This is a genomic window from Streptomyces sp. NPDC017202 (genome assembly GCF_044331705.1).
GTDB lineage: Bacteria > Actinomycetota > Actinomycetes > Streptomycetales > Streptomycetaceae > Streptomyces.
Window position 1 is genome coordinate 169,516 of record NZ_JBIRNP010000010.1, and the last position, 113,754, is coordinate 283,269.

At 72.6% G+C, this 113,754-nt stretch carries 101 protein-coding genes and 2 tRNA genes (2 of these 103 cut by a window edge); 65 read left to right on the forward strand and 38 right to left on the reverse strand.

All coding sequences use genetic code 11. The features are described from left to right. The 3 genes in view from ACH4N1_RS21015 to ACH4N1_RS21025 are tightly spaced (at most 13 nt apart) and all read left to right on the forward strand, a layout consistent with a single transcriptional unit that may run on beyond the window. Positions 1-348, forward strand: partial view of an ABC transporter permease gene (locus tag ACH4N1_RS21015; RefSeq protein WP_398099012.1) — the 3' end only. It extends 630 nt beyond the left edge of the window; 348 of the gene's 978 nt are visible here — the last part of the coding sequence; the start codon falls outside the window, past its left edge; its stop codon occupies positions 346-348. A 10-nt stretch (positions 349-358) separates the two neighbouring features. Continuing rightward, positions 359-1,420 (forward strand): ABC transporter ATP-binding protein, encoded by a 1,062-nt coding sequence (locus ACH4N1_RS21020; protein WP_398099013.1) that lies wholly within the window; start codon positions 359-361, stop codon positions 1,418-1,420. Positions 1,421-1,433: 13 nt separating this feature from the next. Continuing rightward, complete coding sequence (locus ACH4N1_RS21025; RefSeq protein ID WP_398099015.1) at positions 1,434-2,570, forward strand: ABC transporter ATP-binding protein; 1,137 nt, start codon at positions 1,434-1,436, stop codon at positions 2,568-2,570. A gap of 233 nt (positions 2,571-2,803) precedes the next feature. Here ACH4N1_RS21025 and ACH4N1_RS21030 read toward each other — a convergent pair whose 3' ends face one another. After that, the gene (locus ACH4N1_RS21030; protein WP_398099017.1) at positions 2,804-3,547 is read right to left on the reverse strand and encodes a class I SAM-dependent methyltransferase; all 744 of its coding nucleotides are present in this window, start codon (positions 3,545-3,547) and stop codon (positions 2,804-2,806) included. A gap of 258 nt (positions 3,548-3,805) precedes the next feature. Here ACH4N1_RS21030 and ACH4N1_RS21035 point away from each other — a divergent pair, with 258 nt between their 5' ends. Genes ACH4N1_RS21035 through ACH4N1_RS21055 form a run of 5 tightly spaced genes read left to right on the forward strand, consistent with a single transcriptional unit; the run spans position 3,806 to position 9,451 of the window. Then, complete coding sequence (locus ACH4N1_RS21035) at positions 3,806-5,434, forward strand: ABC transporter substrate-binding protein (RefSeq protein WP_398099018.1); 1,629 nt, start codon at positions 3,806-3,808, stop codon at positions 5,432-5,434. Positions 5,435-5,440: 6 nt separating this feature from the next. Beyond that, complete coding sequence (locus ACH4N1_RS21040; RefSeq protein ID WP_398099020.1) at positions 5,441-6,364, forward strand: ABC transporter permease; 924 nt, start codon at positions 5,441-5,443, stop codon at positions 6,362-6,364. Next, entirely contained in the window at positions 6,357-7,373 is a 1,017-nt protein-coding gene (locus ACH4N1_RS21045; protein ID WP_398099022.1) for an ABC transporter permease, read from the forward strand. Before ACH4N1_RS21040 ends, ACH4N1_RS21045 begins: the two co-directional genes overlap by 8 nt. Positions 7,374-7,380: 7 nt before the next feature. Further along, positions 7,381-8,367: an ABC transporter ATP-binding protein gene (locus ACH4N1_RS21050; RefSeq protein ID WP_398099024.1), complete on the forward strand. Its 987-nt coding sequence runs from the start codon at positions 7,381-7,383 to the stop codon at positions 8,365-8,367. Beyond that, positions 8,348-9,451: an ABC transporter ATP-binding protein gene (locus ACH4N1_RS21055; RefSeq protein WP_398099026.1), complete on the forward strand. Its 1,104-nt coding sequence runs from the start codon at positions 8,348-8,350 to the stop codon at positions 9,449-9,451. Before ACH4N1_RS21050 ends, ACH4N1_RS21055 begins: the two co-directional genes overlap by 20 nt. A 244-nt stretch (positions 9,452-9,695) precedes the next feature. On the opposite strand, the gene ACH4N1_RS21060 is transcribed toward ACH4N1_RS21055, so the two are convergent. Further along, positions 9,696-11,855 carry a prolyl oligopeptidase family serine peptidase gene (locus tag ACH4N1_RS21060; protein ID WP_398099028.1) on the reverse strand — a complete coding sequence of 720 codons (2,160 nt, stop codon included), beginning with the start codon at positions 11,853-11,855 and terminating at the stop codon, positions 9,696-9,698. Between the two features lie 178 nt (positions 11,856-12,033). Between ACH4N1_RS21060 and ACH4N1_RS21065 the strand changes: the two genes are divergently transcribed. From ACH4N1_RS21065 to ACH4N1_RS21100, 8 genes are all read left to right on the forward strand, one after another. Beyond that, a complete protein-coding gene (locus ACH4N1_RS21065) occupies positions 12,034-12,228 on the forward strand; it encodes a hypothetical protein (RefSeq protein WP_055635483.1) in 195 nt (64 codons plus the stop codon). A gap of 74 nt (positions 12,229-12,302) precedes the next feature. Continuing rightward, positions 12,303-13,181: an N-acetyl-1-D-myo-inositol-2-amino-2-deoxy-alpha-D-glucopyranoside deacetylase gene (gene mshB, locus ACH4N1_RS21070; RefSeq protein ID WP_398099030.1), complete on the forward strand. Its 879-nt coding sequence runs from the start codon at positions 12,303-12,305 to the stop codon at positions 13,179-13,181. Continuing rightward, entirely contained in the window at positions 13,181-13,591 is a 411-nt protein-coding gene (locus ACH4N1_RS21075) for a DUF6113 family protein (protein WP_398099031.1), read from the forward strand. Before mshB ends, ACH4N1_RS21075 begins: the two co-directional genes overlap by 1 nt. 154 nt (positions 13,592-13,745) lie before the next feature. Continuing rightward, a complete protein-coding gene (locus ACH4N1_RS21080; protein WP_398099033.1) occupies positions 13,746-16,139 on the forward strand; it encodes a peptidoglycan binding domain-containing protein in 2,394 nt (797 codons plus the stop codon). Positions 16,140-16,450: 311 nt separating this feature from the next. Then, complete coding sequence (locus tag ACH4N1_RS21085; protein ID WP_398099035.1) at positions 16,451-17,389, forward strand: ABC transporter ATP-binding protein; 939 nt, start codon at positions 16,451-16,453, stop codon at positions 17,387-17,389. Then, positions 17,386-18,126: an ABC transporter permease gene (locus ACH4N1_RS21090; RefSeq protein ID WP_398099036.1), complete on the forward strand. Its 741-nt coding sequence runs from the start codon at positions 17,386-17,388 to the stop codon at positions 18,124-18,126. The genes ACH4N1_RS21085 and ACH4N1_RS21090 overlap by 4 nt, the downstream gene beginning before the upstream one ends. Further along, positions 18,123-19,286 carry a sensor histidine kinase gene (locus tag ACH4N1_RS21095; RefSeq protein WP_398099037.1) on the forward strand — a complete coding sequence of 388 codons (1,164 nt, stop codon included), beginning with the start codon at positions 18,123-18,125 and terminating at the stop codon, positions 19,284-19,286. The genes ACH4N1_RS21090 and ACH4N1_RS21095 overlap by 4 nt, the downstream gene beginning before the upstream one ends. Continuing rightward, positions 19,283-19,897, forward strand: coding sequence for a response regulator transcription factor (locus tag ACH4N1_RS21100; protein ID WP_366060648.1), 615 nt, complete (start codon positions 19,283-19,285; stop codon positions 19,895-19,897). The genes ACH4N1_RS21095 and ACH4N1_RS21100 overlap by 4 nt, the downstream gene beginning before the upstream one ends. Positions 19,898-20,099: 202 nt before the next feature. Here the strand turns inward: ACH4N1_RS21100 and ACH4N1_RS21105 are convergent, their stop codons facing one another. After that, complete coding sequence (locus ACH4N1_RS21105; RefSeq protein ID WP_398099039.1) at positions 20,100-20,933, reverse strand: tetratricopeptide repeat protein; 834 nt, start codon at positions 20,931-20,933, stop codon at positions 20,100-20,102. Further along, a complete protein-coding gene (locus ACH4N1_RS21110) occupies positions 20,930-21,940 on the reverse strand; it encodes a GNAT family N-acetyltransferase (RefSeq protein ID WP_398099041.1) in 1,011 nt (336 codons plus the stop codon). The genes ACH4N1_RS21105 and ACH4N1_RS21110 overlap by 4 nt, the downstream gene beginning before the upstream one ends. A 140-nt stretch (positions 21,941-22,080) precedes the next feature. On the opposite strand from ACH4N1_RS21110, the gene fdxA reads away from it, so the two are divergent. Next, positions 22,081-22,401, forward strand: coding sequence for a ferredoxin (gene fdxA / locus ACH4N1_RS21115; RefSeq protein WP_130443832.1), 321 nt, complete (start codon positions 22,081-22,083; stop codon positions 22,399-22,401). A gap of 158 nt (positions 22,402-22,559) precedes the next feature. Continuing rightward, positions 22,560-23,654, forward strand: a complete 1,095-nt coding sequence (locus ACH4N1_RS21120; RefSeq protein WP_398099043.1) for a bifunctional succinyldiaminopimelate transaminase/glutamate-prephenate aminotransferase — start codon at positions 22,560-22,562, stop codon at positions 23,652-23,654. Positions 23,655-23,786: 132 nt separating this feature from the next. On the opposite strand, the gene ACH4N1_RS21125 is transcribed toward ACH4N1_RS21120, so the two are convergent. Both ACH4N1_RS21125 and ACH4N1_RS21130 read right to left on the reverse strand, forming a co-directional pair. Next, positions 23,787-24,248, reverse strand: a complete 462-nt coding sequence (locus ACH4N1_RS21125; protein ID WP_398099044.1) for an ATP-binding protein — start codon at positions 24,246-24,248, stop codon at positions 23,787-23,789. A gap of 297 nt (positions 24,249-24,545) precedes the next feature. Then, a complete protein-coding gene (locus tag ACH4N1_RS21130) occupies positions 24,546-25,541 on the reverse strand; it encodes a heavy metal transporter (protein WP_398099045.1) in 996 nt (331 codons plus the stop codon). 94 nt (positions 25,542-25,635) lie between these two features. Between ACH4N1_RS21130 and dapE the strand changes: the two genes are divergently transcribed. Beyond that, entirely contained in the window at positions 25,636-26,715 is a 1,080-nt protein-coding gene (dapE, locus tag ACH4N1_RS21135) for a succinyl-diaminopimelate desuccinylase (protein ID WP_398099047.1), read from the forward strand. 113 nt (positions 26,716-26,828) lie between these two features. Further along, the gene (locus ACH4N1_RS21140) at positions 26,829-27,587 is read left to right on the forward strand and encodes a TIGR00730 family Rossman fold protein (RefSeq protein ID WP_398099049.1); all 759 of its coding nucleotides are present in this window, start codon (positions 26,829-26,831) and stop codon (positions 27,585-27,587) included. 224 nt (positions 27,588-27,811) lie between these two features. Here the strand turns inward: ACH4N1_RS21140 and folP are convergent, their stop codons facing one another. Further along, positions 27,812-28,672, reverse strand: coding sequence for a dihydropteroate synthase (gene folP, locus ACH4N1_RS21145; RefSeq protein WP_398099051.1), 861 nt, complete (start codon positions 28,670-28,672; stop codon positions 27,812-27,814). A gap of 125 nt (positions 28,673-28,797) precedes the next feature. Between folP and ACH4N1_RS21150 the strand changes: the two genes are divergently transcribed. Both ACH4N1_RS21150 and ACH4N1_RS21155 read left to right on the forward strand, forming a co-directional pair. Beyond that, positions 28,798-29,154, forward strand: a complete 357-nt coding sequence (locus ACH4N1_RS21150; RefSeq protein ID WP_366062375.1) for a DivIVA domain-containing protein — start codon at positions 28,798-28,800, stop codon at positions 29,152-29,154. Next, entirely contained in the window at positions 29,151-29,738 is a 588-nt protein-coding gene (locus ACH4N1_RS21155; protein WP_398099053.1) for a DNA-3-methyladenine glycosylase I, read from the forward strand. The genes ACH4N1_RS21150 and ACH4N1_RS21155 overlap by 4 nt, the downstream gene beginning before the upstream one ends. A gap of 58 nt (positions 29,739-29,796) precedes the next feature. Here the strand turns inward: ACH4N1_RS21155 and ACH4N1_RS21160 are convergent, their stop codons facing one another. Then, positions 29,797-30,588 carry an enoyl-CoA hydratase/isomerase family protein gene (locus ACH4N1_RS21160; protein WP_398099055.1) on the reverse strand — a complete coding sequence of 264 codons (792 nt, stop codon included), beginning with the start codon at positions 30,586-30,588 and terminating at the stop codon, positions 29,797-29,799. Between the two features lie 364 nt (positions 30,589-30,952). Between ACH4N1_RS21160 and ACH4N1_RS21165 the strand changes: the two genes are divergently transcribed. Beyond that, complete coding sequence (locus ACH4N1_RS21165; protein WP_003966491.1) at positions 30,953-31,120, forward strand: DUF3117 domain-containing protein; 168 nt, start codon at positions 30,953-30,955, stop codon at positions 31,118-31,120. A gap of 242 nt (positions 31,121-31,362) precedes the next feature. Here the strand turns inward: ACH4N1_RS21165 and ACH4N1_RS21170 are convergent, their stop codons facing one another. Then, positions 31,363-32,061, reverse strand: coding sequence for an O-methyltransferase (locus ACH4N1_RS21170; protein ID WP_382794185.1), 699 nt, complete (start codon positions 32,059-32,061; stop codon positions 31,363-31,365). A 162-nt stretch (positions 32,062-32,223) separates the two neighbouring features. Between ACH4N1_RS21170 and sigE the strand changes: the two genes are divergently transcribed. The 5 genes from sigE to ACH4N1_RS21195 all read left to right on the forward strand — a co-directional run bounded on the left by sigE (position 32,224) and on the right by ACH4N1_RS21195 (position 37,728). Continuing rightward, entirely contained in the window at positions 32,224-33,006 is a 783-nt protein-coding gene (sigE, locus tag ACH4N1_RS21175; protein WP_363092478.1) for an RNA polymerase sigma factor SigE, read from the forward strand. Further along, a complete protein-coding gene (locus tag ACH4N1_RS21180; RefSeq protein ID WP_398099057.1) occupies positions 33,003-33,962 on the forward strand; it encodes a zf-HC2 domain-containing protein in 960 nt (319 codons plus the stop codon). Before sigE ends, ACH4N1_RS21180 begins: the two co-directional genes overlap by 4 nt. Positions 33,963-34,041: 79 nt before the next feature. Continuing rightward, on the forward strand, positions 34,042-36,207 hold the full coding sequence (locus tag ACH4N1_RS21185) for a trypsin-like peptidase domain-containing protein (protein WP_398099058.1): 2,166 nt from the start codon (positions 34,042-34,044) through the stop codon (positions 36,205-36,207). Between the two features lie 244 nt (positions 36,208-36,451). Continuing rightward, the gene (locus ACH4N1_RS21190; protein WP_398099059.1) at positions 36,452-36,889 is read left to right on the forward strand and encodes a sec-independent translocase; all 438 of its coding nucleotides are present in this window, start codon (positions 36,452-36,454) and stop codon (positions 36,887-36,889) included. A gap of 179 nt (positions 36,890-37,068) precedes the next feature. After that, positions 37,069-37,728, forward strand: a complete 660-nt coding sequence (locus ACH4N1_RS21195) for a hypothetical protein (protein WP_398099061.1) — start codon at positions 37,069-37,071, stop codon at positions 37,726-37,728. Positions 37,729-37,826: 98 nt separating this feature from the next. Here ACH4N1_RS21195 and ACH4N1_RS21200 read toward each other — a convergent pair whose 3' ends face one another. From ACH4N1_RS21200 to ACH4N1_RS21210, 3 genes are read right to left on the reverse strand one after another with little or no spacing between them, the layout of a single operon-like run. Then, positions 37,827-38,960, reverse strand: coding sequence for an Mrp/NBP35 family ATP-binding protein (locus tag ACH4N1_RS21200; RefSeq protein ID WP_398099062.1), 1,134 nt, complete (start codon positions 38,958-38,960; stop codon positions 37,827-37,829). Between the two features lie 43 nt (positions 38,961-39,003). After that, complete coding sequence (locus ACH4N1_RS21205; RefSeq protein ID WP_363092484.1) at positions 39,004-39,591, reverse strand: DUF1003 domain-containing protein; 588 nt, start codon at positions 39,589-39,591, stop codon at positions 39,004-39,006. Continuing rightward, entirely contained in the window at positions 39,575-40,864 is a 1,290-nt protein-coding gene (locus tag ACH4N1_RS21210) for a magnesium transporter MgtE N-terminal domain-containing protein (protein ID WP_398099064.1), read from the reverse strand. The genes ACH4N1_RS21205 and ACH4N1_RS21210 overlap by 17 nt, the downstream gene beginning before the upstream one ends. A gap of 235 nt (positions 40,865-41,099) precedes the next feature. On the opposite strand from ACH4N1_RS21210, the gene ACH4N1_RS21215 reads away from it, so the two are divergent. Continuing rightward, positions 41,100-41,858 (forward strand): hypothetical protein, encoded by a 759-nt coding sequence (locus ACH4N1_RS21215; RefSeq protein WP_398099066.1) that lies wholly within the window; start codon positions 41,100-41,102, stop codon positions 41,856-41,858. Between the two features lie 4 nt (positions 41,859-41,862). Here ACH4N1_RS21215 and ACH4N1_RS21220 read toward each other — a convergent pair whose 3' ends face one another. Both ACH4N1_RS21220 and ACH4N1_RS21225 read right to left on the reverse strand, forming a co-directional pair. Beyond that, a complete protein-coding gene (locus ACH4N1_RS21220; protein WP_398099067.1) occupies positions 41,863-42,387 on the reverse strand; it encodes a hypothetical protein in 525 nt (174 codons plus the stop codon). Between the two features lie 25 nt (positions 42,388-42,412). Next, entirely contained in the window at positions 42,413-43,528 is a 1,116-nt protein-coding gene (locus ACH4N1_RS21225; protein WP_363092488.1) for a magnesium and cobalt transport protein CorA, read from the reverse strand. Positions 43,529-44,058: 530 nt separating this feature from the next. On the opposite strand from ACH4N1_RS21225, the gene ACH4N1_RS21230 reads away from it, so the two are divergent. Next, positions 44,059-44,643: a suppressor of fused domain protein gene (locus ACH4N1_RS21230; protein ID WP_398099069.1), complete on the forward strand. Its 585-nt coding sequence runs from the start codon at positions 44,059-44,061 to the stop codon at positions 44,641-44,643. 6 nt (positions 44,644-44,649) lie between these two features. Here ACH4N1_RS21230 and ACH4N1_RS21235 read toward each other — a convergent pair whose 3' ends face one another. Continuing rightward, complete coding sequence (locus ACH4N1_RS21235) at positions 44,650-45,897, reverse strand: MFS transporter (RefSeq protein ID WP_398099071.1); 1,248 nt, start codon at positions 45,895-45,897, stop codon at positions 44,650-44,652. Between the two features lie 158 nt (positions 45,898-46,055). On the opposite strand from ACH4N1_RS21235, the gene ACH4N1_RS21240 reads away from it, so the two are divergent. The 3 genes from ACH4N1_RS21240 to ACH4N1_RS21250 all read left to right on the forward strand — a co-directional run bounded on the left by ACH4N1_RS21240 (position 46,056) and on the right by ACH4N1_RS21250 (position 48,401). Continuing rightward, positions 46,056-46,697 carry a DUF6758 family protein gene (locus ACH4N1_RS21240; RefSeq protein WP_398099072.1) on the forward strand — a complete coding sequence of 214 codons (642 nt, stop codon included), beginning with the start codon at positions 46,056-46,058 and terminating at the stop codon, positions 46,695-46,697. Positions 46,698-46,885: 188 nt separating this feature from the next. Continuing rightward, positions 46,886-47,743: a PHP domain-containing protein gene (locus ACH4N1_RS21245; protein WP_398099073.1), complete on the forward strand. Its 858-nt coding sequence runs from the start codon at positions 46,886-46,888 to the stop codon at positions 47,741-47,743. Positions 47,744-47,795: 52 nt separating this feature from the next. After that, a complete protein-coding gene (locus ACH4N1_RS21250; RefSeq protein WP_366062392.1) occupies positions 47,796-48,401 on the forward strand; it encodes a MarC family protein in 606 nt (201 codons plus the stop codon). Positions 48,402-48,500: 99 nt separating this feature from the next. Here ACH4N1_RS21250 and ACH4N1_RS21255 read toward each other — a convergent pair whose 3' ends face one another. After that, positions 48,501-48,677: a hypothetical protein gene (locus ACH4N1_RS21255; protein WP_363092505.1), complete on the reverse strand. Its 177-nt coding sequence runs from the start codon at positions 48,675-48,677 to the stop codon at positions 48,501-48,503. A 209-nt stretch (positions 48,678-48,886) separates the two neighbouring features. On the opposite strand from ACH4N1_RS21255, the gene ACH4N1_RS21260 reads away from it, so the two are divergent. Continuing rightward, positions 48,887-49,792: an NYN domain-containing protein gene (locus tag ACH4N1_RS21260; RefSeq protein ID WP_382783362.1), complete on the forward strand. Its 906-nt coding sequence runs from the start codon at positions 48,887-48,889 to the stop codon at positions 49,790-49,792. Here the strand turns inward: ACH4N1_RS21260 and ACH4N1_RS21265 are convergent. Next, positions 49,789-50,700, reverse strand: coding sequence for an alpha/beta fold hydrolase (locus ACH4N1_RS21265; protein ID WP_398099074.1), 912 nt, complete (start codon positions 50,698-50,700; stop codon positions 49,789-49,791). The two genes, ACH4N1_RS21260 and ACH4N1_RS21265, sit on opposite strands and share 4 nt — an antisense overlap. A gap of 141 nt (positions 50,701-50,841) precedes the next feature. Then, positions 50,842-53,292, reverse strand: a complete 2,451-nt coding sequence (locus ACH4N1_RS21270) for a DEAD/DEAH box helicase (RefSeq protein ID WP_398099076.1) — start codon at positions 53,290-53,292, stop codon at positions 50,842-50,844. Positions 53,293-53,798: 506 nt separating this feature from the next. Here ACH4N1_RS21270 and ACH4N1_RS21275 point away from each other — a divergent pair. Beyond that, positions 53,799-54,527, forward strand: a complete 729-nt coding sequence (locus tag ACH4N1_RS21275; RefSeq protein ID WP_363092496.1) for a ferritin-like fold-containing protein — start codon at positions 53,799-53,801, stop codon at positions 54,525-54,527. 128 nt (positions 54,528-54,655) lie between these two features. Here the strand turns inward: ACH4N1_RS21275 and ACH4N1_RS21280 are convergent, their stop codons facing one another. The 4 genes from ACH4N1_RS21280 to ACH4N1_RS21295 all read right to left on the reverse strand — a co-directional run bounded on the left by ACH4N1_RS21280 (position 54,656) and on the right by ACH4N1_RS21295 (position 56,662). Beyond that, complete coding sequence (locus tag ACH4N1_RS21280) at positions 54,656-54,925, reverse strand: hypothetical protein (RefSeq protein WP_398099078.1); 270 nt, start codon at positions 54,923-54,925, stop codon at positions 54,656-54,658. Positions 54,926-55,206: 281 nt separating this feature from the next. Continuing rightward, a complete protein-coding gene (locus ACH4N1_RS21285; protein ID WP_073493074.1) occupies positions 55,207-55,434 on the reverse strand; it encodes a DUF3107 domain-containing protein in 228 nt (75 codons plus the stop codon). 145 nt (positions 55,435-55,579) lie between these two features. Next, positions 55,580-56,221 (reverse strand): TetR/AcrR family transcriptional regulator, encoded by a 642-nt coding sequence (locus tag ACH4N1_RS21290; RefSeq protein WP_366062522.1) that lies wholly within the window; start codon positions 56,219-56,221, stop codon positions 55,580-55,582. A 219-nt stretch (positions 56,222-56,440) separates the two neighbouring features. Continuing rightward, positions 56,441-56,662, reverse strand: a complete 222-nt coding sequence (locus ACH4N1_RS21295) for a hypothetical protein (protein ID WP_366062523.1) — start codon at positions 56,660-56,662, stop codon at positions 56,441-56,443. Between the two features lie 198 nt (positions 56,663-56,860). On the opposite strand from ACH4N1_RS21295, the gene ACH4N1_RS21300 reads away from it, so the two are divergent. From ACH4N1_RS21300 to moeZ, 7 genes are all read left to right on the forward strand, one after another. Continuing rightward, entirely contained in the window at positions 56,861-57,997 is a 1,137-nt protein-coding gene (locus tag ACH4N1_RS21300) for an alpha/beta fold hydrolase (RefSeq protein ID WP_398099079.1), read from the forward strand. 7 nt (positions 57,998-58,004) lie between these two features. After that, entirely contained in the window at positions 58,005-59,501 is a 1,497-nt protein-coding gene (locus ACH4N1_RS21305; RefSeq protein ID WP_398099081.1) for a DUF3152 domain-containing protein, read from the forward strand. 258 nt (positions 59,502-59,759) lie between these two features. Continuing rightward, positions 59,760-61,595 carry a DUF3492 domain-containing protein gene (locus ACH4N1_RS21310; RefSeq protein WP_398099186.1) on the forward strand — a complete coding sequence of 612 codons (1,836 nt, stop codon included), beginning with the start codon at positions 59,760-59,762 and terminating at the stop codon, positions 61,593-61,595. Further along, complete coding sequence (locus ACH4N1_RS21315) at positions 61,592-62,935, forward strand: hypothetical protein (RefSeq protein WP_398099082.1); 1,344 nt, start codon at positions 61,592-61,594, stop codon at positions 62,933-62,935. Before ACH4N1_RS21310 ends, ACH4N1_RS21315 begins: the two co-directional genes overlap by 4 nt. Before the next feature lie 220 nt (positions 62,936-63,155). After that, entirely contained in the window at positions 63,156-64,118 is a 963-nt protein-coding gene (locus ACH4N1_RS21320) for an NAD-dependent epimerase/dehydratase family protein (RefSeq protein WP_398099084.1), read from the forward strand. Then, on the forward strand, positions 64,106-64,855 hold the full coding sequence (locus tag ACH4N1_RS21325; RefSeq protein ID WP_398099086.1) for a spherulation-specific family 4 protein: 750 nt from the start codon (positions 64,106-64,108) through the stop codon (positions 64,853-64,855). The genes ACH4N1_RS21320 and ACH4N1_RS21325 overlap by 13 nt, the downstream gene beginning before the upstream one ends. A 63-nt stretch (positions 64,856-64,918) precedes the next feature. Further along, complete coding sequence (moeZ, locus tag ACH4N1_RS21330; RefSeq protein WP_398099088.1) at positions 64,919-66,097, forward strand: adenylyltransferase/sulfurtransferase MoeZ; 1,179 nt, start codon at positions 64,919-64,921, stop codon at positions 66,095-66,097. Positions 66,098-66,162: 65 nt separating this feature from the next. Here the strand turns inward: moeZ and ACH4N1_RS21335 are convergent, their stop codons facing one another. From ACH4N1_RS21335 to ACH4N1_RS21345, 3 genes are all read right to left on the reverse strand, one after another. Further along, positions 66,163-67,728, reverse strand: a complete 1,566-nt coding sequence (locus ACH4N1_RS21335; protein WP_398099089.1) for an alpha/beta hydrolase — start codon at positions 67,726-67,728, stop codon at positions 66,163-66,165. A 131-nt stretch (positions 67,729-67,859) separates the two neighbouring features. Further along, positions 67,860-69,404, reverse strand: coding sequence for an alpha/beta hydrolase (locus tag ACH4N1_RS21340; RefSeq protein ID WP_398099090.1), 1,545 nt, complete (start codon positions 69,402-69,404; stop codon positions 67,860-67,862). Between the two features lie 215 nt (positions 69,405-69,619). After that, the gene (locus ACH4N1_RS21345) at positions 69,620-72,325 is read right to left on the reverse strand and encodes a lysylphosphatidylglycerol synthase domain-containing protein (protein ID WP_398099092.1); all 2,706 of its coding nucleotides are present in this window, start codon (positions 72,323-72,325) and stop codon (positions 69,620-69,622) included. Between the two features lie 185 nt (positions 72,326-72,510). Here ACH4N1_RS21345 and ACH4N1_RS21350 point away from each other — a divergent pair, with 185 nt between their 5' ends. The 5 genes from ACH4N1_RS21350 (at position 72,511) to nudC (ending at position 83,058) form a co-directional block, all read left to right on the forward strand. Continuing rightward, positions 72,511-72,924 (forward strand): MGMT family protein, encoded by a 414-nt coding sequence (locus ACH4N1_RS21350; RefSeq protein ID WP_398099093.1) that lies wholly within the window; start codon positions 72,511-72,513, stop codon positions 72,922-72,924. A 308-nt stretch (positions 72,925-73,232) separates the two neighbouring features. Beyond that, positions 73,233-76,778, forward strand: a complete 3,546-nt coding sequence (locus ACH4N1_RS21355) for an ATP-dependent helicase (RefSeq protein WP_398099095.1) — start codon at positions 73,233-73,235, stop codon at positions 76,776-76,778. A gap of 165 nt (positions 76,779-76,943) precedes the next feature. After that, positions 76,944-80,507, forward strand: a complete 3,564-nt coding sequence (locus ACH4N1_RS21360; RefSeq protein ID WP_398099097.1) for a UvrD-helicase domain-containing protein — start codon at positions 76,944-76,946, stop codon at positions 80,505-80,507. A 43-nt stretch (positions 80,508-80,550) separates the two neighbouring features. Beyond that, positions 80,551-81,954, forward strand: coding sequence for a dipeptidase (locus tag ACH4N1_RS21365; protein WP_398099099.1), 1,404 nt, complete (start codon positions 80,551-80,553; stop codon positions 81,952-81,954). 156 nt (positions 81,955-82,110) lie between these two features. Then, on the forward strand, positions 82,111-83,058 hold the full coding sequence (gene nudC, locus ACH4N1_RS21370) for an NAD(+) diphosphatase (RefSeq protein WP_398099101.1): 948 nt from the start codon (positions 82,111-82,113) through the stop codon (positions 83,056-83,058). Positions 83,059-83,139: 81 nt separating this feature from the next. Here nudC and ACH4N1_RS21375 read toward each other — a convergent pair whose 3' ends face one another. Continuing rightward, positions 83,140-83,382, reverse strand: a complete 243-nt coding sequence (locus ACH4N1_RS21375; protein WP_382784432.1) for a mycoredoxin — start codon at positions 83,380-83,382, stop codon at positions 83,140-83,142. A 187-nt stretch (positions 83,383-83,569) separates the two neighbouring features. Here ACH4N1_RS21375 and ACH4N1_RS21380 point away from each other — a divergent pair, with 187 nt between their 5' ends. The 4 genes from ACH4N1_RS21380 (at position 83,570) to ACH4N1_RS21395 (ending at position 87,137) form a co-directional block, all read left to right on the forward strand. Further along, the gene (locus ACH4N1_RS21380) at positions 83,570-85,774 is read left to right on the forward strand and encodes an ATP-dependent DNA helicase UvrD2 (protein ID WP_398099103.1); all 2,205 of its coding nucleotides are present in this window, start codon (positions 83,570-83,572) and stop codon (positions 85,772-85,774) included. Between the two features lie 165 nt (positions 85,775-85,939). Further along, positions 85,940-86,266 carry a hypothetical protein gene (locus ACH4N1_RS21385; RefSeq protein WP_398099105.1) on the forward strand — a complete coding sequence of 109 codons (327 nt, stop codon included), beginning with the start codon at positions 85,940-85,942 and terminating at the stop codon, positions 86,264-86,266. Positions 86,267-86,445: 179 nt separating this feature from the next. Next, positions 86,446-86,814: a WhiB family transcriptional regulator gene (locus ACH4N1_RS21390; protein ID WP_030038270.1), complete on the forward strand. Its 369-nt coding sequence runs from the start codon at positions 86,446-86,448 to the stop codon at positions 86,812-86,814. Next, positions 86,811-87,137: a hypothetical protein gene (locus ACH4N1_RS21395; protein WP_398099106.1), complete on the forward strand. Its 327-nt coding sequence runs from the start codon at positions 86,811-86,813 to the stop codon at positions 87,135-87,137. The genes ACH4N1_RS21390 and ACH4N1_RS21395 overlap by 4 nt, the downstream gene beginning before the upstream one ends. 168 nt (positions 87,138-87,305) lie before the next feature. Here the strand turns inward: ACH4N1_RS21395 and ACH4N1_RS21400 are convergent, their stop codons facing one another. Both ACH4N1_RS21400 and ACH4N1_RS21405 read right to left on the reverse strand, forming a co-directional pair. Continuing rightward, positions 87,306-88,676, reverse strand: a complete 1,371-nt coding sequence (locus ACH4N1_RS21400; RefSeq protein ID WP_398099108.1) for an ABC1 kinase family protein — start codon at positions 88,674-88,676, stop codon at positions 87,306-87,308. Beyond that, positions 88,669-89,886, reverse strand: coding sequence for a TOMM precursor leader peptide-binding protein (locus tag ACH4N1_RS21405; RefSeq protein WP_398099110.1), 1,218 nt, complete (start codon positions 89,884-89,886; stop codon positions 88,669-88,671). Before ACH4N1_RS21405 ends, ACH4N1_RS21400 begins: the two co-directional genes overlap by 8 nt. A gap of 238 nt (positions 89,887-90,124) precedes the next feature. Between ACH4N1_RS21405 and ACH4N1_RS21410 the strand changes: the two genes are divergently transcribed. From ACH4N1_RS21410 to ACH4N1_RS21425, 4 genes are all read left to right on the forward strand, one after another. Next, positions 90,125-90,724: a M48 family metallopeptidase gene (locus ACH4N1_RS21410; protein WP_398099112.1), complete on the forward strand. Its 600-nt coding sequence runs from the start codon at positions 90,125-90,127 to the stop codon at positions 90,722-90,724. A 198-nt stretch (positions 90,725-90,922) separates the two neighbouring features. Continuing rightward, the gene (locus ACH4N1_RS21415) at positions 90,923-92,632 is read left to right on the forward strand and encodes a TerD family protein (protein ID WP_398099114.1); all 1,710 of its coding nucleotides are present in this window, start codon (positions 90,923-90,925) and stop codon (positions 92,630-92,632) included. An 11-nt stretch (positions 92,633-92,643) separates the two neighbouring features. Next, the gene (locus tag ACH4N1_RS21420) at positions 92,644-93,324 is read left to right on the forward strand and encodes an AIM24 family protein (RefSeq protein ID WP_363092857.1); all 681 of its coding nucleotides are present in this window, start codon (positions 92,644-92,646) and stop codon (positions 93,322-93,324) included. 18 nt (positions 93,325-93,342) lie between these two features. Next, positions 93,343-94,098: an AIM24 family protein gene (locus tag ACH4N1_RS21425; RefSeq protein WP_398099116.1), complete on the forward strand. Its 756-nt coding sequence runs from the start codon at positions 93,343-93,345 to the stop codon at positions 94,096-94,098. A 61-nt stretch (positions 94,099-94,159) separates the two neighbouring features. On the opposite strand, the gene ACH4N1_RS21430 is transcribed toward ACH4N1_RS21425, so the two are convergent. Together ACH4N1_RS21430 and ACH4N1_RS21435 are read right to left on the reverse strand one after the other, a co-directional pair. Then, positions 94,160-94,681 (reverse strand): NUDIX hydrolase, encoded by a 522-nt coding sequence (locus ACH4N1_RS21430; RefSeq protein WP_398099118.1) that lies wholly within the window; start codon positions 94,679-94,681, stop codon positions 94,160-94,162. Further along, positions 94,678-96,165 carry a zinc-dependent metalloprotease gene (locus ACH4N1_RS21435; RefSeq protein WP_398099119.1) on the reverse strand — a complete coding sequence of 496 codons (1,488 nt, stop codon included), beginning with the start codon at positions 96,163-96,165 and terminating at the stop codon, positions 94,678-94,680. The genes ACH4N1_RS21430 and ACH4N1_RS21435 overlap by 4 nt, the downstream gene beginning before the upstream one ends. 193 nt (positions 96,166-96,358) lie before the next feature. Here ACH4N1_RS21435 and ACH4N1_RS21440 point away from each other — a divergent pair, with 193 nt between their 5' ends. From ACH4N1_RS21440 to ACH4N1_RS21455, 4 genes are all read left to right on the forward strand, one after another. Beyond that, positions 96,359-97,468 (forward strand): SDR family oxidoreductase, encoded by a 1,110-nt coding sequence (locus ACH4N1_RS21440; RefSeq protein ID WP_398099121.1) that lies wholly within the window; start codon positions 96,359-96,361, stop codon positions 97,466-97,468. Positions 97,469-97,595: 127 nt separating this feature from the next. Then, positions 97,596-98,054 (forward strand): molybdenum cofactor biosynthesis protein MoaE, encoded by a 459-nt coding sequence (locus ACH4N1_RS21445; protein ID WP_398099122.1) that lies wholly within the window; start codon positions 97,596-97,598, stop codon positions 98,052-98,054. Positions 98,055-98,222: 168 nt separating this feature from the next. Next, positions 98,223-98,387, forward strand: coding sequence for a hypothetical protein (locus tag ACH4N1_RS21450; protein WP_366057202.1), 165 nt, complete (start codon positions 98,223-98,225; stop codon positions 98,385-98,387). A 63-nt stretch (positions 98,388-98,450) separates the two neighbouring features. Beyond that, positions 98,451-99,551, forward strand: coding sequence for a PDZ domain-containing protein (locus tag ACH4N1_RS21455; protein WP_398099124.1), 1,101 nt, complete (start codon positions 98,451-98,453; stop codon positions 99,549-99,551). Positions 99,552-99,596: 45 nt separating this feature from the next. Here ACH4N1_RS21455 and ACH4N1_RS21460 read toward each other — a convergent pair whose 3' ends face one another. Then, a complete protein-coding gene (locus ACH4N1_RS21460) occupies positions 99,597-100,139 on the reverse strand; it encodes a PPA1309 family protein (protein WP_398099126.1) in 543 nt (180 codons plus the stop codon). A 164-nt stretch (positions 100,140-100,303) separates the two neighbouring features. Here ACH4N1_RS21460 and ACH4N1_RS21465 point away from each other — a divergent pair, with 164 nt between their 5' ends. The 4 genes from ACH4N1_RS21465 to ACH4N1_RS21480 all read left to right on the forward strand — a co-directional run bounded on the left by ACH4N1_RS21465 (position 100,304) and on the right by ACH4N1_RS21480 (position 105,652). After that, positions 100,304-103,264: a UPF0182 family protein gene (locus ACH4N1_RS21465; RefSeq protein WP_398099188.1), complete on the forward strand. Its 2,961-nt coding sequence runs from the start codon at positions 100,304-100,306 to the stop codon at positions 103,262-103,264. A 41-nt stretch (positions 103,265-103,305) separates the two neighbouring features. Next, positions 103,306-103,379 (forward strand) — tRNA-Met (locus ACH4N1_RS21470). A gap of 206 nt (positions 103,380-103,585) precedes the next feature. Further along, a complete protein-coding gene (locus tag ACH4N1_RS21475; protein ID WP_398099128.1) occupies positions 103,586-105,445 on the forward strand; it encodes a tetratricopeptide repeat protein in 1,860 nt (619 codons plus the stop codon). A 133-nt stretch (positions 105,446-105,578) separates the two neighbouring features. Further along, a tRNA-Met gene (locus ACH4N1_RS21480) sits at positions 105,579-105,652 on the forward strand. A gap of 136 nt (positions 105,653-105,788) precedes the next feature. On the opposite strand, the gene ACH4N1_RS21485 is transcribed toward ACH4N1_RS21480, so the two are convergent. Continuing rightward, positions 105,789-106,217: a Fur family transcriptional regulator gene (locus ACH4N1_RS21485; protein ID WP_398099130.1), complete on the reverse strand. Its 429-nt coding sequence runs from the start codon at positions 106,215-106,217 to the stop codon at positions 105,789-105,791. 162 nt (positions 106,218-106,379) lie between these two features. Here ACH4N1_RS21485 and ACH4N1_RS21490 point away from each other — a divergent pair, with 162 nt between their 5' ends. After that, a complete protein-coding gene (locus ACH4N1_RS21490) occupies positions 106,380-107,831 on the forward strand; it encodes a catalase (protein WP_398099190.1) in 1,452 nt (483 codons plus the stop codon). Positions 107,832-107,903: 72 nt separating this feature from the next. On the opposite strand, the gene ACH4N1_RS21495 is transcribed toward ACH4N1_RS21490, so the two are convergent. Together ACH4N1_RS21495 and hisN are read right to left on the reverse strand one after the other, a co-directional pair. Further along, positions 107,904-108,299 carry a CBS domain-containing protein gene (locus ACH4N1_RS21495; protein WP_363092869.1) on the reverse strand — a complete coding sequence of 132 codons (396 nt, stop codon included), beginning with the start codon at positions 108,297-108,299 and terminating at the stop codon, positions 107,904-107,906. A gap of 142 nt (positions 108,300-108,441) precedes the next feature. After that, entirely contained in the window at positions 108,442-109,242 is an 801-nt protein-coding gene (gene hisN / locus ACH4N1_RS21500) for a histidinol-phosphatase (protein WP_398099133.1), read from the reverse strand. A gap of 259 nt (positions 109,243-109,501) precedes the next feature. Here hisN and ACH4N1_RS21505 point away from each other — a divergent pair, with 259 nt between their 5' ends. Continuing rightward, on the forward strand, positions 109,502-110,140 hold the full coding sequence (locus ACH4N1_RS21505) for a TetR/AcrR family transcriptional regulator (RefSeq protein ID WP_398099135.1): 639 nt from the start codon (positions 109,502-109,504) through the stop codon (positions 110,138-110,140). Between the two features lie 60 nt (positions 110,141-110,200). On the opposite strand, the gene ACH4N1_RS21510 is transcribed toward ACH4N1_RS21505, so the two are convergent. The 4 genes from ACH4N1_RS21510 to ACH4N1_RS21525 form a co-directional block, all read right to left on the reverse strand. Continuing rightward, positions 110,201-110,524, reverse strand: a complete 324-nt coding sequence (locus tag ACH4N1_RS21510; RefSeq protein WP_398099137.1) for a DMT family transporter — start codon at positions 110,522-110,524, stop codon at positions 110,201-110,203. 75 nt (positions 110,525-110,599) lie between these two features. After that, entirely contained in the window at positions 110,600-111,610 is a 1,011-nt protein-coding gene (gene rsgA, locus ACH4N1_RS21515) for a ribosome small subunit-dependent GTPase A (protein WP_382784853.1), read from the reverse strand. Between the two features lie 11 nt (positions 111,611-111,621). After that, complete coding sequence (gene aroA, locus ACH4N1_RS21520; protein ID WP_398099139.1) at positions 111,622-112,947, reverse strand: 3-phosphoshikimate 1-carboxyvinyltransferase; 1,326 nt, start codon at positions 112,945-112,947, stop codon at positions 111,622-111,624. Positions 112,948-113,064: 117 nt separating this feature from the next. Further along, positions 113,065-113,754: the 3' portion of a M50 family metallopeptidase gene (locus ACH4N1_RS21525; protein WP_398099141.1), read on the reverse strand. Its footprint extends 33 nt past the window's final position; the window shows 690 of its 723 coding nt (coding positions 34-723); its start codon lies beyond the right edge, outside the window; it ends in the stop codon at positions 113,065-113,067.

Sequence of the window (113,754 nt, forward strand, 5' to 3'; positions counted from 1 at the left end):
GCGCGCTCGACGATGATCGAGCAGCTGCAGGAGGAGCACGTCCGCACCGCACGGGCGAAGGGCATGAAGCGCGGATACGTCTTCTTCCGCTACGCCTGGCGCGGGTCGCTGATCCCGATCGTCACCATCATCGGCATGGACCTCAGCGGGCTCCTCGCGGGCGCCGTGGTCACCGAGTTCACCTTCGACCTGGCCGGCATCGGCCGTCTCGCGGTCGAGTCCTCGCTGACCAAGGACCTGCCCCTCACGATGGGCGTCATGCTGTTCGGGGCGTTCTTCATCCTCGTCCTGAACATCATCGTGGACCTCGCCTACGCCTACATCGACCCGCGCGTGCGCCTCGCCTAGGAGAAATACCGTGACCACACTGACCAAGTCCGAAGGCGCCCAGGCTCCGACCGGGTCCGAGGCCTTCCTGTCGGTCCGTGATCTGCGGGTGCGGTTCTCCACCGAGGACGGCATCGTCAAGGCGGTCGACGGGCTCTCCTTCGACGTCGAGCGGGGGAAGACCCTCGGCATCGTGGGCGAGTCCGGCTCGGGCAAGTCCGTGACCAACCTGACCGTCCTCGGTCTGCACAACCCCATGAGCTCCACCGTCGAGGGCGAGATCATCCTCGACGGCAAGGAGCTGGTGACGGCGACCGAGCGGGAGATGGAGAAGCTGCGCGGCAACAAGGTCGCGATGATCTTCCAGGACCCGCTCACCGCGCTCTCGCCGTACTACACGGTGGGCCGGCAGATCGCCGAGCCGTTCATGAAGCACACCGGGGCCTCCAAGAAGGAGGCGAAGGACCGGGCCGTGGAGATGCTGACCAAGGTCGGCATCCCGCAGCCCAAGACGCGCGTCGACGACTACCCGCACCAGTTCTCCGGCGGTATGCGCCAGCGCGCGATGATCGCCATGGCGCTGGTCTGCAACCCCGACCTGCTGATCGCCGACGAGCCGACCACCGCGCTGGACGTCACCGTGCAGGCCCAGATCCTGGACCTGCTCAAGGACCTCCAGCAGGAGTTCGGCTCCGCGATCATCTTCATCACCCACGACCTCGGCGTCATCTCTCACATGGCCGACGACCTGCTGGTGATGTACTCGGGCCGCGCGGTGGAGCGCGGCAGCGTCCGCGAGGTGCTGCGCAACCCGCAGCACCCCTACACCTGGGGGCTGCTCAGCTCGATGCCGCGTCTGGGCGGCAACACGTCCGAGGCGCTCACGCCGATCCCGGGCAACCCGCCCAGCCTGCTCAACCCGCCCTCGGGCTGCCCCTTCCACCCGCGCTGCGCCTTCCGGTCCGAGGTGCCCGGCACCGCGTGCTCGGACGAGCGCCCGCTGCTGGGCGAAGGACGCGCGGCCGCCTGCCACCTGACGGCCGAGCAGAAGCAGTCCATCTTCATCGACAAGATCCAGCCCCGGCTGCGCTAGGGAGCACCGAGACATGAGCGACAACCTCACCCTCCCCACACAGCAGGGACCGACCGACACGCCGTCCGCCGAGACGCTGCTGCAGGTCGAGGGTCTGACCAAGCACTTCCCGATCTACGGCGGCTTCCCGATCAAGCGGAAGGTCGGCGCGGTCCAGGCCGTCGACGGGGTCGACCTGACCGTCGGCGTCGGCGAGAGCGTCGGCCTGGTCGGCGAGTCGGGCTGTGGCAAGTCGACCACGGGCCGGCTCATCACCCGGCTGCTGGAACCGACCGGCGGGAAGATCACGTACGCCGGGCAGGACATCACGCACGCCTCCCGGCGGCAGATCGCGCCCGTGCGGTCCGAGATCCAGATGATCTTCCAGGACCCGTACTCCTCGCTGAACCCGCGCCAGACCGTCGGCACGATCATCAAGTCGCCGATGGAGGTCAACGGGATCAACCCGCCGGGAGGCCGCGAGAAGAAGGTCCGGGAGCTGCTGGAGCTGGTCGGCCTCAACCCCGAGCACTACAACCGCTTCCCGCACGAGTTCTCCGGCGGTCAGCGCCAGCGCATCGGCGTGGCCCGCGCGCTCTCCCTGAACCCGAAGCTGATCGTCGCCGACGAGCCGGTCTCGGCGCTGGACGTGTCGATCCAGGCGCAGGTGGTCAACCTGCTGCAGAAGGTCCAGGAAGAGATGGGCATCGCCTTCCTCTTCATCGCCCACGACCTGGCGGTCGTGCGGCACTTCTCGCAGCGCCTCGCGGTGATGTACCTCGGCAAGATCGTCGAGGTCGGCGACCGCGACTCCCTCTACAACCGGCCGCGGCACCCGTACACCCACGCCCTCCTCTCGGCGGTCCCCGAGGTCGAGATCGAGGACGAGGGTCCCGCCCGCGAGCGGATCCGGCTCTCCGGTGACGTGCCCTCGCCGATCCACCCGCCGTCCGGCTGCCGCTTCCGCACCCGCTGCTGGAAGGCGCAGGACAAGTGCGCGACGGAGGAGCCGCCGCTGGTCCAGCTCTCCGGCAACCGGGCCGGCCACCTGACGGCCTGCCACTTCCCGGAGGACCCGACCACCGAGGCCCGCGACGAGGACGTCGTCCTCGACCCGGCGCTCAAGGCGCTGGAGAACGGCGCCGAGGGCGGTCCCGTCGACAAGAAGTGACCTCTTCTCCCGCTCGGCCGGCCGTGCGGCGGTGACAGTCCGCCGCCGGCCGGCCGTTCGGCTGTCACGGCCCGTTCCCGGCCGGCCGTCCGGCGCGGACGCCGACGGTCGGCCGGATCGCCGGGGCGGTACCGGTGACGACCGGTCGGACCGCCGGGGCCGCGCCGGTGCCGGTCGGCCGGATCGCCGGGGAGGTGCCGGGCCGCCCCGGCCGGTCGCCGCTCACCCGCCCCTCACTCCCCGCTGCGCTCCGCGACGGTGATGATCTCGGGGGCGGCCGGGGTCAGCGGCCCCCGCCGCCAGTCGCCGTAGCGCCGTCGTACGGTGAGGCCGGCCTCCGTGAGGAACCGGTCGAGCCCGTCCGCGCCGAGGAACCTGAGGGTCTTGCGGGTCACCCTGGGCCGCGGCAGGAGCGGGCTCTCGAAGGTCCCGGTGAAGGTCACCCGGTCCCCGACGACCGGGTGGAGCACCTCGTGCCACAGCCGGACCGGGGTGCCGTCCCCGGCGGTCGTCCGGTGGATCCGGTCCGGTGTCCACCGTTCCCAGGCCCGCGCCGCCGGATTGCGGGTCTCGAACACGAACCGCCCGCCGGGGACGAGAGCCGCCCGTACGGCGGCGAGGGCGCGGCGCAGCGTTTCGTCGGCCACCAGCTCCTGGAACGCGTGCCCCGTCATCACGACGAGGTCGAACTCCTCCCGCCGGCGCGTGGAGTCGAGGTCCCCGAGCACCCACTCCACGTCCACGGCCCGCCGCCGGGCCTGCACGAGCATCGCGGCCGCCGGGTCGAGCCCGGTGAGCCGCCCCCGGTGTCCGGTCTCCCGCGCCCGGGCGAGCAACCGCCCCGTGCCGCAGCCCACGTCGAGGACGGCCCCGGCCCCTCGTACCCGTTCCAGGTAGAAGTCGTCGTCCGGCCCCCAGGGGTTGAGGCCGTCGTACAGCGCGGCGAGTTCGAGATCGCCGAAAGAGGGATCGACCATGCGGAGAGTCTGCCCGCTGGAGGGGGCGGGGCACGGAACCGCGAACCGTGGCAGGCCGGTGCGGCTCCGAGGCGGCCGCCCGCCGCCCGCGGTTCCCGGGGGTCCGGCACCCGGGGGTCCGGCACCCGGACGGGTGGCACCCGTGTGCGTCATGCGCCGTTTGCGTTGATATTTACTGATAAGGAATCAGTACGTCGACACGGACGTCGACACCGACGGCACAGCGCTCAGGTGAGGCGCGGTCAAGAGGAGGCATCCATGCGTGGAGCCACGCACGCCAAGTGGGCCGCATGCGCGGCGGCCGCGGCCCTCACGGCGACGGCCTGCGGGGGCGGGGGCGACAGCGGGGGCGACACCGGCGCGGTGCTCAGTTCCTCGTGGGGCGACCCGCAGAACCCGCTGGAGCCGGCCAACACCAACGAGGTGCAGGGCGGCAAGGTCCTCGACATGATCTTCCGGAGCCTGAAGAAGTACAACCCGGAGACCGGCAAGGCCGAGGACATGCTCGCCGAGAAGATCGAGACCTCGGACTCGCAGAACTTCACCGTCACGATCAAGGACGGCTGGACCTTCAGCAACGGCGAGAAGGTCACCGCCAAGTCCTTCGTGGACGCCTGGAACTACGGCGCCAGCCTGAAGAACAACCAGAAGAACGCCTACTTCTTCGGCTACATCGAGGGCTACGACAAGACACACCCCGAGGACGGGAGCAAGCAGACCGCCGAGACCCTCTCGGGGCTGAAGGTCGTCGACGACAAGACCTTCACCGTCAAGCTCAACCAGAAGTTCTCGACCTTCCCCGACGTCCTCGGCTACCCCGCCTACGCACCCCTGCCCCAGGCCTTCTTCACCGACCACGCCGGCTGGCTGGCCAAGCCGGTCGGCAACGGGCCCTACGCCGTCGACTCCTACACCAAGGGCTCCCAGATGAGCCTGCGCAAGTGGGCGGACTACCCCGGCGACGACGCGGCGGAGAACGGCGGCGTGGACCTGAAGGTCTACACCGACAACAACACCGCCTACACCGACCTGCTGGCCGGCAACCTCGACCTGGTCGACGACGTGCCGGCGGCCCAGCTCAAGAACGTCAAGAACGACCTCGGCGACCGCTACCTCAACACCCCCGCCGGCATCCTCCAGACCCTCGCCTTCCCGTTCTACGACCCGCAGTGGAACAGGAGCGGCTCGGACAAGGTCCGCACCGGCCTGTCCCGGGCCATCGACCGCGAGCAGATCACCGAGACGATCTTCCAGAAGACCCGCACCCCCGCCACCGACTGGACCTCCCCGGTGCTCGGCGAGGACGGCGGCTTCAAGGAAGGCCTGTGCGGGGACGCCTGCGACTACGACCCGGCCGAGGCCAAGAAGCTCATCCAGGAGGGCGGCGGCCTCCCCGGCGGCCAGGTCAAGATCACGTACAACGCGGACACCGGCTCCCACAAGCAGTGGGTCGACGCCGTCTGCAACTCCATCAACAACGCCCTCGGCAACGACAAGGCCTGCGTCGGCAACCCCGTCGGCACCTTCGCCGACTTCCGCAGCCAGATCGGCGACCGGAAGATGACCGGCCCCTTCCGGGCGGGCTGGCAGATGGACTACCCGCTCATCCAGAACTTCCTCCAGCCGCTGTACTACACCAACGCCTCCTCCAACGACGGCAAGTGGTCGAACAAGGAGTTCGACGACCTCGTGAACAAGGCCAACGCCGAGACCGACACCGCCAAGGCCGTCGAGACGTTCCAGCAGGCCGAGGAGGTCGTCCGGGACAACATGGCCGCCATCCCGCTCTGGTACCAGAACGGCAGCGCCGGCTACTCGGAGCGCCTCTCGGGCGTCAAGCTCAATCCGTTCTCCGTCCCGGTCTACAACGAGATCAAGGTCAGCTGACCCGCCATGGGGCGGTACGTGATCCGGCGCCTCCTCCAGATGATCCCGGTGTTCATCGGGGCCACGCTGCTGATCTTCCTGATGGTCAACGTGATGGGCGACCCCATCGCGGGCCTCTGCGGCGACCGGCAGTGCGACCCCGCCACCGCCGCCCAGCTGAAGAAGGAGTTCGGCCTCGACAAGCCGGTCTGGCAGCAGTACCTGACCTACATGGGGAACGTCTTCACCGGCGACTTCGGGACGGCGTTCAACGGCCAGCCGGTCACCGAGCTGATGGCCTCGGCGTTCCCCGTCACCATCCGGCTGACGATCGTCGCGATCCTCTTCGAGATCGTCATCGGCATCACCCTCGGAGTCGTCACCGGCCTGCGCCGCGGCCGCCCCGTCGACACCGGCGTCCTGCTCGTCACCCTCGTCGTGATCTCCGTCCCCACCTTCGTCACCGGCCTGCTGCTCCAGCTGCTGCTCGGCGTCGAGTGGGGCTGGATCAAACCGTCGGTGTCGCCGGACGCCACGTTCGACGAGCTGATCGTGCCGGGCCTGGTGCTGGCGAGCGTCTCCCTGGCCTACGTCACCCGCCTGACCCGCACCTCCATCGCGGAGAACAAGCGGTCCGACTACGTCCGTACGGCCGTCGCCAAGGGCCTGCCCAGGCGCCGCGTCGTCACCCGCCACCTGCTGCGCAACTCGCTCATCCCGGTCGTCACCTTCATCGGCACCGACATCGGCGCCCTGATGGGCGGCGCGATCGTCACCGAGCGCATCTTCAACATCCACGGCGTCGGCTTCCAGCTCTACCAGGGCATCCTCCGCCAGAACACCCAGACCGTCGTCGGCTTCGTGACCGTCCTCGTCCTGGTCTTCCTGGTGGCCAACCTGCTCGTCGACCTCCTGTACGCCGTACTCGACCCGAGGATCCGCTATGCCTGAACCGATGCCGCCGGAGCCCCGCCCTCCCTCCGGCGGGGGCCGCGTCCCGGAGGAGGACGGCGCCGTCGCCGCGACGGGCATGGGCGGCGCGATGGACCTCGCCACCTCCGAGGGCGAGACCCTGGAGAAGGCGCCCGGCCCGGACGGCACCGGCCCCGCCGAGAAGGCGCGTTCCCTGTGGTCCGACGCCTGGCGCGACCTGCGCCGCAACCCGGTCTTCATCATCTCCGCCCTGGTCATCCTCTTCCTGGTCTTCATCTCCCTGTGGCCCTCGGCGATCGCCTCCGGCTCCCCCCTCACGTGCGACCTCGCCAAGGCCCAGGAGGGCTCCCAGCAGGGCGCCCCGTTCGGCTACGACGGCCAGGGCTGCAACGTGTACACCCGCACCGTCTACGGCGCCCGTACGTCCGTCACGGTCGGCGTCCTGGCCACGCTCGGCGTCGCCCTGTTCGGCAGCGTCCTGGGCGGGCTCGCCGGCTTCTTCGGCGGGACGTGGGACTCCGTCCTGTCCCGGACCACCGACATCTTCTTCGCGATCCCGGTCGTCCTCGGCGGCCTGGTGCTGCTCTCCGTGGTGACCAGCAACACCGTCTGGCCCGTCATCGGGTTCATGGTGCTGCTCGGCTGGCCGCAGATCTCCCGCATCGCCCGCGGCTCGGTCATCACCGCCAAGCAGAACGACTACGTCCAGGCCGCTCGGGCGCTCGGCGCCTCCAACTCCCGCATGCTGCTGCGGCACATCACGCCCAACGCCGTCGCCCCCGTGATCGTCGTCGCCACCATCGCGCTCGGCACGTACATCGCCCTGGAGGCCACCCTGTCCTACCTCGGCGTCGGCCTGAAGCCGCCGACCGTCTCCTGGGGCATCGACATCTCCGCCGCCTCGCCGTACATCCGCAACGCGCCGCACGCCCTGCTGTGGCCCTCCGGTGCCCTGGCGCTCACCGTGCTGGCGTTCATCATGCTCGGCGACGCGGTGCGCGACGCCCTCGACCCGAAGCTGAGGTGACGTCCCGATGCTGCTCGAAGTGCGCGACCTGCACGTGGAGTTCCGCACCCGCGACGGGATCGCCAAGGCCGTCAACGGCGTCACCTACGGCGTCGACGCGGGCGAGACCCTCGCCGTGCTGGGGGAGTCCGGCTCCGGCAAGTCCGTCACCGCCCAGGCCGTCATGGGCATCCTGGACGTCCCGCCCGGCCGGATCACCGGCGGGGAGATCCTCTTCCAGGACCGGGACCTGCTGACCCTCAAGGAGGAGGAGCGCCGCAAGGTCCGGGGCGCCGGGATGGCGATGATCTTCCAGGACGCGCTGTCCTCGCTCAACCCCGTGCTCTCCGTGGGCGACCAGCTCGGCGAGATGTTCGTCGTGCACCGCGGCATGTCGAAGAAGGACGCCCGCGCCAAGGCTGTCGAGCTGATGGACCGGGTCCGCATCCCGGCGGCGAAGGAACGGGTCCGGCAGTACCCGCACCAGTTCTCCGGCGGCATGCGCCAGCGCATCATGATCGCGATGGCGATGGCCCTGGAACCCGCGCTGATCATCGCGGACGAGCCGACCACCGCCCTCGACGTCACCGTCCAGGCCCAGGTCATGGACCTGCTCGCGGAACTGCAGCGCGAACTGCACATGGGGCTCATCCTGATCACCCACGACCTCGGCGTGGTCGCCGACGTCGCCGACCGCATCGCCGTGATGTACGCGGGCCGGATCGTGGAGTCGGCGCCCGTCCACGACATCTACAAGGCGCCCGCCCACCCCTACACCCGCGGCCTGCTCGACTCCATCCCGCGCCTGGACCAGAAGGGCCAGGAGCTGTACGCCATCAAGGGCCTGCCGCCCAACCTCATGCACATCCCGCCGGGCTGCGCCTTCCACCCGCGCTGCCCGATGGCCCAGGACGTGTGCCGCACCGACGAGCCGCCGCTGTACGAGGTGGCCGAGGAGCGCGGCAGCGCCTGCCACTTCTGGAGGGAGTGCCTGCATGGCCAGTACCCCGGCTGACCCGGCCGCCCCGGTCCCCGCGCCGGCCGAGCCGATCCTCGAGGTGACCGGGCTCGTCAAGCACTACCCGCTCACCCGGGGCATCCTCTTCAAGAAGCAGGTCGGCGCCGTCAAGGCCGTCGACGGCGTCGACTTCACCCTCGGCCGCGGCGAGACCCTCGGCATCGTGGGGGAGTCCGGCTGCGGCAAGTCCACGGTCGCCAAGATGCTGGTCAACCTGGAGAGGCCGACGGACGGGACGATCCGCTACAAGGGCGACGACATCACCCAGCTGTCGGGGAAGGCCCTCAGGGCGGTCCGCCGCAACATCCAGATGGTCTTCCAGGACCCCTACACCTCCCTCAACCCCCGCATGACGGTGGGCGACATCATCGGGGAGCCGTACGAGATCCATCCCGAGGTGGCGCCCAAGGGCGACCGGCGCAGGAAGGTCCAGGACCTGCTGGACGTGGTCGGCCTCAACCCCGAGTACATCAACCGCTACCCGCACCAGTTCTCCGGCGGCCAGCGCCAGCGCATCGGCATCGCGCGGGGGCTCGCCCTGCGCCCCGAGGTGATCGTCGCCGACGAGCCGGTGTCCGCGCTCGACGTGTCCGTGCAGGCGCAGGTCATCAACCTGCTGGCTGGCCTCCAGAGCGAGTTCGACCTCTCGTACGTCTTCATCGCGCACGACCTGTCGATCGTCCGGCACATCTCCGACCGGGTCGGGGTGATGTACCTCGGACGGATCGTGGAGACCGGCCGGGACGCCGAGATCTACGACCACCCCACCCACCCGTACACCCAGGCGCTGCTCTCCGCGGTGCCCGTCCCGGACCCGGAGGCGCGCGAGCACCGGGAGCGGATCATCCTCTCCGGGGACGTGCCCTCGCCGACGAACATCCCCTCCGGCTGCCGCTTCCGCACCCGCTGCTGGAAGGCGCAGGAGCGGTGCGCCCGGGAGGTGCCGGCCCTGGCCGTCCCCGCGGAGTTCCGCCGCACGGGCGGCCCCGCGGCCCACGACTCCGCCTGCCACTTCGCGGAGGAGAAGCAGGTGGTGCCGCCCGAGGAGCCCCGCGAAGATCATGGAAACGAGGGGGCATAGCCGCACATTCGCGTCGCAATCGCGTTAACACGCAGGCAACTTGACCGACGCGTTTCCGATATACGGACGCGTCAGGCTGAACAGCGTACGGCCGTGCGGGTGCCGTAAGCGGGCCGGGAGCGCCATGTCTCCCGGCCCGCTGCCCCTTTTTTGCGCCTAAACCGGCGCCGCTCTCGCGGACCTGGCTGGTGCCTCGTCGTGGTTCCTCAATTGTCGGTCGCGGTGCTCTCCGGAGGGCTGCCGCTCACGTGAGTTCGAGGGAGCGGCGCAGGAAGTCCAGTTGGAGGCGGAGCAGGTTCTCGGCGACCGTCTCCTGGGGGGTCATGTGCGTCACGCCGGCCAGCGGCAGGACCTCGTGCGGGCGGCCGGCGGCGAGCAGGGCCGAGGAGAGCCGCAGGGAGTGGGCGACCACCACGTTGTCGTCGGCGAGGCCGTGGATGATCATCATCGGGCGGGCCGGTTCGGCGGGGTCGACCAGTCCCGCGTCGTCCACCAGTGAGTTCCGCCGGTAGACCTCCGGCTGCTGCCCGGGATGTCCGAGGTAGCGCTCCTGGTAGTGCGTGTCGTACAGGCGCAGGTCGGTGACCGGGGCGCCGACCACCGCCGCGTGGAACACGTCCGGGCGGCGCAGCACCGCGAGGGCCGCCAGGTAACCGCCGAAGGACCAGCCGCGGATGGCGACCCGGCTCAGGTCGAGCGGGAAGTCGGCGGCGAGCGCCTGGAGGGCGTCGACCTGGTCCTGGAGCACGACGGCCGCCAGATCGTCCCTGATCGCCTTCTCCCAGGCGGGTGAGCGCCCCGGAGTGCCCCGGCCGTCGGCGACGACCACCGCGAACCCCTGGTCGGCGAACCACTGCGAGGTGAGATGGGCGTTGTGCGCGGCGAGCACGCGGGGCCCGTGCGGGCCGCCGTAGGGGTCCAGCAGGACCGGGAGCGAGGTGTCACCGGGGTAGTCCGTAGGCATAAGCACGGCGCACGGGATGCGCCGTGCGCCCCCCTGGGTGAGCGTCACGCGGGGCGAGAGGCCGGGATCCTCCGCATACGACCGGACCGTGACCGCCGGCGCCCGCCCTCCCGCCGGCGAGACCTTCGGTTCCCTCCGGTCGCCGCTGCGCAGCACCCGCACCCGGCTCCCGGGCCGGTCCAGGGTCGCCGAGACCAGGACGGTCACGCCCCCGGCCCGCACCGCCGAGTGCACGCCGGGCTCGTCGGACACGCGCTCCACGCCGAGTTCGTTGACCCGGTAGACGTGCACCTCGCCGATCTCGGGGCTCTCCGCCGACTCGCCGGCCGAGGCCGAGACCAGCACGTCGTCGGCCGTCACGTCCAGCACCGCGCGGACCTGCAACTGCGCTCCGGTCAGCGGACGTTCGCCGACCGCGAGGACCCGCGCACCGCCCTCGTCGGCGATCCGCACCAGCTGCCCGGAGGGGCTCCAGCAGGGCACCCCGGGGAAAAGATCAAGCCAAATCGGGTCTTCGTCGGCGTGCACCATCCGGGTCGCCCCGGAGGCGGTGTCGACCGCCAGGTACAACTGACTGCGCTGGTCGCGCGCCTGTACGAGCAGCAGCGGGGCACCCGCCGCTGACCAGTGCACTCGCGCCAGATAGGGGTAGCGCGCCCGGTCCCAGACGACCTCCGTGCGCACCCCGTCGAGACCGAACACGAACAGCCGCACGTCCGCGTTGGCCGTCCCGGCAGCCGGATACGGGACGTGTTGTGGGTCACGTTTCGGCTGGGCCGGATCGGAGATCCACCACCGCTCCACCGGCGTGTCGTCCACCCTCGCCACCAGTAGCCGGTCGGACTCCGGGGCCCACCAGAACCCCCGCGAACGGCCCATTTCCTCCGCCGCGATGAACTCGGCCAATCCGTACGAAACCCCCTCCGACTCCGGCTCGGCGAGCGCCACGTCGCCCTCGCCCTCGGCGCCCACGACCCGCAGGGCGCCCCGTGCGACGTACGCGACGAGCCGTCCGTCGGGGGAGGGGCGAGGGTCGATCACCGGCCCGGGAACGCGGATCCCGCGCGCCGTACCGGCCCGCAGCTCCGCCGTGAAAAGCCGCCCTGACAAGGTGAAAGACGCCAGCTCGACGGCCGCGTCGGTGGCGTACCCGACGATCCCGGCGCCCCCTTCGCGGCTGCGCTCGCGGCGCGCCCGCTCCTCGGGCGAGAGGGCCTCCGGGGTGCCGCCGAGGAGGGCGCGCGGGTCCGCGACCACGCGCTCTTGGCCGTCCGCCGGGTCGAGGACCCACAGCGCGTTGCTGCGGTCGTCACCGGCCAAGGAGCGCAGGAACGCGACACGGGAGCCGTCGGGCGCCACCGTGAACGAACGCGGCGCGCCGAGCGTGAACCGCTGGGTCCGGGCGTGCCGGCGGGGGAAGGAGTCGGACTCGGTCGTCATGCCCCGACCATATTGGCCATGCGCCCCCTTGTGCGGCTGTGCGCCGAGAGATGCGCACGCACCCACAGTTATGATCACTAGCGCTGTGTGGGTATGAACCTGCTGGCTGTTGTACGGATTTACGGGTTCCCTAGCTCTGTCGTCCCCCACGTAACCAGGTTCTTGGAGGTGAGCCGCCGTGGCACTCTCGATTTCGGCGGTGGTGCTGCTGGCGATCATCGTCTTCTTGTTGATCAAGAAGTCAGGACTGAAGGGCGGTCACGCGGTTGTCTGCATGCTGCTCGGCTTCTACCTCGCCTCCTCCACGATGGCGGGGACGATCAACGACCTGACGACGAGCGTCGCGAGCATGATCGGCAGCATCAAGTTCTGACCGGCGCGACCCCGCGTCCGTGTATCCGTCTGCCCCTGCGGCACGGATGCATGCCCGCCTCGTAGGGTTGCCCCATGACGGAACTGCCAGCCCGGCGTCTGCTGCTGGTGCACGCGCACCCGGACGACGAGTCGATCAACAACGGCGCGACCATGGCCAGGTACGCGGCCGAGGGTGCCCAGGTGGCTCTCGTCACCTGCACCCTCGGTGAGCGTGGCGAGGTCATCCCGCCGCAGCTGCGGCACCTCACCGGTGCCGCCCTCGGCGAGTGGCGCCTGCGCGAACTCACCGCCGCCATGGGCGAACTGGGTGTCGGCGACTTCCGGCTGCTCGGCGGCACCGGGCGGTACGCCGACTCCGGGATGATGGGCCTGCCCGACAACGACGACCCCGCCGCCTTCTGGCAGGCCGACGTCGACGCCGCCGCCGGATCGCTGGTCGAGGTGATCCTAGCCCTGCGCCCCCAGGTCCTCGTCACCTACGACGAGCACGGCGGCTACGGCCACCCCGACCACGTCCAGGCCCACCGCGTCGCCATGCGGGCCGTCGAGCTGGCCGACCGGGCCGGCTGGAGCGTGCCCAAGGTGTACTGGAACCGCGTCCCGCGGTCCGTCGCCGAGGCCGCCTTCGCCCGGCTCGGACAGGAGCTGCCCGGCCTGCCCTTCGACAGGAGCGCCGCCGTGGCGGACGTACCCGGTGTCGTGGACGACGAGCGGATCACCACCGAGATCGACGGCGGCGCGTACGCCACCGCCAAGGCCGCCGCGATGCGCGCGCACGCCACCCAGATCGAGGTCGCCCCCGACGGCGGGTACTTCGCGCTCTCCAACGAACTGGCCCAGCCCCTGTTCACCACCGAGTACTACGAACTCGTCCGCGGACAGCGGCCCCGGGAGCGGGAGACCGACCTGTTCGCCGGTGTCGACGGCGCCGGCGCCGAGGAGGCCCTCTGATGCCCGACCACGGTTCCCTGCTCGCCCAGCCCCTCCAACGGCCCCCCGCCGCACGGATCGCCGCCTACCTCGGGCTCCTGCTGCTCGGCGCGCTCACCGCGCTGGCCGGGGCGCTCGTCCAGGCCGGCTGGTTCCCCGGCGGGCTGCTGCTCGCGCTCGCGGGCGCCGCCGGGCTGTTCCTCGGCGGCGCACGGGCCGTCGGCAGCCGGGCCGGGGCCGTCGCGCCCGCCGCCGGCTGGATGATCGCCGTCGTCCTGCTCACCGCCGGCCGCCCCGAGGGCGACTTCCTGTTCGGCGCGGGAGGAGGCTCCTACCTCTTCCTGCTCGGCGGCATGGCACTCGCTGTGATCTGCGCCACCATCGGCTGGGGACGGCAACCTGTCGGCGACGGCGTCCGACTTGGCAAGTGACGTACCACTTCGCCGCGGCAAGGGCGTGCGAGTCCCGTGACGTTTTCGACGGCGGTCATGGGATACCGGCCAGAAGTGGCCAGTATGGTGGTGCGCGCCGCCGAGCTGCCCGTGAGGTCGTGGCGGGCGGCGGAGCCAACCTGGAGAACCTGCCTTGAGTCGTGAAACTGACAGTCCGTCCTCCGGGCCCAACGGGTCCAACGGGCGCGGCGGAGCCGCATACCCCTCGGGCACGCCGCCCTACGGCACCCCGATGGTGTCCGACGGCGGCCCGGACGCGGGCCGTTCCGCCGCACGGCCGGAGGAACGCAAGACCGAGACCACGCTGACGACCCGGATCCGGATCAACATCCCCGGATCGCGGCCCATCCCGCCGGTCGTCGTGCGCAAACCCGTCAACGACGCGGACGACGACGGCGGTGCCGACGCGCACGGCGGCGCCGACGCGCAGGGCGCGGGCCCCTCCGGCGCCGTCGGCGGCGCCTCCACGACGGGAGCCGCCGGACGCCCGGGAGCCGGCGGTACCGCCGAGGCACCCGGCGACCACGCGCCGACGGCCGAGGAGAAGACGCCCAGCGACTGGTTCGCCCCCCGCAAGTCCGGCCCCGCCAGAGCCGGTCAGGCCGGCGGCCCCGCCAACGGCGGCGACCCGGCGCCCGCTTCGGGCCCCGGCGCGCCCTCCGGCACCCCCTCCGCCCCGCCCGCACCCGGCGCGGGCGCCGGTGCGCCCGGCGGCGTGCGTCCGGCGGCCGGGCGGCCCGGCGGTGCGCCCGGCTCCCCGAGCGCACCGGGTGCCGCCCGCCCCGGCGGCACCAACGGCGCCGGCATGTCCGGCGCCACCGGCGGTCCGGTGGCCCCCGGCCACGGCGGCGGCACCGGCTCCTTCGACGTGACCGAGGCGCTCGCCGCGGGTCCCCTCGGCAACGGCGCCCGTCCGACGCAGGGCGGCGGTCCCGCCCAGGGCGGTGCGATACAGGGCGGCCCGGCGCAGGGCGGCGGTCCCGCGCAGGGCGGCGGCCCCGAGCCGCGCCGCGACGACCTGCCGTACTTCGCCGGAAACGGGAACGGCAACGGCAACGGCAACGGGAACGGGAACGGCCAGGTCGGCCGTCCCGGACCGGGCGGCCCGGCCGGCGGCCCCGGCGGCCCCGGTGCCGCCTACGACTTCAACGGACCCGAAGGCCCCGCCGGCCGAGGCGGCCGGGGCGGCCCGCAGGGGCCCGCCGGGCCCACCGGCGGCCCGGTGACCGGAGACGGCCCGATGGTGCCGCCGATGAACGGCGGAGCCGCCGGCGCGGCTCCGGGCACCGCCGCGGGCGCCGTCCGCCACCCCGGCGGCGGCCTCAGCGACGACACCGCGATCCTCACCCCGCAGCAGCCGGCCTCCGAGCCCGGCCCCGGCGGCTACGGCCGGCACGACAACGTCTCCGGACAGACCGTCACCAGCGGCATCCCGGTCGTCCCCGCGGCCGGTCAGGGCCCCGGCCCGGGCGGACCGTTCGCACCCGGCGGCCACCCCGACGGGCCGCTGCCGCACACCCCGCCGCAGGCGCCCGAGCCCGCCGCGCGGAACGCGCCCGCGGCCGGCTCGAAGCAGAAAAAGAAGAAGGGCCGCAGCAAGCTGGTCCTGCTCGGCGGCCTGGTGGTGGTCGCCGCGGCCGGCGCCTACGGAGCCGGACTGCTGATGAACCACTCCGACGTGCCCAAGGGCACCACCGTGCTCGGCGTGGACATCGGCGGCGGCACCCGCGACGACGCCGTCAAGAAGCTCGACGACGCCTTCGAGGGCCGGGTGAACCAGGCGCTGAAGCTGTCCGTGGACGGCGGCACCGTCACCCTCAAGCCGGAGCAGGCGGGCCTGCAGTTCGACATGCAGTCCACCGTCGACGCGGCCGCCAAGAGCGACTACAACCCCGTCTCGGTGATCGGCTCGCTGTTCGGCGAGCACCGCGAGATCGAGCCCGTCATGCCGGTCGACGAGGAGAAACTCCAGGCGGCCCTGAAGAACGCCGCGAGCGGCTCCGGCTCGGCCACCGACGGCACGATCAAGTTCGAGTCCGGCAAGGCCGTCGCCGTCTACGGCAAGGCGGGCAAGGGCATCGACGCGGCCAAGGCCCAGACGGCCGTCGTGGAGGCCTACCGCGGCCAGGTCGAGACCGGCACGCCCACCGCGGTGAAGGTCCCGACGACGACCAAGCAGCCGACGGTGCCCGACGCCGAGGTCGACCGGATGATGAAGGAGTTCGCCGAACCGGCGATGTCCGGCAACGTCACCGTCCAGACCGACGCCGCGCACTCCGTGCCGATGAGCCCGAAGAACTCCCTGTGGAAGTTCCTCGGCGTCAAGGCCATCGACGGCAAACTCGTCGAGAGCTACGACGAGGCCGCGCTGGAGGAGCTGTACGGCGGCGCCTTCGACGGTGTCCTCATCACCCGCGGCACCGGCCAGAAGACGCCCGTCACGGTCCAGGACGTGATCAGCGCCCTGCGCCCGGCCCTGACGAGCACGACGGACCGGCTCGCGGTCATCGACACCGACCCGAGCTGACGCACGGCGGGCACTTCCGCCCGAGGGCACCCGGCAGCATCCGCGCCGGGTGCCCTCGGCGTTCACCGGCCGGGCCGCCCGCCGTCTGCGGCCCGGCGTCCGGGGCGTGGTGTCGGCCGCCCGCCGTCTGCGGCCCGCAGTTCGGCGCGTGGTGCCCGGCGTCCGGGGCGTGGTGCCGGCCGCCTGCCGTCCGCCGCCCGCCGCCCGTCGCGTGGTGCTGGCCGCCCGCCGCCTGCCGCATGACATCTGTCATACGGCACACCGGACGGCCGACACTGCCGCCCGCGCCCCCCGACGGCGAAGATCGACGCATGACGACGACAACACCGGTGGTCACCTTCGACCAGGTGACCAAGGGCTACGGGGACGTACGGGCGGTGGACGGGCTCGGCCTCGCCCTGCACGCGGGGGAGACCGTGGCGCTGCTGGGGCCCAACGGAGCCGGCAAGTCCACCACCCTGGACCTCCTCCTCGGCCTCAGGCAGGCCGACAGCGGCACGGTCCGCGTGTTCGGCACCAGCCCCCGCGAGGCGATCGTCGCCGGCCGGGTGGGAGCCATGCTCCAGAGCGGCGGACTGATGGACGAGGTGACCGTCGCCGAACTGGTCGCGCTCGCCTGCGCCCTGCATCCGCGGCCGTACCGGCCCGCGGACGTCCTGGCCCGTGCCGGCCTCACCAGGATCGCCGACCGCAAGGTGGACAAGCTCTCCGGCGGCCAGGCCCAGCGCGTCCGGTTCGCCCTCGCCACCGCCGGCGACAGTGACCTGATCGTCCTGGACGAGCCCACCACCGGAATGGACGTCACCACCCGCCGCGCCTTCTGGGACACCATGCGCGAACAGGCGGACCAGGGCCGCACGGTGCTGTTCGCCACGCACTACCTGGAGGAGGCCGACGCGATCGCCGACCGTGTCGTCGTGCTGCACCGCGGCCGTCTGCTGGCCGACGGCACGGCCGCCGAGATCAAGGCGAAGGCCGGCGCCCGCCGTGTCTCCTTCGACCTGGACGGCGAGACCCCGGCGACCTCGGCGACCGGCGGGATCGACGAGGGCGCCCTGCGGAAGCTGCCGTTCCTCACCGCCCTCACGGTCACCGGCCGCACGGTCCGCATCCAGTCCACCGACGCCGACGCCACCGTCCACGCGCTGTACGGACTCGGCCTGTACCCCCGCAACCTGGAGGTCGCCGGCCTCGGCCTGGAGCAGGCCTTCGTCGCCCTCACCGCCGCCGAGGAGGCACGCACCGCATGAACGCCCTGATCCGGCTCGAACTCGTCCGCGCCCTGCGCAACCGCAAGTTCCTGTTCTTCTCCGTGGTCTACCCCTCGGTGCTCTTCCTGCTGATCGCGGGCAGCGCCGACGCCACCACGGAGATCGACGGCACCGGCCTGACCCTGCCGGCCTACATGATGGTCTCCATGGCCTCCTTCGGCGCCCTGACGGCCGTCCTCATGGGCAACAGCGAACGCATAGCCAAGGAGCGCCAGAGCGGCTGGGTACGGCAGCTGAGGCTGACCCCGCTGCCGGGCCGCGGGTACGTCCTCGCCAAGACCGCGAGCGCCGCCGTCGTCAGTCTGCCGTCCGTCGTCGTGGTCTTCGTCGTCGCCGCGGCGGTGAAGGACGTACGCCTGGACGCCTGGCAGTGGCTCGCCCTCACCGGCGCGATATGGGCGGGCAGCCTCGTCTTCGCCGCCCTCGGCGTCGCGCTCGGGTACCTCGCGAGCGGGGACGCGGTCCGCCCGATCACGATGATCACCTACTTCGGGCTGTCGATCCTCGGCGGCCTGTGGATGCCGACGACCACCTTCCCCGACTGGCTCCAGGACGTCGCCCGCTGGGTCCCCACCCACTCCTACGCCGCCCTGGGACAGGCGATCGAGCAGAACCGGGCACCGCACGTCCAGGACGTCGCCGTCCTCGCCGCCTTCTTCGTCCTCTTCACGGGCGGCGCGGCGTGGCTGTACCGGAAGGACACCACGAAGGCGTGAGCGGCGTCGGCATCGGGCAGCGCCCGGAGAACCGCAGACAACGGGTCGTCAAGTCCCTGTGGACCGGCATCTGGCTGGTGTACCTGAGCGCTCCCGTCGCCGACCTGCTGCACGGCGGGCACGGCACGGGCGCGCGGGTCCTCGGCTGGACCGGCCTCGTCGCCTTCGTCGTCTGGTACATGGTGCTGGTCTTCCGCACCGGCCGCGGCGAACACAACCGCCTGGTGCTCGGCTCGCTGGGCGTCCTCGCCGCCCAGTCCACGCTCCTCGCCCTCACCCTGGGCCGCGAGTGGCTGGTCCTCTTCGTCTACGTGTCGATCGCGTCCGGTGCCGCCCTGCCGCCGCGGCTCGCCCGCTGGACCGTCCCGGCCGCGTCCGCGCTGATGGCCGCGATCGCCTTCGCGGTGCCGGACGGCCGGGCCTACCTGGCCGGACTGCTCATCCCGGCCCTCCTGGGAGGCTTCGCCATGACCGGTGTCCGCGAACTCGTCCGCACCACGATCGCGCTGCGCGAGGCCCGCGCCACCGTCGCCCAACTCGCCGCCAACGAGGAGCGGCTGCGCCTCGCCCGCGACCTGCACGACCTGCTCGGCCACTCCCTCTCCCTGATCACCCTCAAGAGCGAACTCGCCGGCCGGATGCTCCCCGACCACCCCGACAAGGCGGCCCAGCAGGTCGCCGACATCGAGCAGGTCAGCCGCCAGGCCCTGGTCGACGTCCGGGAGGCCGTCACCGGCTACCGCCGCCCGCGCCTCGCCGCCGAACTGGCGGGAGCGCGGGCCGCGTTGACGGCGGCCGGCATCGTCGCCGAGATCCCCTCCCCGCCCGGTCTCGACGGCGTCCCCGAGGACAGCGAGTCGGCCCTGGCCTGGTCCCTGCGCGAGGCCGTCACCAACGTCGTACGGCACAGCGGCGCCCGGCGCTGCACGGTCGAGGTGCTGCGCCGCCGGACCCTCGACGGGCCCGTCCTGGAGCTGTCCGTGGAGGACGACGGCCGCGGCGGCCCCGGCACGGTCCCCGCGGCGCCCCCCGGCAACGGCCTCACCGGCCTGGCCGAACGCCTGGAGAAGACGGGCGGCACGCTGGAGGCGGACGGCTCCAGGAGCGGCTTCCGGCTCACCGCGCGCGTCCCGGTGACCGACGTAGGATCCGGCTCATGACCCGCACGATCAAGGTCCTCCTCGCCGAGGACCAGTCGATGGTCCGCGAGGCGCTCGCCGCCCTGCTGGGCCTGGAGGACGACATCGAGGTGGTCGTCCAGGTGGCCCGCGGCGACGAGGTGCTCACGGCGGCGCGGGCCCACGACGTCGACGTGGCCCTCCTCGACATCGAGATGCCGGGCGCGACGGGCATCGAGGCGGCGGCCCTGCTGCACCGCGAACTCCCCGCGGTCAAACTGGTCGTCCTCACCACCTTCGGCCGCCCCGGCTACCTCCGCAGCGCCATGGAGGCGGGCGCCGACGCCTTCCTCGTCAAGGACGCCCCCGCGGCCCAACTGGCGCAGGCGGTCCGCAAGGTCCTGGCAGGCGAACGCGTCATCGACCCCACCCTCGCGGCGGCGGCCCTCGCGGAGGGTGCCAACCCCCTGACGGACCGCGAGCGCGAGGTGCTCCGGGCAGCGGCGGACGGCTCCACCAACGCCGAGCTGGCGGCGGCCCTGCACCTGTCCCAGGGCACGGTCCGCAACTACCTGTCGACGGCGATCCAGAAGCTGGCGGTGCGCAACAGGGCGGAGGCGGTGCGCACGGCGAGGGAGAAGGGCTGGCTCTGAACGGGGCCGGCCGGGGCCTCGGTTCAGCAGGGCCCGCGCTAGGGCGTGTCTGACAATTCGCGTCGGATCAGTGCGCGGCGTCTGGTGCGGTGCATCGCAAGGCGGAGGATCGCCCGTGTACTGGATGTACTCGGGTGATCCGACAACGCGGCGAGGTGCCGTGCCAGGCGTCGCGCGCCCGACGGGAATTGTCAGACACGCCCTAGTTCAGCAGGGCCCGCGCTCCCCGGGCCTCCTGCCTGACCCGCTCCGCCAGCGCCTCGTCCACCACCTCCACCAGCGCCGCGTACTCCTCCATCTCCTCCGCCCCCCGTACGAACTCCCCGCGCCGCACCAGCAGTTGCCCCCGCTCGTACCGCAGTCGGGCCGGATGGGACGGCAGCAGCAGCGCCAGCTCCACCGCCCACAGCGCCACGTCCGACCGCTCCGGCCGGAGCGCGGCCCACGCCCGGATGTTGTCGAGGATCCGCCGTACGACGTCCAGCGTCTCGGCCGGTTCCAGCATCGAGGGCTCCAGCGGTGCCCCCGTCGCCCCCGTCACCAGCAGCTCGGCGTCGCGCCCCGTCAGCACCCGGCCCCCGTCGAACGGATCGACGAGCACCTGTTCCCGCGGAGGACCGAAGCCGACCACGAAATGCCCCGGCAGGGCGACGCCGTACACCGGCGCCCCGGCCCGCCGCGCCACCTCGATCCACACCACGGACAGCAGGATGGGCAGCCCTCGGCGCCGCTCCAGCACCCGGTGCAGCAGGGACGACTCCAGCCGCTCGTAGTCCGCCGCGGAGCCGCCGAAACCGAGCCGTTCACCGAGCAGTTCGCGCAGCGCGACCGCCCACGCGAGCGGCCCGCCCGGCCGGAACGGCACCTGGCCCGCCAGCGAGTCCAGGTCGACCTGCGCGCCGTCCAGCCCGGCCTCGTCCAGCGTCGGGTCCGCCGCCGCCCCCACCAGCAGGCACAGCAGCGACAGATCGGGCCGCCCGGACCGCGCCTCCTCGGCGAACCGGCGCCGCAGCTCCGCGCGCTCGAGTCCCGTCACGGCGTACCCGCCTCCGGTTCCCGGTAGTGGTGGTAGGTGTGATGCGCCGCGAAGCCCATTCCGGCGTACAGCGCCCGCGCTCCCGCGTTGTCCTCCTCGACCTGGAGCCAGGCCGCCGACGCGCCCTCCTCCAGCGCCCGGCGCGCCAGCGCGGCCATCACGACCGTCGCCAGCCCCCGCCGCCGCCGCGCCGGATCGACCTCGACCGCCGCGAACCCGGCCCACCGCCCGTCCACGACGCACCGACCGACGGCCGCGGGAGCAGCCCCCTCGCCCGGCACGGACGCGAACCACACCGACGGCCCCGACCCCAGCACCTTCAGCGCCACCTCGCCGACCCCCTTGCGCCGGTACCGGGCCAGCCAGGCCTCGTCGGCCTCCCGCGCCAGCACCACCCGGCCGGCCTCCGCCTCCGCCCGGTCGGCGACCGGCGCCAGTGCCCCGGTCCACAGCTCGGCGGTCACCTCACGCACCCACCCGCGCCGCTCCAGCTCGGCGCACAGCAGCTCCTGGGTGCCCTCGGCCCCGGTCGCGGTCTGCAGGTAGGCGGGCAGACCCCGGTCGCCGTACCAGCGCCGTACGGCGTCCAGCGCCCCGTCGAGGGGCAGGCCCGGATCGCCCAGCGGCAGCACGGAGTTGGCGCGGCGGGTGAAGCCGGAGGCGGCGCGCAGCTCCCACTCGCCGAGCCGCTCGCTCTCCACGGGCCGCCAGGCGCGCGCGGAGACCCGGGCGAGTTCCCCGTAGGAGGCGGCCGGTCCCCGGCGGCGGGCCGGAGCGGCCGGGACGACCTTCCCGGCGACCAGGGAGGACTCCGCGATGCGGACGCTCTCGCCACCCTTTCGTGTGATCAGCAGCACACCGCTGTCCCATGATGTGAGAACACCCACCGTGTCGGTGAATTTCCCCTCGGTGGCCCCAGCCTCGCTCAAGCGCCGCACGGAGACACGTTTGCCCACGTCAGCGGCGGTGATGCGAACCTCGAGACGTCCGGCGGCCGAGATTTCCACAGGTCGGTCCACCCCTCCTGTTCGGATCAGTGCCAAGAACGGAGATACTAGGGGCGGGCATCGACGACGCCGCGCTCCCGCGCGCCAGGCGGCGGAGCCTGGGGAGGCCCGCCAGCGCCCTATCGAGGAGGAACGACAGCGTGACCTACGTCATCGCGCAGCCTTGTGTCGACGTGAAGGACAAGGCGTGCATCGAGGAGTGCCCGGTCGACTGCATCTACGAGGGCCAGCGGTCCTTGTACATCCACCCGGACGAATGCGTCGACTGTGGTGCCTGTGAGCCGGTCTGCCCGGTCGAGGCGATCTTCTACGAGGACGACACTCCGGAGGAGTGGAAGGACTACTACAAGGCGAACGTCGAGTTCTTCGACGAGCTGGGCTCGCCCGGCGGCGCCAGCAAGCTGGGTCTGATCGAGCGCGACCACCCCTTCATCGCCGCGCTGCCGCCGCAGGCCGGGTAACCGGCGAGCGGCCCGCTTCATCGCGCCGCCTCGGTCCCGTACGGCCTGATCGCCCGGATCGCCGTACGGGACCGAGGCGTTTGCCGTGTCCGCCACAGGCCGCTGCCGCAGGCCGCAACCGTCATGGGCCGTATCCGTCAGAGAGCGAGCTGAGAACCGTGTCCGCAGTTTCCGACCGTCTTCCCACCTTTCCCTGGGACAAGCTGGAGCCGTACAAGAAGACGGCCGCGGCGCACCCCGGCGGGATCGTCGACCTCTCCGTCGGCACCCCGGTCGACCCGGTCCCCGAGCTGATCCAGAAGGCGCTGATCGACGCGGCGGACTCCCCGGGCTACCCGACGGTCTGGGGCACCCCGGCGCTGCGGGACGCGATCACCGGCTGGCTGGAGCGGCGCCTGGGCGCCCGCGGGGTCACCCACCGGCACGTCCTGCCGATCGTCGGCTCCAAGGAACTGGTCGCCTGGCTGCCCACCCAGCTGGGCCTCGGCCCCGGCGACCGGGTCGCCTTCCCGCGCCTGGCCTACCCGACGTACGAGGTCGGCGCCCGGCTGGCCCGCGCCGCGTACGAGGCCTACGACGACCCGACCGCGCTGGACCCCGCCGGTCTCAGGCTCCTCTGGCTGAACTCCCCGTCCAACCCGACCGGCAGGGTCCTGTCCCGGGCCGAGCTGACCCGGACCGTGGCCTGGGCCCGCGAGCACGGCATCCTGCTCTTCTCCGACGAGTGCTACCTCGAACTGGGCTGGGAGGCCGACCCCGTCTCCGTCCTCGACCCGGACGTCAACGGCGGCTCCTACGACGGGATCGTCTCCGTCCACTCCCTGTCGAAGCGCTCCAACCTGGCCGGCTACCGCGCCGCCTTCCTGGCCGGTGACCCGGCGGTGCTCGCCCCGCTCCTGGAGATCCGCAAGCACGGCGGCATGATGACGTCGGCGCCCACCCAGGCGGCGGTCGTGGCGGCCCTCTCCGACGACGCCCACGTCCGCGAGCAGCGCGAACGCTACGCCGCCCGCCGCACCCTCCTGCGCGAGGCGCTCCTGGCCCACGGCTTCCGCATCGACCACAGCGAGGCCAGCCTCTACCTCTGGGCCACGAGGGACGAGTCCTGCTGGGACACGGTGTCCCGGCTGGCGGAGCGGGGCGTCCTGGTGGCCCCCGGGGACTTCTACGGCCCGGCGGGCGACCGGCACGTACGCGTGGCCCTGACGGCGACGGACGAGCGGGTGCGGGCGGCGGTGGAACGGCTGGCCTGACGCGGTCCCCGCCGCGGGCGGTCGTCCCGCCCGGGGCGACGGGCCCCGCGGACCGCTGCCGGGCGGTACCCGCACACACGGGCGGCGGGGCCCGGGGAGACCCCCGGGCCCCGCCGTCGCGGAAGCCGGTGCTCAGCCGAGCGGCAGGCCCTTGGCCGGCAGCGTCCCCGCCCCCGGCAGCCCGCCGTGCGTCAGCGAGTCCGTCGGCAGCCCACCCTTGGTGGCCGTGGACGCGGTGTCCCCGAGGAGGTCCCCGGCGGAGCCCGCCGCGGAGCCGGCGGCCTGACCGGCGGCCTTCCGCGCCGCCGGAGTCACCTTCTTCACGGCCTTGCCGCCGGCCTTGCCCGCGACCGGCACCGCCTGCTCGACCGCCTTGCCGCCGGCCGCGCCCGCGGTCCCGGTGACGTTCTGGGCCGCGCTGTCGACCGTGTTGCCGACGCTCGCCCCGTCCAGGGCGGTCAGGCCGCCGAGGTTCGGGGTGGCGGGCAGGTCGGGGGCAGCGCTGGCGGAGCCGGCCGCACCGACACCGGCAGCGGCTCCCGCGGCGACGAGCAGTGCGGCACGGGCGATCCTGCGGGTCAGGGGGAGGGACATGATGCTCCTTCGACGGGAGAGAACAAGAACGGTCTGTGACATCTGTCCGGGCCCGGACGCAGTGACTACCGCTCGAACCCCGCGAAGGTTGCGGACGCCCGACGTAAAGAGTTGGCAATGCGTCGCATAATCAGATCTGGATAAAAGCGGGCGAAAACCGCCCGGTGTAAAAGTCCGCACAACCCGTCGAGCCCAGTGCTGCCAAGGCACCGGGCGACCTCGACGGTGACGGCGCGAGAACCTGAGCGCCCCGCCCTCCGGCGCCCCGCGTGTCACCCGCCGGAAGGAAGGCCCGCACTACTGCGCGGTGACGATCCGTACGCTCCCGGTGCCGCCGCCCGTGCCCGTGGCGCCGGCGGCCTCGGTCGAGGCGGTGGCCCGCCAGGTGCTGCCGGTGTGCCCGGCGACCCATTCCCGGCCGGCGTAGGTGACGCGCTCGATGCGCAGCGCGGAGGCGTTGGCGACCGCCCAGTGCGCGAGCTGCCAGCCGCGCTCGACGGCCTCGCGCCCGTCCGCCGCGGCCCGCCCGGCCACGGGCAGCGTCACGGTCCGCCCACTGGTCTCGGCGACCGGCGGGGCCCCGTCCGCGGCGGAGGTCCGCGCGCCGCCCACCTCGGCGCCCGCCTGCTGGAGCGCGTCGCGCCCGAAGTCCCGCACGAGGGCGGCGCGGACCGCGTCCGGACCGGTGGCCGTCGCTGCCGCCGCCGCGGCGGCCGGGCGGCCGTCGCAGGTCAGCGAGGCCGCGGAGGTCCCGGTGAGCGCGGCGGCCAGCAGGGCCGCGTCCGGCTCGTGCTTGGCGTACGCCTCGGGGTAGCCGCTGCGCTGCACGCGCTGCGCGGCGACGGTGAGCGGCAGTTCGGTGTAGTCGGGGACCTTGGCGAGGTGCTCGTAGAAGATGTTCGCCGCGTAGGCCGGGTCCGTCACCTCCTGGGCACTGCCCCAGCCCTGCGAGGGCCGCTGCTGGAAGAGGCCGAGCGAATCCCGGTCGCCGTGGTCGAGGTTGCGCAGCGCCGACTCCTGGAGCGCGGTCGCCAGCGCGATGGTCACGGCCCGCCCGGGCATGTTCCGGTTGGTGCCGACGGCGGCGATGGTGGCCGCGTTCACCGCCTGCTCCGGCGTGAACTCGTACGCGGCCGCGGTGTCCGCGGAGACGACTCTGCACCCGGGGTCCCCGGCGCCACCGGTGACGTACTGGACCACGACGTAACCCGCGACGGCGGACAGGACCACGCAGGCCGCCCCGCATCGCAGGAGGCGGCCGCGGCGTTTGGGGGAGGCTGACGGCTCTGGCACGCGTACAAGGTACTGGAGAGTACGGAAACGGGGGAGGCCACCGGGAAAGGTGGGTCCGGGCGGGCGGAGCGGTCGGCGCGTTAGGGTCGACGGCATGGCCGAGACCCCGCTTGACCTCACGCTGGACGCCGCCCTGCTCACCGCGCAGCTCGTCGACCTCCCCTCCGAGAGCGGCACGGAGAAGCCGCTCGCGGACGCCGTCGAGGCGGCCCTGCGCGCGCTGCCGCACCTCACCGTCGACCGGTACGGCAACAACGTGATCGCCCGAACCCGCCTCGGCCGTCCGGAGCGGGTGATCCTCGCCGGCCACCTCGACACCGTCCCGATCGCCGGCAACGTGCCGTCCCGGCTGGACGCGGACGGCGTCCTGTGGGGCTGCGGCACCTGCGACATGAAGGCAGGCGTCGCCGTCCAGCTCCGCATCGCCGCGACGGTCCCCGCGCCCAACCGCGACCTGACCTTCGTCTTCTACGACAACGAGGAGGTCGCCGCCGACCTCAACGGGCTGGGGCACGTCGCCGAGGCGCACCCGGAGTGGCTGGAGGGCGACTTCGCCGTGCTCCTGGAGCCGTCCGACGGCCAGGTCGAGGGCGGCTGCCAGGGCACCCTGCGGGTCCTGCTGAAGACCGCCGGCGAGCGGGCGCACTCCGCGCGCGGCTGGATGGGCTCCAACGCGATCCACGCCGCCGCCCCGATCCTGGCCCGCCTCGCCTCGTACGAGCCGCGCCACCCGGTGATCGACGGCCTGGAGTACCGCGAGGGCCTCAACGCGGTCGGTATCACCGGCGGAGTGGCCGGCAACGTCATCCCCGACGAGTGCGTCGTGACCGTCAACTTCCGCTACGCGCCCGACCGTACGCCCGAGGAGGCCCTCGCCCACGTCCGCGAGGTGTTCGCCGGCTGCGGGGTGGCGGAGTTCGTCGTCGACGACCACAGCGGGGCCGCCCTGCCCGGCCTCTCGCACCCCGCCGCGGCGGCCTTCGTCGAGGCGGTGGGCGGCACCCCGCAGCCCAAGTACGGCTGGACGGACGTCTCCCGCTTCTCGGCGCTCGGCGTCCCCGCCGTCAACTACGGCCCGGGCAACCCGCACTTGGCGCACCGGCGGGACGAGCGCGTGGAGACCGCGAAGATCCTGGCGGGGGAGCAGCGGCTGCGGGCCTGGCTGACCGCGTGATCACGGGGCATCCGTGCCCGGGGACGCTTCGCGGCGGACACGCCGGCGTCCCGCGCCCGTAACCCGCGTAGATCTACGCTGAGGTGGAACGACTGCAAGCGGAGGGAGTTCACATGGCTACAGGCAACCCGGAGGGCAGGCGGCGGCCACCGGAGGAACAGCGCCTGGGACCGGTCCTCCGGCGACGGGACCAGGTGCAGACGAGCACCACCGACCAGCGGCTGCTGGACGAGCGCGCCCCCTCCGACTGGGTCCACACCGACCCCTGGCGGGTCCTGCGCATCCAGTCCGAGTTCATCGAGGGCTTCGGCACCCTCGCCGAACTCCCTCCCGCCATCAGCGTGTTCGGCTCCGCCCGGACGGCGGTGGACTCCCCCGAGTACGAGGCGGGCGTGCGGCTCGGACGCGCGCTGGTCGAGGCCGGCTGGGCGGTCATCACCGGTGGCGGCCCCGGCGCCATGGAGGCGGCCAACAGGGGTGCCAGCGAGGCGGGCGGAGTCTCGGTGGGCCTCGGCATCGAACTGCCCTTCGAGCAGGGTCTGAACGCCTACGTCGACATCGGCCTGAACTTCCGGTACTTCTTCGTCCGCAAGATGATGTTCGTGAAGTACGCGCAGGGCTTCGTCGTCCTGCCCGGCGGCCTCGGCACCCTGGACGAACTCTTCGAGGCCCTCACCCTCGTCCAGACCCAGAAGGTCACGCGCTTCCCGATCGTCCTCTTCGGCACGGAGTACTGGGGCGGCCTGGTCGACTGGCTGGAGAACACCCTGATCGCCCAGGGCAAGGCCTCGGAGAAGGACCTCCTCCTCTTCCACGTCACGGACGACGTGGCGGAAGCGGTGGCCCTGGTCTCGAAGGAGACGAGCCGCTAGGCCCTGTCGTCAAATTCCCGCCTGCCCCGCGGCGCCATGCACGCACTCTCGCCGCACCGGGCCCTGACCCGAGTACGTCCAGTACGAGGATCAGGGCCCGGCACGCCGAGAGCACGCACCTGACGCCGCAGAGCCCGCCCTCCAGGCGGACGGCAGGAATTTGACGACAGGACCTAGGCGTACCGACCACGGGCGTCGCTGACGCCGGCGGGGGCGCGGGAGGACTACGCCAGCCCCCGCCGGGCCACCGCCGGCTCCCGGTGCCCCGCGATGGACGCCACCATGTCCAGCACCTGCCGCGTCTCGGCGACCTCGTGCACCCGGTACACCTGCGCCCCCAGCCAGGCGGACACCGCGGTGGTGGCCAGCGTCCCCACCAGCCGCTCCTTGACGGGCCGGTCCAGCGTCTCCCCGACGAAGTCCTTGTTGGACAGCGACACCAGCACCGGCCACCCCGTCTCCACCATCTCCCCGAGCCGCCGCGTCGCCTCCAGACTGTGCCGCGTGTTCTTGCCGAAGTCGTGCCCCGGATCGATCAGGATCGACTCCCGCGGCACCCCCAGCCCGGCCGCCCGCTCCGCCAGCCCCACGGTCACCTCCAGGATGTCGGCCACGACGTCGTCGTACGCCACCCGGTGCGGCCGCGTCCGGGGCTCCGTGCCGCCCGCGTGCGTGCAGACCAGCCCGGCCCCGTACCGCGCCGCGACCTCGGCCAGCCGCGGATCGACCCCGCCCCAGGCGTCGTTGAGCAGATCCGCGCCCGCCTCGCAGACCGCCTCGCCGACCTCGGCCCGCCAGGTGTCCACGCTGATCACGACCTCCGGGAAACGCCGCCGCACCTCGGCCACGAAACCGACCGTGCGACGCGCCTCCTCCCCGGCCGTGACCTCCTCGCCGGGTCCGGCCTTGACCCCGCCGATGTCGATGATCGCGGCGCCCTCGGCCACCGCCCGCTCCACGCGCGCGAGGGCCGGCTCGTCGTGGAAGGTCGCGCCCCGGTCGTAGAAGGAGTCGGGAGTCCGGTTCACGATCGCCATGATCACCGGCTCGTGGGTGCCGAATTCCCGCCCGCCCAGCCTGAGCATCCCCTGTGACCTCTCCTCGTACGTCCCTGACATCCGCCGCCTGCGACCCTAACGGTCACCCCCTCATGGCACGATCGGAGCCTGACACATCCGACAACGAGCACAGCGAGCGTGGGGACCCACCGATGGTTATGTTCTTCTTCCTGGTCATCGCCCTCGCCGTCGTGGTGGCCGCGGTGACACTCGCCGTGGTGGGCGGCGGCGAGGGCACGGGTCCGCTGCCGGAGGTCGCGCCCGAGCGGCTGCACGACCCGCTGCCCCCCGACCGTCCCGTCGACCGGTCCGACGTCGACCGGCTCCGCTTCCCGCTCGCCGCCCGCGGCTACCGCATGGCCGACGTCGACGACGCCCTCAACCGCCTCGGCGCCGAACTCGCCGAGCGCGACGCCCGCATCGGCGAACTGGAGTCCGCGCTCTCCGCCGCCCGGACGCCCGAGCCGCACGTCTCCATGGACAAGCCCGCGCGGGAGGAGCAGCAGTGAGCGACGGCGCCGCCCTCGCCGGCCCCGACGGAGCGCCGCGCTGCCCCTGGGCCCTGTCCACGGCGGACTACGTGACCTACCACGACGAGGAGTGGGGCCGCCCGGTCCACGGCGACCAGGCCCTCTTCGAACGCCTCAGCCTGGAGGCCTTCCAGTCCGGCCTGTCCTGGATCACGATCCTGCGCCGCCGCTCCGGCTTCCGCACCGCCTTCGCCGACTTCCGGATCGACGCGGTCGCCGCCTTCACCGACGAGGACCGCACCCGCCTGCTCGCCGACACCGGCATCATCCGCAACCGCGCCAAGATCGACGCCACGCTCGCCAACGCGCGCGTGCTGGCCGGCTGGTCCCCGGGCGACCTCGACGAACTGATCTGGTCCCACGCCCCGGACGCGGCGACCCGCACGGTTCCCGAGACCCTCGCGGACGTCCCGGCGCTCACCCCGGAGTCGACCGCCCTGTCGAAGGCGCTCAAGAAGCGGGGCCTGCGCTTCGTGGGCCCGACGACGGCGTACGCGCTGATGCAGGCCTGCGGGCTGGTGGACGACCACCTGGCGGCCTGCGTGTCGAGAAGCGCCCCGTGAGGGGCGCGGAGGACCGCGTGGCGAACCCGCGGCCCCCGCGGCGCCCGGCCGCCGAACCTCAGCGGCCCAGGTACTTCGGCTTCTCCTTGTTCACGAACGCCCGCACGGCGATCGTGTGGTCCTCCGAGGCCCCCGCCCGAGTCTGCAGCTCGTCCTCCTTCGCCAGCGTCTCCGCCAGCGAGTGGGAGAGCCCGTACGCCACGGCCTCCTTCAGCGCCGAGTAGGCGACCGTCGGCCCCTCGGCCAGCGCCCGCGCGACCTTCTCGGCCTCGGCGCGCAGCGCGTCCGCCGGGACGACCCGGTTGGCGATGCCCAGCTCGTACGCCTCCTGCGCCTTGACGCTGCGGGGGAACAGCAGCAGGTCGGTGGCCCGGCCGGGGCCCACCACGCGCGGCAGGGTCCAGGAGACGCCCGAGTCGGCGGTCAGCGCGACCCCCGCGAACGAGGTGTTGAAGGACGCGGTGTCCGCCACGATCCGGTAGTCGGCGGCCAGGGCGAAACCGAAACCGGCCCCGGCGGCGACCCCGTTCACGGCGGCGACCACCGGCTTGGGCGCCTCGGTCAGCGCCCGCACGACCGGGTTGTAGTGCTCCTTGACCGTGCTCATGATTTCACCCGAGCCCTCGATCAGCAGCCCGATGTGCTCCTTGAGGTCCTGGCCCACGCAGAAGGCCCGCTCACCCGCGGCGGTCAGCAGCACGGCCCGTACGGCGTCGTCGGCCGCCGCGGACTCCACCGCCTCCCGCAGGGCGACCTTGGTCGCGATGTTCAGCGCGTTCATCGCCTCCGGGCGGTTCAGGGTGATCGTCGCGAGCCCGTCGCTCACCTCGTAGAGCACGGTGTCGGCCATGGAATGTCCCCTCCGGTGTCGCGGCTGACGTACTGACCAGTACGCAGTCTCCGAAGGACAGCATGAAGGACGCCGGGCGCGCGGGACGTGTGACCTGCGTCAAAGAAATCCGGACGGTTTCCGGTGGGTGGAAGTCCATGCGGGCGCGCAGTATCGCAGTCACATCGCCGAATTGGGTGGTTTTGCTCGCGCGCGTTGCCCAAGCGATGCCTACCGATGTTGGTCATCGGGTCCTGCGATGCGGGATAATGGCTGGGAAGCAATGTGTTCGATGCCGGTGTCGTGGATCCCATGCTGGGCCGCGCCTTGCCCTTCAGGGGCCGTCGGCTTTGACGATGAGCTGGTTTCAGGAAGGGGAACGAGCATGGCGGCCATGAAGCCGCGGACGGGCGATGGCCCGCTCGAGGTGACCAAGGAGGGGCGGGGCATCGTCATGCGCGTTCCGCTCGAAGGCGGCGGTCGGCTCGTCGTCGAGCTGACCCCTGACGAGGCCGACGCGCTCGGCGACGCCCTCAAGAAGGTCGTCGGCTGACGCGCAAGCGACCACACCCCTTGCGGAAACAGGTCTCCCCGGCATCCTCAAGGGTGCCGGGGAGACCTGTTTCCGCAAGGGCGTCCGGGGTCCGTGACCCGAAAGGCGTACCGGGCGGGCAGGCATACGGGCGGGGACGGGCGGTCACGCGGGAGGCTCGCCGCACAGGCGGTGGTGCGGGCGGGCGCGCGGGGCCCCGTACGGGTGGGCGGCCGTGACGCGCGGGGCTCCGGCCGGTGCGGCTATCGCTTGACCGCGCAGAGCAGGCCGTCGCCCACCGGCAGCAGCGACGGCACCAGCTCCTGGCTCTCGTGCACCGTGCGCAGCAGCTCGCGCACCCTGATGACCTCGGTGGGCTGCGGGCCCGAGTCGATCGTCCGGCCGTTCGCGAACACGCCCTCGAACACCACCAGCCCCCCCTGCCGCAGCAGACGCAACGATTCGGCGAGGTAGTCCATGACCTCGAGCCGGTCGCCGTCGCAGAAGACGAGGTCGTAGCCGGCGTCCGCGAGCCGCGGCAGGACGTCCAGCGCGCTGCCGGGGATGAAGCGCGCCCGGTTGCTGGCGAACCCGCAGGCCCGGAAGGCCTGCCGGGCGAACTGCTGGTGCTCCGGTTCGAGGTCGACGGTCGTCAGGACGCCGTCCGGACGCATGCCGTGCAGCAGGTGGATCCCCGAGACGCCGGTACCGGTACCGATCTCCGCGACCGCCTTGGCGTCCACGGTGGCGGCGAGCAACCGCAGCGCGGCGCCCGTGCTGGGCGACACCGAGCGCAGCCCCGCTTCGCGGGCCCGGTCACGGGCCCACAGCAGTGCGTCGTCCTCGGCGACATAGGCGTCGGCGAACGCCCAGCTCGTCTGCCGGTTGCCGGTAATGACCCTCTCCTGTCCCCGTGGTTGCCTGGGCGTGACTGTATCCGTTGGCGCCGGGAACCCGCAGATGGGACCGCGCGTTTGAAGAGGTGGGACGGACTGAGGGGGACACGGTTGGATCACGACGACCGACGGGATGCCGAGCAAGTGCTGACGCAGTCGTATGAGCCGTATCAGCCCAGATCAAATTCTCGTAAAACCGCTTATCCGGAGCTAACGGGCGAGGTGGCTATGGTAGGGGCTCCGCTGGACACCACCAGAGCCGACAGGGGAGGTGCGGCTGCACCTGTGGATCGGGGAGGAGCGCTGCGGCGCTTTCTCGGTTCGGCAGGCAGGCCGAAATCCGTGAACGACACCGCTGACCACAGTCACGCCGCCGGCCCTGGTGCCGGCCCCGCCCAGACCGCGACCTTCTCCACCGACGCGGACGGGCAGGCGTGGACTCCGCCCACGTGGGAGGAGATCGTCAGCATGCACAGCGGCCGCGTCTACCGGCTCGCCTACCGCCTCACCGGCAACCAGCACGACGCCGAGGACCTCACCCAGGAGGTCTTCGTCCGCGTCTTCCGCTCGCTGTCGACGTACACGCCGGGCACCTTCGAGGGCTGGCTGCACCGCATCACCACCAACCTCTTCCTCGACATGGTCCGCCGCAAGCAGCGCATCCGCTTCGACTCGCTCGGCGACGACGCGGCCGAGCGGCTGGCCAGCAAGGAACCCACGCCGCAGCAGATCTTCAACGACGCCCACTTCGACGCGGACGTCCAGCAGGCCCTCGACACCCTCGCGCCCGAGTTCCGCGCCGCGGTCGTCCTGTGCGACATCGAGGGACTGTCCTACGAGGAGATCGCCGCGACCCTCGGCGTCAAGCTCGGCACGGTCCGCTCGCGGATCCACCGCGGCCGCTCGCAGCTGCGCAAGGCACTGGCGCACCGCTCGCCCGAGGCGCGCTCCGAGCGTCGCTCGTTCGTGGCCCGGGTCCCCGTTCTGGGAGGAGGGGGCGCGACCGCGTGAGTGGAACCCGTCCTACCCCGGCCGAGCAGCACCTCGGTGACCGGCTCTCCGCCCTCGTGGACGGCGAGCTGGGCCATGACACCCGCGAGCGTGTGCTGGCGCACGTGGCGACCTGCTCCAAATGCAAGGCGGAGGTCGACGCCCAGCGCCGGCTGAAGAACGTCTTCGCGGAAGTGGCCCCGCCCGCCCCCTCGGAGAGCTTCCTGGCACGCCTCCAGGGGCTGCCCGCAGGAGGCGACCCGGGTCATGACGGCCTGCCGCCGCTCGGAGGAGGCTTCGGCGACAGATTCGGGGCCCGCCCCGGAGCGCCCGGAGTCTTCGGAGCGAGACGGGACGAGCCCTTCGAGTTCGGCTACGTCCCGGCACGCGACCACGGCTCCGTGCTCACCCCCACCACCGGGCGCGGTTTCGGTGTCCACATGGTCGGCCGGGCCGACGCCGAGCGTTCGCGGGGGCTGCGGTTCGCCTTCGTCGCCGCCGGCGCGGTGTCGCTGGCCGCGATCGCCCTCGGCGGCATGAACACCGGCGTCCCGACCGACACGGACGCCCGTGGCGGCGCGGGCGCCGGCAGCAACGTGACGCCGGCCCGCACGCCGGGCGGCGGCTCCGCGACGACCCCCGAGAGCCAGCGCCGCCGTGGCGTCGGCCCCCTGCTCGCGCAGGGCGGGCAGATGTTCGCCGAGACCCCGGTCGCCCCGACCCAGGTCTCCGCCCCGCTGCTGCCCGCAGTGCCGTCCCCGCCGGTCCACCCCGAGCAGTCGCTGCACCGGCTGACCACACCCGTGATGGCCGGCGCCGCCGCCATGTCCCCTCTGATACGCCCGCTCGGCACCACCCCGCCGGTCTCACTGACCTCCTGGACCACCACCCCGGAGATCGCCTCCCCCGGCCTGCTCGCCGCCCCCGTCCCCGACGCCACCTCCGCCCCCGCCCCGTCGCCGCACCAGGCCCACTGATCCGCGGACCTGGTTGAATCCAGGGTGAACCGCGCCCACGCGGCGCGGGGCGGAGCGCGAGCCTGACCGCGGGGAGAGCATGAACGAGGGCAAGCCCACAGAAAGCCCTGCAGGGCGGACGAACGGCAACGACCCGGGCACGACGGCGGGGCGCCCGCCCGAGGACGAACCGGCCGAGGACAACCCGGTCGGAGGGAGCCCTGCCGGGCGGACCGCCGGCGAGCCGTCGAGCGGGCCTGCGCGGGGCGTGACCCCCGCCCCCGAGGACGACTACCGGCTGGCCCGTCCCACGGGGGACGCCGAGAAGGCCGTGGCGGATCGGCACCGCCCGTCCCCCGGCGGCGACCCCACGCCCGGCCACCTCCCTCCGGCACCCCCCGTCGCCGCCGAGGAGCCGGAGCCCGTCACCTCCGGTGCGGACACGGCTCCGACCTCGGCGGCTGCCGAGGCGCCCCACCATCCCGCGGGGGATCCCGCAGGGTCGCCGTCGCCGTCACCCATGGGGTCGGCAGAGCCGACGTCCCGGCCCCCGGCCGCCACCGACCGTCCCAAGCCCCTGCACGATCCCGACCCCTACGGCACCCCGCCGTACGGTGAACCCGGCCCCTGGGCGCCCGCACCGCCCGTCCAGCACCCCGCGGCGGCATCGACCCCCGCCACGGCCGCCGCGGACACGGCCGTGCCGTCCCCGGCCGCGCCCGGCGGGCCCGCGCCCGCCTCGGCACCGTCCGCCCCCGGAATGCCCGCCCCCGGCATCCCCGGCACGGGCGCCTTCCCGGCACCACCGGCCGTGCCCGGCGTCCCCGGCACGGCCGTCTCCGGGGCGACGGCGCCCGACGGCTCCGCCGTGGGCGTCCCCCACGCCCCTTCGCCCCCTGCCGTCCCCGGTGTGCCGGGCGCACCGGTCTCGGACACGGCGCCGCCCGCCCCGGCGTCCGCCCCCGACGCACCTCAGCCCGTGCCGGGCGCCCCCGGCGCCCCCGTCACGGTCCCCGAGGCGCACCCCAGGCCCGCCCCGCCCGCCACGGCCCCCGTCGACCCGTGGCGCCGCTACGACCCCTGGGCCGGTGGTCCCGTGGCCGCCGGGCCACTCCAGCAGACCGGGGCCGCGGTCGCCGGCGTGGAGCAACTGCGCCGGCGCCGGCGGCGGACCCTGGTCGGCGGGGCACTGCTGCTGGCTCTGGTCTCCGGGGTGGCCGGCGGGGGCGTCGGGGTGTACCTGGAGCGCAACGGCGGCACGGTGGCGGTGGAGCTGCCCCAGGCCCCCGTCGAAGCGGGCGACCGGGACGCGGACGGTGTCGCCGGGATCGCCGCCCGTGCCCTGCCCAGCGTCGTCACCCTGCACGTGAGCGGCAGCGAGGCGGGCGGCACCGGCACCGGCTTCGTGCTCGACACGCGGGGCCACATCCTCACCAACAGCCATGTCGTCGAGCCCGCCGGGTCCGGCGGCGGGATATCCGTCGTCTTCGACGGCGGCCAGACCGCCGAGGCCGAGGTCGTCGGCAGGGACAGCGGGTACGACCTGGCCGTGGTGAAGGTGACCGGCGTGCGGGGTCTGAAGCCCCTGCCCCTCGGCAACTCCGACAACGTCCGGGTCGGTGACCCGGTCGTCGCCATCGGCGCCCCCTTCGACCTGGAGGGCACCGTCACCTCGGGCATCATCAGCGCCAAGGAACGGCCCATCACCGCCGGCGGCGAGAGCGGCGACGCGAGCGACGTGTCCTACGTGGACGCCCTGCAGACCGACGCGCCCATCAACCCGGGCAACTCCGGCGGCCCCCTCCTCGACGCCCGGGGCCAGGTCGTCGGCATCAACTCGGCCATCCGCTCCGCCGCCGACGGCACCGGTCCCGACGGCGGCCGGGCCGGTTCGATCGGCCTGGGTTTCGCCATTCCGGTCAATCAGGGCAAGCGCGTCGCCGAGGAACTGATCAACACGGGCAGGGCGACCCATCCGGTCATCGGTGTGACCCTCGACATGGACTACGCGGGCGACGGCGCCCGCGTCGGCACCGAGGACGGTGGCGGGAGCGATCCGGTGACCGCCGGCGGCCCCGGCGACCGGGCCGGCATCCGGCCCGGGGACGTCATCACCGCGGTCGACGGCCGGCGCGTCCACTCCGGCGAGGAACTGATCGTGAAGACCCGTGCGCACCGCCCCGGCGACCGCCTGGAGCTGACCGTCGAACGCGACGGAGAGGAACGGACCCTCTCCCTCGTGCTCGGCTCCTCCGACAGCGGCTGAGCCGGCCGGCACCCCGCCCGATGCACAGAAACCTCACAGTCCGGCCGCCCGTCCGCCGCCCCACCGGGCGGAGCACGCGGAAACAGGCCGCCCGCAACCAGCCGGACACCTCGGGACGGTACCGGTCGGACAGGTGCGACAGGTACCGTGGACCCGGCCCGGACCACGGAAGACCCGCACCCACCACCGAGGGCCGCCGAGGCCACCGAGGACCGAGGACCGCGGACATCGCAAGGAGCTTCAGGTGTTCAATGACATAGGTGCGCTCGAGCTGGTGACGATCATCGTCCTGGCCGTGCTCGTCTTCGGTCCGGACAAGCTCCCGAAGGTCATCCAGGACGTGATGCGCACGATCCGGAAGATCCGTGAGTTCTCCGAGAGCGCCAAGCAGGACATCCGGCAGGAACTCGGCCCGGAGTTCAAGGACTTCGAGTTCGAGGACCTCAACCCCAAGACCTTCATCCGCAAGCAGCTGGACAACGAGGACCTGGGGCTGAAGGAGATCCGCAACGGCTTCGACCTGAAGAAGGAGATGGCCGAGGTCACGGACGCCGTCCACAGCCGCGACCAGGAGTCCTCCTCGTCCTCGTCCGGCTCGTCCGGCGGCCGGATCGACATGACGAAGAAGCCGGAGAAGCCGGGCAAGGACGACCGCCCGCCCTTCGACGCGGACGCCACCTGAGCCTCCAGCGCCCCCGGATGTGAGGGGGCGCACGCCCCACGTGCCGGGCGGCTTCCCCGCAGCCGAGGGCGGGGTGGCTATGCTGCCTGGTTGTTGTGCGGGCCGTACCCAAAAAGGCAACGCCGCCCGAAGGGGGGCGGGCCGTACGGTCCGGCGAGAGCGAGGAGGCGTCCGGGCACATGGAGACGACGAGTCGGGCAGTCGTGCAGGCGCCGGCCGCGGAGGGCGGACAACAGGTCCCCTCCGCCCGGCGCACGGTCGACGGGTACCTGGAGGCGCCGTTCCCCTGGTACGGCCTCGACGAGGCCTTCACAGGACCGCGCTGGCTGATGCAGGTCGGCACGGCGGCCGACGGTGCCGTCGAGCACGGTTCGATCGGGCACGGTGACGAGCCCTCCGTGCGGCACGAGACGGCGGGGGAGGACCGCGGGAAGTTCGCGGTCGTCGTGACCGTCGCCGCGCACCCGGACCGGCGCAGCGCGGACGGCACGGGGCTGCTGGAGGCCACCTCGGTGTCCTCGGCGGCCTGGCTGGCGGGAGTGGGGCTGCTGTCCTTCACCTGGCCGGGCCAGATGGACCACAGCCTGCGCGACGACTGGCTGGAGCAGCAGACCGAGACGGCGTGGGTGCTCGCCGACGACCTGTCCGGTCCGGACTGGTCCACGCTGTCCCTGCCGGTCGACGGCGTGCCGACCCCCTTCCACTACCGCGAGTCCGAGTTCGGCTGGGTGCTGGCCGGCTCGACCCGGGAAGGAGCGCACGTGGGGGCGTACGGGAGAGGCATGAGCGCGTACGGGCTCGGCTTCGCCGTGATCAAGGACATCGCGCAGTACGCGTAGCCGCGGTGACGACGACGGGGGCGCGGTCCTGACGGACGGCGCCCCCGGCGTCGTACGAAAGTCGTACGAAGGTTCGGAGATCGTGTGCGGACGAGGGGTCAGAACTTGTTCTTCGGGGTGATGCCGAGGGACAGGCCCGACAGGCCGCGCTGACGGCCGCCCAGCTTGCCCGCGATGGCCCGCAGGGCGGAGCCCGCCGGGGAGTCCGGGTCGGTGAGGACGACCGGCCTGCCCTCGTCGCCGCCCTCGCGCAGGCGGACGTCGATGGGGATGGAGCCGAGGACCGGCACCGAGGCGCCCGTCGTGCGGGTCAGACCGTCCGCGACGCTCTGGCCGCCGCCGGTGCCGAAGACGTCGACCATCTCGTCGCAGTGCGGGCAGGGCAGCCCGGACATGTTCTCGACGACGCCGACGATCTTCTGGTGGGTCTGGACGGCGATGGAGCCCGCGCGCTCGGCCACCTCGGCGGCGGCCTGCTGGGGCGTGGTGACGACCAGGATCTCCGCGTTCGGGACCAGCTGGGCCACCGAGATCGCGATGTCGCCGGTGCCCGGCGGGAGGTCCAGCAGCAGGACGTCCAGGTCGCCCCAGTACACGTCGGCCAGGAACTGCTGGAGCGCGCGGTGCAGCATCGGGCCGCGCCAGACGACCGGGGCGTTGCCGGGGGTGAACATGCCGATCGAGATGACCTTCACGCCGTTCGCCGACGGCGGCATGATCATGTTCTCGACCTGGGTGGGGCGGCCCTCCGCGCCCAGCATGCGCGGCACGCTGTGGCCGTAGATGTCGGCGTCGACGACGCCCACCTTCAGGCCGTCGGCCGCCATCGCCGCCGCCAGGTTCACCGTCACCGAGGACTTGCCGACGCCGCCCTTGCCGGACGCGACCGCGTACACGCGCGTGAGCGAGCCCGGCTTGGCGAAGGGCACCTCGCGCTCGGTCTGGCCGCCGCGCAGCGCGGCGGCCAGCTCCTTGCGCTGCTCGTCGCTCATCACGTCCAGCGTCACGTCGACCCGCGTGACGCCGTCCACGCCGGAGACCGCCTCGGTGACGCGTTGCGTGATCGTCTCGCGCATCGGGCAGCCGGAGACAGTCAGGTACACGGTGACCGCGACCGCCCCGTCCGCCCCGACGTCCACCGACTTGACCATCCCGAGTTCGGTGATGGGGCGGTTGATCTCGGGGTCGTTCACCGTCGCCAGTGCTTCACGCACCGCGTCTTCCGTAGCCATAAGGACGATGGTACGGCGCCCCACCGGAGCCTTGGCATGGCCGTCAGCGGTCGTCTACGTCACGTCCGCGCGACCGTTCCGCCGGGAATACGACGTGGCCGTCCCGCAGCCCCTCGAGTTCCTTCACCATGTCCTGGAGTTCGGAGCGGATCCAGTCGCGGGTGGCGACCTCACCGAGCCCGATCCGCAGGGCGGCGATCTCCCGGGTGAGGTACTCGGTGTCCGCGATGGACCGCTCGTTCTGCTTGCGGTCCTGCTCCAGGTTGACCCGGTCGCGGTCGTCCTGGCGGTTCTGCGCGAGCAGGATCAGCGGGGCCGCGTAGGAGGCCTGGAGCGACAGCATCAGCGTCAGGAAGATGAAGGGGTAGTTGTCGAAGCGCAGGTCACGTGGGGCGAAGATGTTCCACAGCACCCACACGATGATGACGATCGTCATCCAGACGATGAACCGTCCGGTGCCCAGGAACCGCGCGATGCGCTCCGAGAGCCGTCCGAAGGCCTCGGGGTCCCACTCGGGCAGGATCCGGCGCCTGGGCGGGCGCGGCTGGTCCAGCCGGACCCGGGGGCGGGTCGTCGCCGTGGCGCCGGCCGGGCCGCGCTCGACGCGGGCGGGGTCACGCTCGGGAGCCATCGGCCACCTCCCCCTCGGCCAGGTGGAACTCGGTCTCCCGCCAGTCCTCGGGCAGCATGTGGTCCAGCACGTCGTCCACCGTCACCGCGCCGAGCAGCGAGCCCGCCTCGTCGACGACGGGCGCCGCGACCATGTCGTACGTCGCGAAGAACCCGGCGATCACGGGCAGCGTCGCGCCCGGGGCGAGGGTCTGCAGGTCGTCGTCGAGGAGCGCGCTGACCAGCGTGTACGGGGGATCGCGCAGCAGCCGCTGGAAGTGGACCGTCCCCAGGTACTTGCCGGTCGGCGTCTCGTCGGGCGGGCGGCACACGTAGACCTGGGCGGCGAGGGCGGGGGAGAGGTCGCGGTTGCGGACCCGGGCGAGGGCGTCGGCGACGGTCGCGTCGGGCCGCAGCACGATCGGCTCGGTCGTCATCAGCCCGCCCGCCGTGTGCTCCTCGTACGCCATCAGCCGGCGCATGTCGGCGGCGTCGTCGGGTTCCATCAGGCTCAGCAGCCGCTCCTTGTCCTCCTCCGGCAGTTCGGAGAGCAGGTCGGCGGCGTCGTCGGGGTCCATGGCCTCCAGGACGTCCGCGGCGCGCTCCTCCTTCAGCTTGCCGAGGATCTCGATCTGGTCGTCCTCCGGCAGCTCCTCCAGGACGTCGGCGAGCCGGTCGTCGTCGAGGGCGGCGGCGACCTCCGCGCGGCGCTTCGCGGACAGGTGGTGCAGGACGTTCGCCAGGTCGGCCGGGCGCAGCTGCTCGAAGGTGGCGAGGAGGCTCTCGGCGCCCTGCCCGTGCTCCTCCAGGGAGAAGCCGGTGACCGCCGACCACTCCACGGTCAGCTTCTCGCCCTTGCCGCGCCGGAAGGCGCCCGACTTCCGGCCCTTCTGCACGAAGATCCGGTCGATCTCCCAGTCCCGGCGGGCCGGCAGCTGCCGCACCGACAGGTCGAGGACGGTGACCTCCTCGCCGGTCTCGGTGAGCGTGACGCGCCGGTCGAGCAGTTCGCCGAAGACGAGCCGTTCGGTGGGCCGTTGTTCGAAGCGGCGGACGTTCAGCACGCCGGTGCTGAGGACCTCGCCGGACTCGATGCTGGTCACCCGGGTCATGGGCAGGAAGATCCGGCGCCGGGTGGTGAGTTCGACGACCAGCCCGAGCAGCCGGGGCGGCCTGCGGCCGACCCGCAGCATGACGACCATGTCGCGCACCCGGCCCACGGTGTCGCCGTTGGGGTCGAAGACGGCGACTCCGGCGAGGTGGGAGACGAAGATCCGGGGGGCGCCCGCTGCCATGTCCGGACCTCCTTCTCGTACGCGCCGGTACGGGGTGTTCGCTGTCGTGCTCCCCGCGCTGTCGCGGGTGAGGTTCTTTTCCCAATTGCCCGCTCGTGCGGGCTTCAGGCTAGCCCGTCCCGATCGGGTACGCCCTGGTGGGCGGTCCGGACGGACTGGCTCCGTCGCCCCGCCGGGACCCCGGTACGCTGCGGTACGCCGCTCAGGAGTCCCCCGCAGAAAGGCAGCTCCCTCTGTGACTGCGATCGCCCAGGGCCGTACCCGTCGCCGGGCCGCGCTGGTGAGCGCGATGTGCGCGCTGGCCGTGACGGGCCTGGGGCTCACCGGGTGCAGCGAGGACCCGGACGCGGGGACGAACGGGGTCGGCAAGCTGGCCGCCGACAAGATCCAGGCGAAGACACGGGCGGCCGCCGCGGCGGTGGACGCGGTGCGGCTGTCCGGGACCGTGGTCGCCGGCGGGAAATCGTACCGGCTCGACATGAGCCTGAAGTCGGACGGTGCGACCGGGTCGGTCACCGCCGAGGGCGGCACCTTCCACCTGCTGCGGGTGGACGAGGAGCTGTACCTCAAGGCGGACGCCGCGTTCTGGAAGCACGAGGACGGCACGTCCGACGACACCGGCTCCGACAGCGAGGCGGCGGGCAAACTCGACGACAAGTACGTGAAGGTGCCGACCGGTGACCCCTCGTACAAGAAGTTCAGCGGGTTCACGGACAAGGACCTCCTTCTGGACAGTGTGCTGACACTGCACGGTTCGCTGGGCAAGGACGGGCACCACGAGCAGGCCGGGGTGCGCACCATCCGCATCACGGGCGACGAGGGCTCCGGCGGCACGCTGGACGTGTCCCTGGAGGGCAAGCCGTACCCGTTGCGCCTGGTGCGCGCGGGCGGGGCGGGCACCCTGACCTTCTCCGCCTGGGGCAAGGACTTCGCCCTGCAGGAGCCCGCGGAGAGCGAGATCGTGGACTACGGCAAGGAACTGCCGACGTCGTGACCGGCTACGCGCGCGTGCCCTTCCCGCGCTTCTTCAGCAGCAGCCGCGGAAGGCCCGCCGGGACCGGCTGACGGGTCGTCGCCGGGGACGGCGCCGGCGGCGCCGCCAGATCCCCGTCGGGCAGCGGGGACGTGACCCCGGTGGGCTCCAGCCGCACCACCCGGCACTCCCGCGCCCAGCGCGCCGTCATCGCCTCGCCGTCGGGCGCGTTCAGCCGCTTGCCCTTGAGGTCGGCGACGGCCGCCTCCCACGCCTCGGTGCCGGGGGCGAGCTGGGCGACCCGCGCCGTCCAGGTGACCAGCCGGCCGCCCTTGTCCTTGCTGCGGACGGTCACCTCGGCCGTCGCACCGTCCGCCAGTCCCGGCAGCGGCTGCTCGCCCGGCCCGTCACCGACCAGACAGGCGGCACCCGCGTGCCACACGTGCCACAGCGGCCGTGCGCTCCGTCCACCGGCCGCCTCGACCCAGATGAGGCCGGACTTCTTGGTGGCCTCCTCGACGAGGGCCGGTTCGAGCAGCTCGCGTGTCATGGGGCCCACCCTATCCAGGCGGTCGTCACAGCCAGCCGTTGCGCTTCAGCGTGCGGTGGATGCCCACACAGAGCATCACCGTCACCGACATGATGACGGGGTAGCCGTAACGCCAGTGCAGCTCCGGCATGTGGTCGAAGTTCATGCCGTAGACCCCGCAGACCATCGTCGGTACGGCGATGATGGCCGCCCAGGACGTGATCTTGCGCATGTCCTCGTTCTGCGCGACGGACGCCTGCGCGAGGTTGGCCTGGAGGATCGAGTTGAGCAACTCGTCGAAGCCGATGACCTGTTCCTGGACGCGGGCGAGGTGGTCGGCGACGTCCCGGAAGTACTTCTGGATGTCGGGGTCGACCAGCCGCATCGGCCGCTCGCTCAGCAGTTGCATCGGCCGCAGCAGCGGCGACACCGCCCGCTTGAACTCCAGTACCTCGCGCTTGAGTTGGTAGATCCGGCCGGCGTCGGTGCCGCGCGGGCTGCCCTTGCGGCCCGGCGAGAACACCTCCGTCTCGACCTCGTCGATGTCGTCCTGCACGGCGTCGGCGACCGCGATGTACCCGTCGACGACGTGGTCGGCGATCGCGTGCAGCACCGCCGAGGGACCCCTGGCGAGCAACTCCGGGTCGTCCTGCAGGCGGTGGCGCAGCGCGCGCAGCGAGCCCTGGCCGCCGTGCCGGACGGTGATGAAGAAGTCCTTGCCGGTGAAGCACATGACCTCGCCGGTCTCCACCACCTGGCTGTTGGCGTCGAGTTGGTCGTGCTCGACGTAGTGGATGGTCTTGAAGACGGTGAACAGGGAGTCGTCGTAGCGCTCCAGCTTGGGGCGCTGGTGGGCCTGTACCGCGTCCTCCACGGCCAGCGGGTGCAGTCCGAACTCCCCGGCGATACCGGCGAACTCACTCTCCGTCGGCTCGTGCAGGCCGATCCACACGAAGCCGCCGTCGCGGCGCACCTGACGCATCGCCTCGTGCGGGGCCAGCGGCGCCGCCGTCTCGACGCGGGCACCGTCACGGTAGACGGCGCAGTCGACGACGGCCGAGGGGGTGGCGGGGTCGCGCGTGGTGTCGTACGCGCCGCTGTCCTTGCGCAGGCTGGGGCGGGACGGGCGGACCACGGCACGCAGGTCACGGATCATCGACATGGCAGGCTCCTTCGCGGCAGGCAACGAAAGGCGCCGACGGCGGGTGGAACTACCCGGAATGGGGACGTCCTGACGAGGAGTCTCCCGCCCTTCGGGGCAGGGAAGGATGTTTGGCACGTCCACAAAGCGGGGAGCACCGCTCCGTCGCGGTGGCGGGTTTCGCTACTGATTCAGGTACTGCTTCAGATCAGACGGATCGCGCGGACCGAGGGGATCGGGCAGATCCGGTACGCAGATCCGGTACAACGAAACGAAGTGCTCTTCCGAGTGAGGATGAGGACGCGAGAGGCGGCGGTCGGCCGGAGCCAGAGCTACATCAGCGGCGGGAAGAGCGAGTGGTACTGCACGGTCGACTTCGATCCATGACAGCCCCACCTCCTCCAGCCGGTCCCCCGTGAGGGACTACCTCGGCGTCGGGGCTTGATCGCGACGCTTCTGCGTGCTGCCCCGAACCACCGGGCAACAGTATCAGCCGACCGAAGTGTCAAGGCGCTGCTTTGCCCAGTACTGGCGAGTTCTATGCTCGCGGCATGGCTGATGTTCTTCCTCTGGTCGAGGCCCGGTTGCGCAGCGCGCTGGGCGAGCCGGACGCCCGCGCCGCGGTCACCTTCCTGGGTACGGACCGCATCGAGGTCCTGCGCTTCCAGGAGGGCGACGTCGTCCGCTACGCCACGCTCGGCATGTCCGCGCAGCCGATGAGCGACCCCACCGCGGTGCTCGCCGATCCGGTGAAGGGGCCGCGCGCCGAGCTGGTCCTGTCCGTGCGGGCGGGCCTCGCCGACACCGACAAGGTGCTCCGCCCGCTCGCCGTGCTCGCCGCCTCCCCGCAGGTCGAGGGTGTGATCGTGGCACCCGGCGCCTCCCTCGACGTCGGTGAACCCCTGTGGCCGGGCGCCCCGTTCACCTCCGTGCTGGTGGCCGAGCCCGGCGGCCTGGTCGAGGACCTGGACCTCGACGAGCCCCTGGACCCGGTCCACTTCCTGCCGCTGCTGCCGATGACCCCGAACGAGGCCGCCTGGAAGCGCGTGCACGGCGCGCAGGCCCTCCAGGAGCGGTGGCTGACGCACGGGACGGACCTGCGGGACCCGTCCCGCGGGTCCGTCCCGCTGGAGTGACCGAACTCACCGATCGGCCGGAAGGGCGCGCCGGTCGGCGAAGGCGGCGACCCCGTCCTCCGTCGCGTGCCCCGGCTCCAGATCCTCCGCCTCCGCGGTGAGCGCCTCGCGCCGTACGAGGACCACGACCGCGCCGAGGACCGCGGTGACCGCGGCGACGACGAACGGGACGTGGACGTCCGTCCACTCCTCGATCCTCGGCGCGAAGAACGGCGCGGCGGCCGCGGCGAACCAGCGCACGAAGTTGTAGCCGGCGCTCGCGACCGGGCGCGGCGCGTCCGACACGCCCAGCGCCAGCTCGGTGTAGACGGTGTTGTTCACGCCGATGAAGGCGCCGGACAGGACCGTGCACACCACGGCGGTGGTGTGGTCGCCGTAGCCGAGGACCAGGACGTCGGCGGCGAGCAGCACCAGGGAGCCGCCGAGCACCTTCAGCGAGCCGAACCGCTTCTGCAGCCGCGGGGCCACCAGGACCGAGAAGACGGCGAGCAGCACGCCCCAGGCGAAGAACACCGCTCCCGACCGGTAGGGCGACATGTCCAGCACGAACGGCGTGAAGGCCAGCACGGTGAAGAACGTGTAGTTGTAGAAGAACGCCGAGACCGCCGCCGAGGCCAGACCGCCGTGGCCGAGCGCCTTGAGCGGGTCCAGCAGCGAGGTCCTGCGGGCCGGCTTCGGCTGCTCCTCCAGGAACGCCGCGATGCACAGGAAGCCGATCGCCATCAGCAGCGCGGTGCCGAAGAAGGGGTAGCGCCAGCTGGCGTCGCCGAGCAGCGCGCCCAGCAGGGGTCCGCACGCCATGCCGAGGCCGAGGGCGGACTCGTACAGCAGGATCGCCGCGGCGCTGCCTCCCGCCGCCGCGCCGACGATCACCGCGAGGGCGGTGGAGACGAACAGCGCGTTGCCCAGTCCCCAGCCCGCCCGGTATCCGACGAGCTGTCCGACGGTGTCGGAGGTGCCGGACAGGCCCGCGAAGACGACGACGAGGGCGAGGCCGAGCAGCAGGGTCCTGCGGCCGCCGATCCGGCTGGAGACGAAGCCGGTCAGCAGCATCGCGAAGGCGGTGATCAGGAAGTACGAGGTGAAGAGGAGGGAGACCTGGCCGGTCGTGGCGTCCAGCCCCCGGGCGATGGACGGCAGGATCGGGTCGACGAGTCCGATGCCCATGAAGGCGACGACGGACGCGCCGGCGGTCGCCCAGACCGCCTTGGGCTGGCGCAGAAGGCCACCGGCTCCCGCTTCGAAGGGGTCCATGCTTGCTCCCGTCCCGACAGATGGTTGGCTTTTACACATACTAAGTTAGCCAAGCTAATGAATGCAAGTTACATCTATGTCGGCCGGTCGGACGAGGTTCCGCCCGGACGGGTGATCGTCCTTGACGTGGACCGGATCGGGTAGGACCGTGGGGCTCTATGAGGGGCGAACCCAGTTGCCCGAAGTGTGGTGGCCGGGTCAGGGCTCCCGGCCTCTTCGCCGATTCCTGGCAGTGCGACGTGCACGGGGCCGTGCATCCGCTCCAACCCGTGATCCCGCCCAGTGTCGAGGCTCTCGACGTCGTCGTGCACCGGACCCGGGTGCCGGTGTGGATGCCGTGGCCGCTGCCGGTCGGCTGGCTCTTCACGGGCGTGACCTACGCCGGTGACGACCGCAGCGGCGGCCGTGCCAGCGCCGTCGCCTGCACGGGGCCGGGCCCGCTCGGCGGCATGGGGGAGCTGATCCTCGTCGCGGAGGAGCTCGGCGTCGGACTCGGCGCGCGGTACGCCGGGATGGACGGCCCCGACCCCGGCCCGTACCTGGACGTCGAGAAGCCGCCCCAGGCCAAGGTCCTGGCCGCCGGCCGCCCCACCCCGCTCTGGCTGGTCGACGGCGCCCCGGACGACCGCGCGGTCTTCGCGGGCGAGGCGCGGGGGCTGTGGCTGTGGGCGGTCGTCTGGCCCGAGCAGTCGGGGCTGCTGATGTACGACGAGCTGGTGCTGACCGATCTGCGCGATGCCGGGGCCGAGGTCGAGCTGGTGCCGTGCGGGGCGCTCTCGCCGCGACTGCTGAAGCCGTAGCGGGCGGGGGAGCGGGTGGGCCGAAGGGGGCGCGCTCGGACGGGGACGCTCGCGGAGTCGTGCCGGGCGTGCCCGCGGAAGACGTGTGTGTAGGGGGTGCTCGGCCGGTTCGGGTGTGACGGAGGAGTCCGGAAATCCGGTTATCCTTGAGCGTCCCCGTCCGCCCGTCACCGCTTGGAGTCCGCGTCGTGCGCATCGATCTGCACTGCCACTCCACGGCGTCCGACGGTACGGACACCCCGGCCGAGCTGGTGCGCAACGCCGCCGCGGCCGGACTGGACGTCGTGGCGCTGACCGACCACGACAGCACCCGGGGGCACGCCGAGGCGATCGCCGCGCTGCCGCCGGGGCTCACCCTCGTCACCGGGGCCGAACTGTCCTGCCGTGTCGACGGCATCAGCATGCACATGCTGGCCTACCTCTTCGACCCCGACGAGCCCGCCCTGCTCGCCGAGCGCGAGCTGGTGCGCGACGACCGGGTGCCGCGGGCGCGCGGGATGGTCGCCAGGCTCAACGAGCTGGGCGTGCCCGTCACCTGGGAGCAGGTCGCGCGGATCGCCGGGGAGGGCTCCGTCGGGCGCCCGCACGTGGCCACCGCGCTCGTCGAACTCGGCGTCGTACCGACCGTGAGCGACGCGTTCACCCGGGAGTGGCTGGCCGACGGCGGCCGGGCCTACGTCGAGAAGCACGAGACCGACCCCTTCGAGGCGATCCGGCTGGTCAAGGCGGCGGGCGGGGTCACCGTCCTCGCCCATCCGGGCGCGAGCAAGCGGGGCCGTACGGTGCCCGAGTCCGTGATCGCCGAGCTGGCCGCCGCCGGCCTCGACGGCATCGAGGTCGACCACATGGACCACGGCGACGACACCCGCGCGCGACTGCGGGGGCTCGCCGCCGACCTGGGGCTCCTCGTGACCGGGTCGAGCGACTACCACGGCAGCCGCAAGACCTGCGTGCTCGGCGAGCACACCACGGACCCCGAGGTCTACGGGGAGATCACCCGGCGCGCGACCGGCGCGTTCCCGGTGCCGGGGACCGGCGGGGCCTGAGGCTCCCCCGACCCGTCACCCTTCACCCTCTTTCCGCAAGGCTTCCGCACTGATGTTCGACGTCGCCGTCTTCGGCTCCCTCTTCCTCACCCTTTTCGTCATCATGGATCCCCCCGGGATCACCCCGATCTTCCTCGCGCTGACCGCCGGGCGCCCCGCCAAGGTGCAGAAGCGGATGGCCTTCCAGGCCGTCTGCGTGGCCGGCGGTGTCATCGCCGTCTTCGGGCTCCTCGGCCACCAGATCCTGGACTACCTGCACGTGTCCGTGCCCGCGCTGATGATCGCCGGCGGGCTGCTGCTCCTGCTGATCGCCCTCGACCTGCTGACCGGCAAGACCGACGAGCCCCAGCAGACCAAGGACGTCAATGTGGCCCTGGTCCCGCTCGGCATGCCGCTGCTGGCCGGGCCGGGGGCGATCGTGTCGGTCATCCTGGCCGTGCAGAAGGCCGACAGCGCCGCCACGCAGGTGTCGGTGTGGACGGCGATCCTCGCCATCCACGCGGTGCTGTGGCTGGTGATGCGCTACTCGCTGCTGATCATCCGCGTCATCAAGGACGGCGGCGTGGTCCTGGTGACGCGCCTCGCGGGCATGATGCTCTCCGCCATCGCCGTACAGCAGATCATCAACGGCGTCACGCAGGTGATCCAGGGGGCCTGAGCCCCTCCGGCGTGCGCGGAGGCCCCTCCGGCACGGGCAGAGCCCCCTACGGCGTCGCGCCGTGGGGGGCTCTGAAGTCTTGGGTGAAGACCCTGAGTGTTACGAGGCCGAGGTGTCGGCCGGGCGGATCCACAGTCGCTGCCCTATGGCGGCGGCCTGCTGAACGATCCGGTTGACGGAGGCGGCGTCCACGACGGTGCTGTCCACGGGCGTGCCGTCGACGTCGTCGAGTCGCATGATTTCGAAGCGCACGGGCTTCTCCCTTCGTCTGGTCATCCTCCTGAGGAGAATTGCTGTACGTGAAGAGTCAACGCGGTGCGTGTTACGAACATTCCCTACGCTAAATAAATTTTTCGAACGTCTAATTACTGACCGGTAAGGGAGCTGTCGCGATCGACGGCCGCCCGACGGTCCGCTCCGACCGGTCACCGGGCTGGTATGGACCGAACGGGACCGGTTGTGTTCGCAGCGTGACCGCCGGGACAATGGACGCGATGAACGACGACCTCACGGCCCTCGCCGCCCGCATCGACCGCACGAACGAGCTGCTGACCCGCATGCTCGCCGAGGTGGCGAAGACACCCTCGACCCATGCGATCTTCGTCGACGCCGGGTACCTCTACGCGGCGGCGGGCCGGCTCGTCACCGGGACCGAGGACCGCCGGGCCTTCGACCTCGACGCCGAGGGCCTCATCGACGCCCTCATCGACCGCGCCCGCACCATCTTCGCCGACAGCCGGCTGCTGCGCGTCTACTGGTACGACGGCGCCCGCCGCCGCATCCACACGACCGAGCAGCAGTCCATCGCCGAACTCCCGGACGTCAAGGTCAGGCTGGGCAACCTCAACGCCAACAACCAGCAGAAGGGCGTCGACTCCCTGATCCGCAGCGACCTGGAGTCCCTCGCCCGGCACCGCGCCATCAGTGACGCCGCGCTGCTGGGCGGCGACGAGGACCTGGTCTCCGCCGTGGAGGCGGCGCAGGGGTACGGCGCCCGCGTCCACCTCTGGGGCATCGATGCCCCGGAGGGCCGCAACCAGGCGGAACCCCTGCTGTGGGAGGTCGACAGCCAGCGCACCCTCGACCTCGACTTCTTCAAGCCGTACGTCTCACGGCGCACCGACCGGACCTACGAGCAGGCCGGCGCGGCCCGGCCCACCCGTGACGACGTCCGCTTCGTGGGCGCGCAGATCGCGGCCAAGTGGCTGGCGGCGCGGGGCCGGGAGTCCCTGGTGGAACTGCTGCCGGGCCACCCCTACCTGCCCGGCTCCGTCGACCAGGACCTCCTCGTGGAGGCGGAGGGCATGCTCCAGTACTCGCTGCGCGGCCAGTCGGACCTCAGACGGGCGCTGCGGGACGGGTTCTGGGGGCACCTGCAGACGCAGTACTAGCCGCGACCGGCCGCGCCGTTCCCGGTCGGCTGGTCCCCGTCGGCGCGGATCTTGTCCCAGAAGTCGGCGAGCGCGTGGGCCGTCGGCAGGGGCTGGTCCAGGTTGGGGGAGTGCTCGGCTCCCGCGACGACCGTCCGGTGCGCTCCCAGGTCCATCGCCATGTCGTCCAGGACGGTCACCGGCCAGGTGTCGTCGCGTGCCCCCGACAGCACGTGGAAGGGCAGGGATACGGCGGCGAGTTCCGCGACGCGGTCCGGCTCGATGAGCAACTGGCGTCCGGTGGAAAGGAGTTGGGCGGGCTTGTGGTTCACCCAGCGCTGCCGCAGCAACGGCAGTTCGCCGAACCCGCGGGCCGGGCCGCCGACTTCCTCCGGCGGGCCCATTGCCAGGATCGCCTCCCACACCTCCGGCATCGGCATCAGCGCGAGCGCGTCGTGCAGCAGGCGCACGCGCTGCCGCTGCCCATCGGAGATCTGCGCCGGGCCCGACGAGACCAGCGTGAACGAGACGAAGGGGGAGTGGTCGAGCAGTACGGCCGCCCGGGCGATCTGGCCGCCCAGCGAGTGGCCGGCCAGATGCACGGGGGTGCCGAGCGCGGCCGCCTGCGCGAGCACGTCCCGTGCCAACTCCTCCTGGGCGTAAGGCGATTCGTCGAACGCGGGGCCGTCGCTCTCGTTCTGCCCGCGCCCGTCCACGGCGACCGTGCGGTACCCGCGCGCCGCGAGCGGCTCGTGCAGCAGGTGGAAGTCCTCCTTGCTGCCGGTGAACCCGGGCAGCAGCAGCGCGACGCCCCGCGGCACCACACCGTCGGCCACGGGCGAGTCGACGACGGCGAACTCGCCGCGCGCGGTGCGCAACGGGTACGCGCGAGCACCGGCGGGCGGGGTGAAGGTGGTCGGGACGGTCACACGCCGAGGTTACCGGGCCACACCGACGGGACCGCTGCGGAGGGGGCCGGTCGGCACACGCCGCCCGGTGCCGGGAACGCCGGCGGCCCGGTCGCTCCACCAGGGAGAGACCGGGCCGCCGGACGGTGCCCTCGCGGGCGATCAGCTCTCCGCGGACGCCGCGGACTCCGCTGCCGCCGTCGCCTTGCGCGTACGCCGGACCTTCGGCTTCGCCTCGTCGGCGGCACCGGCTTCGGCCACCGTGGCGGTGGTCTTGCGGGTGCGGCGGGGCTTGGGCTCCGGCTCCTGCGTGGCCTGGGCCGGGATGTCGGCGGTGGTGGCCGTCGTCTCCGGCTGGGCGGCCTTGCGGGTGCGGCGGGGCTTGGCCTCGGTGTCGTCGGTGGCCGGTGCGGCGGTGGCCGTCTTGCGCGTGCGGCGCGGCTTGGCCTCCGTGCCCTCGGCGGTGTCGACGACGGCCTCGGCGGCCGGTGCCGTGGCGGCGGCCTTGCGGGTGCGGCGCGGCTTCGCCTCGGCCGTGTCGACGACGGCCTCCGGTGCGGCGGTGGCCGTCTTGCGGGTCCGGCGCGGCTTGGCCTCCGTGCCCTCGGCGGTGTCGACCGCGGATTCCGCAGCCGGCGCCGCCGTCTTGCGGGTGCGGCGGGGCTTGGGCTCCGGCTCCTGTGCGGCCTGGGCCGGGATGTCGGCGGTGGTGGCCGTCGTCTCCGGCTGGGCGGCCTTGCGGGTGCGGCGGGGCTTGGCCTCGGTGTCGTCGGTGGCCGGTGCGGCGGTGGCCGTCTTGCGCGTGCGGCGCGGCTTGGCCTCCGTGCCCTCGGCGGTGTCGACGGCGGCCTCGGCGGCCGGTGCCGTGGCGGCGGCCTTGCGGGTGCGGCGGCGCGGCTTGGTCTCCGTCGCCTCCGCCGTGTCGACGGCGGCTTCGGCCTCGGGGGCCGCGGCCGGCGCCTGGGCGGGGATCTCCACCACGGTCTCGGCCGCGGTCTCGACCGCCGTTCCCGTCACGTCCGCCGGCGCGTCCGCGTTCCGGCGGGTGCGACGGCGGCGCGGCTTGGCGGCCTCCGGGGCGTCGAGGGCCGGGCCCTCCGCGGACGTCACCGCTGCCTGCGCGGCCTCGGGGGCGTCGACGGGCGTCACCGGAGCCGCCGTGGCGACCTCCTGCGTCACCGCGCCACGCGTACGGCGCCGACGGCGCGGCGTGCGCGGCGTGGTCGCCTCCTCCGCGACGGGCGCCTGCTCGGGCGCCGCGGTGACGGCGGGGGCCGACGCGTCGAGGGGCTCGCCGTTGCGCGTGCGGCGGCGACGGCGGGGCGTACGGGCGGGACGCTCGTGCTCGGCGGAGCGCGACTCGCCACGGCCGCCGCCACGGCGGTCACCCCGGTCGTTACGGCCGCGTCCACCACGGCCGCCCGGCTCGCCGAGGTCCTCCATCTCCTCCGCGTCGAGTCCGGCGCGCGTGCGCTCCGAACGCGGCAGGACCCCCTTGGTGCCGGCGGGGATGTCGAGGTCCTCGAAGAAGTGCGGGGACGTGGAGTACGTCTCCGGCGGGTCCGGGAAGCCCAGGTCCAGCGCCTTGTTGATCAGCTGCCAGCGCGGGATGTCGTCCCAGTCGACGAGGGTGACGGCGATGCCCTTGGCGCCCGCGCGGCCGGTGCGGCCGATGCGGTGCAGGTACGTCTTCTCGTCCTCGGGGGACTGGTAGTTGATGACGTGGGTGACGCCCTCGACGTCGATGCCGCGGGCGGCGACGTCGGTGCAGACGAGGACGTCGACCTTGCCGTTGCGGAAGGCGCGCAGCGCCTGCTCGCGAGCGCCCTGGCCGAGGTCGCCGTGGACCGCGCCGGAGGCGAAGCCCCGCTGCTTGAGCTGGTCGGCGAGGTCGGCGGCGGTGCGCTTGGTGCGGCAGAAGACCATGGCGAGACCACGGCCCTCGGCCTGGAGGATGCGCGAGACCATCTCGGGCTTGTCCATGTTGTGCGCGCGGTACACATGCTGCCTGGTGTTCGCGACGGTCGCGCCCGCGTCGTCCGGCGACGTGGCGTTGATGTGCGTGGGCTGCGACATGTAGCGGCGGGCGAGGCCGATGACGGCGCCCGGCATGGTCGCCGAGAACAGCATGGTCTGACGCTTCGCCGGAAGCATGTTGATGATCTTCTCGACGTCGGGCAGGAAGCCCAGGTCGAGCATCTCGTCGGCCTCGTCGAGGACGAGCGAGCGGATGTGCTTCAGGTCGAGCTTCTTCTGGCCCGCGAGGTCCAGCAGCCGGCCCGGGGTGCCGACGACCACGTCGACGCCCTTCTGCAGGGCCTCGACCTGGGGCTCGTAGGCGCGGCCGCCGTAGATGGCGAGGACGCGCACATTGCGCACCTTGCCCGCGGTGAGCAGGTCGTTGGTGACCTGCGTGCACAGCTCGCGGGTGGGAACGACGACGAGCGCCTGCGGGGCGTCGGTCAGGTCCTCGGGCCGGGCGCGCCCGGCCTCGACGTCGGCGGGGACGGTGACGCGCTCCAGCAGGGGAAGGCCGAAGCCGAGCGTCTTGCCGGTGCCGGTCTTGGCCTGTCCGATGACGTCCGTGCCCGTGAGGGCGACCGGGAGCGTCATCTCCTGGATGGGGAAGGCCGTGATGATGCCGACGGCCTCGAGGGCTTCGGCGGTCTCGGGAAGGATCCCGAGCTCTCGGAACGTGGTAGTCAGGGTGCTGCCTCTTCTGTGTGCGCGGTGCGAGGCGAGCGCGGGGGTCGTGGCGGACCGCGCCGGGGACGTCGGCCGCCCTGTGGGCGAAGCCGGCAAGACACGGGACCTCTGCCGACGCTCTAGCGTTCGTACCGCTGAGGGGTCCCTCCGGTCGTCGTACGCAAGGTGCCGTACGGCCAGGGAGGGCTGTCGGGTCGGAGCCGATCGGGCCACCGACCGGGCATCCTCATACGTGCGGCCCGTCGAATACTCGGCAGGCGCATTACCACCATACCCCGGATTCGCGCACATGCGATGGCCGATTCGGTCACGTTGTGGTTGTCACACCGTCGGACAGGGTCCTTCGCGCCGTCGTTGTCACACTGACTGAGCAGGGACTTCCCTCCTGCGACGGGCGGGCTATTGTGCGCTCCATGACGAGCTCTGACAAGCCTGAGAACGCCGCCACCGGTATCGCCGCCCAGGACTGGGCGAAGGCCTCCGCCGATCCGCAGTACCGGGCCGCGGTCGTGGACCTGCTCGGCGCGCTCGCGTACGGCGAACTCGCGGCGTTCGAGCGGCTCGCCGAGGACGCCAAACTCGCGCCCACGCTGGAGGACAAGGCGGAACTGGCGAAGATGGCGTCGGCCGAGTTCCACCACTTCGAGCGGCTGCGCGACCGGCTCACGGAGGTCGGCGAGGAGCCGACGCGCGCGATGGAGCCGTTCGTCGCCGCGCTCGACGGCTTCCACAAGCAGACCGCCCCGTCGGACTGGCTTGAGGGCCTCGTCAAGGCCTACGTCGGCGACTCGATCGCCAGCGACTTCTACCGCGAGGTCGCGGCCCGTCTGGACACCGACACCCGCGCCCTGGTGCTGGCCGTGCTCGACGACACCGGTCACGCCGGCTTCGCCGTCGACCGGGTGCGCGCGGCGATCGACGCGGACCCGCGCGTGGGCGGTCGGCTCGCGCTGTGGGCGCGGCGGCTGATGGGCGAGGCCCTGTCGCAGTCGCAGCGGGTGGTGGCCGACCGCGACGCGCTGTCGACGATGCTCGTGGGCGGTGTCGCGGACGGGTTCGACCTCGCGGAGGTGGGGCGGATGTTCTCGCGGATCACCGAGGCGCACACGAAGCGGATGGCTGCGCTGGGCCTGGCCGCGTAGCGCTCCGCCGGCCCCGGCAGCGCTCCGGTGAGGATCCGCGGGCCCTGCCGGGCGCCGCGGGCCGTGCGCGGCTCGTCACGCCGTTCTCCGCGTCCCTTGCCGGCCCGGTTCCCGCGGGGCCGACGCGGCTACGCGGTGGCCGACCGGCGGCGGAGTCCGGCCGCCGGGCGCAGGAGCAGCGAGAGGGAGGCGGCGGAGACGACCGCCGCGCCGAGGAGGGCGACGACCGCGGAGCCGGGGCCCAGCGCGCTGTGGGTGACGAAGTCGCCGAAGAGGGCTCCGGCGACGCCCGTCGCCAGCACCAGGGCGCGGGCGGGGAGCCGGTGGGACAGGCGGTGGAGCGCCGCCCACGCGAGCACGAGACCGAGCACAGCGGAGACGAGCGCTTCCAAGATCATCCGGGGTCCCTCCAGGTGGCCGGGCCGTGCACCAAGGTCGTAGCCCGTCCTACCCGTGACCTGCGGAATGCAATCCTCCCGCACGGTCGGGCCGTGCTCCGTCCGTGGCGGGCGCGGCGCGGGAGCCGAGGTGCGTCGCGGTGCGTGCCGATCCGGCCGGTGCGCGGGCCGATCCGCGTGCCGGCGTGGCGGGACGCACAAGGGGCGGGACGCGGACGTGGCGGGACGCGGAAGGGGCCCGGCAGCCGAACGGCCGCCGGGCCCCTTCCGTCGAGCGTGGCCTACAGCGCGCCGAAGCCCACCTTGCGCGGGGCCGGCTCGCCCAGCTCCACGTAGGCCAGGCGGTCGGCCGGAACCAGGACCTTGCGGCCGTGCTGGTCCGTGAGGCTGAGCAGCTGCGACTTCCCTGCCAGGGCGTCGGCCACCACGCGCTCGACCTCCTCGGGAGTCTGACCGCTCTCCAGAACGATCTCGCGGGGCGCGTGCTGCACGCCGATCTTGACCTCCACGGCTAAGTCCCTCCGACGATCACGAGGTGCGCGGGCGTCCGCGCCGTACGCTGCACACATTAGCCCGGTGAGGGGACGCGCACGGCGCGGCCGTCCACGCCAGGAGCGAACAGCGAACGGGAACAAACGGCCGGGACGGTGTCCCTCAGTGCTGTTCGATGCCGTGCAGCGGGAATCCGGCGATGCCCCGCCAGGCGAGGGAGGCCAGCAACTGCACCGCCTGGTCGCGCGGGACGCTGCGGTCGCTGTGCAGCCAGGAACGCGCCACCACCTGCGCGAGACCGCCGAGACCGGAGGCCAGCAGCATCGACTCCGCGCGCGAGAGGCCGGTGTCCTCGGCGATCACCTCGCAGATCGCCTCGGCGCACTCGTTGGTGACCTTGTCGACGCGCTCGCGCACGGCGGGCTCGTTCGTCAGGTCCGACTCGAAGACCAGGCGGAAGGCGCCGCCGTCGTCCTCGACGTACGCGAAGTACGCGTCCATCGTCGCGCGGACGCGCTGCTTGTTGTCGGTCGTCGAGGCGAGCGCGCTGCGCACGGCCTGGATGAGCGACTCGCAGTGCTGGTCCAGCAGCGCCAGGTACAGGTCGAGCTTGCCCGGGAAGTGCTGGTAGAGCACCGGCTTGCTGACGCCGGCGCGTTCTGCGATGTCGTCCATCGCCGCCGCGTGGTAGCCCTGTGCGACGAAGACCTCCTGGGCGGCGCCCAGCAGTTGGTTCCGTCGGGCACGGCGCGGCAGGCGCGTGCCTCGCGGGCGCGCCGCCTCGGTCTGCTCGATGGCTGTCACGCCGCCTCCCAATGTCGTCCCTCTTGCGGTGTGCCGCCGCGCCGCCATCGTACTTTTCGGTAACCGTGCTGTGCGCGGTGCGAGCGCAGAATTTCACGGACCGGACGATGGCAAAAGCCGTAGGTAAGGTTTCGTAGCGGGGCGTAGCGGGCAGAATCGCGCTCCGCTCCGGCCGGACGCACGGCGGTCCTCGGTGTCCCGGGGTGGCCCCGGGTCTGCTCAGCGGTAGTCGTCCTCGTCCTGCGAGACGACACGCGCCTGTTCGATGACGTCCGCCTCGTTGGCCCGGCTCGGATCCACCTCGTCCAGCGGGTCGTCGCTCTTCGGGGCGACATCGGCCTGCTGTTCGGCGGCGTCGTTCTCCGGCGCCTCGACGTCGATCTCCGCGGCGGCGTCCTCCTGGTCCGCGAACGTCTCCGGATCGGTGGGGTCGATGGCCATGACGGGCTCCCTTCCTACGAACATCCCTGAAAACGCAGGGGTCACACGCGGGTGCCCTCTGTACGAGCCTAGGAGACACCCATTTCGGACGCCATGCGATGTGCCCGGGAATCGCGCCGCCATCCGCGCGACGCGCGGCCGGCCTCTTGTGACGCCGAACACACGGGTTCGCGTGTGATCGTCTCGTAACATTGCGGCATGTCTTCGACAGAGCTGCCGTCCGTGCCGCCCACCAGCGTGCTGCCGAAGGCCGCGTCGGTCCGGGTCGCCGAGGGCGAGAGGCTGCGGTCGGTCCGCCTGCCCGGCATCACCCTGACGGTCCGCTCCAGGCCGGCCGCGCGCACGGGACTGCATCCCGCGCTGTACGTCCACGGCCTCGGCGGCTCCTCGCAGAACTGGTCCGCGCTGATGGCGCAGCTCGACGGCGTCGTCGAGAGCGAGGCCCTCGACCTGCCCGGCTTCGGGGACTCCCCGCCGCCGGACGACGGCGACTACTCCATCACGGCACACGCGCGTGCCGTGATCCGCCACCTCGACGCGTCCGGCCGCGGACCCGTCCACCTCTTCGGCAACTCGCTGGGCGGCGCCGTGTCCACGCGGGTCGCGGCGGTCCGCCCCGACCTCGTCCGGACCCTGACCCTCGTCTCGCCGGCTCTCCCGGAACTGCGCGTCCAGCGCACGGCGGTGCCCACCGGCCTGCTCGGCATGCCCGGCGTGGCCGGGCTGTTCACCCGGTTCACCCGGGAGTGGACGGCCGAGCAGCGGGTCCGCGGCGTCATGGCCCTGTGTTACGGCGATCCCGGGCAGGTCACCCCGGAGGCGTTCGGCCACGCCGTGGAGGAACTCGAGCGGCGGCTGCGGCTGCCGTACTTCTGGGACGCGATGACGCGCTCCGCCCGCGGACTGGTCAGCGCCTACACGCTGGGCGGCCAGCACGGCCTGTGGCGCCAGGCCGAACGCGTCCTCGCCCCGGCCCTCCTCGTCTACGGCGGCCGCGACCGGCTCGTCGGCTTCCGCATGGCCCAGCGGGCGGCACGCGCCTTCCGCGACTCGCGCCTGCTCACCCTGCCGAACGCGGGACACGTCGCGATGATGGAGTACCCGGAGACGGTCGCCACGGCGTTCCGTGAACTGCTGGAGCAGACGGCGCATCCGGGACCGGCCGCGGAGGCGCGGGCCGCGAAGGACGCGGGCGACGGGACGGCACCGGAGGCCGGTGCCGGGAAGCGGTCGGAGGCGGACACCGGGGCGGGGCAGGAGGCGGGCCCGGGAACCGGTTCGGGCTCCGGGGCGTTCACCGAACGAGCCGGCGGATCCGCGGGCACGGGGAGCTGAGGGGGCCGTGGGACGTCACAGCCGGCGCGGGCCCGCGCCCAGGAGCACAGCACAGCAGGACACCGGCGGTACCCCCCGGGAAGCCGCGCCGGGCGAGGCGGGGGAGGCCCGCCCCCAGGGTGCGGCCTCGCCCGCCGACGCGCCCTCGGCGAAGTCCGGGTTTTCCGACGGCACCCCGGCTCGCGGTGTGCCGCGGCTTGCCGACGGCGCCCCCGCGCGGAGCGTGCCCGGACCTTCCGACCGCACCCCCGCTCACGGCCCGCCCCTCCCGGGCGCTCGCCGTACCCCCGGCGGCACCCCCGCCCACGGCACCCCGCAGGTCCGCGGCGGACACCCCGAGCAGCGGGAGGCCGGGGGCGCCTGGGGCGAGTTGCGGGGCCGTACGGCGAGTGGTTCCGGCCCGCTGATCCCCCGCCAGCGGCCCGAGTCCGCGGCCGCGCCCCGGCAGCGGGCGTCCGATGCGGCGGCGGGTCCGCGCCAGGACTACCTCGACGCCTTCACCGAGGACGACGACGTCTTCCAGCGCCGCGCGCCCGTGGCGGCCGCCACGGCACTCGCCACGGACACGTGTGTCGCCCCGCGTCCCACCGACGCCTACGTCTCCGTCACCGACTGGGACCGAAGCCCCGGTCCGGCTCCCACGGGCGGCGGGGCCGGCGGCGAACCGCCCACCGGTGAACCGACGGCCAAGGGGGGTGGCAAGGGCCGGGCCTTCACCGGCATCGCGGCCGCCGCCGTCACCACCGTGCTGGCCATCGTGGTCGCCGGCCAGGTCACCGACGCGCGCGACGAGGACTCCGTCCAGTCGCACACCACGACCGACAAGGCCGCCCGTGACGCCCGCGACTCCGCCGCGCGCGGCGCCGACCGGCCGAGCCCGTCGGCGTCACCCGGTGTGGTGCCGCTGACGTACGACCAGATGATGAGCACGCGCTACCGCTTCGGGGCCACGTCCGCGGGGTCGGGGAAGTTCGACGCCGTGCCCGGGATCGACAAGGCGCCCGGCAAGGGCCAGAAGTACACCTACCGCGTGGACGTCGAGCAGGGGCTCGGGCTCGACGCCGAACTGTTCGCGCAGGCCGTGCAGAAGACGCTCAACGACGACCGCAGCTGGGCCCACGGCGGCGCGCGGACCTTCGAGCGGATCCACTCGGGGGAACCGGACTTCGTCATCACGCTCGCCAGTCCCGACACCACCGCCGACTGGTGCGCGAAGTCCGGCCTGGACACCACCGAGGACAACGTCTCCTGCGACTCGGCCGCCACCGAACGCGTGATGATCAACGCCTACCGGTGGGCGCAGGGGTCCGCGACCTACGGCGACGAGATGTACGCCTACCGCCAGATGCTGATCAACCACGAGGTGGGTCACCGGCTCGGCTACGGCCACGTCACCTGCGACAAGGACGGGGACCTCGCCCCGGTCATGCAGCAGCAGACGAAGTTCCTGGAGTACGACGGCATCCGCTGCCTGCCCAACCCCTGGCCCTACCCGAACAACTGACGAACGGCGGGGTGCCGGCCTCGCGGCGCCCCGGCCGGTACCCCCCCGTGCCCCCCTCTCCGAGGCGTAACGTTTTGCGCTGGCTTGATCTCTTAGCGCGACGGAACGCCGCCCGCACGGGAAAGTTACGACCGTTCACCCCTTTTGGTGGCGCGATGGACAACCGTCCGTCGCGCCACCGTCATGTCCGCATACGTTCGTCCCGCTGCGAGCCGCCGGGGCAACGGCGGCTCCCCAAACGGGAGATCGGGGGTGCGCGTGCGCATCGGACTGCTTACGGAGGGTGGCTATCCGTATGTGAGCGGTGATGCGGGGCTCTGGTGCGACCGGCTCGTGCGCGGGCTCGGGCAGCACGAGTTCGACGTCTACGCGCTCAGCCGCACCGAGCGCCAGGAGGCCGCCGGCCAGGTCGCACTGCCGCCGCAGGTCACCCGCGTGCGCACCGCGCCGCTGTGGACCGCCGAGGACGACGGGGTGGTGCGCGGACGGCGTGCGCGCCGGCGTTTCACCGAGCACTACGGCGCGTTGGTGTCCGTCCTGTGCGAAGGAGCGCCCGTCGACGCGGGGACGGACCGTTCCGCACCTCAGGCGGACCGTTTCGGCAACGCGCTGTACGGGCTCGCGGAACTCGCCCGCGACGAGGGCGGCCTGGTGGGCGCGCTCCGCTCGGAGCATGCCGTACGCGCCCTGGAGCGCGCCTGTCGTGCGCCCGGCGCGCTCGGTACGGCGCGTGAGGCGCGCGTTCCCGACCTCCTCGCCGTCGCCGCGCACCTCGAACGGGCTCTGCGCCCCCTCTCGCTCGACTGGTACGAGGACGACGGCGACGACGGGCTCGGCTCGGTCGACCTCTGCCACGCGGCTTCCGGGGGCGCGGCGGCACTCCCGGGCCTGCTCGCCCGTCACTTCTTCGGCGTGCCGCTGCTGGTGACGGAGTACGGGGTCCGGTTGCGGACCCACTATCTGGGTGCGGGTGCGGGTGCGGGTGCGGGTGCGGGTGCGGGTGCGGCCGGCGCCGACCCGGCTCCGGCCGCCGCTCCGGCGCCGCACGCCCCGGCCGTACGGTCCCTGCTCGCGGCCTTCCACGGACGGCTCGCCGCCGAGGTGTACCGGCGGGCGGCGTGTGTCACGCCAGGCAACGCGCACGCCCGCCGCTGGCAGGAGCGCTGCGGTGCCGACCGGGCCAAGCTCCGCACGGTCCCCCCGGGCATGGACGCCTCACGCTTCGCCGAGGTCGGCGAATCCCCGGACGCCGGCGACCCCCGCACGCTGGTCTGGGTCGGCAGGGTGGAACCGGCCAAGGACCTGGTGTCCCTGTTGCACGCCTTCGCCGAGATCCACCGGGAGGAGCCCGGGACCCGGCTGCGGATCTTCGGCAGCGCGGCCGGAGCGGAGGGCGAGGCCTACCTCGGCCACTGCCGGATGCTCGCCGCGCAGCTCTTCCCCGACGAGGCCACCGGGCCGCACGCCGTCGGCGACAACCCCGTGTCCTTCGAGGAGATCGGCGGACCGGAGGTCCCCGGACTCGCCGAGGCGTACGCGGCGGGTGCCGTCGTGATCCTGTCCAGCGTCGTCGAGGGGTTCCCGGTCGGCCTCGTCGAGGCGATGTTCTGCGGGCGCGCGACGGTGTCCACGGACGTCGGCGCGGTGGTCGAGGTCATCGGGGGCACCGGACTCGTCGTCCCGCCGCGCAACCCGAGGGCGCTCGCGGAGGCGTGCGTGGACCTGCTGCGCGACCCCGGGCGCCGCGCACGCCTGGGCGCGGCCGCCCGCGCCCGTGCCCTCGAACTGTTCACCGTCGAGCAGAACATCGCGGCGTTCCACGGCATCTACCTGGAGATCGTCTCCCGGAGCCCGGTCCGCCGGGTCGTCCTCGACGCGGCCGGGGAACCCCGGCCCTTCGCGGTTCCGGCCGAGGCCTGGCTGCCGGGCCGGTGGACCGGCCTCACCGCACGGGCCACTCCCCGCAACCCGCCCGGCTGGGCGGCGGGACCGCCGCTGCCGGGTACGGCGGCGGCGCGCGGTTCCGCCACGACGCACGGCCCGTCCGCGCCCCGCGCCGCCACTCCCGTCGCCGCGACCGAGGGGGCCCGATGAGCGGCCTGGGCGAACTCGACCGCCCCGCGACACCGGCACCCGCCGACGCCTGGGACGAACGGTCCGAGGAGCGGCTCGTGAACGAGGACACCCCTGCGGACGCCGACGCGCCGTCCGACCCCGGTGAGCCGGCGGTGACCAGCCGCGCCGGGCGTCCCGCGCCGGCCACCGCGGCGCACCCCGGTCCGGGAACAGGCCCCGTCGCCCCCCGGCGAGGCGCCGCAGTGGACCCGGTGAAAGCGCTGATGCACCGCCACCGCGACCTGTGCGAACGGGCGGTCGATCCGCTGGAGATCGCGGCGGGACTGGAGGCCCACGGCGTCACCGACCGCACCGCCGCGCGGTTCCGGCACCGGGACGTCTTCTCCCTCGCGGAGGAGATGTACGCCCGCGTCCCCAGGGACGCCGACACCCCTTCGCACCCGCGTCCGGAGCCCGCGCCGGTGCCACGGGCCCGCCTGGACTGGGCGCTGCTCACCCTCCTGCCCGGTGCCCTGGGCGTCGCGACCGTCGCCGGCCTTCGCCTCACCCACGGTCGGACCCGCCTCCTCGTGGTCACCGCGGGCGTCCTGGCGGTGGCCCTCGCCCTGCGGGCCGTCCTTCGCCGGGGCCCCTTGAGCCGCCACCGCGGGCGGGGCCCGTCGATCCCGCGCGGAGGCCCGCACGCCGGCCGGCACCGCACCGGCGGCCGGACCGGATGGCTCCTCGCCTACGCGGCCCTCGGCGACGGCCTGCTGCGCACCGCGGCCGACGGCGGTCCCGACGGCCTGCCCACCGGAACGGCCGACGGGCCCTGGCCGCTCGCCACGGCCCCGCTCCTGACCCTCGCCCTGGCCTGCGTCCCCGCCGCGTGGTGCGCGCACCTCCTCGCCGTACGCGTCCGGCACCGGCTCGGCAGCAGCCGAGGCCTCGACGAGTTCGCCGCCTCCGTACGGCCGCTGCTGCTCGGTGTCTTCGCCCTGTTCCTGTGCGCCCTCGCGGTCCTCACCGGCGTCTGCGCGGCCGCCCTCGGTGAACCGGCCGCCTACGCGAGCACGCTCCCCCTGGGCGCGCTGCTCCTCCTCTCCCGCCTCCTCACCGTCCACGGCTTCACCCACGCCCCGACGGTCGCCCTCAGAGCCGCCGGGACGGCCGAGGCGATCGCCCCGGCCCTGCTCTTCGCAGGCCGGCTGCCCGGCTGCGGCTTCCTGGCCGCACCCGTCGACACCCTCGTGGCCGCCCGGGGTCCCGCCGCGGTCCCCGCCCTCGCCTGCGGGACGGCCGCCCTCGTCCTGCTGGTCCACGCGACCCGCACCCTCACCAGGGCCTCGGCCCACGCGCCATCGGGTCAGCCGTGCTGACCCGCAGCCGTCCGCCCGCCCCCGACCACCGCGCGCCGCGCCACCCCCACCGTGCACGGACCGCACGACGCACGCGCTCCTCCACCCATGCAATCCCCTTAAGGAGAGACCAGATGACCACCTCCCGATCCGGAGCGACCGGAGCCACCGGGACACCCGCGGTCGCAGGAGCCCGCGCGGTCACCGGAGCAGCCGCGACGCACACCCCGGGGGCCGCGCGATGAGGGTCCTGCTGACCGGAGCCAACGGTTACGTCGGCCGCTTCGTCGCCGACCGTCTGCTCGCCGACCCGGCCGTCCAGCTCACCGCACTCGGCCGCGGTGACGACGCCGACGTCCGCTTCGACCTCGCGAGCGGCAGTCCCGGCGCCCTCACCCGCTTCCTCGACGCGGTCCACCCCCAGGTCGTCGTCAACTGCGCCGGAGCCACCCGAGGCGGAGCCCGGGAACTCACCCGGCACAACACCGTCGCCGTCGCCACCATCTGCGAGGCGCTGCGCCGCAGCGGCTGCGGCGCCCGTCTCGTCCACATCGGCTGCGGCGCCGAATACGGCCCCAGCCAGCCCGGTTCCTCGACCGCCGAGGACGCCGTGCCGCGCCCCGGCGGCCCGTACGGCGTCAGCAAGCTCGCCGCCACCGAACTCGTCCTGGGCTCCGGTCTGGACGCGGTCGTCCTGCGGGTCTTCTCCCCGGCCGGGCCCGGCACCCCCGCCGGCTCCCCGCTGGGCCGGCTCGCCGAGGCGATGCGCCGCGCCATGCAGTCCGGCGACGGTGAGCTGAAACTCGGCGGACTCGGCGCCCAGCGCGATTTCATCGACGTCCGTGACGTCGCCCGCGCCGTGCACGCCGCCGCGCTGTCCGCCGCCCAGGGCGTGATCAACATCGGCTCCGGCCGCGCCGTCCGCCTCCGGGACGCCGCCGCCGTCCTCGCCCGCGTGGCCGGATACGGCGGCACCCTCCACGAACTCGACGGGCCGCCCGGCGGCCACCTCAGGCCGGCCATCGGCCACCCCCGTCCCGACTCCGAGCACGCGGCTCCGGTCGCGTACCCGTACCCCGACGGGTGCGGCAACTGGCAGCAGGCCGACGTCCGCACCGCCCGCGACCGGCTGGGCTGGCGGCCGCGGATCAACCTCGAGGAGTCCCTCGCCGACATCTGGATGGAGGCGGCATGTCGTATCTGACCGGCACCCGAGCGGGCACCGCGAGCACCGACGTCCGCACCGGCTTCGGCGCCCCCGGCTTCGCGCACCCCCTCGTCGCGCCCGCCGAGTGGGGTGAACTCGCCCGCCCCGGCAGGCCCCTGCACTGGGTCGTCCTCAACGTCGCCGACGGACCCGGTGTCCGTCCCGACCCGCACTGCCTGGAGGCCGCGGGCCGGCTCCGCAACGCGGGCGTCCGCGTCCTCGGCCACCTCGACGCCGTCCACGGCGCCCGCGCTCTCGCCGAGGTGATCGCCGACGCCCACCGCTACCTCGACTGGTACCAGGTCGACGGCTTCCTCCTGGACCGCTGCCCGACCGAACGCGCCGAGCTCCCGGTGATCCGTCGCGCCGTCGGCACCCTGCGCTCGCTCCGTGACGCGCCTCACATCGTCCTCGGGCACGGTCTCCATCCGCATCCCGGATACGCGGAGAACGCCGATCAGCTCGTCACCTTCTCCGGCCCCTGGAGCGACTACCGCTGGTCGCAGGCGGCCGAGTGGACCGCCGACTATCCGCCCGAGCGGTTCTGCCACTTCGTGCACGGCGTGCCCCGCGGCCACCTCGACGAGGCGCTGCGGATCGCCCGCTGGCAGGGAGCGGCCACGATCTGGGTCACCGACCGCCACGACCACGACGGCGTGTTCGACCCGTGGGAGGCCATGCCCGGCTACTGGGACGAAATCGTCTCGCGGATCGGAACAGGTGTCTCGGAATGAAGAAGGCCATGGCAGTGTTACGGGGAGAACAACCATAGTGATTGACCGACCAACGGAGTCCCCGTGTCGCTGCCACCCCTGGTCGAGCCGGCTGCCGAGCTCACCGTAGACGAGGTCCGCAGGTACTCCCGCCACCTGATCATCCCCGACGTCGGGATGGACGGGCAGAAGCGGCTGAAGAACGCCAAGGTGCTGTGTGTCGGCGCCGGCGGCCTGGGCTCGCCGGCGCTGATGTACCTGGCCGCGGCGGGCGTGGGCACGCTCGGCATCGTGGAGTTCGACGAGGTCGACGAGTCGAACCTCCAGCGCCAGATCATCCACAGCCAGGCCGACATCGGCCGCTCCAAGGCCGAGTCCGCGCGCGACTCCGTCCTGGGCATCAACCCGTACGTGAACGTGGTCCTGCACGAGGAGCGGCTCGAGGCCGACAACGTGATGGACATCTTCAGCCAGTACGACCTGATCGTGGACGGCACGGACAACTTCGCCACCCGCTACCTGGTCAACGACGCCGCCGTGCTGCTGAACAAGCCGTACGTGTGGGGCTCGATCTACCGCTTCGACGGTCAGGCGTCCGTCTTCTGGTCGGAGCACGGTCCCTGCTACCGCTGCCTCTACCCGGAGCCCCCGCCCCCCGGCATGGTCCCCTCCTGCGCCGAGGGCGGCGTGCTGGGCGTGCTCTGCGCGTCCATCGGCTCCATCCAGGTCACCGAGGCGATCAAGCTCCTCACCGGCACCGGTGAGCCGCTGGTGGGCCGTCTGATGATCTACGACGCGCTGGAGATGCAGTACCGGCAGGTCAAGGTCCGCAAGGACCCCGACTGCGCGGTCTGCGGCGAGAACCCGACCGTCACGGAGCTCATCGACTACGAGGCCTTCTGCGGCGTCGTGTCGGAGGAGGCCCAGCAGGCGGCCGCGGGTGCGACGATCACGCCCAAGCAGCTCAAGGAGTGGATCGACGACGGCGAGAGCATCGAGATCATCGACGTCCGCGAGCCGAACGAGTACGAGATCGTCTCCATCCCGGGCGCCAAGCTGATCCCGAAGAACGAGTTCCTGCTCGGCACCGCCCTCGAGGGCCTGCCCCAGGACCGGAAGATCGTCTTGCACTGCAAGACGGGTGTCCGCAGTGCGGAAGTCCTCGCGGTGCTGAAGTCCGCGGGCTTCGCGGACGCCGTCCACGTCGGCGGCGGTGTGATCGGCTGGGTCAACCAGATCGAGCCGAGCAAGCCGGTCTACTGAGCCGACCTGCCTGCCTGAGCGGCGGGGGCCGCGCGCACCACGGGTGCCCGCGGCCCCCGCCGTCGTCATGAGCAGACCTTGCCGTCCTTCGGCACGGTGCCGTCGAGCAGGTAGTCGTCCACCGTCGAGTCGACGCAGTCACTCCCGCTGCCGTACGCCCCGTGGCCCTCGCCCTTCCAGGTGAGCAGCACACCGACGTCCTCGCCCAGCTCGTCCGCCATCCGCTGCGCGCCCTCGTAGGGCGTCGCCGGGTCGCCGGTGTTGCCGACCAGCAGGACGGGCGCCGCCCCGGCCGCGCTCACCTCCGGGCTGTCGAACTGTCCGGCCACCGGCCAGTCGTGGCACCAGCCGGCCGTGTCCCAGCCGAGGAACGTGCCGAACACGGGTGAGATCCTCTCGAACTCCGGCAGCAGCTTCCTCGTCTCCTCCACCGTCGGCCGCTGCTTGTCGTCCAGGCACGATATGACCCGCTGCGAGTGGGCCGTCGTGCCGTAGTTCCCCTCGCTGTCCCGCTCGTTGTAGGCGTCGGCCAGGGTGAGCAGTTCGGAGCCGTCGCCTTCCTGCGCCGACTCCAGGGCACTGGTCAGGGTCGGCCAGCCCTCCTTGCTGTAGAGCGGCAGGACGATGCCGGTGACCGCGAGCGTCTGGGTCAGCTTCCGTCCGGAGGACGTCGGCAGCGGGTCGGCGTCGATCCGCTTCAGCAGGTCGGCGATCTTGCGGCTGCCCTGTGCGGGGTTCTGGCCGGTCGACTTCAGGTAGTTGTCGAGCGCCAGCTGAAAGCCCTTCGCCTGGTTCTTCGCGTGCCCCACGGCGTCGGCGCCGGGGTCGACGACCGCGTCGAGGATCACCCGCCCCACGTTCCTCGGGAACAGGTGGGCGTAGACGCCGCCGAGTTCGGTGCCGTAGGAGATGCCGAAGTAGTGCAGCCTGTCGTCGCCGAGCACCTGGCGCATGAGGTCCATGTCGCGCGCGGTGTCGGTGGTCGAGACGTGCGCCATCAGGGCTCCGGCGTCCTTCTGACAGCCCTTGCCGAAGTCGACGGCGTCGCGGAGGTAGGCCTTTTCCTCGGCCGTGGTGTCGGGGGTGGAGTCGACCGACTCGGCGGCCTGGATCCTCCTGTCGCTGCGGCAGCGCACGCCCTCGCTGGCGCTCACCCCGCGCGGGTCCCAGCTCACCAGGTCGTAGCGCTCGCGCAGGGAGGAGACCGTGGAGCCGTACGCCGGCATCGTCGACACCCCGGAGCCGCCCGGGCCGCCGAAGTTGAACAACAGGGAGCCGATGCGCTTGCTGCCGGAGCCGCGGGAACGGGCACGGATCAGTGCGAGATCGATCGTCTCCCCGTCCGGCTTCGACCAGTCCAGCGGCACCTTGAGTTTCGCGCACCGCCACTCGTCGCCCGGCGCCGCGGAGTCCGCGGTGGCCCCGCAGCGGCTCCAGTCGAGCTTCTGTCCGGTCAGCGAGGCGGGCAGGGGCGCAGCCGTCGCGTCCGCGGTGCCGGAGGAGGAGGCCGACGGGCGCGCATCGGCCGTACCTCCCTTGTCGTCGTCCCCGTCGTCCGACGGGCCGCCGCAGCCCGTCATCAGCAGCGCGGCGGCGGCTCCCAACGCCGTCCACCGTACGAATCGCGCCATGTGCGTTCCCCCCTCGCGGAACCGTCCGCACCGGTGGCGGACGGCTGTCAGGCCATAGTAGGCGGATCGCCGCGCACCCCGTCAGGCCTGTGGATAACCGTTTGACCTGCATGTTTGTCGAGTTCGAGGGGTCAGGAGCAGACCGTCCCGGCGGTCGGTGCCCTCCCGTTCAGCAGGTAGCCGTCCACCGCCGCCCGCACACAGGTGTTCTTGCTGTCGTATGCGCCGTGTCCCTGCCCCCTGTACGTCAGCTCCACCCCGACGCCCTTGCCGAGGGCGTCCACCATCCTGCGCGCGCCCTCGTACGGGGTGGCCGGATCGCCCGTGTTGCCCACGACGAGGATCGGTGCGGAGCCGGCCGCGCTCACGTCGGGACGGTCGGCGGCGCCCGGCACGGCCCAGTCGGTGCAGCCGACCATGCCCCAGGCCAGGAAGTCCCCGAAGACGGGGGAGGCCGCCCGGAACTCCGGAAGCCTGCGCTCCACCTGGGCGACGGAGTAGCGCGGCTTGTCGTCGGCGCAGTTCACGGAGACGTTGGCGGCGATGAGGTTGCTGTACTCGCCGTTCTCGTTGCGGCCGTTCATGGAGTCGGACAGCAGCATGAGGATCCTGCCGTCGCCGTCGTAGGCCTGGTCCAGGCCCTCGGTGAGGTACTCCCAGAAGTCCTTCGAGTACAGCGACTGCGCGATGCCGTTGGTCGCGGCGGTCTGTGTCAGTTCGCGCGGGAAGACACCGGGGATCGGCTTGCCGTCCAAGCTCTTCAGCAGGGCCGCGATCCGGTCCTCGACGTCCTGCGGGGTGTTCCCGACGGGGCAGTCCTCCGTTCTCGACGTGCAGTCCTCGGCGTAGTTGTCGAGTGCGAGCTGGAAACCCCTGGCCTGCCCGAGCGCGCTCTGCTCGGGTGTCCGTGTCGGGTCGACGACCGCGTCGAAGACGGCACGGCCCAGGTTCTTCGGGAACAGGTGGGCGTAGACGCCGCCGAGTTCGGTGCCGTAGGAGATGCCGAAGTAGTGCAGCCTGTCGTCACCGAGGACCTGGCGCATGAGGTCCATGTCGCGGGCCGCGTCGGTGGTGCGCACGTGCGGCAGCATCCTCTTCGACTTCTTCGCACAGGCCGCGTTGAACTTCTTGGTGCTGTCCAGGAGCGTGCCGCGTTCGGCGGCGTCGTCGGGAGTCATGTCCTGCTGGAGGTGGGCATCGAGCTGCTGGTCGTTCTCGCAGCGCACGCCCGCGCTGCGGCCCACCCCGCGCGGGTCGAAGCTCACCAGGTCGTAGCGGGTGCGCAGGGTCGCGTACTCCTCGCCGAACGCGGGCAGGGTGGTGACCCCGGAGCCGCCGGGCCCGCCGAAGTTGAACAGCAGGGAGCCGATCCGCCGGTTCTCGGCACCGCTCGCCCGCGCCCTGATCAGCGCGACGCCGATCGTGTCGCCCCCGGGATCGTTCCAGTCCAGGGGCGCCCGCATGGTCGCGCACTCCCACTCGTCGCCGTCCGGCAGCGGCGACGGTGCGTTGCCCCCGCCCTCGGACGGGGACGGTGCGGGGCAGTCCTTCCAGCTCAGCTTCTGCGCCGTCAGATCCTCGTCGCGGGAGTCACCGCCGCACCCCGCCACCAGGGAGGACAACAGCACGGCGGTGGCGGTGAGCACGGCGGCGCGCGGGCGGGAGGGGTTCGGCACGATCCCATCCTGGGGTCGTGCCCGCCTCCGCGCGCGGGGCACGGTCCGTACGAGGTAACGCCGTTCCCGGGGCAGGGGCGTGTTCCGAAAGCGGCGTCGTCTGCCCGCAGGACGGGCCGGGCTTCGGGAAAACGGCTAGGGTCTTTCGTTTGGATCAGGCCGGATCAGGGACGGCGCCAGGCCCCGCGAGCCCGGCATGATCCAAACGAGAGGCCCTAGAGGGCGCCCTTGCGGGTGAGCTGGGTGAAGGCCAGCCAGCCCGGCAGCACCGGCAGCCACAGCGTCAGCAGCCGGAACAGCAGGACCGCGGGGGCGGCGACCTCCTTGGGCAGGCCGACGGCGATCAGACCGACCGTCAGGGTCGCCTCCACCGCGCCGACACCGCCCGGCGTCGGGGCGGCGGAACCGAGGGCGTTGCCGGCGAGGAAGACGACTGCGACGCTGGCGATGCTGATCGAGGTCGTCTCGTCGCCGAAGGCGCGGATCGACGCGTCCAGGCACATCACGAAGCAGGCCGTCAGCAACAGCATGCCGCCGATGCCGGTCACCAGCTTCTGCGGCCGCTGGAGCACGTCCAGCATGCGCGGCACGACGCCCGCGAACAGCGACCTCACGCGCGTGACGACGAACTTCCGCAGGAACGGCACCGAGGTCACCACGAGAACCAGCACCGCCACCGTCAGCAGACCCGCGATGACGGTCCGGGACGGCGACAAGGACGGCGTCTTCTCGGTGCCCGTCAGATAGCCGAACGACAGCAGCATCAGGATGTGGCAGCCCAGCCCGAACAACTGCGAGGCACCGACGCTCGCCACCGCCAGTCCCGGCCGCACCCCCGCGCGCTGGAGGAACCGCGTGTTGAGGGCGACCCCGCCGACCGCGGGCGGCGCGACGATCTTCACGAAGGACCCGGCCACCTGCGCGGCCACCGTACGCGGGAACGGCACCCGCTCCGGCACGAAACCCAGCAGGCTCATCGCGGCCGCCACATAGCTCGCCGCCGAGAACAGCACGGCCGCGGCGACCCAGCCCCACTCGGCGTTGGCGATGAGCGGGCCGAACTTGATGTGGGTGAGCTGCGTCAGGAGGAAGTACGCGCCGATCGCGCCGGCGATGAAACTGATCAGCGTGCGCGGCCGCACCCGCTCGAGGCGGGCGGGCTCGACCGGCGCCTGGGGGCGGATGCGCAGCACCTCGTGCCGGATCTGGGTGAGCAGGTCCTCCTCGCGGGCCTCCTCCAGCGCCTCGTCGATGGCCCGCTTCTCGGCCCGTGTCTCCGCGCGTACGGCCTTCTTCTCGACCTTGCCCGCGGGCGGCCCGGCCTCGTGTCCGGCCGCCTCGTGGCGGGCCTGCTTGGCCTGCCGGGAGGCTTCCAGGACGGCGTCCCGCTCGCGCTGTGCCCGCTCCCGGGCGAGCCTGCGCAGTGTCGCGCGCGTGGAGCGGCTCAGCGCGATGGGCTGGAGCATCGGCAGGCAGTCGGCGACGGCGTCGGGGCCGAGCACGCTCACCGCGGAGGCCACCGCGCGCTCGGCGCCCACCCGCAGGCCGAGCGTCACCAGCAGTTGCGAGGTGTCCATGCGCAGCAGCAGATCGCCGGCCGCGATCTCGCCGACGCGCATGTCGGTGAGGATCACCGTGCCGGAACGATCCACCAGTATCGCGTCGCCGACGAGCCTGCGATGCGCGATGCGACGGGACTGCAGGGCGCGCACCTGGTGCCAGGTGTCGTGCAGCAACGCGTCGGTGATCTCCTCGTCGGCCAGTGAGTCCAGGGTGCGGCCCCCGGTGTGCTCGTAGACGAGCATCACGGCGTCGGGGCCCAGCTCGGACGTCGCGATCAGCTTCGGCGCGTTGGCTCCCGCCGCGATCGCCGCGTAGGCCAGCAGCGCCTCCTGTTCCAGCGCCTGGCGCAGCGACTGGAGGCTGCTGCGGGTGGCGAAGCCGCGCAGGGTCAGATTGCGCCACGCGCGGTAGAAGAAGCCCTGCGCCTGCTGCTCGCGGTCCACCACGGTGACGTCCAGCGGTGGGCCGTCCTCCAACGTGACGAAGTAGCGCCGGCCGCGGTCGCCGGTCTCCGGGGTCTCCGGGACCTCCTGGCGCGCTGCGCTCACCGGGCGGAAGCCGACGTGCCGCAGGCCCGCCATCAGCGTCCGTCCCGTGGGCCGGACATTGGGCGAGCCGACCGCGTACAGCGTGCCGTACGCGACGGTCCAGCCGATCAGCACCGTCAGGATGATCGAGAACGGTGTCGTGTAGCCGGTGACGAGCATCGAGAACGCGTCGAGCATCAGCACGATCCACAGCACCGCGCGCCAGCGGGGACGCCGTGACATGCCGACGGCCGTCATGTAGGCGATCACGGGCGCCAGGTAGCCGTGGACGGGGTCGGTGAGGGCGTGGATGTCGCCCGGGGAGGGCTGGGTGAGCGCCTCCTGGATCGAGTCCGGGGCGCCCTTGGCCACCCACAGGTCGGTGGCGAGTGTCACTCCGTGGGCGAGGACCGCCGCGAGCACGCCGTCGGCGATCCGCAGCCCGTCCCGCTTGATGAGCCGCTCGATCGCGAACGCCACGGGCACCAGCAGGATCGCGATGCTGGACGCCAGTCCCGCGATCTTGATGAGGAGGTCGGGCGCCTGTCCGGTGCCCTTGTTGATGTCCTGTTCCAGGCCCGAGGTCGTTCCGTGCGCGAAGGCGGCGACGCCCAGCAGGACGACGACGGCCAGTACGCCGACCAGCAGCCGCATGAGGTCGGAGGGGCGGTGCACGCGCGCGGGGAGGAGCGGTTCGTCGCCCTCGACCTCGTCGATGTGCGTCACCTCGACCAGGTCCTCGTCCTCTCCCGCCGGGCCGGCGGTGTCCGGGCGCGACGCAGCGTCAGAGGTGCCCTCCGCGTCCTCGGGATGCACACCCTGCTGCTTCATCGTCTCTTCTTGGTCTCGTATCACCGGTCACCGCCCGCACGATGGTGGCATGCCGCACCGACACACGGGGGCATCAGGGTGCGGAGGCGGGGCGCACAGTCTGCCCGAAGCGCCGCCGTGGGGCGAGGGTCACACGGAGTTCTCGACCCGTCGCACTGTCGGTGGGGTGGTGCAGGATGGGGCGGATGAGCGAGCAGAGCCTTCCGGACGCCGCCCGCCCGGAGCACACCGGTGACACGCCACCGGACCACGCCGGCGACGCGCTGCCGGAGTACGCCGAGCGCGTCCTCGAGGTCGCGGAGCTGATCCCGCGCGGGCGGGTCATGACCTACGGCGACGTGGCCGAATGGCTCGAGGAGGGCGGCCCGCGCCAGGTGGGCCGGGTGATGGCCCTCTACGGCGGAGCCGTCCCCTGGTGGCGCGTCGTGCGCGCCGACGGGGTGCTGCTGCCGGGCCACGAACTGCGGGCCCTCGACCGGTACCGCGCGGAGGGCACGCCCCTGAAGGGGGCGAGCCGGGCCGCCGAGGGGCATCTGCCGCGCCTGGACATGAGACGGGCGAGGTGGGACGGCGGTGAGCGTGCGGAGGGTCACACCTGACAGCTTCCGCCATCGACCCCGCCCGAGGGGAGCTTGTGGCCCGTACGGGGGAAACGGGGCACGCCCGTGACATGGCGTACGTTCGATGGGCGAGGGACCCGGGTGGCCTGCGGGTCGCACGGGCCCTGAGGGAAGAAGCGGAAGCCGTCCTTCCGACCCGCCCGTCGGCGTAGCGTCGGCCGCACGCGTCGCCCTCATCCCGGGACCACCGCCCGCCCCGGGCGGCACCCGTCCCACCACGAACCCCTCGCGACGGCGCCCCGCGCCGGACGTGACGATCTGCACACCCACCAGGACCGGCGAACCACGTGAGCTCCTCTTCCTCCACCAGGCGCCTGCCGCACCCCCAGGGACGGCAGGGGAGCCGTGGCGCGTATCGGCTGGTCCGGACCCGGCCGGTGCGGGTGGATCCCCCTCGTCTGGACGCCGCACAGCGCTCCGTGGTTGACCACACCAGCGGCCCACTGCTGGTCCTCGCGGGTCCGGGCACCGGGAAGACCACCACGCTCGTCGAGTCGGTCGCGGCCCGCGTGGCGCGCGGCGGCGACCCCGCGCGCGTCCTCGTACTGACCTTCAGCCGCAAGGCGGCCGTCGAACTGCGCGACCGGATGGCGCTGCGCATGGGCGCCGCCCGGGCGCCCCGCGCCACCACCTTCCACTCGTACTGCTACGCCCTGGTCCGCGCCGAACAGGACAGCGACCTGTTCGCCGAACCGCTGCGGCTGCTCTCCGGCCCCGAACAGGACGTGGCCGTCCGCGAGCTGCTCGCCGGCCAGATCGCACTCCAGCGGCGGGGCCTCGCGCACGTGCGCTGGCCCGACGACCTCCGCGCCTGCCTCACCACGCGCGGGTTCGCCGACGAGGTCCGGGCGGTGCTCGCCCGCAGCCGCGAACTGGGCCTCGGCCCCGACGCCCTGGACGCCTTCGCCGGCCGCATCGGCCGCCCCGACTGGCGGGCCGCGGCCTCCTTCCTCGCCGAGTACCTCGACGTCCTCGACCTGCACGGCGTGATCGACTACGCCGAACTCGTCCACCGCGCCGTCCTGCTCGCCCACCGCCCCGAGATCGCCCGGCGGCTCGCCGCGCAGTACGACGCCGTCTACGTCGACGAGTACCAGGACACCGACCCCGCCCAGGTACGGCTGCTGCACGCCCTCGCGGGCGGCGGCCGCACCCTGGTCGCCTTCGGAGACCCGGACCAGTCGATCTACGCCTTCCGGGGCGCCGACGTGAACGGCATCCTGGAGTTCCCGGGCACCTTCCCGCGCCACGACGGGCACCCGGCCCCCGTCGAGGTCCTGCGCACCTCCCGCCGCTCCGCGGCCGCGGTGCTGGCCGCCACCCGCCTCGTGACCCAGCGCATGCCCCTCACCCGGCTTCCGGCGGAGAAGGTCCGCGCCCACCGGGACCTCGCCCCCACGCGCGAGGGCGGTCGTGTCGAGGTCTACACGTACCCGACATCCGGCACCGAGCTCGACAACATCGCCGACATCCTGCGCCGGGCGCACCTGGAGGACGGCGTGCCCTGGGGCGAGATGGCCGTCCTGGTGCGGGCCGGCTCCCGCACGATTCCCACGGTCCGCCGTGCCCTGACAGCCGCGGGCGTCCCCCTCGACATCGACGGCGACGACCTGCCCCTGCGCCACGAGCCCGCGGTGGCCCCCCTGCTGACGGCACTGCGCGCGGTGGCCACGGCGGAGGCGGCCTCGGGCCCGGTGCGGCCCGACGGGCCGGGGGAGAGCGGCCCGGGAGAGGACGGCGGACCCGCGGGCGGTGAGGCACTCCGCGTCGACGGTGAGGCGCCCGTCGACGCGGAAGGAACAGACGCACCCGGCCCTGACCCATCCGGCCCTGACCCATCCGGCCTGGAGGCACCCGGCCCTGACCCATCCGGCCTGGAGGCACCCGGCCCTGACCCATCCGGCCTGGAGGCAACCGACGTCGACACCGCCGTCGCCGGGCCAGCCGCACCGGACGCCTGCTGGCTCGACACCGAGACCGCCCTCACCCTGCTCACCTCCCCCCTCGCGAGCATGGACGCCGCCGACCTGCGTCGCCTCGGACGTGCCCTGCGGGACGAGGAACGGGCCGCGGGCAACCCTCTGCCGCCGCCGTCGGACGAACTGCTCACGCGTGCCCTCGCCGAACCGGAGCGCCTGGCCGTGCACGACCCCGTGTACGCGCGCGGTGCCCAGCGGCTGGGCGCGCTGTTGAAAAGGGCCAGGGAACGCCTCGCGGGCGGCGGCACGGCCGAGGAGGCGCTCTGGGACCTGTGGGAGGGCACGCCCTGGCCCGCGCGCCTGGAACGGTCCGCCCGCCGCGGCGGCGCGGCCGGCCGCAACGCCGACCGCGACCTGGACGCCGTATGCGCGCTGTTCGCCACCGCCGCACGCGCGGAGGAGCGCACCGGCGGGCGCGGCGCGCTGAACTTCCTGGCCGAGATCGAGGCCGAGGACATCGCCGCCGACACCCTCACCCGGCGCGCGGCGCGCCCCGACGCCGTACGTCTGATGACCGCGCACCGCGCCAAGGGACTGGAGTGGAGCCTGGTCGTCGTCGCGGGCGTGCAGGAGGGGCTGTGGCCCGACCTGCGCCGCCGCGGCTCCCTGCTGGAGGCCGACCGCATCGGCCGCGACGGACTCGCCGAACCACTCACGCCGGGCGCCCTGCTCGCGGAGGAGCGCCGCCTGTTCTACGTGGCCGCCACACGCGCGCGTGACCGGCTCGTCGTCACGGCGGTCAAGGCGCCCGCGGACGACGGCGACCAGCCCTCCCGCTTCCTCACCGAACTCGGCGTCGAGCCCAAGGACGTCACGGGCCGCCCGCGCCGCCCCCTGTCGGTCGCCGCGCTGGTCGCGGAACTACGTGCCACCACGGTCGACCCGCGCGTCTCGGAGCCGCTCAGGGAAGCCGCGGCGCGGCGCCTCGCACGCCTGGCCGCCCTGGCCGACGAGGACGGCCGGCCCCTGGTGCCGTCGGCGCACCCCTACCGCTGGTGGGGCATGTTCGAGCCGACCGAGAGCAAGGTGCCGCTGCGCGACCGCGACCGGCCCGTCGTGCTCTCCGGCAGCGCCCTCGACCAACTCGCCAACACCTGCGCCCTCCAGTGGTTCCTGGGCCGGGAGGTGAAGGCCGACGCCCCCGCCACGGTCGCCCAGGGCTTCGGCAACGTGGTGCACGTCCTCGCCGACGAGGTCGCCTCCGGACACACCCCGGCCGACCTCGCCGTTCTCACCGAGCGCCTCGACTCCGTGTGGAACGCGCTCGCCTTCGACGCGCCCTGGAAGTCGGCGCAGGAGAAGCAACACGCGCGCATGGCGCTCGAACGGTTCCTGAAGTGGCACGTCATGGACCGCGCCGGCCGCACGCCCGTCGCGAGCGAGCACGACTTCGACGTCACCCTGGAGGCGGGCGAGTACGAGGTCCGCATCCGCGGCCAGATGGACCGCGTCGAGGCCGACGGCGACGGCCGTGCCTACGTCGTCGACTTCAAGACCGGCAAACAGGCACCCACCGCGCGCGAGGTGGAGCGGCATCCGCAGCTCGCCGTGTACCAGCTCGCCGTCCGCGAAGGCGCCGTCGACGAGGCCTTCGACGGCGCCCGCCCCGAGCCGGGCGGCGCCGAACTCGTGCAGTTGCGCCAGGGTGCCGCCAAGCGGGACGGTGGCGAGACCCTGCCCAAGGTGCAGGCGCAGGAGCCGCTCGAGGGCGAGTGGGTCGGTGAGCTGCTGGCCACCGCGGCCGGCAAGGTCCTCGACGAACGGTTCACGCCCACCGCCGGCCAGCACTGCACGCACTGTGCCTTCCGCGCCTCGTGCAGCGCCCGGCCCGAGGGACGCCACGTGGTGGAGTGAGCCCGCCGGCGGACCACGGCGCGGAAGCGGCACGCGCGGCGCGGCGCGCGCCGCAGCACGGGGAGACTGGTGTGACGGACCGCACCAGCCCTCCTGACCTGCACGTCCTGTGCCGCGGCAGGCGTTTTGTCATCGACTGTCGGTGGCCGCCATTAGCCTCTCCCCATGCCCGCCCGTATCACCGATCCCGAGCAGCTCAAGGAGCTCCTCGGGATCCCCTTCACCCCGGAGCAGACGGCCTGCATCACCGCACCGCCCGCCCCGCAGGTGATCGTGGCCGGAGCCGGATCGGGCAAGACGACGGTGATGGCCGCGCGCGTGCTGTGGCTGGTCGGCACCGGCCAGGTCGCCCCCGAGCAGGTCCTCGGCCTGACCTTCACCAACAAGGCCGCCGGCGAGCTCGCCGAGCGCGTCCGCAAGGCCCTGGTCAGGGCCGGCGTCACCGACCCCGACGTCATCGACCCGGACAACCCGCCGGGCGAACCGGTGATCTCCACGTACCACTCCTTCGCGGGCCGCCTGCTGACCGACCACGGCCTGCGCATCGGCCTGGAACCGACATCCCGGCTGCTCGCCGACGCCACCCGCTACCAACTCGCCGCACGCGTGCTGCGCGAGGCACCCGGCCCCTACCCGGCACTCACCCGTTCCTTCGCCGACCTGGTCAGCGACCTGCTCGCCCTCGACTCCGAGCTGTCCGAGCACCTGGTCCGCCCGGAGGACCTGCTCGCGTGGGACTCCGGTCTGCTGCGCACCCTGGAGGGCACCAAACTCAGCAACGCCGACCTGCGCAAGGTGCCCGAGACCGCCGCCGCCCGGCGCGAACTCGCCGAGCTGGTGCTGCGCTACCGGGCCGCCAAGCGCGAGCGCGACCTGCTCGACTTCGGCGACCAGATCGCCCTCTCCGCCCGGCTCGCCCGGATCCCCGAGGTGGGGCGCGTCCTGCGCGACGAGTTCCGCGTGGTGCTCCTGGACGAGTACCAGGACACCTCCGTGGCCCAGCGCACCCTCCTGGCCGGCCTCTTCGGCGACGGAACCGGCCACCCCGTCACCGCGGTCGGCGACCCCTGCCAGGCGATCTACGGCTGGCGCGGCGCGTCCGTCGCCAACCTCGACGACTTCCCCGAGCACTTCGCCCTCGCCGACGGCAGCCCCGCGACCCGGCAGGCGCTCAGCGAGAACCGCCGCAGCGGCGGCCTCCTCCTCGACCTCGCCAACGGCCTGGCCGAACCGCTGCGCGCCATGCACGCGGGTGTGGAGGCGCTGCGCCCCGCCCCCGGCGCCGAACGCGACGGAATGGTCCGCTGCGCGCTCCTGACCACCCACGCCGAGGAGATCGACTGGATCGCCGACTCCATTGCGCACCTGGTGAACACCGGCAAGGCGCCCGGCAAGATCGCCGTCCTGTGCCGTACGGCCACCGACTTCGCCGAAATCCAGGGTGCCCTGGTCGCCCGTGACGTACCCGTCGAGGTGGTGGGCCTCTCGGGCCTGCTGCACCTGCCCGAGGTCGCCGACCTCGTCGCCGTCTGCGAAGTCCTCCAGGACCCCGGCGCCAACGCCGCCCTGGTCCGCCTGCTCACCGGCCCGCGCTGGCGCATCGGCCCCCGTGACCTCGCCCTGCTGGGGCGGCGCGCGCGGCTGCTCGTGTCCCGCACGCGCGACGGCGACGGCGACGACCCGGACCGGCGGCTCGCCGAGGCGGTCGAGGGCGTCGACCCCTCCGAGGTGATATCCCTCGCGGACGCCCTGGACACCTTCCTGGAGGCAGCCCTGGAGGGAACCGACGACGGACTGCCCTTCTCGCCGGACGCGCGCGTGCGCTTCGCCCGGCTCGCGGCGGAACTGCGCGACCTGCGCCGCTCCCTGGCCGACCCGCTGATGGACGTCCTGCACCGCGTTCTCGCCGTCACCGGCCTCGAGGTCGAACTGTCGGCGTCCCCGCACGCCCTGGCCGCCCGCCGCCGCGAGACCCTGTCGAACTTCCTCGACATCGCCGCCGCCTTCGCCGCCGCGGAGAGCGAGGCGAGCCTGCTCGCCTTCCTCGGCTTCCTGCGCACCGCCGCCCAGTACGAGAAGGGGTTGGACAACGCCCTGCCCGGCGGGGAGAACACCGTCAAGGTCCTCACCGCGCACCGGTCCAAGGGCCTGGAGTGGGACGTGGTCGCCGTCCCCGGGCTGGTCACCGGCACCTTCCCCAGCGGCCAGGGCCGCGAGAAGTGGACCGCCCAGGCCAAGGTGCTGCCGCACGGGCTGCGCGGCGACGCCGACACACTGCCCGACGTCGAGGCCTGGGACTCCCGGGGCATGAAGGCCTTCCACGAGGCCATGAAGGACCACCAGCACACCGAGGAACTGCGCCTCGGCTACGTCACCTTCACCCGCCCCCGCTCCCTGCTCCTCGGCTCGGGCCACTGGTGGGGGCCCACCCAGAAGAAGCCCCGCGGTCCCTCCGCCTTCCTCCAGGCCCTGCACGACCACTGCGCCGCCGGGTACGGCGAGATCGAGGCCTGGGCCGACGAACCCGGGGAGGACGAGGAGAATCCCGTCCTCCACCGGGCGTCCGCAGACCAGGTCTGGCCGCTGCCCCTGGACGACGCCGCGCTGGTCCGCCGCCGCGCCGCCGCCGAGACCGTCCTCACCCACCTGGAGAACCTCGCCGCGGCCGGGACGGGCGCACACGCACCCGAGACCCACGACGACCCCGACTGGCCCGTACCGCCGACCGAGGACGAGCCGGACCCGTACGACGAGCCGCACCCGTACGACGAATCCGACAGGTACGGCGGGCCGGACCCCTACGACGAGTCAGGCCCCTACGACGAACCGGACCCGTACGGCGAACCGGACCCGTACGGCGAACCGGATCCCTTCGCGGAGGCCGCCCCCGGCCGCCCCCGCACCCAGCCCCCGGCCCGCGCCGGCGAGGGGAGCACCGTCCGCCCCCTCGTCCCGCACCAGGCGCCGCCCCCCGAGCGGCGCCCGGCCCGCCTCACGCCCGAGGAAGCCCGCACGGTCGCCTCCTGGGACCGTGACCTGGACGCGCTCACCGGGGAACTGCTGCGCGCCCGGCAGAACGTCACGGACGTGCCCCTGCCGGTGACGCTGACCGCGTCGCAGGTGCTGCGCCTGGCCGCCGACCCCGACGGGCTCGCCCAGGAGCTCGCACGTCCCATGCCGAGCCCGCCCCAGCCGGCCGCGCGCCGGGGCACGAGGTTCCACGCGTGGGTGGAGGCCCGCTTCGAGGAGCTGCCCCTGCCCTTCCTGGAACCGGAGGAGCTGCCCGGTGCGGACGCGGAGATCGCCGACGAACGCGACCTGGCGGCGCTCAAGGACGCCTTCGAGCGCACCGAGTACGCCCACCGCACCCCCTGCCGCGTCGAGGTCCCCGTCCAGCTCACCCTCGGCGGCCGCGTCGTACGGGGCCGTATCGACGCCGTCTACGAGGTCCTCGGCCACGACGGCGTGACGTACGAGATCGTCGACTGGAAGACCGGCCGGGGACGCGACGGCGACCCGCTCCAGCTCGCCGTCTACCGGCTCGCGTGGGCCGAGCAGCAGGGCGTGCCCGTGGAATCGGTCACAGCGGCGTTCGTGTACGTGCGCACCGGCGAGGTCGTACGGCCCGGGGATCTGCCGGACCGGGCCGCGCTGGAGCGCCTGTTGACGGGGGAGGAGGCTCCGGAGGACGGTCTCGGGGGACCGGTCGCGAAAGCAAACCGTGCGTGAGCGCCCGGTCGGGAGGCCGGTGCGGCCGGATAGGCTCGTGACCATGAGCCAGACCCCGGACAGCGCCGTCCGCACGTACATCGAGCGCCACCGTGCGGCGTTCCTCGACGACCTCGCCGAGTGGCTGCGCATCCCGTCGGTCTCCGCCCAGCCCGACCACGCGCCCGACGTACGCCGAAGCGCCGACTGGCTCGCCGCCAAGCTCAGGGAGACCGGCTTCCCGGCCGCCGAGGTCTGGCAGACGCCCGGCGCGCCCGCCGTCTTCGCCGAGTGGCCGTCCGGCGACCCGCAGGCACCCACCGTCCTGGTCTACGGCCACCACGACGTGCAGCCCGCCGCCCGCGAGGACGGCTGGGACAGCGACCCCTTCGAGCCGGTCGTCCGCGGGAACCGTCTCCACGCGCGCGGGGCGGCCGACGACAAGGGCCAGGTCTTCTTCCACACCCTGGGCGTGCGCGCCCACCTCGCCGCCACCGGCCGGACCACCCCGGCCGTCAACCTCAAGCTGCTGATCGAGGGAGAGGAGGAGTCCGGCTCCCCCCACTTCCGCGCCCTGGTCGAGGAACACGCCCGGCGGCTCGCCGCCGACGCCGTGATCGTCTCCGACACCGGCATGTGGTCCGAGGACACCCCGACGGTGTGCACGGGCATGCGCGGGCTCGCCGAGTGCGAGATCCGCCTGTCCGGCCCCGACCAGGACATCCACTCCGGCTCCTTCGGCGGCGCCGTGCCCAACCCGGCCACCGCCGCCGCCCGCCTCGTCGCCGCCCTGCACGACGAGCACGCACGCGTGACCGTCCCCGGCTTCTACGACGGCATCGTCGAACTCACCGACCGCGAACGCGAGCTCTTCGCCGAGCTGCCCTTCGACGAGGAGCGCTGGCTGCGCACCGCCAAGTCGCACGCCACCCACGGCGAGGCCGGGCACACCACCCTGGAGCGCATCTGGGCCCGCCCCACCGCCGAGGTCAACGGCATCGGCGGCGGATACCAGGGCCCCGGCAGCAAGACGATCGTCCCGTCCTCCGCCTTCGTGAAACTGTCCTTCCGGCTGGTCGCGGGACAGGACCCCGACCACGTGGAGAAGGCGGTCCGCGCCTGGGCCGACGAGCAGGTGCCCGCCGGCATCCGTCACGAGATCACGTTCCGCCCCGCCACACGCCCGTGCCTGACCCCGCTGGACCACCCGGCCCTGCAGTCCGTCGTGCGCGCCATGGGCCGCGCCTTCGAAGCCCCCGTCCGCTTCACCCGCGAGGGAGGCTCGGGCCCCGCCGCCGACCTCCAGGAGGTACTCGGCGCCCCGGTGCTCTTCCTGGGCATCTCCGTCCCCTCCGACGGCTGGCACGCCCCGAACGAGAAGGTGGAGCTGGACCTTCTGCTGAAGGGCGTCGAGACCACCGCCTATCTCTGGGGCGACCTCGCCGACACCTGGCGCCATGCGCCCTGACGACCCCGCCCGGACCGGAGCGACACCGCGCGCGGGGCACACTGGAGAAGCCGCCCCGCACGGTGACACCGCACCCGGCCCGGTGGCCCCCCTGCCGCACGACCCGCTGAACCGCCCGCCGAAACAACCGTTCCACCGGGGGAGTTGGAAGCACCTGTGACCACCTGGACCGACCAGAACGCCGACCGACCCATCTCGCTCACCGCCCCGAGCGGCATCGACCGCGCCGCCCACCACCGGCTCGACGAGGCCTGGCTCGCGGCGGCGTGGAGCCACCCCACGACACGCTGCTTCGTCGTCTCCGGCGGCCAGGTCCTCATCGACGAGACGTCCGACGGCCGGACCGAACTCGTCATGACGCCCTCCTTCGAGGCCCCGCTCACCGAGGCCCACCGCTACTTCCTGGGCACCGACGCCGACGGCGTCAGCTACTTCGCCCTGCAGAAGGACGCGCTGCCCGGCCGCATCGACCAGTCCGCCCGCCCCGCGGGCCTGCGCGAGGCCGGACTGCTGCTGTCGCCGCGCGACGCCGGCCTCATGGTGCACGCGGTCGGCCTGGAGAACTGGCAGCGCACCCACCGCTTCTGCTCCCGCTGCGGCGAGCGCACGGTCATCGCCGCCGCCGGCCACATCCGCCGCTGCCCCGCCTGCGGCGCCGAGCACTACCCGCGCACCGACCCGGCGGTGATCATGGCGGTCACGGACGAGGAGGACCGCATCCTGCTCGGCCGCCAGGTCCACTGGCCGGAAGGCCGCTTCTCGACGCTGGCCGGTTTCGTCGAGCCCGGCGAGTCCATCGAGCAGGCGGTGCGCCGGGAGGTCTTCGAGGAGGCCGGCGTCGTCGTCGGCGGCCAGGTCGAGTACGTCGCCAGCCAGCCGTGGCCGTTCCCGTCCAGCCTCATGCTCGGCTTCATGGCCCGCGCCACCTCCACCGACATCGACGTCGACGGTGACGAGATCCACGAGGCCCGCTGGTTCTCCCGCGACGAACTCGGCGCGGCCTTCGAGTCCGGCGAGGTCCTGCCCCCCTACGGCATCTCCATCGCGGCCCGCCTGATCGAACTCTGGTACGGCAAGCCGCTGCCGACCCGCAACGTCATGTGAGACCGGATGCAGGAAGGGCGGCCCCTGAGACCCAGGGACCGCCCTCTCTGCTTTCGCCGTACCGCCGAGGAGTCCGGCGGGCTACGCGCCGATCTTCTGCTTGACCTGTGCCAGCGAGGGGTTCGTCAGCGTCGAACCGTCGGCGAACAGCACCGTCGGCACCGTCTGGTTTCCGCCATTCGCCTTCTCCACGAACGCCGCGGACTCCGGGTCCTGCTCGATGTTGATCTCGGTGTACGCGATGCCCTCGCGGTCCAGCTGCTTCTTCAGCCGCTGGCAGTAACCGCACCACGTGGTGCTGTACATCGTCACAGTGCCCAGCATGTCTCTCGTGCTCCTTCGGCGGGTCCGGGGTAACAGGTGGTCGCAGGGGGAGAACGTCCGCGCACGGCACACCATTCCCGTGCGGTGCGGACGGCGGAGGGTGACCCTCGCCGCATTGATACGACTACCGGTGCCCCCCTGTGGACAACCGGCTCACGCGTCTCCGGTGACCTGGCAGCATGGCTGTGTGACAGCAGCAACGCACTCCACACTCTTCCCGCAGGTACCGGACTCGGCCGACGCGGTGCTCGAAGGGCTCGACCCCGAGCAGCGCGAGGTGGCCACCGCCCTGCACGGCCCGGTGTGCGTGCTGGCCGGAGCCGGTACCGGCAAGACGCGGGCGATCACCCACCGCATCGCCTACGGCGTGCGCGCCGGCATCCTGCATCCCTCCAGCGTCCTCGCCGTCACGTTCACCAACCGCGCCGCCGGAGAGATGCGCGGGCGGCTGCGCCAGCTCGGCGCCCAGGGCGTCCAGGCACGCACCTTCCACTCCGCGGCCCTGCGCCAGCTGCAGTATTTCTGGCCGAAAGCGATCGGTGGCTCCTTGCCCCGCCTCGTCGACCGCAAGGTCCAGCTCGTCGCCGACGCGGCAGCCGCCTGCCGTATCCGCCTCGACCGGGGCGAGCTGCGGGACACCACCGCGGAGATCGAGTGGTGCAAGGTCACCCAGACCGTCCCCGCCGACTATGCGGCGGCCGCCGCCAAGGCCGGCCGCGAGACGCCCCGCGCGCCCGCCGAGATCGCCCAGCTGTACAGGGCCTACGAGGATCTCAAACGCGAGCGCGGCGTCATCGACTTCGAGGACGTGCTCCTGCTGACCGTCGCCGTCCTCCAGGACCGGCAGGACATCGCCGAGCAGGTCCGCGCCCAGTACCAGCACTTCGTGGTCGACGAGTACCAGGACGTCAGCCCCCTCCAGCAGCGTCTGCTGGAGCTGTGGCTCGGCGACCGGGACTCCCTGTGCGTGGTCGGTGACGCCAGCCAGACGATCTACTCGTTCACCGGCGCCACCCCCGACCACCTTCTCGACTTCCGCACCCGCCACCCGGGGGCCACCGTCGTCAAACTGGTCCGCGACTACCGTTCCACCCCCCAGGTCGTCCACCTCGCCAACGGTCTGCTGGCCCAGGCCCGGGGCCGGGCCGCAGACCACCGCCTGGAACTGATCTCCCAGCGTGCACCGGGACCCGAACCCGTCTACGCCGAGTACACCGACGAGCCCGCCGAGGCCGAGGGCGCGGCCCGCCGCATCCGCGAGCTGCTGGCCGCCGGCGTCCGGCCCGCCGAGATCGCCGTCCTGTTCCGCACCAACGCCCAGTCCGAGACCTACGAGCAGGCGCTCGCCGACGCCGGTATCCCCTACCAGCTGCGCGGCGCCGAGCGGTTCTTCGACCGCCCCGAGGTACGCAAGGCGATCAACGCGCTGCGCGCCGCCGCCCGCTTCGGCGGCAACGACGCCCTCCTCGAGGACGTCGTCGACCTGCCCTCCCAGGTGCGCGCGGTCCTGTCCGGCGAGAACTGGACGCCCCAGCCGCCGGCCGGTTCCGGTGCCGTCCGGGAGCGCTGGGAGTCGCTGGCCGCCCTGGTGCACCTGGCGCAGGACTTCACCGCCGCCCGAGCGGACGCGACCCTCGCCGACCTGATCGCCGAACTCGACGAGCGCGCGGGCGCCCAGCACGCCCCGACGGTCCAGGGCGTCACCCTCGCCTCCCTGCACTCGGCCAAGGGCCTGGAGTGGGACGTCGTCTTCCTGGTCGGCGTCGCCGAGGGCATGATGCCGATCACCTACGCGCGCACCGACGAGCAGGTCGAGGAGGAACGTCGCCTGCTCTACGTCGGCGTCACCCGGGCCCGTGAGCGCCTCCACGTCTCCTGGGCGCTCTGCCGTTCGCCGGGCGGCCGGCCGAACCGCCGACCCAGCCGGTTCCTCGACGGGCTGCGCCCCGGCTCGGGCAGCGCGGCCGGGCGCGGCGCCGGGGTCGGCGCCGGGGGCGTCGAGCGCGGTTTCGGGAGCGCGACCACGGGCGTGGCGGTCGGGCCGCGCCGGACCCAGCGCACCCCGGCCCGTTGCCGGATGTGCGGGCGCACCCTGACCGACGGCGGCGAGATGAAGCTGATGCGCTGCGAGGACTGCCCCTCCGACATGGACGAGGGGCTCTACGAGCGGCTGAGGTCCTGGCGCGCGGTCCAGGCCCGGCGGTCCGGGCAGCCCGCGTTCTGCGTCTTCACGGACAAGACGCTGATCGCGATTGCCGAGACCGCCCCCGAGGAACCGGGTGAACTCGCGCGGATCCCGGGCGTCGGCGCCCGCAAGCTCAACCGCTACGGAACCGATGTCCTGGCCATCTGCGCAGGCCAGGACCTGGCGGCGGAGGACGGCGACGACTGATCCGAACTCGTCGGAAAAATAGTTTGCGCATGCCCCAGGAATCCCCATAGGTTCTTAGGCACGAGAACAGAGGCCTTCTCCAAGGCCCCGGTTCCGTGCTGTACTTGCATATCCGTCGGACCGGTTCGTCCTGGTCCCCCGAGACGCCGAGAGGAGGCGATTCCAGTGATCAGCATCAAGACCAACTCCGTCAGCACCACCAAACTGACCGATCGCTCGAACGTCTCCACGTGCATTCTCGCCGCCTCGAACCTGGGCACCGGTCTGTCCGGCATTCGTGCCGACCTGTCGGCGTCCTCCTCCGTTGCCCCCGTGGGTCTTGTTGCCCGCGACCGCAGCGAGCGACCGACCGAGGCACTGGAAGCGGCAGTAAAGGCACAGGCGAATGCCTATGCCTTTACGGCGACCGGTGCCGGAGCCCGGAAGCAGACGACGCAGCACCACCTGATGTGGGCCTTCCGTGGGCCAGAACCCTGGAGTGATCCAGCCTGATCGTCGATCAGGCCGGCGCCTTCAGGGCCGCGGAACCCCACCCGGGATCCGCGGCCCTTCTGTTTGTCCCCGACCGGGGACGGCAGAGCGAAGGGGCCTCGGGACAAGAAAAGAACCCGGTACCAAGCCGCCTCCCGGCCCAACAGGGCCGGAAAACGACCAGACGAGGAAGACGACCCGTGCAACTCGAAGCGCACGCCCCGTCCGTACCGCCTTCCGAAACGATCCCCCCGCCCGGCCTCACGGAGGACTCCACCTTGACCCCGCTCACGGCGCTCACCGCGCTCGACGACGCCATCGAGAACCTCGGCGTACCCGTCCCGTGCCGCTCCTACGACCCGGAGGTCTTCTTCGCCGAGTCGCCCGCGGACGTGGAGTACGCCAAGTCCCTCTGCCGCACCTGCCCGCTGGTCGAGGCCTGCCTCGCCGGCGCCAAGGAGCGGCGCGAGCCCTGGGGCGTCTGGGGTGGCGAGCTGTTCGTCCAGGGTGTCGTCGTCGCCCGGAAGCGGCCGCGTGGCCGCCCGCGCAAGAACCCGGTCACGGCATGAACACCATCGCAGGAACGATCGACCGTCCCGTCACGCACGACCCCAAGAAGCAGGCCCCGATGAAGCCGTCCACCAGCGAGCCCGCAGGCTCCGCGACCCAAGACGTCACCACCACCGGCGCGAACGACTCGCGTCAGAACAGGACCCGCGAGATGCAACTCATCCCAGAAGCCCTGGCTCGTGCGCATATGCGCGACCGGCTGCACGCGGCCGAGCAGGAACGCCGGGCCATGCGCCTGGTGACCGCTCGCCGGATGCAGCGTCGGGCCGAGCGCGCCTCGCTGCGTGCTCGCCGGGCGCTCGCCATCGCCGTGATGCAGTGACACTTCTCACCTGAAGCGGTGGCCTTCCGACAGGGAAGGCGAAGCTCTCCACGCGGGGGCCGGTCCGTCCGAACGGACCGGCCCCCGCGGCGCGTCGTGCCACGGACGCCGCGACGCGGCCGAGGGGCGGCCGGCTCGGCCGCACGATCCGCCGTCCCCGGCGGCCGCTCACGCCTCGGCGACCGACTCCTCCGCCTCCAGGCCCTCGTCGGCGACGAATCCCGGAAGCCATTCCTCCAGTTCCTCCCGCAGTCGCACCGTCGCACCGAGCTGGCACAGCACGCCGATCGTGCTGAGCGTCACCCGGTGGATCAGCAGGTAGGCCGGAGGCAGGTTGAGCCGCCTGCCCAGCTGATAGGCGGGGGAGCGCGGGTCGGCGATCCGGGCCGCCTGACTGCGCATCCAGTCGCGTGTGAACGTGAACTCGTCGACCACCGCCGGTTCGATGATCGGCAGGAGGTAGTCGAGGACGGCGTCGGGCTCCAGCGCGATGGACTCCTTGACGAAGCCCTCCTCGCGCAGCAGCTCGTAGACCGCTCCCGCCTCACCGTCGAGGGTCATGCGCAGGGAGGTGCCGATCGGCTCGGGCAGACCGCCCGGGAGCCGGTCGACGGTGCCGAAGTCCAGGACGCCCAGGCGCCAGTCGTCCTCACCCTCCGGGCCACCGGGCACGAGACGGAAGTTGCCGGGGTGCGGGTCGGCGTGCAACAGGCCGGTGCGGGCCGGCCCGGAGAAGAGGAAGCGCGACAGCAGCTGACCGGCACGGTCGCGCTGCTCGGGGGTGCCGGCGGAGATCACCTCGGACAGGGGGACGCCGTCGATCCACTCCGTGACCAGGACCTGGTCGCACTGGTGGACCACCGCCGGGACCACGACATCGGGATCGTCGACGAACTCCTCCGCGTGGGCCTGCTGGGCCTGCGCCTCCAGCCCGTAGTCCAGTTCCTCCGAGACGCGGTCCCGCAGTTCGGTGATCAGCGGCTTGATGTCCATGCCGGGGATGAGCGGCCCCAGCAGTTTGGCGAAACGACTCAGTTGATTCAGGTCCGAGAGCAGGGCCTCGCCCGCGCCGGGGTACTGGACCTTGACCGCCACCTCCCGCCCGTCGTGCCACACCGCACGGTGCACCTGGCCGATCGAGGCGGCCGCGGCCGGCTTGTCGTCGAACGTGAGGAACAGGTCGGACCAGTCCTCGCCGAGCCGCTCCGCGAGCACGGAGTGCACCGTGCGGGTCGGCATGGGCGGCGCCGCCTCCTGGAGCTTGGTGAGGGCCGCGCGGTAGGGACCGGCGACCTCCTCGGGCAGGGCGGACTCGAAGACGGACAGGGCCTGCCCGAACTTCATCGCACCGCCCTTCAACTCGCCCAGGACCTTGAACAGCTGTTCCGCGGTGCGCTGTTGCAGCTCACGGCCGACGATCTCCGCGGACTCGCCCACGATTCTCTTGCCCAGGCCCCAGGTGGCCCGGCCCGCGAAGCCGAGCGGGAGCGCGGCGAGCTTGGCGGTCCGGGTGACCGCCTTCCGGGGAAGATCAGACATGCGCCCTCCAGGTCCCAGAAAGCCGCGCCGCGTCTGCCGTACGGCGTAACTCCTTCGAATGCCGTTGCTCCGCCATTGTCGCGCGCGACTCCGTGTCCTCGGAGAAGGTGTGTTCCTCATTACCTTTCTCCGCCGCCCCGCACGGGCATGCGGGGTGCGCCCACATCGGTCGCGCATGCCACTGGAGGGCCGGTACGGACACCTCCCAGCGGGCGCCCGCGCTGGAGGGGAGCGTGCCGTCGAGAAAGGCCAGCGCATGGGCCGCCGCCAGTCCCGCGACCGTGGTGGCCAGCGTCAGGTCGCAGGCGCGGACGGCGCGCCGCGTCCCGGAGTGCCACTGCGCGACCAGCCGGGGCCAGGCCGGGTCCCGGTCGGCGCGCGCCTGGTGGAGGCACCCCGCGCAGGCCGTCTCACCGGGCAGGACGAGCGGGCCCACCACTCCGGTCGCCTCCACCACTCCGGCGTGGAGATGCGGTGTGCCCGAGGCGATCAAGGACTCCGTCTCGGCCGGAGCCGGAGCGTGCACGGACACGTCGTCCCTCGGGGTGAGGACCACCAGGGAGAAACCGGGCACGTCCGTCCCGGCCGGTGAGCGGGTGCTCCTGCGGGGTGGTCTGTCCGGTGCGGCCCGGCGCACCGCACGACGGGCGGACTCGTCCCGGCGCTCACCGACGGCCTCGGCGGGCAGCCCGCCCGGGGCGACGTCCCCCGGCTCCACCACGCCGCCGTCGCGCACGTCCACCTCACCGACCCCGGCGCCCGAGAGCAGAGAGGCCACCACGGCGCCCACCCGGCCCGCGCCCCGTACCTGCACGCGCAGCCGACGCCTGGCGGCCAGGTGCTCGATCGCCTCGCCCGGTTCCGAGGTGGTCAGCGACAGCGACGCGAGGTCAGGGCGCAGCCGGTCCATGACGTCCTTCTTCTCCCGCAGGGCGGCTCCCTCCGCCCCGCCCCCGCGCGCGTCGTCGAGCAGACCGGCCCGTGCCAGCCGCCGCACCAACTGATCCACGTGCCCGTCCGGCAGGTCCATCCGGCGCCCCTCCTCGCGCAGGAGAGGAAGCCCGCGGGTGCCGTCCAGCAGGTCCAGGAAACTGCCCGTCGCCGTGTCCACCGGGCCGAGCGTCAGCGCGTGCGCCGGGGCCAGCCCGAACTGCACGGTGTTCAGATCACGCCAGCCGCGCCGCAGCGCGGGTTTCACCATCGGATGCATCGAAGGCCCCCGTCAGCCGGAATCTCCCCGTACGCCGGCGGAGCGGGGCCATGGGACGGCCCGCCTCCGCCGACGACTGCCAGCATGCCCGGCGGCGCCGGAGGGCGCCGAAAGTTGTCCACAGGGAGCGGGAATCGTCGTACAAATCCGTCGTACGAGGCAAAAGTGAGGCGCGGGATCGAAACCGGACCGTCCCGGAGCCGGGACTTCCCCCGTGCGCAGCGGGTAACGTCGGGGCGTGCCCGCCGACCCACCGCACCGCGCCGGAACGCCGCAGCGCAGCACGACGAGCCAGCCGCCGAGCGGCTCATGGGCGAGCGCGATCGAGGTGCGCAGGAGCGCCCGTCGACGCCGCACTGTCTCCGCCTACCGCGAGGGCGATCGCACCGTCGTGCTCATCCCCGCCCGGATGTCCGAGGCCGAGGAGCAACGCTGGGTGAGCGTCATGCTCGACAAGCTCGCCGCCCAGGAGAGCCGCCGCCGCGCCCCCGGCGACGCCGAACTGGCCGAACGCGCCGAGCGGCTGTCGGCCCAGTACTTCGCGGGCCGGGCCCGGCCCGCGACGGTGCGCTGGGTCACCAACCAGAACACCCGCTGGGGCTCGTGCACCCCCGCCGAGGGCAGCATCCGCCTGTCGCACCGCCTCAAGGGCATGCCGGAGTACGTCGTCGACTACGTGCTCCTCCACGAGCTGGCGCATCTGCTGGTGCCCGGCCACGGCCCCGACTTCTGGCGGCTGCTGGAGGCGTACCCGCGCACCGAGCGGGCCCGCGGCTACCTGGAGGGGGTGGTCGCGGCCGGGCGGCTGCCCCACCCGCCCGGAACCGACGGGGAATGAGCCTTCGCGCGCGGGAGGCCCTTGGGGTGCCCCGCGCGGGTTGTGTGCCGGGCGATCCCCGAGGTGGCGCAGTCGGTGATCCTCAAGGTGTCCCGCGCGGGTTGTGTACCGGGTCTGTACCGACATCGTCCGATGTCCGGGTTTGCCGTTAGCCTGACGCGACGCACTCGCAATCGGGATGGGGGACGGTCGTTACGCATGTCCAGGGAATTCCAACGCGGCCACAAGGCCAGGATCAGTGACCTCACCGCGGGCACGGATCTGTACGTAGGCGTGCAGATCTCCGGTCCCGGCCTGACCTTCGACATCAGCTGCTTCGGCCTCGACGCCGACGAGCGGCTCTCGGACGACCGGTACTTCGTCTTCTTCAACCAGCCGAAGACCCCCGAGGAGTCGGTCCAGCTCCTGGGCGCCCAGGCGGGCGACACGGAGTCCTTCCGCGTCACCCTGGACCGGATCCCCCCGCAGATCCGGAAGCTGTCCTTCACCGCCACCCTGGACGGCGCCGGCCAGATGTCGCAGATCGCCCCCGGCTACCTGCGGATCGTCGCGGGCGGCCAGGAGGTGGCCCGCTACTCCTTCGACGGCTCGGAGTTCTCCACCGAGCGCGCGGTGATGCTGGGCGACTTCTACCTCAAGGACGTGTGGCGCTTCGCGGCCGTCGGGCAGGGCTTCGACGGCGGTCTGGACGCGCTGCTGAAGAACTTCGGCGGTGAGGTCGCCGAGGAAGAGGCGCCCGCCGCCGCGCCCCAGCCGCAGCCCGGTGCCGCTCCCGGCTTCGCCCCGCCCGCCCAGGCGTCCGCGCCGCCCGCGTTCGGCGCCCCGTCCGCGCCCGCTCCGACCCCCGCCCCGCAGCAGCCGCAGCCCGCGGCACAGGGCTTCGCCCCGCCGGCCGGTCCGTCTCCGGTCGCGCCCCAGCCGGTGCACGCCGCACCGACGATCGTCGCGCCCATGACCCCGCCCGGCGGAGTGCAGGTCCCGCCACCCTCCCCCGCCCCCGCGCCGTACGGCCAGCCCGGCCAGCAGCCCCCGTACGGGCAGCCGCCGCAGCAGCCGTACGGCCAGCCCGGCGCGCCCACCGCCCCGCCGCCGCCCGGTTACGGGCAGCCCCAGGCGCCGCAGGCTCCCACGCCGCCGCCGGGCTACGGGCAGCCGACCCCGCCGCCCGGCTACGGACAGCAGCCGGCGTTCGGCCAGGTGCCGGGCCAGCAGACCTACGGCGTGCCGCAGGGCGCGCCCCAGGGCGGCGCCGGTGTGACCGCGGCCCTCCAGCAGTTCAAGGAGACGCCGACGGGGCAGCGCTGGACACAGCAGAACCGGAAGCTGGTCCGCGTCGACCTCGGCGTCGGCGGCCAGCCCGTGCTGGCCCGGCAGGGCAGCATGGTGCTCTACCAGGGCAAGGTCGACTTCAGCTACAAGGGCGCCGGTTTCGCCGGCCGGATCGTCGGCAACACGACTGGTCAGGAGATGCAGCTGATGCGCTGCACCGGCCAGGGGCAGGTGTTCCTCGCCGAGGACTCCACGATGCTGCACCCCATCGAGCTCCAGGGCGACGGCATCTGCGTCTCCGCGGAGAACGTCCTCGCCTTCGACGAGAGCCTCCAGTACGAGGTGCGCCGCATCGAGGGGCACGGCATCCCCGGCGGCGCCCTCTTCACCATGCAGTTCACGGGCACCGGCACCATCGTCGTGAAGACGCACGGCACGCCCGTCGTCCTGCCGGTCACGCCGACGACCTTCGCCGACTGCAACGCCGTCGTCGCCTGGTCGGCCGCGGCCCAGGTCGTCGTCTCGAGCCAGGTGCGCATGCGCCGCAACGCCTATCCGGGCGACACGGGAGAGAGCGTGAACCTCCAGTTCCGGGCCGCTCCCGGCAACTTCATCGTCGTCCAGCCGTACGAGGTCTGAGGGAGCCCGTCATGAACCAGCCGCTCGCGGGCTACGCCCCCGCACCCGTCACCGCCCGCATGGAGAACCACGGCAACCACATGCTGAAGGTGGCCCTCCAGACCGGGAACGACCTCCTCGCGCGCGTGGGCTCGATGGTCGCCTACGAGGGCTTCATCCAGTACGAGCCCAACCCGCCGGCCGTGCGCCAGATCGCGCGCGACTGGATGACCGGCGAGGGCGCGCCCCTGATGAAGTGCTCCGGCGACGGCCTGCTCTACCTCGCCGACTACGGCGCGAACGTCGTCGTGATCAACCTCAACGGCGACGGCATCTCCGTCAACGCCACCAACCTGCTCGCCTTCGACGCCCACCTCACCTGGGGAGTCGAGCGGGTCAAGGGGATGGCGAAGTTCGCCGGACAGGGCCTGTGGAACACCAAGATCTCCGGGCAGGGATGGGTCGCGCTGACCTCCCGGGGCAAGCCGATCGTCGTCGACTGCGGCGGCGGCGAGAACGAGACCTACGTCGACCCGGACGCGCTCGTCGCCTGGTCCCCGAACCTCAAGGTCAAGGGCAAGCGCAGCTTCAAGGCACAGTCGCTGATCGGCCGGGGCAGCGGCGAGGCCTACCAGATGGCCTTCTCCGGAGAGGGCATCGTCGTCGTCCAGCCCAGCGAGGACAGCACCGACCGCCTTCGGGTCCGGGGCTGAGGGGGAGCCAGAGTCACCATGCAGAGCCCGCTTTTCGCCTACAACGACCAGCAGACCCAGGAACGCTGGAGCCTGCAGAACAAGCAGATGCTCCGCGTCGCCCTGGAGGGCCAGGACGACGTCCTCGCCCGCAAGGGCACGATGGTCGCCTACCAGGGCCTCGTCGAGTTCGACGCCGAGTTCCAGAGCAACAGCCAGTCACGCGCGCGTGCGCGGACCGGCGAGGGCCTGGACCTGATGCGCTGCCACGGGCAGGGCATCGTCTACCTCGCCAACCTCGCCCAGCACATCCACGTCGTGGAGGTCGACCACGAGGGACTGACCGTCGACAGCAGCTACGTCCTCGCCATGGACTCGGCGCTGCACCACGAGGTCATCGCCGTCGACAGCCTCTACGGCATCTCCGGCTCCGGGAAGTACCAGCTCAACATCACCGGCCGCGGACGGGTCGCCCTGATGACCTCGGGCGCGCCCCTGATGCTGCAGGTCACGCCCGACAAGTACGTCAACTGCGACGCCGACGCCATCGTCGCCTGGTCCACCGGGCTGCGGGTGCAGATGCAGGCGCAGACGCACTCCTCCGGGGTGTGGCGGCGTCGCGGCAACACCGGTGAGGGCTGGGAGCTGAGCTTCATGGGGACCGGCTTCGCGCTCGTCCAGCCGAGTGAACTGCTGCCGCCGCAGAACGCCCAGATCGGCTCCGGCCTCGCCGCGCAGTACGGCATGGGCCAACAGGGGGTGCGGACGCAGAACCAGGGCAACGCCTGGAGCTGACCGTCCGGAAAGCGGACGTAAGGGGTGACCGCCAGGCCGGCCGCCCCTTACGCGTACCGCCTCACAGGCGCGCCCGTGCCGCCTCCAGCAGACGGACGACCGACTCGTCCGCCACCTCCGCGACCGCGTCGTAGGGGAACCAGCGCAGGTCGAGGGACTCGTCACTGATGGCCTGGACGGCGCCGGGCGGGGCCAGGGCCGCGTACTGGACGTCGAAGTGCCAGTGGCACGGGGCCGGGATCGGATGGCGGTCCAGCCGGACCGGACCGCCCGGCAGCAGTGTCAGACCCGGGATGCCGGACTCCTCGGTGGCCTCGCGCAGGGCGGCCGCCGTCAGGGAGGCGTCCTGCGGCTCGCAGTGGCCGCCCATCTGGAGCCACATCCGCAACTTCCTGTGCAGGGTCAGCAGCACCTGCCCCCGCTCGGGGGCGATCACCAGGGCGCTGGCCGTCAGATGCCCGGCCCCGCAGGCCTTCCACATCGCGTCCGGGTGAGCCGCCAGGTGGTCGAGGTACTCCTGGCGCAACTCGTCCTGGTCCCCGTACGCCTTCAGTACGAGAACCGCGTCGTCGTGCAGGCTCACTCGGTGCTGTCGCCCTTGCCCTCGTCGGTGTCGTCGTCCTTCTTCAGGTGCGGCTTCTCTCCGGAACCGGAACCGGCACCCGCGCCCGAGCCGGAACCCGAGCCGCCGCTCGCCGCCTCGCCGAGCATCTTGTCCCACTCGGAGAAGTCCATCTGCTCGCGGTGCACGAAGCCGTCCGGGTCGTCCAGGTCGGCGGCCGTCGGCAGCATGTCCGGGTGTGCCCAGAGCGCGTCACGACCGTCCACGCCGCGCGCGTCCGTCAGCGAGGCCCACAGCCGGGAGGCGTCCCGCAGGCGCCGCGGGCGCAGCTCCAGCCCGATCAGCGTCGCGAAGGTCTGCTCCGCCGGACCGCCCGTGGCGCGACGGCGGCGCAGGGTCTCACGCAGCGCGTCCGCGGACGACAGGCGCGGCTTGGCGGCCGCGTGGACCACCGCGTCGACCCAGCCCTCCACCAGCGCCAGAGCCGTCTCCAGACGGGCCAGGGCGGCCTTCTGCTCCGGGGTGTCCTCCGGCTGGAACATGCCCTGCTGAAGGGCGTCCTGCAACTGCTCGGGATTCTGCGGATCGAACTGCCCGACCACGTCCTCCAGCTTCGCCGTGTCCACCTTGATCCCGCGCGCGTAGCCGTCGACCGCGCCGAACAGGTGCGAGCGCAGCCACGGCACGTGCGCGAACAGGCGCTGGTGGGCGGCCTCGCGCAGGGCCAGGTAGAGCCGCACCTCCTCCTTCGGGACGCCCAGGTCCTTGCCGAACGACTCGATGTTCAGCGGCAGCAGCGCGGCCTTGCCGGCCGGGCCGAGCGGCAGGCCGATGTCGGTCGAACCGACGACCTCGCCCGCGAGCACGCCCACGGCCTGCCCGATCTGCGAGCCGAACATGGCGCCGCCCATCGAGCGCATCATGCCGATCAGCGGGCCGGCCATGGCCTGCATCTCCTCCGGCAGGACATCGCCCATGGCCGCGCCGACCCGCTCGGCGACCGGGTCGACCAGCTCCTTCCACGCGGGCAGGGTCGCCTCGACCCACTCGGCGCGCGACCACGCCACGGCGGTGCCGGCGCCGGACGGCAGCGAGGTCGCGTCGTCCAGCCACAGGTCGGCCAGGCGGACGGCCTCCTGCACGGCGGTCCGCTCGGCGGGGCCGACGCTCGCGTCCTTGACGCCCTCGGAGGTGCCCTGGGAGACCGTCTGGCGGGCGATCTGCTTGGCCATGTCCCAGTTCACCGGGCCGCCCTCGTAGGAGAGCATCTGGCCCAGCTGCTGGAACGCCGCGCCCAGGTCGGTGGGGTTCAGCGAGCCGAACATGGCGGCGAGAGGATTGTCCGCGCCCGGGCCGCCGAAGCCACCGGCGCCGGGCAGCCCGCCGAAGCCGAACGGGTTGGCCGGTCCCTGACCACCGCCGTCCTGCGGGTCCTTCTTCTTGCCCTCGTCGCCGTCGTCCGGCTCCTCCGGCGGAAGGCCGAATCCGAATGGGGTGTCACTCACGGGATTCCTCGGCTGGTAAGGCCACCGGCTCTGGTCCGGCGGCGCGGCTGCCCTGCAACACCCCCCAGCGTAGACACCCGGGCCCGATCGGGCCTCGGTGCTTCGCCGACTCGCGGCCTGCGGCAGGATGGATGCCACCTGGTACGAACGCCTCACTCACGCCCGTATGGAAAACAACCGCTGGAGACACCTGGTGAGTTCCCCAGATCCGCAGGTTCGCGCAGCGCGAAACCCGTCGACCCCGGGCGGGCCGCGCGGCCCCGTCGTCGCCGTGACCGGCGCCGCGACCGGGGTGGGCGCGCTGCTGACCGAGCGGCTCGCCGCGTCCGACGAGATCAAGCAGGTCGTCGCCATCGACGAGCGGCGGGGTGAGTGCGACGCGGCGCAGTGGCACATCCTCGACGTCCGCGACCCGGCGATCGCCGAGAAACTGCGCGGCGCGGACGTCGTCGTCCATCTGGCGCTCGATCTCGACCTGGGGAGCGAAGCCGCCGCCCGAACGGCCTACAACGTGCGCGGGACCCAGACGGTGCTGACCGCCGCCGCGGCCGCCGGGGTGCACCGCGTGGTCCTGTGCACCTCCGCGATGGTCTACGGCGCGCTGCCGGACAACGAGCTGCCGCTGTCGGAGGACGCGGAGCTGAACGCCACGGCGGAGGCGACCGGCGTCGGGGACCTCCTGGAGATCGAGCGGCTCGCCCGCCGAGCCCCGCGCGCCCATCCGGGTCTCAACGTCACCGTGGTCCGCCCCGCGGTGCTGGTGGGCGGCACGGACACCGCGCTGACCAGGTACTTCGAGTCGCCCCGGCTGCTGGTCGTCGCCGGGTCGCGGCCGGTCTGGCAGTTCTGCCACGTCGAGGACCTGTGCGGGGCGCTGGAGTACGCCGTCCTGGAGAAGGTCGACGGGGAACTCGCCGTCGGGTGCGACGGATGGCTGGAGCAGGAGGAGGTCGAGGAACTCAGCGGGATCCGGCGGATGGAGCTGCCGTCGGCGGTGGCGCTCGGCGCGGCGGCCCGGCTGCACCGGATCGGGCTCACGCCGTCCCCGGCGGGGGACCTGGCGTACACGATGTACCCGTGGGTGGTGAGCGGGAGCCGACTGCACGACGCCGGGTGGCGGCCCCGCTGGACCAACGAGGAGGTGCTGGCGGAGCTGCTGGAGGAGGTCTCCGGGCGGCACACCGTGGCCGGGCGGCGACTGGGCCGGAAGGACGCGACGGCCGCGGGGGCGGCGGGGGCGACCGTGGCTCTGCTCGGCGCTGCCGCCGTGGTCCGCCGGGCGCGCAAGGCACGGCGGCGGTAGCGGTCGCGGTGGCCGGAGCCGCCGCCCCCCCCGGGGGGCGCCCTTGGAGGAGGCTCGAAGCCCTACGCGCGCGTGCCGGGTGATTCCGCTGTTCCCCCCTGTCCGCGGGGTGCGGCACGATGGAGGCATGGCACCCAGCAACGATCACCCCGGTGAGCAGGCCGCGCAGGATCCCGTCAAGCTGATCGCGATCCGGGACGGCGCACTGTCCCTGGACGAGGTCTTCCGGGCCGTCGGGGACGACGCGGCCGGTGGGACGGCACTGTTCGTGGGAACCGTGCGCAACCACGACGGCGGCGGCGACGTGGACGGCCTCGGGTACTCCAGCCATCCCAGCGCCGAGGCGGAGATGCGGCGGATCGCGGAGAAGGTCGTCGCCGAGTACCCGGTGCGGGCGCTCGCCGCCGTGCACCGGGTGGGGGATCTCGAGGTCGGCGATCTGGCGGTCGTCGTCGCCGTGTCCTGTCCGCACCGCGGCGAGGCCTTCGAGGCCTGCCGCAAGCTGATCGACGACCTCAAGCACGAGGTGCCCATCTGGAAGCACCAGAGGTTCTCCGACGGCACCGAAGAATGGGTCGGTGCGTAGCGCCGTCGTCCAGGGGTGGTGGTCGGGTGGCGGGAGGGCGGGTCGGGGCCTGCTGAACCGGCCACCCGTCCGGTTGCGTAACCCCACCCCTGCCGTGAGCGTTGTCAGTGCGGAAGGTTAATCTGCTGATCAGTCAGTTGCGGTCGCACGTGGGGTTGGGAGGTCGGCATGGGGGCGCTCACCTGGTTGCTGATTCCGCTGGTCGCCGCGATCGGTGCGGGGCTGTGGGGCAGTTGGGCCAACCGCACCCGTAAGGCCCGCGGCGACGGCCCCGAGCTGGACGGTTACGCCCGCTTCCGCGCGGCCATGGAGAGGTCCCACTCGGGCACCTGAGGTCCGTGACCCGGGCGGTGGCCCTGACGGTGCGCCGACAGAGGCGTCCCGTACTGTCGAGTCATGCCACGCCGCACCGCGACGATGCTCGCCTCCACCCTGATGCTGATCGCGCTCCTCTGCGCGGGAGTACTCATCCGCGTGCCGTACGCGGAGATGTCCCCGGGGCCGACGGTGAACACGCTCGGGGAGCACGGTGGCGAGCCGGTGCTCCAGATCGCCGGGCGCAAGACCTACCCGACGGACGGTCACCTCAACATGACGACCGTGAGGGTGACCAGCGCCGACTACCGGATGAACCTCGTCGAGGCGGTCTACGGCTGGCTCGCGCACGACAACAAGGTCGTCCCGCACGACACGCTCTACCCGGACGGCAAGACCGAGGAGCAGTCCACCCAGGAGAACGCCGAGGAGTTCAGCCAGTCCCAGGAGAGCGCCAAGGTCGCCGCCCTGAAGGAGCTGGACGTCCCGGTGCGGTCCTGGGTGATCGTCTCCACCGTCGTGAAAGGCTCGCCCGCCGAGGGCCGGCTGCACGCCGGAGACGTGATCAAGAACGTGGACGGTACGGCGGTGAAGGCCCCCTCCGACGTCGCGAAGCTGGTGACGAAGCACAAGCCCGGCGAGGACGTCGTCTTCACCATCGTGCCGGCGAAGGACCAGGCCGCCGCCGAGAAGGCGCAGAAGACGGCGACCAGGACGCAGAAGGTCACGATCAGGACGGCGGCCTCCGGCGACGGCGCGGAGAAGCGGGCCATCGTCGGGATCTCCGCCGGCACCGACCACACCTTCCCGTTCACCATCGACATCAAGCTCGCCGACGTCGGCGGCCCGAGCGCCGGCCTGATGTTCGCGCTCGGCATCTACGACAAGCTCACCCCGGGCAGCCTGACCGCCGGGAAGTTCGTCGCCGGCACCGGCACCATCGACGACGACGGCAAGGTCGGCCCGATCGGTGGCATCCAGCTGAAGACCGTCGGCGCCCGCGACAAGGGCGCCCAGTACTTCCTGACGCCGGCCGACAACTGCGCGTCCGCCGCCAAGGACACCCCGAGCGGGCTGACGCTCGTCAAGGTGAACACCATCGAGGACGCCCTGGGCGCCCTGAAGGACATCCGCAGCGGCGACACCGCGGACCTGCCGAAGTGCACGGCCGGCAAGTCCTGAGGCGCCGCCGGGAGGCCGCCGGGCCGTGCGGCGACGCCGTGGGGGCTACTCCTCGAACGTCGCCGACAGGGCCTCCGCGAGCCCCGGGACCAGCTGCGAACCGGTGAGGACCTCCGTCGGGGAGTCCTTCTCGCGCAGCCGCAGGGCCGAGTCCCGGGTGCCGTCGCGCAGGACCGCCACCGTCATCCGCACCTCCTGGCGGTCGGGGTGATCTGCCACCCACCGCGTCAGCTTCGCCCCGCTCAGCCCCTGCGGGACCTGGGCCTCGGCGGACGGGGGCAGCATCAGACGCTCCACGGTCAGCGCGCAGCCGGCCACCGCGTCGGGCCAGGCGATCGTCGCGAGGAACTCGTCGAGCGGCTTGTCCGTTGGCACTTCGTCCTGCTCGATCGGGGTGAGACCGGTGGTCTCGGGCGCGTCCTCCAGACCGAGCTGGGCGGCGAGCGCGGGTTCCTGGGTCCGCAGCCGTGCGGTGTCTACGAGGGCGAAGAGGCGGGCGGGCTGGTCCCAGCCGAGGCCGGAGGCGTACTCGTCGATCTCGAGTACGGCCCGGGTGAGCGGGCTCGCCGCCATGGGAGTGTTGGACATGGTCACAATCCTGCCTCGTTCCCGGCCGGAATCGGGAACCGAGTAAAGGGTGAGTAAGTTGCATAGGTGTGGGCCCACGATCACGGGGGGCCACGGAGGGTCCACGAAGACGCGGGCCTGACGGATCAACAGCGAACTTCGGGGTGCGAACCTTGGCTTTCCAGATGCCGGACCGCGGCGGAGGCCCGACCGGGCCACGGATCAGAGTGGGCCGCCCGTCCCGGCGCGTCCGGACTCTGCTCATGACACTGGGCGTGCTTGCCGTCCTGGCCATGGCCTTCACCATGTTCGCCGGGTTCTGGACGGACTGGCTCTGGTACCGGTCGGTGAACTACTCCTCCGTGTTCACGACCACCCTGTCGACCAAGATCGGGCTCTTCTTCGTCTTCGGTCTGCTGATGGCCCTCGCGGTCGGGTTCAACATCTGGTTGGCCCACCGCCTGCGGCCGCCGCTGAGCGCCATGTCGATGGAGCAGCAGAGCCTCGACCGGTACCGCATGGGCATCGCGCCGTACAAGAAGTGGCTGCTGCTCGGGATCACCGCCCTCGTCGGGCTGATCGCCGGCGCCTCGGCGTCGGGGCAGTGGCGGACCTGGCTGATGTGGGTCAACGGCGTGTCCTTCGGACAGAAGGACCCGCAGTTCCACCTCGACGTGTCCTTCTACGCCTTCGACCTGCCCTGGTACCGGTTCCTGCTCGGCTTCGGCTTCGCCGCCACGATCCTCTCCCTGATCGCCGCCGCGCTCACCCACTACCTGTACGGCGGGCTGCGCGTCACCAGTCCCGGCGCGCGCGCCACGGCCGCGGCCACCGGACACCTGTCGGTGCTGCTGGGCATCTTCGTCGCCCTCAAGGCGGTCGCGTACTGGCTCGACCGGTACGGCCTGGCGGTGAAGTCCAGCGACTTCAAGGCCACCGACAACTGGACCGGCCTGCGCTACGTCGACGCCAACGCCTACCTGCCGGCCAAGACGATCCTGTTCTGCATCGCGGTCATCTGCGCACTGCTGTTCTTCGCCACGCTGTGGCGGCGCACCTGGCAGCTGCCCGTCATCGGCTTCGGCCTGATGGTGCTCTCCGCGATCCTGATCGGCGGCCTCTACCCGGCCATCGTCCAGAAGTTCCAGGTCCAGCCCAACGAGCAGGCCAAGGAAGCGCCGTACGTCGAGAAGAACCTCAAGGCGACGCGCGAGGCCTACGGCATCGAGGGCACCCAGGTCACCGACTACTCGGGGACGAGCAGGACCGAGGACAAGACGACGCTGCGCGACGACGTGGCCGGCGCGGCGAGCATCCGCGTCCTGGACCCGAACATCGTGTCGCCGACCTTCCAGCAGCTCCAGCAGATCCGGAAGTACTACGCCTTCCCGACCAACCTGGACGTGGACCGCTACAGCGTGAACGGCCAGGACCAGGACACGGTCATCGGTCTGCGCGAGCTGAACCTCGCGGGCGTGGACAAGCAGAACTGGATCAACAACCACTTCCGCTACACCCACGGCTACGGCGTGGTCGCCGCCAAGGGCACCACCGCCGACGCCGACGGCCGCCCGGCCTTCACCGAGTCCAACCTGCCGTCGGAGGGCGTGCTCGGCAAGTACGAGCAGCGGATCTACTACGGCGAGAAGACGACCACGTACTCGATCGTCGGCGGTCCCCAGAAGGAGATCGACTACTCCGACGACCAGGGTGAGAAGACCACCAGCTACACCGGCAAGAGCGGGGTCAACCTCTCCAACACGGTCAACCGGGCGGCGTACGCGGTGGCGTTCGGCGAGCCGCAGATCCTGTACTCCGGTGCGATCGGCGAGGGCTCGAGGGTCCTCTACAACCGCACGCCCAAGGAGCGCGTCGAGGCGGTCGCCCCGTGGCTGACCATCGACGGCGACGCCTACCCGGCGGTCGTGGGCGACCGGGTGCAGTGGATCGTCGACGCGTACACCACCACCAACGGCTACCCGTACGCCTCGCGGACCACCCTCGGCGACACGACGGCCGACTCGCTGACCGCCACCAACGACAACCGCGCGGTGGTGGCCCAGCAGAACCAGGTCAACTACATCCGCAACTCGGTGAAGGCGACCGTCGACGCGTACACCGGCGAGGTCAAGCTCTACCAGTGGGACACCAAGGACCCGGTCCTGAAGACCTGGATGAAGGCCTTCCCCGGCACGGTGGAGAAGAAGTCGGAGATCTCCACCGCGCTGATGGCCCATCTCCGCTACCCGCAGGACCTGTTCAAGGTCCAGCGCGAGCTGCTCACCCGTTACCACGTGAAGGACGCGACGACGTTCCTCAGCGGCAGCGAGGTGTGGCAGGTGCCCAACGACCCGACCAACCAGTCGAACGACGCGGTGCCGCCGTACTACCTGAGCATGAAGATGCCCGACCAGAAGGCGCAGGCGTTCTCGCTGACGACGACGTTCACGCCCAACGGCCGGGACAACCTCAGCGCGTTCATGGCGGTCGACTCCGAGGCCGGCACCTCCGGCTACGGCAAGATCAGGGTCCTGAAACTGCCGACCAGCACGACCGTCGACGGCCCCAAACAGGTGCAGAGCCAGTTCAACTCCGAACAGGACATCGCCGAGTCCATCAGGCTGCTGAAGGGCGGTGACTCGGAGGTCGAGTACGGCAACCTGCTGACGGTGCCGCTCGACGGGGGACTGCTGTACGTGGAGCCGGTCTACGTACGCGGTGGTGGACTCAAGTACCCGCTGCTGCGCAAGGTGCTGGTGTCCTACGGAGGTGTCACCGCCTTCGAGGACTCCCTCGACGAGGCCCTCAACAAGGTCTTCGGCACGGAGGGGGCGACACCGAAGCCGCCGGCGGACGACACCACCACCCCGCCACCGGCGACCGGCGACGCGACGGTCCAGGAGGCGCTGCAGGACGCCCAGGAGGCGTTCACCGCGGGCCAGGAGGCCCTCAAGAAGCCCGACTGGGAGGCGTACGCCAAGGCGCAGGCGGATCTCGAGGCCGCGCTGAAGCGGGCCGAGGACGCGCAGGCCGCGGCGGACAAGAGCGGCGCCAGCCCGAGTCCGAGCAGCTCGCCGAGCGCGAGTGCCAAGCCCGGCGCCGGCGCCAGTCCCACGCCGAGTCCGAGCAGCAGTCCCAGCGGCTGATCAAGAACCACCCCGCGTCGTGGTACGGTTGTGGAACACGACGCGGGGTGGAGCAGCTCGGTAGCTCGCTGGGCTCATAACCCAGAGGTCGCAGGTTCAAATCCTGTCCCCGCTACTGCAACCGAAGGCCCGGATCCTGAAAAGGATCCGGGCCTTCGTGGTGTGCGAACGCATGTCCCCGTGAGAGGTATCGCCGTGCCGACGTGGGGAGTTGAGGGATCTGTGTTTGACTTGTCTCTCTGTGGGCATGTCGACAAAACGCTGAAGTGACCTCACGGACTGCGGTATACCAAGTGTGACCGGGTTGCAGGTGGTGCGACGATGGACGTTATGGGGGACAAGGCAACTCTGTTCGAGACAGGGCGATTTGTGCAGCCTTCCGGTGCGGAAGGGGCCCCGGACGAGACCTCGGAGGAGACTCCGGACATGGGTCGGGACGAGACGGGGGATGCCGTCGAGGAGGCACGCCGACGGCTCGCCGCCGAGGCCGGCGACGTCGAGGCGATGAGCGTCCTCGGAGCCCTGCTGCTGCGCCGTGGCGACCTCGACGGAGCCGAACCCCATCTGCGTGCCGCCACCACGGGGGGCGACCGTGCCGCCGCCAACAACCTCGGCGTCCTCCTCCACCAGCGCGGCTACCCCGACGAGGCCGCCGGCTGGTGGCGGGTCGCCGCCGTCGCCGGCTCCGCGCCCGCGGCGCACGCGCTGGGCCGCCACCACCGTGAGCGCGGCGACGAACCCGCCGCCGAGTACTGGCTGCGCCAGGCCGCCGAACAAGGACACGTCCTGGGCGCCTACGCCCTCGCCGACCTGCTGGAGCACCGGGGTGACCGCCCGGGCGCCGAGCGCTGGATGCGGGCCGCCGCCGAACGCGGGCACCGGGAGGCTGCGTACCGGATCGCGCGGGCGCTCGACCGCAGGGAGCCGCAGCTCGCCGACGGGCGCTGGGACGCGGCGGACAACGGTGTCGCCGTCCCGGCGGAGGCCGAGCAGTGGTACCGGCAGGCCGCCGCGCGCGGACACCGGCGGGCCGCGCTGCACCTCGGGGCCATCCTGGAGCGGCGGGGCGAGCTGAAGGAGGCCGGGCGCTGGTACCTGACGTCCGCCAAGGACGGCGAGCCCCGGGCGGCCTGCGCCCTCGGCTTCCTGCTGCGCGACGCCGGCGACACCGAGAACGCCGCCATGTGGTGGCTGCGCGCGGCCCAGGACGGCGACGGCAACGCGGCCAACGCGCTGGGCGCCCTGTACGCCGAGCGGGGCCAGACCCAGACCGCCGAACGCTGGTACCGGGCCGCCATGGACGCCGGGGACGACAACGGCGCCTACAACCTCGCCCTGCTCTGCGCCGAGCAGGGCCGCACCGCGCAGGCCGAGCAGTGGTACCGGCGCGCCGCGTACGCCGGACACCGGGAGGCCGCCAACGCGCTGGCCGTCCTGCTGCTCCAGGGCGGGGACGCGGCCGGGGCCGAGCCGTGGTTCTCCAAGGCCGCGGAGGCGGGCAGCGTCGACGCCGCCTTCAACCTCGGGATCCTGTTCGCCGGCCGCGGCGAGGACGCGGTCGCGCTGCGCTGGTACGAGCGCGCGGCGGCGGCCGGGCACACCGAAGCGGCGCTCCAGGTCGGCATCGCCCGGCTGCGGGAGGGCGACGAACAGGCCGCCGAACGGCATCTGCGGTGCGCGGCGGGCGGGGGCAGCGCGGAGGCGGCGTACCGGCTGGCGTCCGTGCTCGACGCCCGTCGGCCGCCCCAGCCGGCGCACGAGCTGGGCGAGATCGTGCACGAGAAGACCGAGTGCGAGGAGTGGTACGAGCGGGCGGCGACCCAGGGGCACCGGCGTGCGCAGGTGCGGGTCGGGATGCTGGCCGCCGCGCGGGGCGATGTGGTGCAGGCGGCGCGGTGGTACCGGACGGCCGCGGAGGCTGGGTCGCGCAACGGCGCCTTCAACCTGGGGCTGCTGCTCGCGCGGGAGGGCAGCGAGCCCGAGGCGGCCGTGTGGTGGACGCGGGCGGCCGACGCCGGGCACGGGCGGGCGGCGTTGCGGCTCGCCCTCGTCTACGCGCGTCGGGGGGAGCTGGCGGAGGGGCAGCGGTGGGCGGACCGGGCGGTGTCGCTCGGGCCGGAGGAGGTGGCGGAACGGGCCGCACGGCTGCGGGACGCCCTCCGGGAGGAACTGTCGGCGTGAGGTTCGTGACCCGGCCCCGCCTCGCCCTGCCCCAGCCCGCCGGCCCGGCCGACATGCCCTGACCTGCGACGGCAGGGTGTGGCGAATCGATTTGCTTCTTCCTGTTCCCGTGACGTAACGTTGCATTCAACGACGCGGGGTGGAGCAGCTCGGTAGCTCGCTGGGCTCATAACCCAGAGGTCGCAGGTTCAAATCCTGTCCCCGCTACTGAAGGCCGAGAGCCGGAATCCGAAAGGGTTCCGGCTCTCGACTCATGTTCGGGCACTGCCTGATTCAGGCAGTGCCGGAGCAACGCGAAGCCCCGGCGTCCGTGACGGACGCCGGGGCTTCTGTGTCGCGTGGATCAGGCCGGCGTCGACGCCGACGCGCAGTTCGGGCAGACGCCGCGGTACGTCACCTCGACGCCCGAGACCGTGAAGCCGAAGCGCTCGGTGTCGGGGAGGTCGGCCAGCGGATTGCCGCTCGGGTGGACATCGCGGATCGCGCCGCACTGGGCGCAGACCAGGTGGTGGTGCGGCCGGTGCGCGTTCGGGTCGTACCGCTTGGCCCGCTTGTCGGTGGCGACCTCGAGCACCTCGCCGAGGGAGACCAGCTCGCCGAGCGTGTTGTACACGGTCGCCCGGGAGATCTCGGGCAGCTTGGCGACAGCCCGCGCGTGGACCTCGTCGGCCGTCAGGTGGACGTGTTCGCCGTCGAGGACCTCGGCCACGACACGCCGCTGCGCGGTCATTCGCCATCCGCGTCCGCGCAGCCGTTCCAGAAGGTCGCTCATGGCACCAGCCTAACAGGAGGGGGAGGCAAGTCCCGAACAGGTGTGACTTTGGATGCTTGCTCGATTTGGACAATTTCCATTGTGGGATCAAGCCTGACTTTGGCCAAGTGGCAGGAACGGTCGGTAATGACGCAGGAGACGCGCGTGACGCAGGAGACGCGCGTGACGCAGGGGCCGCTCACGACGGAGGCCGGCGCGCCGGTGGCCGACAACCAGAACAGCGAGACCGCGGGCGTCGGCGGCCCCGTCCTCCTCCAGGACCAGCTGCTTCTGGAGAAGCTGGCGCACTTCAACCGCGAGCGCATCCCGGAGCGCGTGGTGCACGCCCGCGGTGCCGGCGCCTACGGCACCTTCACGGTGACCGCCGACGTCACGCCGTACACCAGGGCGGCGTTCCTCTCCGAGGTCGGCAAGCGGACGGAGACGTTCCTGCGGTTCTCGACCGTGGCGGGCAACCTCGGTTCCGCGGACGCCGTGCGCGACCCGCGCGGGTTCGCGCTGAAGTTCTACACCGAGGAGGGCAACTACGACCTCGTCGGCAACAACACCCCGGTGTTCTTCGTCAAGGACGCCATCAAGTTCCCCGACTTCATCCACACCCGGAAGCGCGACCCGTGCACGGGCTCGCAGGAGGCGGACAACGTCTGGGACTTCTGGGGCCTCAGCCTCGAGAGCACCCACCAGGTGACCTGGTTGTTCGGTGACCGCGGCATCCCCGCGAGCTACCGCCACATGGACGGCTTCGGCTCGCACACCTACCAGTGGAACAACGCTGCCGGCGAGGCCTTCTGGGTCAAGTACCACTTCAAGACCGACCAGGGCATCAAGAACCTCACCCAGGCCGAGGCCAACCTGCTCGCCGGTGAGGACCCCGACTCCCACCAGCGGGACCTGCGCGAGGCCATCGAGCGCGGCGAGTACCCGACCTGGACCGTGGGCGTGCAGATCATGCCGGTGGCCGACGCGGCGACGTACCGGTTCACCCCGTTCGACCTCACCAAGGTGTGGCCGCACGCCGACCGCCCGGTGATCGAGTTCGGCAGGCTGGAGCTCGACCGCAACCCGGAGAACGTCTTCGCCGAGGTCGAGCAGTCGATCTTCTCGCCGGCGCACTTCGTGCCCGGCGTCGGCCCCTCGCCGGACAAGATGCTCCAGGGCCGCCTCTTCGCCTACGGCGACGCCCACCGCTACCGCGTCGGCGTCAACGCCGACCACCTGCCGGTGAACCGCCCGCACGCCACCGCGGCGCGCACCCACGCGCGGGACGGCCTCCTGTACGACGGTCGCCACGGCGGGGCGAAGAACTACGAGCCGAACAGCTTCGGCGGACCGTTCCAGACCGACCGTCCGCTGTGGTCCGCGACCGCCGTGACCGGCGGCACCGGCGACCACCCGGCGCCGGTCCACGCCGAGGACGACGACTTCGTGCAGGCGGGCAACCTCTACCGGCTCATGTCGGAGGACGAGAAGGAACGCCTGATCGGCAACCTGGCGGGCTTCATCGCCAAGGTCTCCCGCGACGACATCGTGGAACGGGCGATCGACAACTTCCGTCGGGCCGACGGAGACTACGGCAAGCGGCTGGAAGCCGCGGTCCAGGCCCTGCGCGGCTGATGCTCCAGCACTGGACCGCTTGTCGTGACCGGCCGGGCCGGACTCCCCCCGAGGAGTCCGGCCCGGCCGTGCTCACAGGGCCGGCGCGGGCTGCCGTGCGGGGGCCCAGCAGCGGATGAGGTCGCGGACGGAGACGACGCCGACGGCCTCCTCGCGGTCCAGGACGACGAGGTGCCGGAAGCCGCCGTGCGCCATGGCCGCGGCCGCCTCCTCCAGGGTCCAGGTGGGGGCGGCGAAGACGACGTCGTTGGTGGTGTGGGCGTGGGTGCGTTCGGTCTCCGGGTCCTCGCCCCGGGCCACGGAGTTGAGGATGTCCCGTTCGGTGAGGATGCCGATGCCACCGGCGTCCGGGTCGAGCACCAGGGCCGCGCCGACGCGGCGTGCGGACATCAGGGCGGCGGCCTGCCGGAGGGTGTGTGCGGGGCCGATGGTGAGCACCACCGTGCTCATGGCGTCGCGGACGAGCATGGGCTGAACACCTCCTACGAATCCGCCGGTGCGCGGATTCACAAATTCACAAGTGGGGGTGTCGCCAGGGTGGCAGGTAAAGCAGGGGTCAACAAGGGGGCGCGCACGTCCAGTTGAGGGCGCACGCGCTCATGTGTGTCGGTCAGCTGCGCTCGTTGAGATAGCCCAGCAGCTCGTCGTGGAGCAGTCCGTTCGACGCGGCGGCGTTGCCGCTGTGCGGGCCCGGACGGCCGTCCAGGCCGGTGAACGTGCCCCCGGCCTCCGTCACGACGATCGCCGTGGCCGCCATGTCCCAGAGGGACAGCTCGGGTTCCGCGCAGAGGTCGACCGACCCCTCGGCGACCATCATGTACGGCCAGAAATCGCCGTACGCGCGCGTGCGCCAGACCTCGCGCGTGAGGTCCAGGAAGCCGTTCAGCCGCCCCTGCTCCTCCCAGCCGCTGAGCGAGGAGTACGCGAAGGAGGCGTCCGACAGCCGCGAGACGCGGGAGACGTGCAGGCGGCTCGCGGAGGTCAGGCTGCGGCCGGTGTAGGCGCCGTGGCCCTTGGCGGCCCACCAGCGGCGGCTCAGGGCCGGCGCGGACACGACACCGACGACGGGCCGGTAGCCGCCCTCGGCGGCCTCCATCAGCGAGATGAGGGTGGCCCAGACGGGGACGCCGCGCACGTAGTTCTTCGTGCCGTCGATCGGGTCGATCACCCAGCGGCGGGGACCGGTCCCCTCGACGCCGTACTCCTCGCCCAGGATCGCGTCGCGCGGGCGGGCGCGCTGGAGCTGGCCGCGGATCAGCTCCTCGGCGGCCTTGTCCGCCTCGCTCACCGGGGTCATGTCCGGTTTGGTCTCGACCTTGAGGTCGAGGGCCTTGAAGCGGGCCATGGTCGCGGCGTCGGCGGCGTCCGCGAGGACGTGCGCGAGGCGGAGGTCGTCGTGGTAGTCCGGCATGGGACGAACGGTATCCGCCGTGGTGGGGGTGGGGCCACACAGGGCCTGACGGGGACCCGGCGCGGGGCCGGCGCGGCGGGGCGCGGGGCCGCGCGCGGCTCCCGGTGGGGGCGGCTCGCGGCGGGGCGGTGCGCGGTGGCGGGGGCGGGGCGCGGGGGCCGCGGGCCCGTGTGCCGGTGCGGGCCGTCCCCCGCGGACCCTTGACAGTGCCTGCCGGCGCGTCAAACCTGGGCGCGGAACCGCTCGTCCCAGGGAGGCGATGATGCCTGCGCGGGAATCCCTGCTGGACGCCGCTTTCGCGGCACTCGCCCGCCGGCCGTGGGCCGCCGTGCGGATGGTGGACGTCGCCTCGGCGGCCGGGGTGTCCCGGCAGACCCTCTACAACGAGTTCGGGAGCAAGGAGGGGCTGGCCCGGGCGCTCGTCAGACGGGAGGCCGACGCGTATCTCGCCGGCGTCGAGCGGGCGTTGAGGGCGCCGGGGGACGGGCGGGAGCGGCTGGTCGCGGTCGCGGAGTGGACGGTCTCCGCGGCCCGGGGGAACGCGGTGGCGCGGGCCCTGCTCACCGGGTGCTGGAGCGCGAGCCTGCCCTCGTTGGACCTGGCCGCGGTGGCGTCGTCCTCCGCCGTGCCCGCGCAGCGGCGGGCGGACGCGGCGTTGCCCTCGCCGGGAGAGCTGGTGGCGGCCGTACGGGATCGGGCCGCGACTGCGGTGGGCGCGGGGAACGGGGGTGAGGCGGCGCCGGTCTGCGAGTCGGCGGTGCGGCTCGCGTTGTCCTGCGTGGTGGCCCCGCCGGGGGAGGGGGCCGGGGGCGGCACGGTGGGGGAGCTGGTGCGGGGTGCTCTGCACCGGCAGGACGCGGACCGAGAGGTGCTGTCGCCCCCACCGGACCGGTTCTAGGGCGTGTTTCGAAAGTAGCGTCGTCTGCCTGAAGGGCAGACGGGACTTTCGAAACACGCCCTAGTGGGCCGAGCCCGACAGCTGGAGGCCGATCACGCCGATGATCACGAAGCTGATCGAGACGATCTTCAGGACGGAGACCAGGTCGCCCAGGAAGATCATTCCGTAGATCGCGGTGCCGGCCGCGCCGATCCCGGTCCAGACCGCGTAGGCCGGTCCGACGTCGAGTTTCTTCAGGGAGAGGGTCAGCAGACCGAAGCTGCCCAGGGCGAACACGCAGAACGCGATCGTCGGCCACAGCCTGGTGAAGCCGTGCGACAGCTTCAGGCAGACGGCGAAGCCGGTCTCGAGCATTCCCGCGACGACGACCAGCAGCCACGCCATGTGCTGTCCTCCCGTGTGAGCGGCTCGGTGCGATTATGCACTTACCGAACCCCGGCACCCACAAACACGCGAAGGTCAGTCGCCCTCCGTACGCTCCCTCGTCGACAGCAGGCGCCGCAGCGAGTACAGCCGCGCCTGGTCCGCGTGCCCCTCGGCCACCCAGGCGTCCAGCGCGCAGTCCGGCTCGTCGTGGCTGCACGCGCGCGGGCAGCCCTCCGTGCCCGGCACCAGATCGGGGAAGGCGAGGATGACGCGCGACGGGTCGATGTGGGCCAGCCCGAAGGAACGGATGCCGGGGGTGTCGATGACCCAGTCGTCGGTGCCGTTCAGGGGCAGGGCGAGCGCCGAGGTGGTGGTGTGCCGGCCGCGGCCCGTGACCGCGTTGACATGGCCCGTCACCCGGCGCCGCTCCTCGGGGACCAGCGCGTTCACCAGGGTCGTCTTGCCGACGCCGGAGTGACCGACGAACGCCGTGACCCGCCCGGCCAGCTGCTCGCGCACCAGCTCCGCCGCGTCGCCGCTCGCCAGTTGCTCGCGGTTGGTGACGACGTAGGGGATGTCGAGGTGGCCGTACAGCTCCAGCAGTTTGTCCGGGGACGCCAGGTCCGACTTCGTCATGACGAGCAGCGGGGTCAGGCCGCCGTCGAACGCCGCGACCAGGCAGCGGTCGATCAGCCGCGGGCGCGGCTCGGGGTCGGCCAGGGCGGTGACGATCGCGAGCTGGTCGGCGTTGGCGACCACCACGCGCTCGTACGGGTCGTCGTCGTCCGCGGTGCGGCGCAGCACCGAGGTGCGCTCCGCGATGCGGACGATGCGCGCGAGGGTGTCCTTCGTCCCCGACAGGTCGCCGACCAGGGCGACCCGGTCACCGACGACCGCCGCCTTGCGGCCCAGTTCGCGGGCCTTCATCGCCATCACGATGCGGTCCTCGACGAGGCAGGTGAGCCGGCCCCGGTCGACGGTGAGGACCATGCCGTCGGCGGCGTCCTCGTGCTTGGGGCGGGTGTGCGTGCGCGGCCGGTTGCCCTTGCGGTTCGGGCGGCTGCGGATGTCGTCCTCGTCGGTGTGCTTGCCGTAGCGGCGCATGGCGAAAGTCCCTATACCCCGGACGCCCCGAGCATCCCGGTCCACAGGTCGGGGAAGTCCGGCAGCGTCTTCGCCGTCGTCGCGACGTTCTCGATCTGAACGCCCTCCACGGCCAGGCCGATGACCGCGCCGGCCGTGGCCATGCGGTGGTCGTCATAGGTGTGGAAGATCCCGCCGTGGAGCCGGCGCGGACGGATGTGCAGGCCGTCGGCGGTCTCGGTGACGTCGCCGCCCAGCTCGTTGATCTCCTTGGTGAGCGCGGCCAGGCGGTCCGTCTCGTGCAGCCGCAGGTGTGCCACGCCCCGCAGGGTGGAGGGGGAGTCGGCGAGGGCGGCGACCGCGGCGATGCCCGGGGTCAGCTCGCCGACGTCGCCCAGGTCGACGTCGATGCCGTGGATCGCGCCCGACCCGGTGAAGGCCAGGCCGTACTCGGTCAGTTCGCAGGAACCGCCCATCTCGGTGAAGATCTCCCGCAGCCGGTCCCCCGGTTGGGTGGTCCGGGCCGGCCAGTCCGGGACGACGACCCGGCCGCCGGTCACCAGCGCCGCCGCGAGGAACGGCTGCGCGTTGGACAGGTCCGGCTCGATGGTCAGGTCCCGGCCGAGCAGCGCGCCCGGCGTGACCCGCCAGACGTTCGGCTCGCCGCCCGACTCCGGGGTGTCCACCTGGGCGCCCACCGCGCGCAGCATGTCCACCGTCATCCGGATGTGCGGCAGGGAGGGCAGGGTGGCGCCGGTGTGCCGGACCTCGACGCCCTGGTTGAAGCGCGGCCCCGACAGCAGCAGGGCGCTCACGAACTGCGACGAGGAGGAGGCGTCGACCTCGACCGGGCCGCCGTCCAGGGCGCCCCCGCCGTGCACGGTGAGCGGCAGCGAGCCCCGGCCGTCGTCGTCGATGCGGGCGCCGAGCGCGCGCAGGGCGTCGATCACGCTGGCCAGGGGACGCTCGTACGAGCGCGGGTCGCCGTCGAAGCGGACCGGCCCGTCGGCCAGCGTGGCGACCGGCGGCAGGAAGCGCATCACCGTGCCCGCGTTGCCGACGTCGACGGTGGCCGGGCCGCGGAGCCCCGTGGGGAACACCCGCCAGGCCTCGCCGGTTCCGTCGGGCCCCACGCCCTCCTCGATGCCCACCCCCATCGCGCGCAGGGCGGCCGCCATCAGCAGGGTGTCGCGGGAGCGCAGCGGACGGCGCAGCCAGCCGGGCTCGGAGGCCAGGGCGGCCAGGACGAGAGCGCGGTTCGTGACCGACTTGGACCCCGGCACGTGGACCGTCGCGTCGACGGCCTCGCTCGCGTGCGGGGCGGGCCAGAGGGCGGTGTGGGCGGGGTTCGGGGCCATGGGCCCACTGTATAAGCAGGGCATGGTCCGGGCGGTCCGGCACGGGGGCCGGCCGGGGGAGGCGCGTGCCCGCGTCCGGGCGGCCCGCGCCCCCTCGCGCGCCCCCGAAGGCGCCCCTCACACCCCCAGCAGCCAGCGCCCGCCGCCCAGCAGCGCGCACAGGCTCACCGCGTGGAAGAGGAACAGCCACAGGCCCGCCGGCACGTGGGTCAGGCGGGACAGCTGGTCCGCGTCCGAGTCCCCGGCGCCGCCGCGGGACCGCTTCGCCTGGAGTTCGAAGGCCGGGCGCACGCCGCCCAGCAGCAGGAACCACACCACCGCGTACGCGAACGCCGCCTGCACCTGGGGACCGGCCAGCCAGGACACCAGCAGGAACGTGCCGCCCGTGAGGAACACCGTCAGCACCCCGTACGCGTTGCGGATCATCACCAGCATCACCACCAGCAGCGCCGTCGCCAGCCACAGCAGCAGCGTGACGCGGCCGGCGCCGAGCAGCGCGGCGCCGCCCAGGCCCAGCAGCGGGGGAGCGGTGTAGCCGGCGGCCGCGGTCAGGATCATGCCGAGGCCGTGCGGCTTGCCCCGGCTGAGGGTCAGGCCGCTGGTGTCGGAGTGCAGCCGTATGCCGGTCAGCCGGCGGCCGGTGAGCAGCGCGACCAGACCGTGGCCGCCCTCGTGGGCGATGGTGATGGCGTTGCGGGAGAGGCGCCAGAGGGTGTGCGGCACGACCACCGCGAGCGCGGCGGCCATGGTGGCGATCACCACCCACAGGTCGGGGTCGGACTGGGTGCCGACGAGCCGGTCCCAGAG

What these genes read in the sequence shown, in the direction of transcription:
- ACH4N1_RS21200 (WP_398099062.1), bottom strand. Translation starts at nt 38,960, where the DNA reads ATGGCTACGGAAGACGCGGTGCGTGAAGCACTGGCGACGGTGAACGAC.
- ACH4N1_RS21345 (WP_398099092.1), bottom strand. Translation starts at nt 72,325, where the DNA reads ATGAAGCAGCAGGGTGTGCATCCCGAGGACGCGGAGGGCACCTCTGAC.
- ACH4N1_RS21280 (WP_398099078.1), bottom strand. Translation starts at nt 54,925, where the DNA reads ATGATCTTGGAAGCGCTCGTCTCCGCTGTGCTCGGTCTCGTGCTCGCG.
- rsgA (WP_382784853.1), bottom strand. Translation starts at nt 111,610, where the DNA reads ATGCGCCGCTACGGCAAGCACACCGACGAGGACGACATCCGCAGCCGC.
- ACH4N1_RS21510 (WP_398099137.1), bottom strand. Translation starts at nt 110,524, where the DNA reads ATGGCGTGGCTGCTGGTCGTCGTCGCGGGAATGCTCGAGACCGGCTTC.
- ACH4N1_RS21320 (WP_398099084.1), top strand. Translation starts at nt 63,156, where the DNA reads ATGAGGGTCCTGCTGACCGGAGCCAACGGTTACGTCGGCCGCTTCGTC.
- ACH4N1_RS21050 (WP_398099024.1), top strand. Translation starts at nt 7,381, where the DNA reads ATGCTGCTCGAAGTGCGCGACCTGCACGTGGAGTTCCGCACCCGCGAC.
- hisN (WP_398099133.1), bottom strand. Translation starts at nt 109,242, where the DNA reads ATGCCGGACTACCACGACGACCTCCGCCTCGCGCACGTCCTCGCGGAC.
- ACH4N1_RS21485 (WP_398099130.1), bottom strand. Translation starts at nt 106,217, where the DNA reads ATGAGCGACCTTCTGGAACGGCTGCGCGGACGCGGATGGCGAATGACC.
- ACH4N1_RS21085 (WP_398099035.1), top strand. Translation starts at nt 16,451, where the DNA reads ATGACGACGACAACACCGGTGGTCACCTTCGACCAGGTGACCAAGGGC.
- ACH4N1_RS21375 (WP_382784432.1), bottom strand. Translation starts at nt 83,382, where the DNA reads ATGCTGGGCACTGTGACGATGTACAGCACCACGTGGTGCGGTTACTGC.
- ACH4N1_RS21450 (WP_366057202.1), top strand. Translation starts at nt 98,223, where the DNA reads ATGGGGGCGCTCACCTGGTTGCTGATTCCGCTGGTCGCCGCGATCGGT.
- ACH4N1_RS21140 (WP_398099049.1), top strand. Translation starts at nt 26,829, where the DNA reads ATGGCTACAGGCAACCCGGAGGGCAGGCGGCGGCCACCGGAGGAACAG.
- ACH4N1_RS21495 (WP_363092869.1), bottom strand. Translation starts at nt 108,299, where the DNA reads ATGCTCGTCCGCGACGCCATGAGCACGGTGGTGCTCACCATCGGCCCC.
- ACH4N1_RS21325 (WP_398099086.1), top strand. Translation starts at nt 64,106, where the DNA reads ATGTCGTATCTGACCGGCACCCGAGCGGGCACCGCGAGCACCGACGTC.
- ACH4N1_RS21270 (WP_398099076.1), bottom strand. Translation starts at nt 53,292, where the DNA reads ATGACGCTCCCGGTCGCCCTCACGGGCACGGACGTCATCGGACAGGCC.
- ACH4N1_RS21150 (WP_366062375.1), top strand. Translation starts at nt 28,798, where the DNA reads ATGGTTATGTTCTTCTTCCTGGTCATCGCCCTCGCCGTCGTGGTGGCC.
- ACH4N1_RS21125 (WP_398099044.1), bottom strand. Translation starts at nt 24,248, where the DNA reads ATGTCCCTCCCCCTGACCCGCAGGATCGCCCGTGCCGCACTGCTCGTC.
- ACH4N1_RS21235 (WP_398099071.1), bottom strand. Translation starts at nt 45,897, where the DNA reads ATGGACCCCTTCGAAGCGGGAGCCGGTGGCCTTCTGCGCCAGCCCAAG.
- sigE (WP_363092478.1), top strand. Translation starts at nt 32,224, where the DNA reads ATGGTAGGGGCTCCGCTGGACACCACCAGAGCCGACAGGGGAGGTGCG.
- ACH4N1_RS21295 (WP_366062523.1), bottom strand. Translation starts at nt 56,662, where the DNA reads ATGGCCATCGACCCCACCGATCCGGAGACGTTCGCGGACCAGGAGGAC.
- ACH4N1_RS21395 (WP_398099106.1), top strand. Translation starts at nt 86,811, where the DNA reads ATGAACACCATCGCAGGAACGATCGACCGTCCCGTCACGCACGACCCC.
- ACH4N1_RS21505 (WP_398099135.1), top strand. Translation starts at nt 109,502, where the DNA reads ATGATGCCTGCGCGGGAATCCCTGCTGGACGCCGCTTTCGCGGCACTC.
- ACH4N1_RS21230 (WP_398099069.1), top strand. Translation starts at nt 44,059, where the DNA reads ATGGCTGATGTTCTTCCTCTGGTCGAGGCCCGGTTGCGCAGCGCGCTG.
- dapE (WP_398099047.1), top strand. Translation starts at nt 25,636, where the DNA reads ATGGCCGAGACCCCGCTTGACCTCACGCTGGACGCCGCCCTGCTCACC.
- ACH4N1_RS21225 (WP_363092488.1), bottom strand. Translation starts at nt 43,528, where the DNA reads ATGTCGATGATCCGTGACCTGCGTGCCGTGGTCCGCCCGTCCCGCCCC.
- ACH4N1_RS21035 (WP_398099018.1), top strand. Translation starts at nt 3,806, where the DNA reads ATGCGTGGAGCCACGCACGCCAAGTGGGCCGCATGCGCGGCGGCCGCG.
- ACH4N1_RS21100 (WP_366060648.1), top strand. Translation starts at nt 19,283, where the DNA reads ATGACCCGCACGATCAAGGTCCTCCTCGCCGAGGACCAGTCGATGGTC.
- ACH4N1_RS21075 (WP_398099031.1), top strand. Translation starts at nt 13,181, where the DNA reads ATGCCCGACCACGGTTCCCTGCTCGCCCAGCCCCTCCAACGGCCCCCC.
- ACH4N1_RS21335 (WP_398099089.1), bottom strand. Translation starts at nt 67,728, where the DNA reads ATGGCGCGATTCGTACGGTGGACGGCGTTGGGAGCCGCCGCCGCGCTG.
- ACH4N1_RS21045 (WP_398099022.1), top strand. Translation starts at nt 6,357, where the DNA reads ATGCCTGAACCGATGCCGCCGGAGCCCCGCCCTCCCTCCGGCGGGGGC.
- ACH4N1_RS21275 (WP_363092496.1), top strand. Translation starts at nt 53,799, where the DNA reads ATGACGAGCTCTGACAAGCCTGAGAACGCCGCCACCGGTATCGCCGCC.
- ACH4N1_RS21455 (WP_398099124.1), top strand. Translation starts at nt 98,451, where the DNA reads ATGCCACGCCGCACCGCGACGATGCTCGCCTCCACCCTGATGCTGATC.
- ACH4N1_RS21055 (WP_398099026.1), top strand. Translation starts at nt 8,348, where the DNA reads ATGGCCAGTACCCCGGCTGACCCGGCCGCCCCGGTCCCCGCGCCGGCC.
- ACH4N1_RS21300 (WP_398099079.1), top strand. Translation starts at nt 56,861, where the DNA reads ATGTCTTCGACAGAGCTGCCGTCCGTGCCGCCCACCAGCGTGCTGCCG.
- ACH4N1_RS21250 (WP_366062392.1), top strand. Translation starts at nt 47,796, where the DNA reads ATGTTCGACGTCGCCGTCTTCGGCTCCCTCTTCCTCACCCTTTTCGTC.
- folP (WP_398099051.1), bottom strand. Translation starts at nt 28,672, where the DNA reads ATGCTCAGGCTGGGCGGGCGGGAATTCGGCACCCACGAGCCGGTGATC.
- ACH4N1_RS21400 (WP_398099108.1), bottom strand. Translation starts at nt 88,676, where the DNA reads ATGTCTGATCTTCCCCGGAAGGCGGTCACCCGGACCGCCAAGCTCGCC.
- ACH4N1_RS21460 (WP_398099126.1), bottom strand. Translation starts at nt 100,139, where the DNA reads ATGTCCAACACTCCCATGGCGGCGAGCCCGCTCACCCGGGCCGTACTC.
- ACH4N1_RS21205 (WP_363092484.1), bottom strand. Translation starts at nt 39,591, where the DNA reads ATGGCTCCCGAGCGTGACCCCGCCCGCGTCGAGCGCGGCCCGGCCGGC.
- mshB (WP_398099030.1), top strand. Translation starts at nt 12,303, where the DNA reads ATGACGGAACTGCCAGCCCGGCGTCTGCTGCTGGTGCACGCGCACCCG.
- ACH4N1_RS21475 (WP_398099128.1), top strand. Translation starts at nt 103,586, where the DNA reads ATGGACGTTATGGGGGACAAGGCAACTCTGTTCGAGACAGGGCGATTT.
- ACH4N1_RS21165 (WP_003966491.1), top strand. Translation starts at nt 30,953, where the DNA reads ATGGCGGCCATGAAGCCGCGGACGGGCGATGGCCCGCTCGAGGTGACC.
- ACH4N1_RS21060 (WP_398099028.1), bottom strand. Translation starts at nt 11,855, where the DNA reads ATGACGACCGAGTCCGACTCCTTCCCCCGCCGGCACGCCCGGACCCAG.
- ACH4N1_RS21415 (WP_398099114.1), top strand. Translation starts at nt 90,923, where the DNA reads ATGTCCAGGGAATTCCAACGCGGCCACAAGGCCAGGATCAGTGACCTC.
- ACH4N1_RS21195 (WP_398099061.1), top strand. Translation starts at nt 37,069, where the DNA reads ATGGAGACGACGAGTCGGGCAGTCGTGCAGGCGCCGGCCGCGGAGGGC.
- ACH4N1_RS21360 (WP_398099097.1), top strand. Translation starts at nt 76,944, where the DNA reads ATGCCCGCCCGTATCACCGATCCCGAGCAGCTCAAGGAGCTCCTCGGG.
- ACH4N1_RS21445 (WP_398099122.1), top strand. Translation starts at nt 97,596, where the DNA reads ATGGCACCCAGCAACGATCACCCCGGTGAGCAGGCCGCGCAGGATCCC.
- ACH4N1_RS21090 (WP_398099036.1), top strand. Translation starts at nt 17,386, where the DNA reads ATGAACGCCCTGATCCGGCTCGAACTCGTCCGCGCCCTGCGCAACCGC.
- ACH4N1_RS21210 (WP_398099064.1), bottom strand. Translation starts at nt 40,864, where the DNA reads ATGGCAGCGGGCGCCCCCCGGATCTTCGTCTCCCACCTCGCCGGAGTC.
- ACH4N1_RS21350 (WP_398099093.1), top strand. Translation starts at nt 72,511, where the DNA reads ATGAGCGAGCAGAGCCTTCCGGACGCCGCCCGCCCGGAGCACACCGGT.
- ACH4N1_RS21160 (WP_398099055.1), bottom strand. Translation starts at nt 30,588, where the DNA reads ATGGCCGACACCGTGCTCTACGAGGTGAGCGACGGGCTCGCGACGATC.
- ACH4N1_RS21260 (WP_382783362.1), top strand. Translation starts at nt 48,887, where the DNA reads ATGGACGCGATGAACGACGACCTCACGGCCCTCGCCGCCCGCATCGAC.
- ACH4N1_RS21040 (WP_398099020.1), top strand. Translation starts at nt 5,441, where the DNA reads ATGGGGCGGTACGTGATCCGGCGCCTCCTCCAGATGATCCCGGTGTTC.
- ACH4N1_RS21420 (WP_363092857.1), top strand. Translation starts at nt 92,644, where the DNA reads ATGAACCAGCCGCTCGCGGGCTACGCCCCCGCACCCGTCACCGCCCGC.
- ACH4N1_RS21185 (WP_398099058.1), top strand. Translation starts at nt 34,042, where the DNA reads ATGAACGAGGGCAAGCCCACAGAAAGCCCTGCAGGGCGGACGAACGGC.
- ACH4N1_RS21030 (WP_398099017.1), bottom strand. Translation starts at nt 3,547, where the DNA reads ATGGTCGATCCCTCTTTCGGCGATCTCGAACTCGCCGCGCTGTACGAC.
- ACH4N1_RS21220 (WP_398099067.1), bottom strand. Translation starts at nt 42,387, where the DNA reads ATGACACGCGAGCTGCTCGAACCGGCCCTCGTCGAGGAGGCCACCAAG.
- ACH4N1_RS21025 (WP_398099015.1), top strand. Translation starts at nt 1,434, where the DNA reads ATGAGCGACAACCTCACCCTCCCCACACAGCAGGGACCGACCGACACG.
- ACH4N1_RS21465 (WP_398099188.1), top strand. Translation starts at nt 100,304, where the DNA reads ATGCCGGACCGCGGCGGAGGCCCGACCGGGCCACGGATCAGAGTGGGC.
- ACH4N1_RS21365 (WP_398099099.1), top strand. Translation starts at nt 80,551, where the DNA reads ATGAGCCAGACCCCGGACAGCGCCGTCCGCACGTACATCGAGCGCCAC.
- ACH4N1_RS21425 (WP_398099116.1), top strand. Translation starts at nt 93,343, where the DNA reads ATGCAGAGCCCGCTTTTCGCCTACAACGACCAGCAGACCCAGGAACGC.
- aroA (WP_398099139.1), bottom strand. Translation starts at nt 112,947, where the DNA reads ATGGCCCCGAACCCCGCCCACACCGCCCTCTGGCCCGCCCCGCACGCG.
- ACH4N1_RS21315 (WP_398099082.1), top strand. Translation starts at nt 61,592, where the DNA reads ATGAGCGGCCTGGGCGAACTCGACCGCCCCGCGACACCGGCACCCGCC.
- ACH4N1_RS21240 (WP_398099072.1), top strand. Translation starts at nt 46,056, where the DNA reads ATGAGGGGCGAACCCAGTTGCCCGAAGTGTGGTGGCCGGGTCAGGGCT.
- ACH4N1_RS21255 (WP_363092505.1), bottom strand. Translation starts at nt 48,677, where the DNA reads ATGACCAGACGAAGGGAGAAGCCCGTGCGCTTCGAAATCATGCGACTC.
- ACH4N1_RS21405 (WP_398099110.1), bottom strand. Translation starts at nt 89,886, where the DNA reads ATGCATCCGATGGTGAAACCCGCGCTGCGGCGCGGCTGGCGTGATCTG.